Source organism: Nocardioides bruguierae, assembly GCF_023656415.1.
In the GTDB taxonomy this organism is placed as follows: Bacteria; Actinomycetota; Actinomycetes; order Propionibacteriales; family Nocardioidaceae; genus Nocardioides; species Nocardioides bruguierae.
Genome location: NZ_JAMOIL010000012.1, coordinates 57672 through 171053, shown reverse-complemented (window position 1 = coordinate 171053; position 113382 = coordinate 57672). Strand labels below are relative to the sequence as shown.

At 72.6% G+C, this 113382-nt stretch carries 107 protein-coding genes, 3 tRNA genes and 2 pseudogenes (2 of these 112 running past the window's edge); 72 read left to right on the top strand and 40 right to left on the bottom strand.

Translation table 11 applies throughout. The features are described from left to right. A protein-coding gene (locus M8330_RS11440) for an alpha/beta fold hydrolase (RefSeq protein WP_250827421.1) crosses the window boundary here: on the bottom strand, window positions 1–519 show its 5' portion. 264 nt of this gene lie to the left of the window's left edge; 519 of the gene's 783 nt are visible here — the first part of the coding sequence; its start codon is at window positions 517–519; its stop codon lies beyond the left edge, outside the window. A gap of 536 nt (window positions 520–1055) precedes the next feature. Here M8330_RS11440 and M8330_RS11435 point away from each other — a divergent pair. Both M8330_RS11435 and M8330_RS11430 read left to right on the top strand, forming a co-directional pair. After that, complete coding sequence (locus M8330_RS11435) at window positions 1056–4523, top strand: family 78 glycoside hydrolase catalytic domain (protein WP_250827420.1); 3468 nt, start codon at window positions 1056–1058, stop codon at window positions 4521–4523. Window positions 4524–4659: 136 nt separating this feature from the next. Next, on the top strand, window positions 4660–5079 hold the full coding sequence (locus tag M8330_RS11430) for a cupin domain-containing protein (protein ID WP_250827419.1): 420 nt from the start codon (window positions 4660–4662) through the stop codon (window positions 5077–5079). Between the two features lie 119 nt (window positions 5080–5198). Here M8330_RS11430 and M8330_RS11425 read toward each other — a convergent pair whose 3' ends face one another. The 3 genes from M8330_RS11425 to M8330_RS11415 form a co-directional block, all read right to left on the bottom strand. After that, entirely contained in the window at window positions 5199–6128 is a 930-nt protein-coding gene (locus M8330_RS11425; protein ID WP_250827418.1) for an SRPBCC family protein, read from the bottom strand. Beyond that, window positions 6125–6469 (bottom strand): ArsR/SmtB family transcription factor, encoded by a 345-nt coding sequence (locus M8330_RS11420; protein ID WP_250827417.1) that lies wholly within the window; start codon window positions 6467–6469, stop codon window positions 6125–6127. The genes M8330_RS11425 and M8330_RS11420 overlap by 4 nt, the downstream gene beginning before the upstream one ends. A 137-nt stretch (window positions 6470–6606) precedes the next feature. Then, entirely contained in the window at window positions 6607–7374 is a 768-nt protein-coding gene (locus tag M8330_RS11415) for a GntR family transcriptional regulator (protein ID WP_308195927.1), read from the bottom strand. A gap of 404 nt (window positions 7375–7778) precedes the next feature. Between M8330_RS11415 and M8330_RS11410 the strand changes: the two genes are divergently transcribed. The 7 genes and pseudogenes from M8330_RS11410 (at window position 7779) to M8330_RS11380 (ending at window position 13929) form a co-directional block, all read left to right on the top strand. Further along, a complete protein-coding gene (locus M8330_RS11410; RefSeq protein ID WP_250050819.1) occupies window positions 7779–7922 on the top strand; it encodes a hypothetical protein in 144 nt (47 codons plus the stop codon). Between the two features lie 123 nt (window positions 7923–8045). Continuing rightward, window positions 8046–8915 (top strand): annotated as a pseudogene (locus M8330_RS22675) (substrate-binding domain-containing protein); the annotation flags it as partial. Between the two features lie 259 nt (window positions 8916–9174). Beyond that, complete coding sequence (locus M8330_RS11400; protein ID WP_250827415.1) at window positions 9175–10236, top strand: ABC transporter permease; 1062 nt, start codon at window positions 9175–9177, stop codon at window positions 10234–10236. Then, on the top strand, window positions 10229–11041 hold the full coding sequence (locus M8330_RS11395) for an ATP-binding cassette domain-containing protein (protein WP_250052081.1): 813 nt from the start codon (window positions 10229–10231) through the stop codon (window positions 11039–11041). The genes M8330_RS11400 and M8330_RS11395 overlap by 8 nt, the downstream gene beginning before the upstream one ends. 107 nt (window positions 11042–11148) lie before the next feature. After that, complete coding sequence (locus tag M8330_RS11390; protein ID WP_250827414.1) at window positions 11149–12159, top strand: Gfo/Idh/MocA family protein; 1011 nt, start codon at window positions 11149–11151, stop codon at window positions 12157–12159. 70 nt (window positions 12160–12229) lie between these two features. Then, complete coding sequence (locus M8330_RS11385) at window positions 12230–13111, top strand: sugar phosphate isomerase/epimerase family protein (RefSeq protein WP_250827413.1); 882 nt, start codon at window positions 12230–12232, stop codon at window positions 13109–13111. Then, entirely contained in the window at window positions 13111–13929 is an 819-nt protein-coding gene (locus M8330_RS11380; RefSeq protein ID WP_250827412.1) for a TIM barrel protein, read from the top strand. Before M8330_RS11385 ends, M8330_RS11380 begins: the two co-directional genes overlap by 1 nt. Here M8330_RS11380 and M8330_RS11375 read toward each other — a convergent pair. Then, a complete protein-coding gene (locus tag M8330_RS11375; protein WP_250827411.1) occupies window positions 13926–14399 on the bottom strand; it encodes an MFS transporter in 474 nt (157 codons plus the stop codon). The genes M8330_RS11380 and M8330_RS11375 overlap by 4 nt on opposite strands. Here M8330_RS11375 and M8330_RS21995 point away from each other — a divergent pair. From M8330_RS21995 to M8330_RS11350, 5 genes and pseudogenes are all read left to right on the top strand, one after another. After that, window positions 14308–14580: pseudogene (locus M8330_RS21995) on the top strand (DeoR family transcriptional regulator); the annotation flags it as partial. The gene M8330_RS11375 and the pseudogene M8330_RS21995 overlap by 92 nt on opposite strands. A 30-nt stretch (window positions 14581–14610) precedes the next feature. Continuing rightward, window positions 14611–15192, top strand: a complete 582-nt coding sequence (locus tag M8330_RS11365; protein WP_250827437.1) for a DeoR/GlpR family DNA-binding transcription regulator — start codon at window positions 14611–14613, stop codon at window positions 15190–15192. A 172-nt stretch (window positions 15193–15364) separates the two neighbouring features. Further along, window positions 15365–16591, top strand: coding sequence for an MFS transporter (locus M8330_RS11360; protein WP_250827410.1), 1227 nt, complete (start codon window positions 15365–15367; stop codon window positions 16589–16591). 72 nt (window positions 16592–16663) lie between these two features. Then, window positions 16664–17278, top strand: coding sequence for a DedA family protein (locus M8330_RS11355; protein WP_250827436.1), 615 nt, complete (start codon window positions 16664–16666; stop codon window positions 17276–17278). Between the two features lie 38 nt (window positions 17279–17316). Continuing rightward, complete coding sequence (locus tag M8330_RS11350) at window positions 17317–17793, top strand: MarR family winged helix-turn-helix transcriptional regulator (RefSeq protein WP_250827409.1); 477 nt, start codon at window positions 17317–17319, stop codon at window positions 17791–17793. Between the two features lie 3 nt (window positions 17794–17796). Here the strand turns inward: M8330_RS11350 and M8330_RS11345 are convergent, their stop codons facing one another. Next, on the bottom strand, window positions 17797–18579 hold the full coding sequence (locus M8330_RS11345) for an IclR family transcriptional regulator (RefSeq protein WP_250827408.1): 783 nt from the start codon (window positions 18577–18579) through the stop codon (window positions 17797–17799). 187 nt (window positions 18580–18766) lie between these two features. Between M8330_RS11345 and M8330_RS11340 the strand changes: the two genes are divergently transcribed. After that, window positions 18767–20884 carry a CopD family protein gene (locus tag M8330_RS11340; RefSeq protein ID WP_250827407.1) on the top strand — a complete coding sequence of 706 codons (2118 nt, stop codon included), beginning with the start codon at window positions 18767–18769 and terminating at the stop codon, window positions 20882–20884. Between the two features lie 43 nt (window positions 20885–20927). Here the strand turns inward: M8330_RS11340 and M8330_RS11335 are convergent, their stop codons facing one another. Next, window positions 20928–22076: a cobalamin-independent methionine synthase II family protein gene (locus M8330_RS11335; protein ID WP_250827406.1), complete on the bottom strand. Its 1149-nt coding sequence runs from the start codon at window positions 22074–22076 to the stop codon at window positions 20928–20930. Between the two features lie 235 nt (window positions 22077–22311). Here M8330_RS11335 and M8330_RS11330 point away from each other — a divergent pair, with 235 nt between their 5' ends. The 3 genes from M8330_RS11330 (at window position 22312) to M8330_RS11320 (ending at window position 25348) form a co-directional block, all read left to right on the top strand. Continuing rightward, window positions 22312–23358 (top strand): isopenicillin N synthase family dioxygenase, encoded by a 1047-nt coding sequence (locus tag M8330_RS11330; RefSeq protein ID WP_250827405.1) that lies wholly within the window; start codon window positions 22312–22314, stop codon window positions 23356–23358. Between the two features lie 146 nt (window positions 23359–23504). Further along, window positions 23505–24710 (top strand): siderophore-interacting protein, encoded by a 1206-nt coding sequence (locus M8330_RS11325; protein ID WP_250827404.1) that lies wholly within the window; start codon window positions 23505–23507, stop codon window positions 24708–24710. A gap of 68 nt (window positions 24711–24778) precedes the next feature. Continuing rightward, window positions 24779–25348, top strand: coding sequence for a PadR family transcriptional regulator (locus tag M8330_RS11320; RefSeq protein WP_250827403.1), 570 nt, complete (start codon window positions 24779–24781; stop codon window positions 25346–25348). 53 nt (window positions 25349–25401) lie between these two features. Here the strand turns inward: M8330_RS11320 and M8330_RS11315 are convergent, their stop codons facing one another. The 3 genes from M8330_RS11315 to M8330_RS11305 all read right to left on the bottom strand — a co-directional run bounded on the left by M8330_RS11315 (window position 25402) and on the right by M8330_RS11305 (window position 28488). Further along, a complete protein-coding gene (locus M8330_RS11315) occupies window positions 25402–26631 on the bottom strand; it encodes an acyl-CoA dehydrogenase family protein (protein WP_250827402.1) in 1230 nt (409 codons plus the stop codon). An 82-nt stretch (window positions 26632–26713) separates the two neighbouring features. After that, window positions 26714–27670, bottom strand: a complete 957-nt coding sequence (locus tag M8330_RS11310) for an AraC-like ligand-binding domain-containing protein (protein ID WP_250827401.1) — start codon at window positions 27668–27670, stop codon at window positions 26714–26716. A gap of 155 nt (window positions 27671–27825) precedes the next feature. Beyond that, window positions 27826–28488, bottom strand: a complete 663-nt coding sequence (locus tag M8330_RS11305; protein WP_250827400.1) for a TetR/AcrR family transcriptional regulator — start codon at window positions 28486–28488, stop codon at window positions 27826–27828. A 122-nt stretch (window positions 28489–28610) separates the two neighbouring features. Here M8330_RS11305 and M8330_RS11300 point away from each other — a divergent pair, with 122 nt between their 5' ends. The 3 genes from M8330_RS11300 to M8330_RS11290 all read left to right on the top strand — a co-directional run bounded on the left by M8330_RS11300 (window position 28611) and on the right by M8330_RS11290 (window position 32983). Continuing rightward, window positions 28611–29879 (top strand): MFS transporter, encoded by a 1269-nt coding sequence (locus M8330_RS11300; protein WP_250827399.1) that lies wholly within the window; start codon window positions 28611–28613, stop codon window positions 29877–29879. 86 nt (window positions 29880–29965) lie between these two features. Beyond that, window positions 29966–31687 (top strand): ubiquinone-dependent pyruvate dehydrogenase, encoded by a 1722-nt coding sequence (poxB, locus tag M8330_RS11295; RefSeq protein ID WP_250827398.1) that lies wholly within the window; start codon window positions 29966–29968, stop codon window positions 31685–31687. 33 nt (window positions 31688–31720) lie between these two features. After that, a complete protein-coding gene (locus M8330_RS11290; RefSeq protein ID WP_250827397.1) occupies window positions 31721–32983 on the top strand; it encodes an MFS transporter in 1263 nt (420 codons plus the stop codon). Window positions 32984–33164: 181 nt separating this feature from the next. Here M8330_RS11290 and rpsN read toward each other — a convergent pair whose 3' ends face one another. From rpsN to M8330_RS11250, 8 genes are all read right to left on the bottom strand, one after another. After that, entirely contained in the window at window positions 33165–33467 is a 303-nt protein-coding gene (gene rpsN / locus M8330_RS11285) for a 30S ribosomal protein S14 (RefSeq protein ID WP_250827396.1), read from the bottom strand. Continuing rightward, the gene (rpmB, locus tag M8330_RS11280; RefSeq protein WP_250827395.1) at window positions 33467–33703 is read right to left on the bottom strand and encodes a 50S ribosomal protein L28; all 237 of its coding nucleotides are present in this window, start codon (window positions 33701–33703) and stop codon (window positions 33467–33469) included. Before rpmB ends, rpsN begins: the two co-directional genes overlap by 1 nt. 28 nt (window positions 33704–33731) lie before the next feature. Continuing rightward, complete coding sequence (ykgO, locus tag M8330_RS11275; RefSeq protein ID WP_139979359.1) at window positions 33732–33854, bottom strand: type B 50S ribosomal protein L36; 123 nt, start codon at window positions 33852–33854, stop codon at window positions 33732–33734. 42 nt (window positions 33855–33896) lie between these two features. After that, window positions 33897–34151 carry a 30S ribosomal protein S18 gene (rpsR, locus tag M8330_RS11270; RefSeq protein WP_250827394.1) on the bottom strand — a complete coding sequence of 85 codons (255 nt, stop codon included), beginning with the start codon at window positions 34149–34151 and terminating at the stop codon, window positions 33897–33899. Beyond that, entirely contained in the window at window positions 34148–34327 is a 180-nt protein-coding gene (gene rpmF / locus M8330_RS11265) for a 50S ribosomal protein L32 (protein ID WP_250052158.1), read from the bottom strand. The genes rpsR and rpmF overlap by 4 nt, the downstream gene beginning before the upstream one ends. 40 nt (window positions 34328–34367) lie before the next feature. Next, complete coding sequence (locus M8330_RS22455; RefSeq protein WP_250827393.1) at window positions 34368–35477, bottom strand: CobW family GTP-binding protein; 1110 nt, start codon at window positions 35475–35477, stop codon at window positions 34368–34370. A 186-nt stretch (window positions 35478–35663) separates the two neighbouring features. Next, on the bottom strand, window positions 35664–36668 hold the full coding sequence (locus M8330_RS11255; protein WP_250052162.1) for a sugar phosphate isomerase/epimerase family protein: 1005 nt from the start codon (window positions 36666–36668) through the stop codon (window positions 35664–35666). 176 nt (window positions 36669–36844) lie between these two features. Next, window positions 36845–37882 carry a LacI family DNA-binding transcriptional regulator gene (locus M8330_RS11250; protein ID WP_250827392.1) on the bottom strand — a complete coding sequence of 346 codons (1038 nt, stop codon included), beginning with the start codon at window positions 37880–37882 and terminating at the stop codon, window positions 36845–36847. Window positions 37883–38100: 218 nt separating this feature from the next. On the opposite strand from M8330_RS11250, the gene M8330_RS11245 reads away from it, so the two are divergent. Further along, entirely contained in the window at window positions 38101–40311 is a 2211-nt protein-coding gene (locus tag M8330_RS11245) for a cytochrome P450/oxidoreductase (RefSeq protein WP_250827391.1), read from the top strand. An 88-nt stretch (window positions 40312–40399) separates the two neighbouring features. Here M8330_RS11245 and M8330_RS11240 read toward each other — a convergent pair whose 3' ends face one another. From M8330_RS11240 to M8330_RS11220, 5 genes are all read right to left on the bottom strand, one after another. Continuing rightward, on the bottom strand, window positions 40400–41281 hold the full coding sequence (locus tag M8330_RS11240) for a class II fructose-bisphosphate aldolase (protein ID WP_250827390.1): 882 nt from the start codon (window positions 41279–41281) through the stop codon (window positions 40400–40402). After that, window positions 41278–42711: a GntP family transporter gene (locus M8330_RS11235; RefSeq protein ID WP_250827389.1), complete on the bottom strand. Its 1434-nt coding sequence runs from the start codon at window positions 42709–42711 to the stop codon at window positions 41278–41280. Before M8330_RS11235 ends, M8330_RS11240 begins: the two co-directional genes overlap by 4 nt. A 198-nt stretch (window positions 42712–42909) precedes the next feature. Then, complete coding sequence (locus tag M8330_RS11230) at window positions 42910–43848, bottom strand: NAD(P)-dependent oxidoreductase (RefSeq protein WP_250827388.1); 939 nt, start codon at window positions 43846–43848, stop codon at window positions 42910–42912. Then, entirely contained in the window at window positions 43845–45329 is a 1485-nt protein-coding gene (locus tag M8330_RS11225) for a four-carbon acid sugar kinase family protein (protein ID WP_250827387.1), read from the bottom strand. The genes M8330_RS11230 and M8330_RS11225 overlap by 4 nt, the downstream gene beginning before the upstream one ends. Before the next feature lie 196 nt (window positions 45330–45525). Then, window positions 45526–46227 carry a FadR/GntR family transcriptional regulator gene (locus M8330_RS11220; RefSeq protein WP_250827386.1) on the bottom strand — a complete coding sequence of 234 codons (702 nt, stop codon included), beginning with the start codon at window positions 46225–46227 and terminating at the stop codon, window positions 45526–45528. A 174-nt stretch (window positions 46228–46401) separates the two neighbouring features. Here M8330_RS11220 and M8330_RS11215 point away from each other — a divergent pair, with 174 nt between their 5' ends. The 6 genes from M8330_RS11215 (at window position 46402) to M8330_RS11190 (ending at window position 52253) form a co-directional block, all read left to right on the top strand. Continuing rightward, complete coding sequence (locus M8330_RS11215) at window positions 46402–46791, top strand: tautomerase family protein (RefSeq protein ID WP_250827385.1); 390 nt, start codon at window positions 46402–46404, stop codon at window positions 46789–46791. Between the two features lie 122 nt (window positions 46792–46913). Continuing rightward, complete coding sequence (locus M8330_RS11210) at window positions 46914–47672, top strand: sulfite exporter TauE/SafE family protein (RefSeq protein ID WP_250827384.1); 759 nt, start codon at window positions 46914–46916, stop codon at window positions 47670–47672. Between the two features lie 143 nt (window positions 47673–47815). Further along, window positions 47816–48871, top strand: coding sequence for a LacI family DNA-binding transcriptional regulator (locus M8330_RS11205; RefSeq protein ID WP_250827383.1), 1056 nt, complete (start codon window positions 47816–47818; stop codon window positions 48869–48871). Between the two features lie 267 nt (window positions 48872–49138). Beyond that, window positions 49139–50068, top strand: coding sequence for a TIM barrel protein (locus tag M8330_RS11200; protein WP_250052178.1), 930 nt, complete (start codon window positions 49139–49141; stop codon window positions 50066–50068). An 83-nt stretch (window positions 50069–50151) separates the two neighbouring features. Continuing rightward, window positions 50152–51177 (top strand): Gfo/Idh/MocA family protein, encoded by a 1026-nt coding sequence (locus M8330_RS11195; RefSeq protein WP_250827382.1) that lies wholly within the window; start codon window positions 50152–50154, stop codon window positions 51175–51177. A gap of 194 nt (window positions 51178–51371) precedes the next feature. Continuing rightward, window positions 51372–52253, top strand: coding sequence for a sugar phosphate isomerase/epimerase family protein (locus M8330_RS11190; RefSeq protein ID WP_250827381.1), 882 nt, complete (start codon window positions 51372–51374; stop codon window positions 52251–52253). A gap of 290 nt (window positions 52254–52543) precedes the next feature. Here the strand turns inward: M8330_RS11190 and M8330_RS11185 are convergent, their stop codons facing one another. After that, window positions 52544–52897 carry a universal stress protein gene (locus M8330_RS11185; RefSeq protein WP_250052183.1) on the bottom strand — a complete coding sequence of 118 codons (354 nt, stop codon included), beginning with the start codon at window positions 52895–52897 and terminating at the stop codon, window positions 52544–52546. 40 nt (window positions 52898–52937) lie between these two features. Next, complete coding sequence (locus M8330_RS11180; RefSeq protein ID WP_250827380.1) at window positions 52938–54359, bottom strand: sugar porter family MFS transporter; 1422 nt, start codon at window positions 54357–54359, stop codon at window positions 52938–52940. Window positions 54360–54626: 267 nt separating this feature from the next. On the opposite strand from M8330_RS11180, the gene M8330_RS11175 reads away from it, so the two are divergent. From M8330_RS11175 to M8330_RS11150, 6 genes are all read left to right on the top strand, one after another. Next, window positions 54627–55388, top strand: a complete 762-nt coding sequence (locus tag M8330_RS11175) for a GntR family transcriptional regulator (RefSeq protein WP_250052187.1) — start codon at window positions 54627–54629, stop codon at window positions 55386–55388. 227 nt (window positions 55389–55615) lie between these two features. Continuing rightward, window positions 55616–56599, top strand: a complete 984-nt coding sequence (gene iolC / locus M8330_RS11170; protein WP_250827379.1) for a 5-dehydro-2-deoxygluconokinase — start codon at window positions 55616–55618, stop codon at window positions 56597–56599. A gap of 5 nt (window positions 56600–56604) precedes the next feature. Beyond that, on the top strand, window positions 56605–57474 hold the full coding sequence (locus M8330_RS11165) for a Cgl0159 family (beta/alpha)8-fold protein (protein ID WP_250052191.1): 870 nt from the start codon (window positions 56605–56607) through the stop codon (window positions 57472–57474). Next, entirely contained in the window at window positions 57471–58421 is a 951-nt protein-coding gene (iolB, locus tag M8330_RS11160; protein ID WP_250827378.1) for a 5-deoxy-glucuronate isomerase, read from the top strand. Before M8330_RS11165 ends, iolB begins: the two co-directional genes overlap by 4 nt. Continuing rightward, window positions 58421–60391, top strand: coding sequence for a 3D-(3,5/4)-trihydroxycyclohexane-1,2-dione acylhydrolase (decyclizing) (gene iolD, locus M8330_RS11155; protein WP_250827377.1), 1971 nt, complete (start codon window positions 58421–58423; stop codon window positions 60389–60391). The genes iolB and iolD overlap by 1 nt, the downstream gene beginning before the upstream one ends. Before the next feature lie 122 nt (window positions 60392–60513). Then, window positions 60514–62016 carry a CoA-acylating methylmalonate-semialdehyde dehydrogenase gene (locus M8330_RS11150; protein WP_250052195.1) on the top strand — a complete coding sequence of 501 codons (1503 nt, stop codon included), beginning with the start codon at window positions 60514–60516 and terminating at the stop codon, window positions 62014–62016. A 78-nt stretch (window positions 62017–62094) separates the two neighbouring features. On the opposite strand, the gene M8330_RS11145 is transcribed toward M8330_RS11150, so the two are convergent. From M8330_RS11145 to M8330_RS11125, 5 genes are all read right to left on the bottom strand, one after another. Continuing rightward, window positions 62095–62763: an SDR family NAD(P)-dependent oxidoreductase gene (locus M8330_RS11145; RefSeq protein ID WP_250827376.1), complete on the bottom strand. Its 669-nt coding sequence runs from the start codon at window positions 62761–62763 to the stop codon at window positions 62095–62097. 153 nt (window positions 62764–62916) lie between these two features. After that, complete coding sequence (gene sodN, locus M8330_RS11140; RefSeq protein ID WP_250052197.1) at window positions 62917–63318, bottom strand: superoxide dismutase, Ni; 402 nt, start codon at window positions 63316–63318, stop codon at window positions 62917–62919. Window positions 63319–63526: 208 nt separating this feature from the next. Next, window positions 63527–64000: a redox-sensitive transcriptional activator SoxR gene (gene soxR, locus M8330_RS11135; protein WP_250052198.1), complete on the bottom strand. Its 474-nt coding sequence runs from the start codon at window positions 63998–64000 to the stop codon at window positions 63527–63529. Continuing rightward, window positions 63997–64548 carry a flavin reductase family protein gene (locus tag M8330_RS11130; RefSeq protein ID WP_250052199.1) on the bottom strand — a complete coding sequence of 184 codons (552 nt, stop codon included), beginning with the start codon at window positions 64546–64548 and terminating at the stop codon, window positions 63997–63999. The genes soxR and M8330_RS11130 overlap by 4 nt, the downstream gene beginning before the upstream one ends. Before the next feature lie 156 nt (window positions 64549–64704). Beyond that, complete coding sequence (locus tag M8330_RS11125) at window positions 64705–65313, bottom strand: flavin reductase family protein (protein WP_250827375.1); 609 nt, start codon at window positions 65311–65313, stop codon at window positions 64705–64707. A gap of 106 nt (window positions 65314–65419) precedes the next feature. Between M8330_RS11125 and M8330_RS11120 the strand changes: the two genes are divergently transcribed. After that, window positions 65420–66595 carry an SLAC1 family transporter gene (locus M8330_RS11120; RefSeq protein ID WP_250827374.1) on the top strand — a complete coding sequence of 392 codons (1176 nt, stop codon included), beginning with the start codon at window positions 65420–65422 and terminating at the stop codon, window positions 66593–66595. Between the two features lie 76 nt (window positions 66596–66671). Here M8330_RS11120 and M8330_RS11115 read toward each other — a convergent pair whose 3' ends face one another. After that, entirely contained in the window at window positions 66672–68051 is a 1380-nt protein-coding gene (locus tag M8330_RS11115) for an NAD-dependent succinate-semialdehyde dehydrogenase (protein WP_250827373.1), read from the bottom strand. Window positions 68052–68102: 51 nt separating this feature from the next. Then, a complete protein-coding gene (gene gabT, locus M8330_RS11110; protein ID WP_250052206.1) occupies window positions 68103–69455 on the bottom strand; it encodes a 4-aminobutyrate--2-oxoglutarate transaminase in 1353 nt (450 codons plus the stop codon). Between the two features lie 119 nt (window positions 69456–69574). Here gabT and M8330_RS11105 point away from each other — a divergent pair, with 119 nt between their 5' ends. After that, window positions 69575–70468: a LysR family transcriptional regulator gene (locus M8330_RS11105; RefSeq protein WP_250827372.1), complete on the top strand. Its 894-nt coding sequence runs from the start codon at window positions 69575–69577 to the stop codon at window positions 70466–70468. A 66-nt stretch (window positions 70469–70534) separates the two neighbouring features. Next, window positions 70535–72082, top strand: a complete 1548-nt coding sequence (gene mptB / locus M8330_RS11100; RefSeq protein WP_250827371.1) for a polyprenol phosphomannose-dependent alpha 1,6 mannosyltransferase MptB — start codon at window positions 70535–70537, stop codon at window positions 72080–72082. Between the two features lie 43 nt (window positions 72083–72125). Here mptB and M8330_RS11095 read toward each other — a convergent pair whose 3' ends face one another. From M8330_RS11095 to M8330_RS11085, 3 genes are read right to left on the bottom strand one after another with little or no spacing between them, the layout of a single operon-like run. Then, window positions 72126–72926, bottom strand: coding sequence for a hypothetical protein (locus M8330_RS11095; protein WP_250827370.1), 801 nt, complete (start codon window positions 72924–72926; stop codon window positions 72126–72128). 19 nt (window positions 72927–72945) lie between these two features. Next, window positions 72946–74196: a multidrug effflux MFS transporter gene (locus M8330_RS11090; RefSeq protein WP_250827369.1), complete on the bottom strand. Its 1251-nt coding sequence runs from the start codon at window positions 74194–74196 to the stop codon at window positions 72946–72948. Next, window positions 74193–75377 carry an ROK family transcriptional regulator gene (locus M8330_RS11085; protein ID WP_250052213.1) on the bottom strand — a complete coding sequence of 395 codons (1185 nt, stop codon included), beginning with the start codon at window positions 75375–75377 and terminating at the stop codon, window positions 74193–74195. The genes M8330_RS11090 and M8330_RS11085 overlap by 4 nt, the downstream gene beginning before the upstream one ends. A gap of 84 nt (window positions 75378–75461) precedes the next feature. Here M8330_RS11085 and zwf point away from each other — a divergent pair, with 84 nt between their 5' ends. The 3 genes from zwf to eda are packed head-to-tail and all read left to right on the top strand — an operon-like array spanning window position 75462 to window position 79691. After that, window positions 75462–77150, top strand: a complete 1689-nt coding sequence (zwf, locus tag M8330_RS11080; protein WP_250827368.1) for a glucose-6-phosphate dehydrogenase — start codon at window positions 75462–75464, stop codon at window positions 77148–77150. Next, window positions 77147–79081: a phosphogluconate dehydratase gene (edd, locus tag M8330_RS11075; RefSeq protein ID WP_250827367.1), complete on the top strand. Its 1935-nt coding sequence runs from the start codon at window positions 77147–77149 to the stop codon at window positions 79079–79081. The genes zwf and edd overlap by 4 nt, the downstream gene beginning before the upstream one ends. After that, window positions 79065–79691, top strand: a complete 627-nt coding sequence (gene eda, locus M8330_RS11070) for a bifunctional 4-hydroxy-2-oxoglutarate aldolase/2-dehydro-3-deoxy-phosphogluconate aldolase (protein WP_250827366.1) — start codon at window positions 79065–79067, stop codon at window positions 79689–79691. The genes edd and eda overlap by 17 nt, the downstream gene beginning before the upstream one ends. Window positions 79692–79749: 58 nt before the next feature. Here the strand turns inward: eda and M8330_RS11065 are convergent, their stop codons facing one another. Together M8330_RS11065 and M8330_RS11060 are read right to left on the bottom strand one after the other, a co-directional pair. Beyond that, window positions 79750–80934 carry an XdhC family protein gene (locus M8330_RS11065; protein ID WP_250827365.1) on the bottom strand — a complete coding sequence of 395 codons (1185 nt, stop codon included), beginning with the start codon at window positions 80932–80934 and terminating at the stop codon, window positions 79750–79752. Between the two features lie 131 nt (window positions 80935–81065). Further along, window positions 81066–82208, bottom strand: coding sequence for a glycosyltransferase (locus M8330_RS11060; RefSeq protein ID WP_372490198.1), 1143 nt, complete (start codon window positions 82206–82208; stop codon window positions 81066–81068). Between the two features lie 116 nt (window positions 82209–82324). On the opposite strand from M8330_RS11060, the gene M8330_RS11055 reads away from it, so the two are divergent. The 12 genes from M8330_RS11055 to M8330_RS11000 all read left to right on the top strand — a co-directional run bounded on the left by M8330_RS11055 (window position 82325) and on the right by M8330_RS11000 (window position 90498). Beyond that, on the top strand, window positions 82325–82648 hold the full coding sequence (locus M8330_RS11055) for a DUF1905 domain-containing protein (RefSeq protein ID WP_250827363.1): 324 nt from the start codon (window positions 82325–82327) through the stop codon (window positions 82646–82648). A 99-nt stretch (window positions 82649–82747) separates the two neighbouring features. Further along, window positions 82748–85102 carry an FdhF/YdeP family oxidoreductase gene (locus M8330_RS11050; protein WP_250827362.1) on the top strand — a complete coding sequence of 785 codons (2355 nt, stop codon included), beginning with the start codon at window positions 82748–82750 and terminating at the stop codon, window positions 85100–85102. A 31-nt stretch (window positions 85103–85133) separates the two neighbouring features. Continuing rightward, entirely contained in the window at window positions 85134–86156 is a 1023-nt protein-coding gene (locus tag M8330_RS11045; protein WP_250827361.1) for a pirin family protein, read from the top strand. Between the two features lie 129 nt (window positions 86157–86285). After that, window positions 86286–86864 carry a DNA-3-methyladenine glycosylase I gene (locus tag M8330_RS11040; protein ID WP_250827360.1) on the top strand — a complete coding sequence of 193 codons (579 nt, stop codon included), beginning with the start codon at window positions 86286–86288 and terminating at the stop codon, window positions 86862–86864. A gap of 57 nt (window positions 86865–86921) precedes the next feature. Next, a complete protein-coding gene (locus tag M8330_RS11035) occupies window positions 86922–87323 on the top strand; it encodes a CidA/LrgA family protein (RefSeq protein ID WP_250052227.1) in 402 nt (133 codons plus the stop codon). Beyond that, window positions 87320–88024, top strand: coding sequence for an LrgB family protein (locus tag M8330_RS11030; RefSeq protein WP_250827359.1), 705 nt, complete (start codon window positions 87320–87322; stop codon window positions 88022–88024). Before M8330_RS11035 ends, M8330_RS11030 begins: the two co-directional genes overlap by 4 nt. Before the next feature lie 101 nt (window positions 88025–88125). Beyond that, a tRNA-Thr gene (locus M8330_RS11025) sits at window positions 88126–88198 on the top strand. A gap of 53 nt (window positions 88199–88251) precedes the next feature. Next, window positions 88252–88328, top strand: a tRNA-Met gene (locus tag M8330_RS11020). Window positions 88329–88369: 41 nt separating this feature from the next. Then, window positions 88370–88540 (top strand): 50S ribosomal protein L33, encoded by a 171-nt coding sequence (gene rpmG, locus M8330_RS11015; protein ID WP_136570641.1) that lies wholly within the window; start codon window positions 88370–88372, stop codon window positions 88538–88540. A gap of 95 nt (window positions 88541–88635) precedes the next feature. Beyond that, complete coding sequence (locus M8330_RS11010; RefSeq protein ID WP_250052231.1) at window positions 88636–89049, top strand: FAS1-like dehydratase domain-containing protein; 414 nt, start codon at window positions 88636–88638, stop codon at window positions 89047–89049. Next, on the top strand, window positions 89046–89447 hold the full coding sequence (locus tag M8330_RS11005) for a MaoC/PaaZ C-terminal domain-containing protein (RefSeq protein WP_250827358.1): 402 nt from the start codon (window positions 89046–89048) through the stop codon (window positions 89445–89447). Before M8330_RS11010 ends, M8330_RS11005 begins: the two co-directional genes overlap by 4 nt. Further along, window positions 89440–90498 (top strand): UDP-N-acetylmuramate dehydrogenase, encoded by a 1059-nt coding sequence (locus M8330_RS11000; protein WP_250827357.1) that lies wholly within the window; start codon window positions 89440–89442, stop codon window positions 90496–90498. Before M8330_RS11005 ends, M8330_RS11000 begins: the two co-directional genes overlap by 8 nt. A 31-nt stretch (window positions 90499–90529) precedes the next feature. Here M8330_RS11000 and M8330_RS22450 read toward each other — a convergent pair whose 3' ends face one another. Together M8330_RS22450 and M8330_RS10990 are read right to left on the bottom strand one after the other, a co-directional pair. Beyond that, entirely contained in the window at window positions 90530–91309 is a 780-nt protein-coding gene (locus tag M8330_RS22450; RefSeq protein WP_250827356.1) for a DUF4190 domain-containing protein, read from the bottom strand. 38 nt (window positions 91310–91347) lie between these two features. Continuing rightward, window positions 91348–92397 (bottom strand): adenosine deaminase, encoded by a 1050-nt coding sequence (locus M8330_RS10990; protein WP_250827355.1) that lies wholly within the window; start codon window positions 92395–92397, stop codon window positions 91348–91350. 129 nt (window positions 92398–92526) lie between these two features. Between M8330_RS10990 and M8330_RS10985 the strand changes: the two genes are divergently transcribed. The 6 genes from M8330_RS10985 (at window position 92527) to M8330_RS10960 (ending at window position 96521) form a co-directional block, all read left to right on the top strand. Then, a tRNA-Trp gene (locus M8330_RS10985) sits at window positions 92527–92599 on the top strand. Between the two features lie 35 nt (window positions 92600–92634). Further along, a complete protein-coding gene (gene secE, locus M8330_RS10980) occupies window positions 92635–92859 on the top strand; it encodes a preprotein translocase subunit SecE (RefSeq protein ID WP_250052241.1) in 225 nt (74 codons plus the stop codon). Window positions 92860–93027: 168 nt separating this feature from the next. Continuing rightward, window positions 93028–93861: a transcription termination/antitermination protein NusG gene (gene nusG, locus M8330_RS10975; protein ID WP_250827354.1), complete on the top strand. Its 834-nt coding sequence runs from the start codon at window positions 93028–93030 to the stop codon at window positions 93859–93861. A 193-nt stretch (window positions 93862–94054) separates the two neighbouring features. Next, window positions 94055–94483 carry a 50S ribosomal protein L11 gene (gene rplK / locus M8330_RS10970; protein ID WP_250827353.1) on the top strand — a complete coding sequence of 143 codons (429 nt, stop codon included), beginning with the start codon at window positions 94055–94057 and terminating at the stop codon, window positions 94481–94483. Between the two features lie 119 nt (window positions 94484–94602). Continuing rightward, complete coding sequence (rplA, locus tag M8330_RS10965) at window positions 94603–95316, top strand: 50S ribosomal protein L1 (RefSeq protein WP_250827352.1); 714 nt, start codon at window positions 94603–94605, stop codon at window positions 95314–95316. A gap of 128 nt (window positions 95317–95444) precedes the next feature. Next, window positions 95445–96521 (top strand): TRM11 family SAM-dependent methyltransferase, encoded by a 1077-nt coding sequence (locus M8330_RS10960; RefSeq protein WP_250827351.1) that lies wholly within the window; start codon window positions 95445–95447, stop codon window positions 96519–96521. A gap of 111 nt (window positions 96522–96632) precedes the next feature. Here the strand turns inward: M8330_RS10960 and M8330_RS10955 are convergent, their stop codons facing one another. Next, on the bottom strand, window positions 96633–97913 hold the full coding sequence (locus tag M8330_RS10955) for an aspartate aminotransferase type Ic (protein ID WP_250052251.1): 1281 nt from the start codon (window positions 97911–97913) through the stop codon (window positions 96633–96635). Between the two features lie 303 nt (window positions 97914–98216). On the opposite strand from M8330_RS10955, the gene rplJ reads away from it, so the two are divergent. From rplJ to rpoB, 14 genes are all read left to right on the top strand, one after another. Beyond that, complete coding sequence (rplJ, locus tag M8330_RS10950; RefSeq protein WP_250827350.1) at window positions 98217–98855, top strand: 50S ribosomal protein L10; 639 nt, start codon at window positions 98217–98219, stop codon at window positions 98853–98855. Window positions 98856–98941: 86 nt separating this feature from the next. Then, window positions 98942–99334: a 50S ribosomal protein L7/L12 gene (rplL, locus tag M8330_RS10945; RefSeq protein WP_250052255.1), complete on the top strand. Its 393-nt coding sequence runs from the start codon at window positions 98942–98944 to the stop codon at window positions 99332–99334. 354 nt (window positions 99335–99688) lie between these two features. Then, window positions 99689–100642 carry an ABC transporter ATP-binding protein gene (locus M8330_RS10940; protein ID WP_250827349.1) on the top strand — a complete coding sequence of 318 codons (954 nt, stop codon included), beginning with the start codon at window positions 99689–99691 and terminating at the stop codon, window positions 100640–100642. Window positions 100643–100649: 7 nt separating this feature from the next. After that, on the top strand, window positions 100650–101432 hold the full coding sequence (locus M8330_RS10935) for an MlaE family ABC transporter permease (protein ID WP_250827348.1): 783 nt from the start codon (window positions 100650–100652) through the stop codon (window positions 101430–101432). A gap of 7 nt (window positions 101433–101439) precedes the next feature. After that, a complete protein-coding gene (locus M8330_RS10930) occupies window positions 101440–102267 on the top strand; it encodes an MlaE family ABC transporter permease (protein WP_250827347.1) in 828 nt (275 codons plus the stop codon). A gap of 2 nt (window positions 102268–102269) precedes the next feature. Next, window positions 102270–103550 (top strand): MCE family protein, encoded by a 1281-nt coding sequence (locus tag M8330_RS10925; RefSeq protein WP_250827346.1) that lies wholly within the window; start codon window positions 102270–102272, stop codon window positions 103548–103550. Next, window positions 103547–104593, top strand: a complete 1047-nt coding sequence (locus M8330_RS10920) for an MCE family protein (protein WP_250827345.1) — start codon at window positions 103547–103549, stop codon at window positions 104591–104593. The genes M8330_RS10925 and M8330_RS10920 overlap by 4 nt, the downstream gene beginning before the upstream one ends. Beyond that, window positions 104590–105588, top strand: coding sequence for an MCE family protein (locus tag M8330_RS10915; RefSeq protein ID WP_250827344.1), 999 nt, complete (start codon window positions 104590–104592; stop codon window positions 105586–105588). The genes M8330_RS10920 and M8330_RS10915 overlap by 4 nt, the downstream gene beginning before the upstream one ends. Then, entirely contained in the window at window positions 105585–106745 is a 1161-nt protein-coding gene (locus tag M8330_RS10910; RefSeq protein WP_250827343.1) for an MCE family protein, read from the top strand. The genes M8330_RS10915 and M8330_RS10910 overlap by 4 nt, the downstream gene beginning before the upstream one ends. Then, window positions 106742–108358 carry an MCE family protein gene (locus M8330_RS10905; RefSeq protein ID WP_250827342.1) on the top strand — a complete coding sequence of 539 codons (1617 nt, stop codon included), beginning with the start codon at window positions 106742–106744 and terminating at the stop codon, window positions 108356–108358. The genes M8330_RS10910 and M8330_RS10905 overlap by 4 nt, the downstream gene beginning before the upstream one ends. After that, window positions 108355–109641 carry an MCE family protein gene (locus M8330_RS10900; protein WP_250827341.1) on the top strand — a complete coding sequence of 429 codons (1287 nt, stop codon included), beginning with the start codon at window positions 108355–108357 and terminating at the stop codon, window positions 109639–109641. The genes M8330_RS10905 and M8330_RS10900 overlap by 4 nt, the downstream gene beginning before the upstream one ends. Window positions 109642–109648: 7 nt before the next feature. Then, a complete protein-coding gene (locus tag M8330_RS10895) occupies window positions 109649–110467 on the top strand; it encodes a hypothetical protein (protein ID WP_250827340.1) in 819 nt (272 codons plus the stop codon). Beyond that, window positions 110464–111291, top strand: a complete 828-nt coding sequence (locus M8330_RS10890; protein WP_250827339.1) for a J domain-containing protein — start codon at window positions 110464–110466, stop codon at window positions 111289–111291. The genes M8330_RS10895 and M8330_RS10890 overlap by 4 nt, the downstream gene beginning before the upstream one ends. Before the next feature lie 293 nt (window positions 111292–111584). Then, window positions 111585–113382 carry the 5' portion of a DNA-directed RNA polymerase subunit beta gene (rpoB, locus tag M8330_RS10885; protein ID WP_250052274.1) on the top strand. 1667 nt of this gene lie beyond the right edge of the window, so only the first 1798 of its 3465 coding nucleotides appear in the window; it begins with the start codon at window positions 111585–111587; its stop codon lies beyond the right edge, outside the window.

Sequence of the window (113382 nt, the reverse complement as noted above, 5' to 3'; positions counted from 1 at the left end):
CCCGCGCACATCCGGCAGCACGGTCTCGCGCGAGAGTGCCCAGGGCCGCGCCGACAGCTGCGCCAACAGCAGCGTCGTTCCCACGGGGTTACCCAGCAGTGCTGGCAGCGTGCCTCGCAGCGTCCGGACCAGAGCGATCGAGGGCCGAAGCGTGGCCGCGAAGACGGCGAGCTCGCGGTCGCTCCAGAAACCACCCGGGTCCAATGCCACGGTGTCGCCGCCGACGCCTCGCCGTGCGAGCTCGAGCACCATCCGGCCACCCATCGACTGACCGACCGTCGACACCCCGTCCAGACCCTGTTCGCGGATGAATTCTGCGACGGAGTCGGTCAGGGTGGCGACGGAGACCTCGCCGGTCAAAGGAGGCGACTCGCCGAAACCCGGCAGGTCGACGGCGATGACCTCACGGCTCTCGGCCAGCTCGTCGATGATCGGGGACCAAGATCGCCATCCAGCGCCCAGACCGTGCACGAGCAACAACGGGCTGCCGCTTCCGCGGCGCACATGGTTCAACGTCATCTCTTGAACGTTAACCCACGCGGAAAATGGGTCTGCCCCTCCTGTCTCGATGCGTCTGGCTGCATTGTTCGACGGGGGAGGCGCCGGGCGCATCGGGGAAAGCCTTAGATGCGGTCTTAGTCGGCCGGCCGCACGCTGCGTTCCGCTGGTCCTGTGGCCGCCCTGGGCCTCCTCGGCCAGAACGGACTCGTCACCCTCGCCTGGTCTGCGCCTGGTCTGCGCCTGGTCTGCGCCTGGCCAGGCCGGTCACGTCGCCGGGACCTGCGTGCGGGGCTCCGAGGAACGTCACTGCCAGGACCGGGGATGTCCGCTTTCGGTCACGTCCTTGTCGAAGTGAATCCTTTCACTTAGCGTGCGTGACGCCCGTCACGTGAGAGGAATGCTTAGTTTCTTCTTCGCGGGCGCCAAGGACCCTCTACAGATCGGATGCACCCGTGCGCAGGTGGGAGTCGACACGACGTGGTGTCGTACGTAGGACGGCGGTGGCGCTGGCGACGGCGTCCCTACTGGCAGTACCGGCCTCGACCGGCATTGCCGTGGCTTCGCCGGCTTCGAGTGGTGACAACGTTTCAAGGCCGTCCGTCGGGGACGCAGCGGCGACCGGCCTGAAGGTCGACGGGCTGGACCGTCCGGCGGATCTCGAGGACCTCGCTTCGCCCGCCTTCTCGTGGACGCTGACCTCGCTCCCGCGCCAGTCGGCCTACCGGATCGTCGTTGCCACGACTCCCGAGCTGGCAGCCGCCGGCAACGGCGACGTGTGGGACTCGGGCAAGGTGGCCTCCGCGGAGCAGACCGACGTGGCCTACGGCGGCGACGAGCTGTCGTCCTCGCAGCGCTACTTCTGGTCGGTGCGGGTCTGGGGCGGTTCCGACACCGCCCTCGACTGGGCCGAGCCGTCCTGGTTCGGCACCAGCCCCGGTGCCACCTGGGACGCGGCGACCCCGATCTGGACGCCCTCCCCCACCACCGGCTGGACGGACTACACGATGACCGGGAAGCTGACCGTGACTGCGGTCGCCGTGGGCATCAAGTTCCGCGTCAGTGGCAACAACGCGTACATGTGGCAGTTCCGTGGCGACAACCGCCTGGTGCCGCACAAGCAGACCAACGGCAGCTACGCGACCCTCGGGTCCGCGGTCGACCTCCCGGCCGGCACCCTCCAGGTCGGCACCGAGGCCGACATCGCGATCGAAGTGGCCGGGTCCACGATCACCACCTCCATCGACGGCGTGCAGGTCGACCAGCGCACGGACTCCGCGTTCGGCTCGGGCATCGTCGGCGTGCGCACGGGCCGCACCGAGACCGGCCTGCTCGACGACGTCACCGTCACCAGCGCGACCGGCGAGGTCCTGTTCTCCGACGACCTCAGCGCTACGAACCCGTTCGCCTGTGGCACCGTCAGCGGCGGGCGGCTGAGCATCCCCGTCTCCGCCGACTGCGGGCTCGCCGGGTACGGCAACGACTGGGCGATGTTCCGCAAGGACGTCGACGTGGCGGACAAGCCCATCGCCTGGGCGACCCTCTTCGCCACCGGTACCGAGTGGCGGGCCTCCAAGCAGTACGTCTTCAAGGCTGCCGTCGACGGCACCTTCGTCGGCCTCGGCCCCACGGCCCCGGTGGGTGGCGAGACCCGCTTCGACGGGTTCGACGTGACCTCGCTGCTCGAGCCCGGTACGACGTCGACGGTCTCTGTCGTGGCGAACAGCAGCAGTGCGAACGCCCGGTTCCTGGGCCGGCTCGAGATCGTCTACACCGACGGCACCCGGCAGGTCGTCGGCACGGGGGCGGACTGGCAGTCCTTCTCGGCGGGCCGTGTGTTCCGCTCGCCCGGCAGCTACGGCACCAGCTACTTCAGCGCCCCGCGCGAGAACCTCGACGCGCGACTGTTCCCGACCGGCTACGACCAGCCGGGATTCGACGCGAGCGCGTGGAAGCCCGCCGAGGAGCGCTCGGACATCGCGGACCTGCAGGCCGCGCCCATGGCCAAGGTGACCGAGCAGCTGCGCGACGCCTCCTCCGTCACCACGCTCGAGGACGGCAGCCAGGTCATCGACTTCGGCCGCACCTGGATGGGCGGGATCGCCTGGGACGTCGCAGAGGGGGTCGCCGGCAGGGAGGTGCAGGTCCGGTTCGGACAGGTGCTGAACGACGACGGCTCCGTCCGCTATCGGACGTCGGCGGGCAACACCTACCTGGACACCCCGACCCTGCGTGACGGCGCGCAGCACGTGGAGACCTGGGGCATGCGGACGTTCCGTTACGTCCAGGTGATCGGCTCGCCCGAGCCGCTGACGACGGACTCCGTCAAGGCGCTCGCCCTGGTCTACCCCTTCGACGAGGACGCCTCGGCGTTCGCGTCCTCCGACGACGCCCTCGGCCAGGTCTACGCCCTGTCGAAGAACACCATCGAGGCCACGAACCTCAACTTCTACACCGACTCCTGGGAGCGGGAACGCACCAACTACGAGGCCGACGCCTACCTGCAGCTCATGTCCTCGCTCTACCTCATGGACGACCTGTCGCTGGGCCGCTACTCCATGAACTACTTCAAGACCAACCGGACCTGGCCCACCGAGTGGCCGGCCTATGTCGTCCTGGCCGTCCACGACGCCTGGCGCCAGACCGGCAACACCGAGCAGGTCGAGGACTACTACGAGAACCTCAAGACCAAGCTCCCGTCGAAGTGGATCGAGGAGAGCACCGGCCTGGTCCGCAAGACCTCCGGCAGCAACGGCTGCAACTCCGTCACCGACTGCGACATCGTCGACTGGCCGACGAGCGAGCGCGACGGCTACGTGTTTCGGCAGTACAACACCGTCATCAACGCCATCACGTACCGCACCCTCGTGGACATGTCCGAGATGGCCGCCGCCATCGGCAAGGACGACGAGGCCGCCGACTACTCGGCCCAGGCGGCCGACCTGCGGGACGCCATCAACGCGACCTTCTACGACCCCGATACCGGGGCCTACGACGACGGCGCGGACGCCTCCGGCAACCTCACCGGGCACGCCTCGGTCCACGCCAGCGCGTTCGCCCTCGCGTTCGGCGTGCCGGCCGACGACCAGCAGGCCACGGTGGCCCAGTACGTGAAGTCCCGTGGGATGGCCTGCAGCGTCTACTGCGCCGCCTTCCTGATCAAGGGGCTCTACGACGGCGACGACGGTCAGACCGCTCTCGACCTGCTCACCGCCGACGGCACCCGCAGCTGGATGAACATGATCGAGGCAGGTGCCGGCGCGACGATGGAGGCCTGGGACATCTCGCTGAAGTCCAACACCAGCTACTCCCACCCGTGGGCTGCCTCGCCCGCCTTCAACATCCCCTCCGGGTTGTTCGGCATCCAGCCGGCCACGGCGGGCTACGAGACCATCAGGATCGAGCCGCACCCCGGAGACCTCGAGTGGGGCACGATCAAGACCCCCACCGTCCGCGGCAGCGTGGGCAGCGCCTTCGAGCAGCGGGAGGACGGCACCACCCTCGTCGTGTCGGTCCCCGGCAACACACAGGCGAGCGTGAGTCTGCCGACGGAAGCGCGAGGCGCGACGACCGTCTACGTCGACGGGTCGCCGCGCGAGGTCGTGGCGGCCGGCGGCTACGCCGAGGTCGAGGTCGGGGCCGGCTGCCACGTCCTCTCGCCGACCGCCGAGACCACGGCGGACCTCGACCGGCTCACCTCGGTGTGCGCGGTCGACCCGGTGATGGCGCCGGTCGCCACGACCGACCCGACCATCCACGGTGCCGCCCGCACCGGGGCACGCTTGGTCGCCTCCCCGGGTGCCTGGGACGCCGACGTCGCCATCTCGTTCCAGTGGCTGCGTGACGGGGTCGAGGTGGCCGGCGCGACCGGTCGTCTCTACCGCCCGACGGTGGAGGACGTAGGAGCCCGGATGTCGGTGCGGGTGACCGCCTCGGCTGAGGGTCGGCCCGAGGGAGTCGCCACCTCGAGCGAGACCGAGCCCGTCGTGCGCAGCGGCGTTGCCGCGGCTCCCGGGCTCTCCTGAAGAAAGCGGCTCTACGCCCACGGAAGGCGCGTACCCGAGGTCGGGAACCAGGAGAGGGGTCCTGACAGACCCTCGGCGGTCTGCTTGCCTCGGGCAACCATGGGCACGTACGCACCGACCCGCACCGAGGAGAGACATGCCCGCGTTCGACCAGCCCTTCGCCACCGGCGAGCCCAACGACGCCTTCGCCCAGTACTTCACCGGCCGGAGCTACCTCGCGCCGGTCAGCACCGACAGCAGCGTCGTGGTCTCGAACGTGACCTTCGAGCCGGGGTGCATCAACCACTGGCACGTCCACCACGGCGTCGACGGCGCGGGCGACCAGGTCCTGATGTGCACCGCCGGCAGCGGCTGGGCCCAGCTGGAGGGCGAGGAGCCGATCAGCATGGTGCCCGGCACCGTCGTCCGCGTGCCCGCCGGCACCAAGCACTGGCACGGTGCCAAGGCGGGGTCGTGGTTCTCGCACCTGGCGTTCATCACGCCTGGTGAAGGCGTCAGTAACGAGTGGCTGGAGCCTGTCGACACCGAGCTCTACGCGGCGCTGCCTGTGGGCTGAGGTCGTGGTCGGGTGCGGGGATCTCGTGGCTCGTCGCTTGCGCTCCTCGCACCTCGGTCACCGGTGGGTCTCGGTCTCGCGACAGGACTTCGTCCTTCCTCGGCCAGCGGCCTGCTCGATCACCGGTCGGTGCGGAGGTTCTCGAGCTGCTGCACGTGGGCGGGGAGGTGCCGGGAGGCCTGGGTGTCGAGCGCGACGGCGCCCCACGGCATCGGCTGGTCGAGCACCACCTCGCCGTCGTGCAGCAGGCGGCAGTGGACGGCGGTCTCGCGCTGGGCGGGGTCCAGCCGGGCCGCGGCGACGCACGCGAGCGTCGCCACCGCGCGACCGTGCGCCACGAGGGCGTCCAGGTCGGCGAAGCGGGCGACGTGGGCGGCGAGCACGGCCGGGTCCTGGCTGACGACGTTCTCGAACCGCGCCTCGCGCTGGTGCACGAGCGCGTTCGCGACGGCGATCATCGCCTGGTCGTTGAGGGTCACGTGGGCCACGGTGGACGCGGCGTCCCACTCGCCCTCGGCCGGTGCCGGCCCGAACGGACCGGCCAGCGCGGCCGCGAAGAACGTCTCGTACGCCGCCTCCAGCTCCGCGAGACCGGGCACGGGCGCGGCCGGGCCGTCCGCCACGTCCGCGAAGTGCTCGAGCACGAAGCCCCAGGCCCCGGGCCCGACGTAGGTGCGGCGGCGCTCGTCGGCCTGCTCGCCGAACCGTTCCCACCCGCGGTGCTCCAGCTCGACGCGGGTGCCGTCGCCGTCGGCGAGGAACCGCACCTCCACCTCCGAGGCGTCGTCGGCCTCGCGGCCCGGGTGCCAGGAGAAGGCCAGCAGCTGCCCCGGCGTCCAGGCCAGCACCTCGCCCCACGTGGTGCTGCGGCCGTCGAGGGCGCGCTCGACGAGCAGCCCGTCCTCGAAGCCCACCCAGCCGCACTCGCCGCCGAAGAGCCCGTGGGTGGCGATCGGCCACCAGGCGCCGATCTGCTCGGTGAAGACCTCGAAGGCGCGGGCGGGGGAGGCGGGGACGGAGATGCTGCGCAGGACGGGCGCGGTGCTCATCGGTGCTCCTCGGTGTTGGTCCCGGTGTCGGCCCCGGGGCTGGTGTCGGTGACGTGCTGGGCGAAGGCGGCGAGGACGTCGTCCCAGAACCCGTCCACCCACGCACGGACCTGCGCCAGCTGGTCGAGGTCGACCCGGTAGAGCCGGCGGGTGCCCTCCGCACGGACGGCGACGAGCCCGGCGTCGCGCAACACCTTGAGGTGCTGGGAGACCGCCGACTGGGTCATGTCGAGCTCGTCGGTGAGCTCGCGGACGCTGCGCTCGTGCGGGGCGACCAGCTCCAGGATGCGCCGGCGTGCCGGCGTGCCGATCGCGTCCAGCGCCCGTGCTGCATCAGTCATGGCTAATGATTAGCAAAGGCTCATACTGCCTGGCAAGAGCCTTGTCAGGATGCACGCAGGCCCCGTCCCTTCGCGGGAACGGGGCCTGCGTGTGGGCCGGCGTGTGGGCCTGCTGTGGGAGCGGGTCCAGCGGTCGGTCAGGACCGCATCAGGCTCGTCTCGAACGTGTAGCGACTGGCGGCGTAGACGTGGCTGCCGTACTCGACGACCGTGCCGTGGTCGTCGTAGGTGGTGCGTTCCATCGTGAGCAGCGCCGAGCCGCGCGGCTCGTCGAGCAGCCGCGACTCCGAGGCGGTCGCCTGGCGAGCGCCGACCACCTGCGTGGCCATGTGCATCTGCACGCCGCGGGCCCGCAGCAGGGCGTAGAGGCCCTGCTCCTCGAGGGTCTCGGCGTCGAAGTCGACCAGACCGGTGGGCAGGTAGTTGGTCATCTTCGCGATCGGCCGACCGGCGGCGCTGCGCAGGCGGACGACGCGGACCACCGGCTCGCCCGGCTTGACCTCCAGCTTGGCGGCCAGGGCCTCGTCGGAGTCGATCTCCTCGAGGGCCAGCACCTGGGTCGTGGGGGACTGGCCACCGGACTTGAGGTCGTCGAAGAGGCTGGTCAGCTCCATCGGGCGCTTCACCTTGGGGCGCACGACCCGGGTGCCGATGCCGCGGCGTCGCACGACGAGTCCCTTGTCCACCAGCTGCTGCATCGCGCGGCGCATCGTGGGGCGGGAGACGCCCAGTCTTTCTCCCAGCTCGATCTCGCTCGTGAACAAAGTGCCCGGCGGGATCTGCCCGGAGGTGATCACCTGCTCGAGGTGCTGGGACACCTGGAAGTGGAGCGGCACGGGGCTGTTGCGGTCCAGCACCAACGGTGGCAGCACGGCCGTCTGCGTCGGCTCCCCCTGGTCGCTCACGTCTCCATCATCCCAGGTCCGAGGCGGTTTCCGGGAAACAGGCTGCTCCGTCATGGGTGGGCCGCCGGCCTGCCGATGGGGTCAGAACCGGGCGCACACGTGTGCCACGCCCCTCGCCGAGCTGAGATCTGGACCACGCCGCGCCTCCTTTGGCCTGACATTAGGGCGTCACTGTGAGGGGTCACTGCGGGGTCACGCAAGCGTTACGGCGACATTTCAGCGTCGCCGCTGCTCAGCCCTACACATGCTGGAAACAATTTTGTTGGCATGTCACGACAAAGTGTTGACGTGAGGCCGATCACATGGCTTCAATTGCTCCAACGACCTCGTAGCGGTCGCCAGTCACCGGAATGCGGATACGTCGAGTCTCGGCGTCTCGCCGCGGGACCTCTCAGGAGCATCAGATGAAGCTGGGCGTCGACATCGCGAGCCTGCACCGCCGAACCCTCACCACGGGGTCCTCGGCCGGCGCCGGTCTCGGGTCGTCCAGCATCCGGCCCACCCACGCCGTGCTCCTCGAGGCCACCGCCGACGCCGGGGTCCGCTGACCCCGTCTGGCACCACTCACCTCCACCTCACCGGCACTCGGGCAGGGCTCCCGCCTCCGAGTGCCACCCCAGACCTCGCGACTCCAAAGAGGGAGCGCAGGACCTTTCAGAAGGGATGCAGGAATGAACGCACTGACCAAGGCCGGCAAGCTGGCGAAGGCCGGTACCGTCCTCGCGGCGGCCACGCTGGCTCTCGCCGCGTGCGGCGGTTCCGACACCTCGGACGCCTCCTCCTCCAACTCGGGCACCGCCTCCGCGGCCTCCTCGGAGAGCAGCGGCAAGAGCGTGTGCATCATCGGCGGCGCGGACGCGTTCTTCGCAGTCGTCAAGAACGGCGCGGACGCCGCCTCCCTGGCCGTCCAGGACGCCGGCACCGACTACACCTGGATGCCGCTGCCGACCTACGAGAACATCGGCCCGGACATGGTGAAGCTGATCCAGCAGGCCGTCTCCAACGGCTGCACCTCGCTGGCCCTCCCGGACTGGGTGCCGGACGCCGAGAACCCGGCCATCGCCGACGCCATGGACTCCGGCCTCTCCGTCGTCCTCTACAACGCCGGTGGCGAGTCCGAGGTCGAGAACACCGGTGCCCTGGGCTACTTCGGCACCGACGAGTACGAGGCCGGCAAGGCCGCGGGCGAGTACCTGGCCGAGAACGGCGCCACCAACGTCATCTGCGTGAACACCTCGCCCGGCTCGGTCAACATCGAGGCCCGTTGCGACGGCACCAAGGACGGCATGGAGGCCAACGGCGGCACCGCCGACCAGCTGGTCCTCCCCGGCAAGTCCTTCGGTGACGCGGCCGCCATCTCCAACGCGGTCAAGGGCGCCCTCTCGCAGGACCCCAGCATCGACGGCGTCATGACGATCTCCTCGGCTGACGCCGACGCCGCGGCTGCTGGTATCCAGCAGGCCGGCAGCGACGCCCTCGCCGGCTCGTTCGACATCTCCGAGAACATCCTCAACCGCATCAGCGACGGCTCCCAGCTGTTCGCCGTGGACCAGCAGGGCTGGCTCCAGGGCTTCCTGGCCGTCTCCGCCGCCTGGCAGTACGACCAGTACGGCATCCTCCCGGCCACGAACATCATCCTGACCGGCCCGGCCCTGGTGACCGCCGACAACGTCGACCAGATCGGCGCCGGCGTCAAGACCGGCCCGCGCTCAGCAGATCGTGGGGGCGGGCCCGCGTCCTGCGCGAGCCCGCCCCGACCCACCCTTGAAGGAGCCCACCCCAGTGTTCAATCTGCGTTCGATGGCCCGGCGCCCGGAGTTCTCCGCGCTCATGGGCACGATCTTCGTCTTCCTGTTCTTCTCCTGGTTCGGTCGCCCGAACTTCCTCGGCTTCGCCGGCACCGCGACGTGGGTCAACGTCGCCGCCGAGCTCGCCCTCATCTCCCTGCCCGTCGCGCTCGTCATGATCGCCGGCCACCTCGACCTCTCGGTCGGCTCGGTGCTCGCCGCAGGCGCCATGACCTTCGCGATCCTCTCCGGCTACTACGGGCTGCCGTCCTGGATCGGCGTCATCGCCGGCCTCGCCGTCGGCGCCCTGCTCGGCCTCGTCAACGGCCTCCTGGTCACGAAGGTCAAGCTGCCGTCCTTCATCGTCACCCTCGCCACGATGTTCTCCATCCAGGGCATCGTCTACGGCGTCACCCGCCTCACCACCGGCACCGTGCTCGTGTCGGTGCAGGTGGACGAGGGCGTGAAGAACATCTTCGGTGGCCTGATGTTCGACCAGTTCGAGACCGCCGTCCTCTTCGCCCTCGCGATGGTCCTGGTCGTCTCCTGGATCGTCTACCGCACCCGCTTCGGCAACTGGGTCTACGCGATCGGTGGCGACGAGGTCTCCGCCCGCGCCGCCGGTGTCCCGGTCGACCGCACCACCGTCATGCTCTACATCGGCTCCGGCTTCGGCTCCGCCCTGCTCGGTGTCATCCAGGTCGCCCTGTACTCCAGCGCCCAGGTCTCCGCCGGCCAGTCCTACGTCTTCAACTCGATCATCGCGGTCGTCGTCGGCGGCGTGCTCCTCACCGGTGGCTTCGGCTCCCCGATCGGCGTCCTCTTCGGCACGATGACCTTCGCCATCGTCTACCAGGGCATCTACTACACCGGCTGGGACTCCGACTGGTCCGCGCTGATCCTCGGCATGCTGCTGCTGATCGCGGTCCTCTCGAACAACACCTTCCGCAAGCTGGCGATGTCCGCCGCGAAGCCCAAGGACAAGAAGAAGCCGGCACCTGGCGGCGGAGGCGGTCATGCCGCCACCGCGACCGCCACCACCACCGCGACGGAGAAGAAGGCGACCAATGTCTGAGTCCACCCCGTACATGGCCATCGAGAACGTCTCGAAGATCTTCGGTAGCTACGAGGCCCTCTCCGACGTCTCCCTCGACATCCACGCCGGCCAGGTGCTCTGCCTGCTCGGTGACAACGGCGCCGGCAAGTCGACGCTGATCAAGGTGCTCTCCGGCTTCCACGAGCCGACCTCCGGCACCGTGAAGATCAACGGCAAGCCCGTCCAGTTCAAGAGCCCCCGTGACGCCACGGCGGCCGGCATCTCCACCGTCCACCAGTTCGGCGGCACCTTCCCGCTGATGAGCCTGGGCCGCTCCTTCTTCACCGGCGTGGAGCCCACCAAGGGCTGGGGCCCGTTCAAGTACTTCGACAAGAAGTTCGCGAACAAGGTCGTCGTGGAGCAGATGCAGGAGATGGGCATCACCCGCGTCACCGACGGCGACCGCTTCGTCGGCAGCCTCTCCGGTGGTGAGCGTCAGGTCTCCGCCATCGCCCGTGCGGTGTACTTCGGCGCCAAGGTCCTGATCCTCGACGAGCCCACCGCGGCGCTCGGCGTGAAGGAGGCCGCCCACGTCCTCCGCATCATCATGCAGGCCAAGCACCGTGGCATCGCCGTCGTCCTGGTGACGCACAACGTCTCCCACGCGCTGACGGTCGGCGACCACTTCGCCGTCCTGATCCGCGGCGAGAAGGCCGACGACTTCGCCAAGGGTCAGCGCACCCGCGAGGAGATCACCGACCTGATGGCCGGTGGCGAGGCCATGGCCGAGCTCGAGGCCGAGCTCGCCAGCCTCACCGGCAGCGGCGACTCGATCCACGACTGAGTCGTCCCTCCCGAGGAACACGCGGCCGGCCCCGACCACTCGTCCGGTCGGGGCCTGCCCGCTCCGCCCCCCCTGCTCGCCGCAGCACCTCCCCAGCAAGGATCGTCATGTCCGACCTCCGCATCGCCGTCGTGGGCACCGGCCTCATGGGAGCCGACCACGTCCTCCGCATCCGTGACCGCATCGCCGGCGCCGTCGTCTCGGCGGTCATCGACCCCGACACCTCGCGCGCCGAGGCCGCCGCGGCCGACGCGCCGGGCGCCCGCTGCTTCTCCAGCCTGGCCGACGCCATCGCCGCCGACGCGATGGACGCGGTGCTGATCGCCACCCCGGGCACGTTCCACCAGCCCGATCTCCTGGCCGTCATCGAGGCGGGTCTGCCGACGCTGTGCGAGAAGCCGCTGACGCCCGACGCCGCCTCCGCGCTGGAGGTCGTGCAGGTCGAGGCCGCCGGCGGCCGCAAGCTGATCCAGGTCGGGTTCATGCGGCGCTACGACGCCGGCTACATGGAGCTGCGGAAGATGATCGCGGACGGCGGGATGGGCGACCTGCTCGCCCTGCGCTGCGCGCACCGCAACCCCGACGTGCCCGACAGCTACACCCAGCAGATGCTCATCAACGACTCGGTCGTGCACGAGTTCGACATCGTCCGCTACCTCACCCACTCGCCCGTCACCTCGGTCGAGGTCAAGCACCTCAAGCGGAACCCGAACAACGCCGCCCACCTCGACGAGCCGATCCTGGTGCTGCTCGAGACCGCCAGCGGAGTCGTCGCCGACGTCGAGATGAACGTGAGCGTCCGCTTCGGCTACCAGGTGAAGACCGAGGCGGTCTTCGCCGACGGGATCGCCGAGATCGGTCGGACCTCCGGCACCACCGTGTGGCGCGACGGCCGCTTCTCCGGCGCCGAGCACACCACCTTCAAGACCCGGTTCGCGCCCGCCTTCGAGCACGAGATCCAGTCGTGGGTGAACGCCGCCAAGACCGGCACCATCGACGGCCCCACCGCCTGGGACGGCTACCTGGTCGCGGCCGCCTGCGCCGCCGGCGTCCGGGCCCTGGAGGCGGGGGAGCGGGTCGAGGTCGACTACGCCGACCGCCCCGCCTTCTACGCCTGACGCGCCAGCCTGTCCGGCCCGGCCCGTCCCCGCCCGCCCTCCCCGCACCGACGCGAAGGACTGCACCCCCATGAAGATCGCCCTCGACCCCTACATGTTCCGCGAGGTCCCGCTGACGCAGCTGCCCGGCGTCGTCGCCGACCTGGGTTTCGAGTACATCGAGCTGTCCCCCCGCGAGGACTTCACCCCGTTCTTCCTGCACGCCCGCGCGAACGACGACACGGTGAAGGGCTTCAAGAAGGCCTTGGACGCCGCCGGCGTGAAGCTGGCCTGCCACCTGCCGCTGTACCGCTGGGCGGGCCCGGACGAGATCCAGCGCCAGGCCGCCGTCCGCTACTGGAAGCGGGCGATCGAGCTGACCGTCGAGCTGGACTGCCACATCATGAACTCGGAGTTCAACGGCCGCCCGGAGGACGCCGAGACCAGCGAGGGTCAGTTCTGGCGCTCGATGGAGGAGCTCCTGCCGGTCTTCGAGCGCGAGGGCGTGCACCTGCGCCTGGAGCCGCACCCCGACGACTTCGTCGAGGACGCGAAGACCTCGATCGACATGATCCGCGGGATCAACTCGAACCTCGTCTCCTACCTGTACTGCACGCCGCACACGTTCCACCATGGCGCACACACCGCGGAGGAGATGGTGGACATCATGGAGTACGCGGGCGACCTGCTGACCCACGTGCACCTGGCCGACTGCTTCGACCACACCGCGTCGTCCGGCCTGCGCTACATCACCAACCCGCCCGGCAACTCCGTGCGCGTGCACCAGCACCTCGACATGGGGCAGGGCGAGGTCGACTTCGACGCGTTCTTCGCCAAGCTCGGCACGATGGGCTTCGCGCAGAACGACGACGCGATCCTCACCTCCTGCGTCTTCGCGTGGGAGGACCGCCGCGAGGAGTCGACCCGCTTCATGCGCAGCGAGATCGACAAGCACGTGAAGCGGTGGGGCTGATGACGTCCGCCGAGCACGGCGAGGGCTTCGTCCTCGCCGCCTGCGCCGAGATGGTCTTCACCGACCTGCCGTTCCTCGAGCGGGTCGAGAGGATCCGGGACTTCGGCCTGGCCGTGGAGATCTGGGGCTGGCCCGGCAAGGACCTGGACGCCCTGGCCGCCACCGAGGCCCGGTTCACCTCCATGACCGGCTACGTGGAGGGCGACCTCATCGACCCCGACGGCGCCGACGCGCTGCTGAAGACGGCCGAGGAGTCCATCGCGGCCGCCCGCCGGCTCGGCGCGCGCACCGGCGTCCCGAACCTCAACCTCCACGGCACGGGCCTGGACGACAAGGGCCTGCCGATCAAGCCGATCGAGCACGTCACCGGCGCCATGTGGATGGCCGCGGAGAAGACGCTGGCCCGCATCGCCGCCCTCGGCGAGCGCGAGGACGTGGTCTTCTGCCTGGAGAACCTCAACCTGCCCGTCGACCACCCCGGCACGCCGTTCGCGCTGGCCGAGGACACCCACGCCCTCGTGGCGGCGGTCGACTCCCCGCACCTGCGGATGAACCTGGACCTCTACCACGCGCAGATCGGCGAGGGGAACCTCATCGAGCGCGTGCGCGAGAGCGCCCCGTACCTCGGTGAGGTGCAGGTCGCCGACGTGCCCGGACGGTGCGAGCCGTTCACGGGCGAGATCCGCTACCCGGCCGTCGCGGCGGCCCTCCACGACGCCGGCTACCGCGGCGTCGTGGGCATGGAGGCGTTCGCCTCCGGTGACTCCACGGTGGCACTCGAGCGCTTCCGCGAGGCGTTCACCCTGACGGCGGACTAGGAAGGGCTCCCCGGTCCGGCGAAGAAAAGGACAGGCCCCGCACCCACTGGGTGCGGGGCCTGTTCGTTCGTGCCCGGTCGGCTCCTGGTCGCGTCGGAGAGCAGGCCCACGGCAGGGGACGTCAGGAGGAAACCCAGCCGCATCAACCAGCCGACGACGGCGATACCGGTGCCTTGGGGCAGTCCGGGCACACGTCCGGCGGCCGCGAACGCTGCGGGCACGAGCGTGGCGCAGCCGAGGCCCGCGAGGGCGAAGCCCGCGAACGCCACGGGGTAGGCCGGAGTCAGCACGACCGCCAGCGAACCGCCCGCGACGAGCAGCCCGCCCGCTGCGGCGACGCGCTCGCGGCCGAAGCGGTCGGTGAGGGGGTCCCCCAGCATGCGACCGACGAACTGCGCCCCGAGCACGACGCTCAGACCGAGGCCCGCGATGCCCGGCGGTGCGTCGGTCTCGGTGCCCAGCAGGAGCACGACCTTGAATGATCGCGTGCAACGATCACTTCGCCACAAAGCGATCATCAGAGCGATCGGTGGCGCGGAGGTGATGACCGTCGACGACCTCGTTGCCCTGACCGGAGCCCCGGCCGTGACCATCCGCCGCGACCTGCGTGAGCTCGAGGGGCACGGCGTGCTGAGCCGACCCCACGGAGGTGCTCGGCGGCCCGCCAAACGGGGGCGGCCGATGCCGTTCAGCACTCGCTACGACGCCGACCAGGTGCGCAAGGAGGCGCTCGGAGCCGCCGCGGCGGCACTGGTCGAGGACCACGAGTCGCTGGTGGTCGACAACGGCACCACCTGCTTGGCAGTGGCCCGGTCGCTCACCGGCCGACCGTTGACCGCGCTCGCGCTGTCCCTGCACGCCGCCGCGGCGCTGGCCGCGGTGCCCGGGGTGAGCGTGGTGGTGCCAGGAGGTGCAGTCGAGACGGACACGCTGGCGTTCGCCGGTGGAGCCGCTCTCGAGGCGGTGCAGGCTCTGCACGTCGACGTCGCGGTGCTCGGAGCCTGCTCGGCCGCGCCGGACCACGGACTCACGTCCGTCACCTTCGAGGACGCCAGGCTGAAGCGAGCCTGCCTCGCGGCGGCCACCCGGACCGTGCTCGTCGCGGGCCCGGACAAGCTCGTCACCGTGTCGACCTTCCGGTTCGGCGATCCCACGGACGTCATGCACCTCGTCACGACCGCTGACGCAGACCCGCACGCGGTCGCGGCCTACCGGGCAGCCGGGGTAGAGGTGCACCTGGTCGAGGTGGCCGCGGGCGCCTAGGCCTCGAGGTCGTCTCGCGAGCGGCTTCGCCGCGGGTGGCGGGGTGTGCCGAGGTTGCTCCTGCAGGGGCCGTCCGGTGAGACGCGCGCCGGGAACACCTGCTCCTGCCCGACAGTTGTCGCACGCGGTCGGCCCGTCCCGGGTCGCCCGGCCCCGCGACGAGAGCAGGACGATGAGCCTCACCGACCAGACCGCCGGCGGCACGCCCACGGGCGCGGCCAGGAGCGAGGTCGGCGCCCCCGGTGCCCGGGAGTGGGCGGCGGTGGGCGCCCTGGCCCTGGCGATCTTCAGCCTCGTCACCAGCGAGTTCCTGCCGGCGAGCCTGCTGCCCGCGATGGCCGACGACTTCGGCGTCTCCGAGGGCGTCGCCGGCCAGGTGGTCACGGCCACCGCCCTGGTCGGCATGCTCGCCGGGCCGGGCATCACCCTGCTCTTCCCCCGGACCGACCGCCGCGTCCTGCTGCTCGGCCTGCTCGCCGTGGCCGTGCTCGCCAACGTCCTCACCGCGGTGGCGCCGGCCTACGCCGTGGTGGTCGTCGCCCGGCTGCTGCTCGGGGCCGCGATCGCCGGCAGCTGGGCGCTGGCCATCGGCGTCTGCGCCCGCCTGGTCTCGGCCGCCCGGCTGGGCCGCGCCATGTCGATCGTCAACCTGGGGCTCTCGGCCTCGCTCGTCCTCTCGGTGCCGCTCGGTGCGCTGCTCTCCTCGGCCGCCGGTTGGCGGCCGGTGTTCTGGGGCGTCGCCGCCCTCGGCCTCGTGGCGCTGGCGGCGATCGCGGTGCTGGTGCCGTCGGTGCCCGCCTCGCCCGGGGCCGGCGCCGCGGCCCTGCTCGGCACGCTGCGCTCCCCGGTGCTGCTGCTCGGGCTGGCCGGTGTCGGCCTGCTCGTGGCCGGCCACTTCGGCAGCTACACCTTCGTGCGTCCCGCGATCGACGCCGTGGGCGGGATGAACACCGGCCTCGTCGCTCTGGCGCTGGTGCTCTACGGCGCTGGCGGGCTGCTCGGCAACGCCGCCGTCGGCGTGGTGATCGACCGGCGCCTGCCGCTGCTGCTCCTGGTGGTGCCCGGCGTCATCTGCGCCGCCGTCGTCCTGCTCGCCGTGGCCGGGGCGCTGGGCACGGGCTCGGTCCCGCTCGCGCTGGTCGCCGTGGCGGTCTGGGGCCTCGGCTTCGGCGGCATCGCGACCTCCACCCAGACGCTCACCGCCCGGGCGGAGCCGACCCGCATCGAGTCCGCCGGCGGCCTCTACGTCGCCGTCTTCCAGCTGGCCATCGCCCTGGGCACCGCGCTCGGTGGTCTGCTCCTCGACGCGGCCGGGGTGACGCCGCTGCTCGTCGCCTCGGGCGTCGTGGTGGTGCTCGGCGGACTCCTCATGCACGCCACGCGGCACCGCCTGGCCTGAGCGCGAACCCACCCCGCCGGGGGAGCGGCGGTCAGGTTCGGTGCAGGCGGGACGGGAAACCGTGAAAGTGTGATGGCCTACCTCGACCCGCTGCTCGCCTCCCTCGGACTCTGGGCCCCGCTGCTCGTGGGCGCGGTGCTCTTCGCCGAGACGGGCCTGCTGGTCGGCTTCTTCCTCCCGGGCGACTCGCTGCTCTTCGCCGTGGCCGTGCTCGCCTCGTCCGGGGTGCTCAGCGCCTCGATCTGGGTCTTCGCGGGCGCCGCGTGGCTCGGTGCGGCGCTGGGCGACCAGGTCGGCTACCTCATCGGGCAGCGGTGGGGGAGCCGGCTGCTGGTCTCCCGCGAGGACGGCGGGCACCGGCCGCGGTGGCTCTCGGGGCACCACATCGACGCCGCCCACCGGTTCTTCCTCGAGCACGGGCACAAGGCCGTCGTCCTGGCCCGCTTCGTGCCGCTCGTGCGCACCTTCACCCCGGTCGTCGCCGGTGCCCTCGCGATGCCTCGGCGCCGGTTCACGGTCTACAACGTGCTCGGCGGCCTGCTCTGGGTCGTGCTGCTCCTGGCCGCCGGCTGGTACCTCGGTGAGGTGCGGTTCGTGGCCGACCACGTCGACCTCGTGACCCTGGGCCTCGTGGCCGTGTCGCTGGTGCCCGCCGGGGTCGCGCTGCTGCGGCGCCGCGCGGCCTGAGCATCGCGAGGGACGCCGCGGATGAGACGCTGGGTCGCGTGAGCGAGACCGACCCGGTGGTGGACGCGCCCGTGATGGACGAGGCCGTGACCCGGGTGGGGCTGCTGCTGGAGGTGGCGGCCGGTCTCGCGACCCGGGTCGACGCCCAGCTGCGCCGCGACAGCGACATCACCGCCTCGACCTACGAGGTGCTGGTCCGGCTGCACCGCAGCGGCGGCGCCAAGCCGCTCTCCGCGCTGGGCCGCGAGCTGGCCGTCACCACCGGTGGCGTGACCCGGATGATCGACCGGCTGGAGCGTGACGGCCTCGTGCGGCGGGTGCGCAGCGAGTCCGACCGCCGCTCGGTGCTGGCGGAGATCACGGACGCCGGCACGCGGACCCTGCTCGACGCGCTGCCCGGTCACGTCGCCGACGTCCGGGACCTGCTGGCGGCGCTGGACGACGACCAGCAGGCCGCCCTGGAGAGCGCGCTGCGCACGCTGCGCGACGCCCTGGGGGACCAGCCTCGGAGCTGAGCCTCAGACCGAGGCGGACCAGTCGGCGGTGGCGGCGAGCTTCGCGCGGGCGGCGAGCAGGGTCTCGATGATCATGTCCTGCCGGCCGTCGCCGAGCCGGCTGATCGGCACGGAGACGCTCATCGCGTCCGTGGCGTGGCGGGTGAAGGGGAGCGTCACGCCGAAGCAGCGCACGCCGAGGCAGGACTCCTCGGACTCCGTGGCGTAGCCCTGCACCGCGGCGGTGTCGATGATCTCCAGCACCTCGTCCTTGGTGACGGTGGTGTGGGGGGTCATCGCCTTGATGTCGGTGGGCACCAGCGCCGCGCGCTGCTCGACCGGCATCTCGGCGAGGATCGCGCGGCCCAGCGCGGTGGAGTACGCGGGCAGCCGGCGGCCGACGGCGGAGTGCATCCGCAGCGGGTGCACCGACTCCCGCTTGCCGGTGTAGATGACGTGGTCACCGTCGAGCCGGCCCAGGTGCACCGTCTCCTGCGTCGCAGCGGCGACCTCGTCCAGGATCGGGGCCGCCCGGGCGAGCACCGCATCCCCGTCGAGGTAGGCGGAGCTGGCGACGAGGCAGTGCATGCCCAGCTTGTAGACGGTGCCGGTGGGGTCGGTCTCGAGCCACCCCTTCACCACCATCGTGCGCACGAGCGCGTGCAGGCTGCTCTTGGGGATGCCCATGCGCGAGGACAGCTGGAGCTGCGTGCCGGGGCCGCGGAGCGCGATCTCGTCGAGCAGGTCGAGCGCCCGCGCGGCCGACTTCACGGTCGAGGGAGTGCTGTCTGCGCTGGTCTGCGTCATGTCGTGCCCGCCTTTTACCCAAGAGGAACGAGGAGTGCCTGTTCGGGCACACAGTACGCCCTTCGTTCACATACAGAAACTCACTCCCACCTATTGACCGTGACGTGAAACACATCCTAGGTTGAACTCAGTTCACGAATACGAACGCGGTTCACGAAATCGACGTCATGAGACCCAAGGAGCGCCCGTGATCCAGGTGCGACATTCAACCTCGCCGGCCGGGGCCGAGACCGCCACGACGGCGGACCTGCGACGAGACTTCCTCGTCGAGGACCTCTTCGTCGAGGGACGGGTCACCGCCACCTACACCCACGACGACCGGATGGTCCTCGGCGGCGCGGTGCCCGGCACCGGCCAGCTCGACCTGCCGGCCTTCAGCGACGTCCTCGGCGTCGAGAGCCACCTCGAGCGCCGCGAGCTCGGCATCATCAACGTCGGCCAGGCCGGCCACGTGCTGGTCGACGGCGACAAGCACGAGCTCGAGCACCTCGACGGCCTCTACGTGGGCCGCGGCAGCGAGGTCTCCTTCGCCGGGGCCGACGCCGCCTTCTACTTCGTCTCCGCCCCGGCGCACGCCACGTACCCGACCACCGCGCTGAAGCACGACGAGGTCGAGCCGGTGGCCCTGGGCAGCAAGTCCGGCGCCAACGAGCGCCACCTCTACCGCTACGCCTGGGGGCAGGAGCTGCAGACCGCCGTCCTCCAGTTCGGCGTCACCGTCATCGCCGACGGCTCGGTGTGGAACACCTTCCCGCCGCACCTGCACGACCGCCGCACCGAGGCGTCGCCCGAGGTGATCGGCTTCGACTTCACCGAGCCCGTCTCCCTGCCGCCCGGTGGCGTGCAGGTCTTCGACGCCTCCGGCGTACCCCTGGCGGCTGAGGCGGAGGCGGTCGGCGACCGCCTCGAGGTGCGGATCGACGCTCCGGTCGAGGGCACCGTGGTCGTGGTCTGGCGGATCATCTCCCTCGACACCCACCCCGTGGCCGGGTCGCTGACCTTCTCCGTGGGGGAGCCCAGCCCGGACGTGACGCCCCCGCCGGTCGAGGTGGACGCCTCCACCGACCCGCCGGTCCTCCTGGCGCCGGCCCGGTGGCTCGGCTACCTGGGCCTGCTGGCCGCGGGCGGTCTCGCCGCGGGGCTCGTCCTCCTGCTCCCCGCCGGCATGACGCAGGCGCGTCGGCGGGTGCTCCGGGCGACCCGGGCCGCCGTCGTGGTCGGCGCGCTCGGCTGGCTGGCGACCGTGCCGCTCAGCGTGCTCTACCAGGTCGGCGGGGACGCCTCCGCGCTGGCCGACCCGGCGGCCTGGGCCGCGTGGCCGCGCTCGGAGTGGCTGGTCCTGGCGCTCGTGCTCGTCGGCCTCCTGGCGCTGACCGTCCTGCTGCGGCGCGATGCCGGGGCGACCGCTGCGCGTGCCGCCCTGGCGATGGGTGGCCTCGCCGTGGTCGCTCCCGCCCTCTCCGGCCACACCCGCGCCGCCTCCCCGCAGGCGGTGGCGATCGCCGCGGACGCGGTGCACCTGCTCGCCGGCGCCGCCTGGCTGGGCGGGCTCGTGGCTCTCGTGCTCGCGCTGTCGGCGCCGGACGAGCAGGACGAGGCGGCCACCGTGCTGGGGCGCTTCTCCGTGCTCGCCGGCGGGCTGCTCGCCCTGGTGGCCGTGACCGGCACGCTGGGCGCCTGGCTGGTCGTCGACGGGTGGAGCGCGCTGCTCGGGACGTCGTGGGGCCGGGTCCTGCTCGTGAAGGTGGCCGTGGCGGTCGTCGTGGTCGCGCTCGCTGCGTGGAACCGGTTCGTGCTGGTGCCGCGGCTGCGCGCGGCGTCCCGCCGGGAGCGCGGCGCACGCACGCGGCCGGTGCTGCGCGTGGCCGTGGCCGAGGCCGTGCTGCTGGTGGGGGTGCTCGGCCTCACCGCGGTGCTGGTCGACCAGGTGCCGGAGATCGTCGAGCCCGCGGCGGCCGCCGCGACCGGCCCCGTCACCGGCGTGCTGGAGAACAGCGGGGGCGAGGACCTCGCGGTGGCCGTGGAGCTCAGCCCGCGGGCGGTCGGGCCGGTGACGGTCACCATCCGGGTCACCGACGCCGCCGGCGTCCCGACCGAGGGGCTGGAGCCGCCGCGGGTGCGCCTGCTGGGCGGGGACGGGGAGGGCCCGGACCTCGGCCTCGTCCCGCTGACCCCCGTCAGCACCGGCACCTACGCGGGGCAGGTGACGGTGCCGACGGCGGGCGAGTGGGACGTGGAGGTCTCGCTGCGGACGGGGGAGTTCACCAACCCCGTCGCGGTGCTGACGTTCGACGTGCCCGGCTGAGGCCGGCGCGGCGGGCGCCCTCGCCGAGCGCCTCGACCTTGGCCTAGGCGATCTCGGGGTGCACCCGGCCGCCGAGCCCGCAGTCGGTGGAGGCGATCACCCGCTCGTGGCCCACGGCGTCGACGAACCGGCCGATCCGCTGCGCGACCAGGTCGGGGTGCTCCACCACGTTGGTGGCGTGCCCGACGACGCCGGGCACGAGCACCAGGTCGTCGGGCACGTCGACCTCCTGCCAGAGCGTCCACTCGTGCTCGTGCCGGCTGTTGGCCGCCTCGAAGGAGAGCGAGCCGACCCGGGCCCGCAGCACCTCGGGCAGGATCGCGGCGAGCGGCAGGTCGGTTACGTGCGGACCGTGCCACGACCCCCAGCACAGGTGCAGGCGCACCTGCTCGCGGGGCAGGCCCTCGATCGCGTGGTTGAGCGCGTCCACGCGGACGCGGGTGAAGGCCCGGTAGTCCTCGACGCTCGGCTCGGGGTTCACCTGGTCCCAGCTCTCCGCGAGCGAGGGGTCGTCCAGCTGCAGGACGAGGCCGGCGTCCGTGATCCGCCGGTACTCCTCCTTCAGCACCTCGGCCCAGGCCCACACGTGCTCCTCGTCGGAGCCGTAGTGCGTGTTCCACACCCGCGCGGCGCTGCCGGGCGCGATGGCGGTGAGGAAGCCCCGCTCGCCGGGGGCGAGCGCCTCGGTCAGGCGGCGGACGTCGGCATCCGTGGCGTCCTGGCCGCGGTAGGCCAGCGGCCCGGTGGTCGTGGGGAACGCGGTGGCGGGCGAGCCCTCGGAGACGCCGGAGGCGGGGTCGGCGTAGGCGCCGGGGAACAGGTGCCGGTCACGCCGGTCGACGAACGAGGTCAGGCGGACGTCGCCGGGGCCGGAACGCACGCGCGGCTGGCTGAACAGGTCGGTGCCGGTGAGGGCGAGCCCGGCCACCCGCTGGAAGGAGTAGGACCACCAGGCGCCGTAGTCGAGGGCACTGGCCATGGTCTTGCCGTACTCGCCGTCGCCGACGAGCGTGATGCCCGCGTCGCGCTGGCGGCTCACCACCTCCGCGACGGCCTGCGTGAGCAGCGCGTCGTAGTCGGCGGAGGGCTCCCAGGTGAAGCCGTCCTCGGCGAAGGTGCGTGCGCCGGCGGCCTCGAGGAGGGCCTGCGAACGAGGCAGGCTGCCGGCGGTCGTGGTCTGGATGGTGGGCACAGGAGGGCCCCTCTCCCGGGATGTCGCGTCCCGCGTCGGTGCTCCGCCCTGAGGGTCTGGCTCACGGAGGTTTCCGTTCACAGTGGCGCGACCGCCCCGGGTTCTCACCGGGTTCCTCGACGTCGAGCGGAGCAGGCGTGACGCTAGCGCGGCCCCCGCCGACGGCCCCCGGGCGGACGGCCGGTGAGACTCGGACCCGCGCCGCGGCCAGGCCCGCGCCGCCTACGGTGAGCACATGAGCCCGGTCGTGCCCACCGTCGACATCACGCCCTACGTCGCCGCCGGCACCGCGGCCGAGCGGGCCGCCTGCGCCGCCGCCATGGACGCCGCCTGCCGCGAGGTCGGCTTCGTGCAGGTGGCCGGGCACGGCGTCCCCCCAGCGGTCGAGGACGCGTTCGCCGCCGCGCTGGACGCCTTCTTCGGCCAGGACCTCGAGGCGAAGAAGGCCGTGGTCCGGCCGGCGCACGAGAACCGCGGCTACACCCCGCCCCGCTCCGAGAGCCTGGCGCTGAGCGCGGGCGTGCAGTCCGAGACCCGGATGAAGGACTTCTTCGAGGCGTTCAACGTCGGTGCCACCGCCGCCGAGCACGGCCACGCCGACCTTGCCGCCCTCGGGGTGGCCGGGCACTACGCGGAGAACACCTGGCCCGCCGTCCCCGGCTTCCGCGAGGCGGTGGACGCCTGGCGCACCGAGGCCGGCCGCGTGGCCCGCGCCCTGGTCGAGGTCTTCAGCGGCGCGCTGGGCCTGGCGCCCGAGGTGCTCGGCGGCTTGCTCGACCACCCGATCGAGCTGCTGCGGATGAACAACTACGCCCTGGACGTCGGCACCGAGGTGGAGCTGGACGAGGACCTGCTCGGCATGGGCGAGCACACCGACTTCGGCATCGTGACGGTGCTGTGGGCCGACCGGGTCCGCGGGCTGCAGGTGCTGCACGACGGCGCCTGGCACGACGTCTCGCCCGCGCCGGGAGCGCTGCTGGTGAACCTGGGCGACCCCACCACCCGGCTGACCAACGAGCAGTGGCCCTCCACGCTGCACCGGGTGAAGCCGCCGATCGTGGACGGCACCATCGAGCGTCGACGCTCGGCCGCCTTCTTCCTCGACGGCGACGCGGAGAAGCTGGTCGGTCCGCTGCCGGGCTTCGTCGACGCCGAGCACCCACCCCTGTACGCGCCCGTCAGCGTCCATGAGCACATCGCCGCGAAGCTGGGCGGCTCGCGTGCCGGCGTGCTCAACTCCGCCGCCGAGCGGGAGTCTGCGCGGGTGCTCACCGCGGGCTGACCGGTCCGGCAAACCTCGCACAGGCAGCAGGGCCCCCGACGGAACGCCGTCGGGGGCCCTGCGGCGTCCGGAGGTGGTGCCGGAGAGGAATAGCCAGGGCCCTTATCGCGATATATCGTCGACGCATCGAGATAGAGGAGTTACGTATGACGAAGCATCACCACCGCGACGTTCCCGGACACGCCGACGAGACCCCCACCCCGACCTCTGGCCGTCGCCGCGACCGAGGACGGCCCGATGACCGCGGCCCCCGAGGGCGCCGAGGCCCCGGAGGCCCCGGAGGCCCTCGCGGAGGCGCCGACAGCTCCCTGCGTGACGAGCTCGGCGAGCTCCACCACCTGGTCCGCCAGATCGGCCGCGGCGGCAGCGACGCGCAGCGCGATGCCGCCGTCGCCCTGCTCGCCGAGACCCGTCGGGCCCTGCACGGGGTGCTGGCGACGGAGGTCACGGACCTGGCCGCTGCGCCCCGTGAGGATGGCCCGCGACCCGCGCGCGCCGCCCGACCTCCACGCGGCGAGCGACCTGGACGTGGCGGCTCGACCCGCCTGACCGTCACCCGCACCGAGTCGCTGGTCCCGGGCTTGCGTCGGGTCTGGTTCCACAGCGAGGACCTGTCGGCGTTCGCCAGCAGCGACGCCACCGACCGCTACGTGAAGCTGGTCTTCGCGCGGGACGGTGGCGACCCGACCCGGTTCGCCGACCTGGACCTCCGTGCGGCCCGCGGCACTGTCCCGGACGAGGAGCTGCCGGTCGTCCGCACCTACACGGCGCTGTTCCCCGACGTCGAGGCCGGCACGCTGGCCATCGACTTCGTGCTGCACGGTGACGAGGGGGTCGCCGGTCCGTGGGCCGCGGCGGCCGAGCCGGGCGACGTGCTGCTGGCCAAGGGGCCCGGCGGCGGCTACCGCCCCGACCCCTCCGCCGACTGGTACCTCCTCGTCGGCGACGAGGCCGCCCTGCCTGCTGTGCTGTCCGCCCTCGACGTGCTCCCCGATGCTGCGGTCGCGCGGGTCCTCATCCTCGTCCAGGACGAGGCGCACGAGCCTGACCTCGCGGCTGCGCTCGGGCGTCCGCTGCCGGCGGGCGTGCAGGTCGGGTTCGTGCACCGAGCGGCGGGTGGCGACCTCCTCGAGGCGGTCCGCGAGATGGACTGGCCGGAGGGCGTGGTGGACGCTTTCGTCCACGGCGAGGCCGAGGCCACGATGAAGAGGCTGCGCCCCTACTTGATCGGGGAGCGCGGCGTCGACCGTAGGGCGGCCTCCATCTCCGGGTACTGGCGTGAGGGTCGCACCGAGGACGGGTTCCGCGACTGGAAGCGCGCCCAGGCCGACGACGAAGGAGCAACGCGATGAGGGGGCCTGGGCCTCACGGTCCCTCGCGGTATGGTCGCGGACCCGGCTGGCGCGAGGAGGGAGAGGTAGTGCGCGACGACGAACGGCACCACGACGGACGACCTCGCCCGTCGGAGCGCGAGGGAGCGGAGGCGCAGCACGGACCTCCCGGCCGACACGGACGCCGAGGGCACGGTCACCCGGGCGGTCGCGGCCGCGGCCGCGCCTCCCGCGGCGACGTCCGCGCCGCCGTCCTGCTGCTCCTGCTGGAGGAGCCGATGCACGGCTACCAGCTCATGCAGGCGGCCGCCGACCGCACGGACGGCGCCTGGCGACCGAGCCCCGGGGTCGTCTACCCGACCATCGGCTCGCTCGAGGCCGACGGCCTCGCGGTGGTCACCCGTGAGCAGGGGCGCAAGACGGTCGCCCTGACGGACGCCGGACGCACCGCCGCCGAGCAGCTCGCCGAGTCCGGGGACGACCCGTTCGCCGCGTTCACCCAGGACGGCCCCGACCTGCGCACCGAGCTGGAGCGGCTGCACGGCGCGGTCAAGGAGGTTGGCCGGCACGGCACGCCCGAGCAGCAGGAGGCCGTCCGCGTGCTCCTCGACAAGGCCCGCCGGGACGTCTACCGGATGCTGGCGGACGACGCCGGGTGACCGACCGCCCGGCCTTGGTCGTTCAGTCCTGTTCGGCTGACCGGTCCGTGACGTCACACCAAGCCGGAAGCCGCGAGCGGCTCATAGCCTTCCGCAGCGAGGAGCTCCTGCAGCTGGCGCCGACGCACGCCCACGTTGCCACCCTCGATGATCGGGTAGGCGAGGGCGTCCTGGAGGGCGCGGTGCAGCGGGTGGTTCAGGTCGTAGGACGCCATGCCGACCGCCTTGGCGAGGTCGGTGACCACTTGGAGGCCGGTCTCCGACCCGAGCACCTTGGAGTGAAGGGCCCACTCGGCAGCCGACGGATCCTGGGACATGACCGCGTCCAACGCACGCCAGGCGAGCAGTCGGGTGGCTTCGAGCCGTCCCTTGCTGTCGCTGAGCAGGTCCGCCACGGCCTGGTGCTCGATCACCGGGACTGCGCCGCCCCGCGTGTCAGTGGTCGCGAACCTGTGGGCGTGCTCGAAGGCGCGTCGCATGGCGGCCGTCGCGAAGACCCCGATGGAGGCGCCGCTGGGGATGAACGCGTTGCGGGTCAGCGCGACCCCGTCTCCCTCGGTGCCGATGAGGTGCGAGCGGGGAATGCGGACGTCGTGCAGAGCGATCCGCGAGGTCAAGCAGCCCCGCAGGCCGGGTAGGTCGTAGTGCTCCTCGACCTCGATGTGTCCAGCCAGCTCATTGGGTGTCGCCACCAGCAGCGAGACGCCCCCCGGGGCGCGGCACACGATGGTCATGACGTCGGGACCGTTGCCGTCCCACCCCGACAGGGTCGAGGCCCAGGCCTTGCGGCCGTTGACCACGTAGTGGGCGCCGTCGGGGACAGCGGTCGTCTGCGTCCCTCCGGGGGAGGCGGCCGCAAAGTTCGCAGTCCCGCCGGGCTCGGAGAACGCCATGGCTGCCAGAGGGGCACCCTCGTCCGCCAGGAACGGCGCCACGAAGCGGGCGACCTGCTCGGGGGTGCCGGCCTCGTAGAGCGGCATCAGGGCGATGAGAGGTCCGGCCAGCGTGATCACGAAGTCGGGGGACTCCACGGCCCACTCCTCGACGAGGATCGCGGCTTCGATCCCTCCGCCCGCAGCACCGCCCGCAGCCTCGGGGACGAAGCCCTTCAGGAAGCCTGCGCGGACGGCCTCCTCGACCACGGGCCGCGCCAGCAGCGCGCGGGCGAGAGGATCGGTCTCGGCGGCCTGTGCGGTGACGAGGTTGCGGAGGTGGCCTTGGGCGAAGGCGCGGGCAGCGTCCTTGAGCGCCAGCTGCTCGGGGGTGAGGGTGAACGAGACCATGACGAGCTCCTGTGACGAGGCCCGGGCTGCCGGGCGGGATCGGGGAGTGTCCAGCGTCGTTCCGGGGCCGGCGGCCCGCATGTCACTGCGTGCGCTGCTCCCGTGCCGTTCGTGCGCGAGCCTGCGTCTGCGATGGCGTCTCGCCGCGCTCGCGGCGGTATGCCCGCGAGAAGGCTGAGGTGTCGACGAAGCCGACCGCGCCGGCAACCCTGGTGACGGTGAGGGTCCTTGGGTGGGCGAGCAGGCGGGCCGCCCGCTCCAGGCGGACCCGCCGCACCGCACGGGCGAACGATTCGCCGCTGCCGTCGAAGGCGGCGTGCAGGGTCCGGGGGGAGAAACCGAGGTCTCGACACACGCTCGCCACCGACAGGCCGGGATCGCCCACGCGGGCCTGCACGTGCCTGAGCACCAGGGCCCGGCGGGCATCCCGGCTGGACGGGGGCGGGGGCTGGGCGTCGAGCATCGCCGCGGCCACGCTCGCGCAGAAGGCGTCGGTGAGACCCGGGACTGCGGGAGAGTCGGGGTCGCAGTCCCACAGCGCCGTCATCAAGGTCCGCAGGACGTCGGCGGTGGACGGTGACCGCAGCGCCCGGGCCAGCGCAGGAGGGCGGCTGGCCAGCTGCTCCTCGAGCCGCTCCCGGGGAACCTTGAACGAGAGCGTCCGCCACTCCTCCTCCTGCGCCAAGTGGTAGGGCCGCGTGGTGTCGACGACGGCTGCGAGGCCAGGGGAGGTCACGCTGCGTGAGCCGTCCTGCTCGGACTCGCACGTCCCCAGGAGCTGGAGGTTCACGAAGAAGTGCTCGCCCTCGGTCGAGGCGACCTGCCGCGGGCCGTGAGCCACCCGCTGGCCGCTGGAGCCGAGCACCGCCAGATCGAGGTCGCCGACCACGCGCCGCTCGACCCTGCCCGAGAACGTCCCGGCCGAGTGCGTCAGCTGCGGCACGAGGGGGACGAAGGCCTGGCACAGAGCGTCGTGCCAGTAGCCGAACCGGTCCGCGTGGGGACGGTCCGCGGTGTCCCAGATCTGAGCGGCCTCCATGCCCCGAGCCTGCGGTTCCTGCGTGTCGTGGGGCTGTGGGCTGCGTTGCGGTCACGTCAACGATCGCGCACGGGCGCACCGCCACCAGTCGTTGGCCGCCGAGGCAGATGCGCCGGGAACAGCGGGTATGGCGCCGAGCGGAACTCGGGCCACGGTCAGCCCTGCGCACCTCGGCGGGTGCCGATGAGGTCGATGAGCAGCCCGTAGGAGCGGACGAGGTCGACGTCCCCGTTCGTGCCGCCCTCGAGCAGCCACTGCGCCTGGAGGCCGTCCGAGGCGGCGAGCAGGAGGGCCGCCACGTCGGCGACCTCTGTGATCGGTCGACCGGCCATGACTCCGGTGGCGAGGTCGTCGGCGATCCGCCCGCGGGCCTCCCGGTAACGCGCCACCAGGTGCTCGCCGGCCTCCCCGTCAGGGTCGAGCACGCCGGTGGCCAGCATGGCCGTGTGCAGGGCCACGAACCCCGGCTCGGCCGCGTTGCGCACGGTGGCGTCGGCCAGGAGACGCAGTGAGGTGAAGTCGTCCCCGGCCCGGGCGGTGACGTCCTCGACCAGCCTGGCCTCACGGCGGCGCAGGACCTCGACGAGCAGCGCCTCGCGCGACGGGAAGTAGTGCTTCAGGGCCGCGTGCGAGACCCCGACCGCCTCCCCGATGGCGCGCATCGAGGTGCCGTCGACACCGCGCTCGGCGAAGACCTCGATGGCCCGGTCGAGGATCTCCTCGCGACGCGACTCGCTCTTGGCGTAGGGGCCGCGACGGCCGCGGCCGGCGGTGCGCACTGCCTCGTCGTCACCTGTCACGGACCCGTCGGAACTCACAGCGAGACCTTAGAGGAGACGAAAATCTCCACTTGGAGGTTTCGGGGTATGGTCCCCATCACTACAACTGTTGTGCACGGGGTCACGTGATGCCCGCACACTGAGGACCTCCTGGAGAAGACATGAGCGCAGCGTCAACGGAAGGCACGGTCGCACCCGCGACCGCCGACCTCACCGCGGAGCAGCGACAGCGTGACAACGTGGCCATCGTCGCCATCCCGGTCGCGATGCTCGGCCTGATGATCGCCATCGTCGCGCCCCTGCTGGTGTCCCTGGCGCTGCGGCTGACGACGCTCGACGCGACCTCGTCGGCCGCGAACCTCAGCCTGGTGCTCGGCATCGGCGCGTTCGTCGCCTTCGTGGTGAACCCGATCGCCGGACGACTCTCCGACCGCACCACGAGCCGGCTCGGCCAGCGCAAGCCGTGGATCTTCGCCGGCGCCGTCATCTCCTACGTGGGCATCGTGGTCATCGCGTTCGCCCCCGGCGTGTGGGCGGTCGTGCTGGGCTGGTCGATCAGCCAGCTCGGCTTCAACCTGGCCCTGGCCCCGCTCGTCGCGATGCTGCCCGACCAGGTCAGCCAGGGCGCGCGCGGCAAGGTGGCCTCGCTGATCAGCCTCGCGCAGAACGGCAGTGCGGTGATCGGCACCTACTTCGTCCAGCTCTTCGCGATCGGCCTGACCCAGAGCCTGCTGCCCAGCCTCATCGGCCTCGTCGTCCTGGTGCTGGCGGTGCTCCCGATCAAGGACGTGCGCCGCGCCGAGCCGCCGACGGATCGGCTGAGCATCGTCAGCATCTTCGCCTCGTTCGTCTTCGACCCGCGCAAGCACCCGGACCTCGGCTGGGCGTGGGTGGCGCGCTTCTGCCTCATCACGACCCAGTTCACCGCGACGAGCTACCTGACCTACTTCGTCATCGACGAGCTCGGCTACTCCGTCGCCGAGGCCGCGACCAAGGTCTTCCAGGGCACCTTGCTCAATGCGCTGGGCATCCTGCTCACCACGTTCTTCTTCGGCTGGCTCTCCGACCGCACCGGCCGCCGCAAGCCGTTCGTCCTGGCCAGCGCCGTGGTCGCGGCCCTCGGCCTCGGCATCATGGCCACCGCCGGCACGCTCACGGTCCTGCTCGTCGCCGAGCTCGTGCTCGGCATGGGCATGGGCGCGTTCCTCGCCGTCGACCTGGCGCTGGTCTCCGACGTGCTGCCCGACGACGGCCAGGCGGGCAAGGACCTCGGCGTCATCAACATCGCGCAGGCGCTGCCGCAGTCGCTCGTCCCGGTCGTGGCGCCGGCCGTGGTCGCCGGCGTCGGGTACCCCGGCCTGTTCCTCGGCGGGGCCGCCTTCGGCGTGCTCGGCGGGCTCGCCGTCCTGATGGTCCGCGGGGTCCGCTGAGCGCGAAGCGCGGACGACACTGATCTTCTCGACGTGTGACGGGAAGATCAGTGTCGATCCGCCGGTCGCGTGGGTACTGGCAGGGCATGACCACCGTCGCCCAGAACATCGTCGACACCCTCGAGGCCAACGGCGTCACGCGCGTCTACGGCGTCCCCGGTGACTCCCTCAACGGCTTCACCGACGCCCTGCGTGGCTCCGGCATCCGCTGGATGCACACGCGGCACGAGGAGGCGGCGGCGTTCGCGGCGTCCGCCGAGGCCGCCACGACCGGCAACATCGCGGTCTGCGCCGGGTCCTGCGGGCCCGGCAACCTGCACCTGATCAACGGCCTCTACGACGCCAACCGGTCCCGCGTGCCGGTGGTCGCCATCGCCGCCCACATCCCCACCGCGGAGATCGGCACCAACTACTTCCAGGAGACCCACCCGCAGGACCTGTTCCGCGAGTGCAGCGTCTACTCCGAGTACGTCGCCAGCCCCGCCCAGATGCCGCGTCTGCTGCGCATCGCGATGCAGACCGCCGTGGAGAAGCAGGGCGTCGCCGTCCTCGTCGTCCCCGGCGACGTGGCGCTGGCCGAGGCCGCCGACACCACGGTCTCCACCATCACCACCACCCGGCCCCGCGTCGTCCCGCAGGACGACCAGCTGGCCGAGGCGGCTCGTCTGCTCGACGCGGGCAAGCGCGTCACGATCCTGGCCGGCGCCGGGTGCGCCGACGCCCACGACGAGGTGGTGGCCCTCGCCGACACCCTCGGCGCACCGGTCGTCCACGCCCTGCGCGGCAAGGAGCACCTCGAGCACGACAACCCCTTCGACGTGGGCCTGACCGGCCTGCTCGGGTTCTCCTCGGGCTACAAGGCGATGGAGGAGTCCGACACCCTGCTGATGCTGGGTACCGACTTCCCCTACACCCAGTTCTTCCCCGAGCACGCCAGGACGATCCAGGTCGACATCAGGGGCGAGCAGCTCGGCCGGCGCACCACCATCGACCTCGGCATCGTCGGCGACGTGGCCGAGACCGCCCGGGGCCTGCTGTCGCGGCTGACCCGCAAGACCGACCGCGGGCACCTCGAGGACGCCCTCGCCCACTACAGGAAGACCCGGGCGCAGCTGGACGACCTGGCCAGCCCCACCAAACCGGGCCGCAAGATCCACCCGCAGTACCTCACCCGCGTCATCGACACCCACGCGAGCGACGACGCCGTCTTCATCCCCGACGTCGGCTCCCCGGTCACCTGGGCCTCGCGGTACCTCACGATGAACGGACGTCGCCGGCTCATCGGGTCCTTCAGTCACGGCACCATGGCCAACGCGCTGCCGCAGGCCATCGGCGTGGCCGCCTCGCACCCCGGCCGCCAGGTCGTCGCGCTCGCCGGCGACGGCGGCCTCGCCATGCTCATGGGCGAGCTGTTGACGCTGAAGCAGCTGGACCTGGACGTCACCGTCGTCGTCTACAACAACTCCTCGCTCAACTTCGTCGAGCTGGAGATGAAGGCGGCCGGGTTCGTGAACTTCGCGACCGAGCTCGACAACCCCGACTTCGCCCAGGTCGCGCGTGCGATCGGCCTGCACGGCGTCCGGGTCGAGGAGTCCGAGGACGTGGAGGCCGCCGTGAAGGAGGCGCTCGCGCACCGGGGGCCCTCGCTGATCGACGTGGTCACCGACCGGCAGGAGATGTCGATGCCGCCGACGGTCACCGCCGAGCAGGTCAAGGGCTTCACGCTCTACGCGCTGCGCACCGTCATGTCCGGTCGCGGCGACGAGATCATCGACCTGGCCCGCACGAACCTGCGCCAGCTCTTCTGAGCCGACGCTCCCGTCTCGGAAGGGATCCGCAGCGTGGGCGTGGCCCAGCGGCACCAGCAGTCGCACCCACGGCAGCCTGGGGGCAACCCCGCCGCCGACCCCGGCGGCGCCCGGCGCGCCACGATCTGGCTCTTCGCCGGGGTCGCGGGCGTGACCGCCTCGACCAACTACTACAACCAGCCGCTGGTCGACTCGATCGCGCGCGGCTTCGGGGTCTCCGACTCCGCGGCCGCCACGTCGGTCACCGTGGCGCAGGTCTGCTACTCGCTCGGTTTGCTGCTCATCGTGCCCTCGGGCGACCTGCTCCGACGGCGTCGCCTGGCGACCGTCCTGCTCGCGCTGGTCGCCCTCGGGCTGGTGGCGCAGGGCTTCGCCCCCACCTACCCGACCTTCCTGGCCGGGCTGGTGCTCACGGCGTTCGGCGCGGTCACCTCCCAGGTGCTGGTGGCGTTCTCGGCCTCGCTGGCGCCGCCCGGCCAGCGGGCCGGCACCGTGGGCACGGTCATGAGCGGGATGCTGCTCGGCATCCTGCTCGGACGCAGCGTGGCAGGCATCCTCTCCGAGGTGGGCGGCTGGCAGACCGTGTACCGGGTGGCGGCCGTCCTCGCCGTCCTGGCCCTGCTCGGCGTCCGCGCGCTCGCGCCCGAGGGCGGGCACGACGGGCCCACCCCGCGGTACCTGGCGGTGCTCCGCTCCATGCCCCCGCTGCTGGTGCGCTTCCCGCGCCTGGTCAGCCGCACGCTCATGGGCGGTCTCACCTTCGCGGGCGCCAGCGCGGTCTTCGCGACGATGTCGCTGCACCTCTCGCGCGACCCGTTCGACCTCTCCGACGGAGTCATCGGGCTGATCGGCCTGGTGGGCGTGGCAGGCGCGGTGGCGGCCACGCCCATCGGACGCGGCGTCGACCGCGGCTGGGACCGCTGGCTCGGCCTCGCGACCATCAGCTCCCTCGGCCTCGCCTGGGTGCTGTTCTCGACCTGGGGCGCCACGTCCATCGTGGTCTTCGTGGTGGCGATGGTGCTGCTGGACCTCGGTCTCCAGGGCACCCACGTGGCCAACCAGGGCGTCATCCAGTCCCTCGACGACGCGGCCCGCGCCCGGATCACCTCGATCTACATGACCGGGTACTTCCTCGGCGCCACGCTCGGCTCGGCGATCGGTGTGGCGGCCTGGGACGCGGGCGGCTGGACCGGCATCTGCGTCGCCGGCTTCGTCCTCCTCGTCCTGGCCTACGCGGCCTGGGGCCTGGACACCGTGCTCGCCCAGCGCGAGCGCCGCGCAGCGAGCGCGGCGTGAGCACGCACTGATCCTTCTCCGGACGCACGCCGGCCCGCCGACACCTTCCGAGGAGGCGTCGACGGGCCGGACGGGTGGACGGGGAGGGGGCTCGAGCACCACCACGAGCAGCACCCCACCCCGCCGGTCACAGGCCGAGTCGGCAGCAACGTGCTGCCGACTCGGCGGGATCAGGGGCGGGTCACCAGGAGGACTTGGTGATCCCGGGCAGCTCCCCGCGGTGCGCCATCGAGCGCAGGTTGAGGCGGGAGAGCCCGACCTTGCCGACGTAGCCGCGGGGGCGTCCGTCGACCTGGTCGCGGTTGCGCACGCGCACGGGGCTCGCGTCGCGGGGCAGCCTCGAGAGGGCGCGCACGGCGGCCTCCCGGGCCTCGGCGGTGGACGCCGTCCGCACCGCCTCCTTGAGGGCGGCGCGTCGCTCGGCGTACCGCGCGACGGTGCGCTTGCGGCGCTCGTTGGCGGCGATCTTCGAGGTCTTGGCCATCAGATCCTCACTCCTCGCCGCTGCAGGTCGGCGACGACGGCCTCGATGCCGCGGGCGTCGACCACCGTGATGCCGCGGGCGCTGAGCGTGAGCGTCACGCGTCGGCCCAGGCTGGGCACCCAGTAGCGCTTCTTCTGGACGTTGACGTCGAAGCGTCGGTTGGTGCGGCGGTGGCTGTGCGAGACGTGGTGGCCGAACTGCGGCGTGGTGCCGGTGACCATGCAGGTGCGGGACATGCGGTCCTCTCGTGGACGGACGGGGGCCTCAGCCCTGGCGGGCCTTGAGCCGGGGGTTCTGCTTGTTGATGACGTACGTGCGGCCGCGGCGGCGCACGACCTGGGAGCCGGGCTGCTTCTTCAGCGAGCGCAGGGAGTTGCGGACCTTCATCGGGTCTCCTTCGGAGCCTTCGGGGACGGGGAGCGGGAGCGCTCAGCGGCGCGCAGAGGTGTAGGGGAGCAGCGCGACCTCGCGGGCGTTCTTGATCGCCCGGGTGACCATCCGCTGCTGGCGCGGGGTGATGCCGGTGACGCGGCGGCTGCGGATCTTGCCGCGGTCGGAGACGAACGTCCGCAGCAGGTCGGTGTCCTTGTAGTCGACGTGGGCGACGGTGGGTGCCAGGAGCGGCTGCGAGCGGCGGGTGCGGGTGGTGGTCCGCGGCTTGCGGGCCCCGCGCGGCGCGCTCATCGGGCGTTCCCCGGCAGCTGGACCAGGCCGCGCTGCACGGCACGCACGAGCGGCCGGGGCACGCGGTGCACCTCGCCGTCGACGACGACGGGCACCAGGTCGGGGGCGGTCGCCTTCCAGGCGGACCGGCGGTGGCGGGTGTTGCTGCGCGACGTGCGGCGCTTGGGCACGGCCATGGCGTGCTCCTCTCGATGGGAAGGGGTCGGGGAAGTGGGGTCAGGCGACGTCGGTGATCTCGCCGAGCCACGGCTCGAGACCGTCCTCGGCGACCCGCCAGGAGCCGGTGCCGAGCAGGCCCTCCTCGGGGGTCACGAGCATCCGCTCGAACGCCTCCTCGAGGCCGGCGGGCGGCTCGCCGACGCCGGTGTAGACGAGCCGGGTGAGCGGGGTGCGGGCGCCCCAGCGCTGCCAGGTGCCGATGCTCAGCTGGCCGCCGGCGCCGCTCCACTCGCCGAGGTCGCCGGGTCGGGTGGCGACCCAGAAGCAGCCGCGGGCACGCCACCGGCCACGGCCCAGCGACTCGATGTCGTCGACGAGCCGCTCCGGGTGGAACGGGCGGTGGGAGACGAGGACGCGGCGCCAGGCCCGCGCCTCGCCGGTCTGCTCGGTGGACGGCTCGGCCAGCGGCTCGTCGTCGGTGGGCAGCATCCACGCGACCGCGGCCTCGTGGTCGTGCCGCCCGGCGAGCAGGGCACCGGCGTCGAGCTCCGCGCAGCCGGTCACGAGCATGGCCTCTGGTCGGGCCAGGGCACCGACGAGGGCGGCGAGCTGCGGCCCGGACCCGCCGGTCAGCACCGTGACGTCGGCCAGCTCGACCTGGGCGCAGGCGACCTCGCCCAGGCCACGGTCGTCGTCGGGGCCGGTCTGCAGGCCGCGGTCGGCCAGGTCGTCGTCGCAGAGCAGGTCCTCGACGACGTCCTCCCCGCCGGCGTCCACCTCGCCCCCGAGGGCCGCCACGACGCTCGCGAGCCGGACGTGGCGGGCGAGCCGGGTGTCGTGCTCGAGGACGGCGCTGACCTGGTCGGCCTCGCTGGCCACGGGCAGGCAGGAGACGACCGCGTCCCACCGGCCGGCGCGAGCGAGGTGCTCGATGGTGGGCAGGACGTCCTCGCGCAGGGCGCAGTCGACGCAGGCGTGCTCGAGCTCGACGTGCGCGGTCTCGAGGTGGCCGGAGGCGTCGGAGACGGTGCGGGTGAGCACCTGGGTGGCGGGGTCGATGCGGTGCCGGACCACGACGGCACCGGGCAGGTCCAGCGAGAGCGCCAGCACCGCGGCGTCCATGGCCGTGGCGTCGACGCCGGTGACGACGAGCAGGGGTGTGCGCACAGCGCTCCTCCGTTCATGAGAATGAGAACGAGTCTCATTACAGCACGGTCGGGCGAGGTGTGCACGTCCGGGACGCAGCACGGGCCCGCTGCCGGTGGCAGCGGGCCCGTGTGCGTTCACCTCCCCTGAAGGGCTCCGAGGGAGGGTCTCGTGGGGCGGATCAGTGGCTGATCCACGCGGGAGGGGTCAGCGCAGGCCGACCTTCTCGGCGGCCTCGAACAGGACGCCGGCGGCCTCGGTGAGGCCCTCGACGCGGCCGAGCGAGGTGTCCTCGTGCTCGATGTTCACGCACATGTCGGGGTCGATCTTGTTGAGCTCGACGAGCCAGCGCGACCAGAAGTCGGCGTCGTGGCCGCGGCCGAGGGCCACGAAGTCCCACGCGGAGTCCTTCGGCCACTCGTTGGCCCACTCGTCGCCGCCGAGGTTCACGCGGTCCTCGGACGGGTCGAGCTTGCGGAAGCCGTTGTCCAGCACGCCGTAGAGCGCGGCGCGCTCGGTGTTCACGCGGACGTCCTTGGCGGCGGCGTGGAAGACGAGCTCGCCCAGGTCGGCGGTGACGGCCACCGGGTCCATCTGCTGCCAGAACAGGTGCGAGGCGTCCAGCTCGACGCCCACGTGGGTCGCGCCGGTCATCTCGACGAGGCGGCGGATGTCGCGCGGGTTGAAGACGACGTTCTGCGGGTGCAGCTCGAGAGCGACCTTGACGCCGAGGTCGGCGGCGAGTCGGTCGGTCTCCTTCCAGAACGCGGCGGCGACGTCGAACTGGTAGTCCAGGACGTCGAGGGCGGCCGAGTTCCAGGCGTTGACGATCCAGTTGGGGCGGGTCGAGCCGGGCTCGCCGCCGGGCAGGCCCGACATGGTCACGACGCGGGTCTGGCCCAGGCGCGCGGCCAGCTTGATCGAGCGGCGCACGTCCTCGGAGTGCTTGTCGCCGATGGCCTTGGTGGGGTGCAGCGGGTTGCCGTTGCAGTTGAGGCCGGCGATCTCCACGCCGGTGCCCTCGAAGATCCCGAGGAAGTCGTCGCGCGCGGTGTCGCTGGTGAGGATCTCGTCGATGTTCGGCACGTGCACCGGGGGCAGGAAGCCGCCGGTGTTGATCTCGATGCCGGTCAGGCCGACCGACGAGATGACCTCCAGGGCCTCGGGGAGGCTCCGGTCGTGCAGGATCGCGTTGTAGACGCCGTAGCGCATGGACTTCCTCCGCTGTGAGGACGCCGGGGACCGGCTTCGGGTGGGTGTGGGGCACGTCCCCATGAGGCCGGGCCCGCACGGGGGCCGGGCCGGAGAAGGTGACGTGCCACACAGCGTACGCTTCGTGGCTAGCACGTGCTAGTCCGAGGCGCGGAAACCTTGCCCAGGTGCAGACCTCAGGCCGGCGCCGGGCCGGTGGTGCGTCGCTGGACGAGGGTCGGCGCCACGAGCTGCACGCGCTCGCCCACGTCCTCGCCGCCCGCGCGGGCCACGAGGCGGCGCACCGCCAGGTCGGCCAGGGTGCGCGGGTCCTGGCGCAGCGTCGTGATGCCCAGGACCTCCGCGCCGGCCAGGCGGCTGTCGTCGTGGCCGACGAGGGAGACCTGCTCGGGGACGCGGACGCCGGCCCGGTTGAGGGCGGTCAGCGCGCCGGCGGCCACGTCGTCGCTGTACGCCACGACCGCCGTCGGCAGGGTGTCGGCGTCCGCGAGCATCTCGGTCATCGCGAGGAAGCCGTCCATCTGGTCCTGCCCGGCGCACTCGACGACCTCGAGGGTCACGTCCTCGTGCCTGTCGGCGGCCCGCGCCAGGGCGGCCGCGCGCGAGGCGGCCACGAGCCCAGGGCCGCCGCGCAGGTGGGCGATCCGGCGGTGGCCGAGGTCGTGCAGGTGCTCGAGCGCCAGGCTCATGGCGGCGTCGTCGTCCGAGCGGACCACGTCGACCTCCGGATGGGCGACCTCCCAGCCGAGCACGACCAGCGGCAGCTGGCCGGCGAGCCGGGGCTCGGCGACCTGCGGGCCGAGCATGACGAGCGCGTCGAAGCGCAGGTCCTGGAGCGAGGTGAGTGCCGTGGCCTCGTCCCGGGTGGGGGTGCTGAACCCGAGGGCGAGGCCCCAGCGCACCTGCTCGGCCGCCCCGTAGAGGGCCTCGAGCAGCTCGAGGTGGAAGTGGCCCTCCTGGCCGAAGAGCACGCCCAGCATCTGCGAGTCGAGGCTGGCCAGCGAGCGCGCCCGCAGGTCCGGGCGGTAGCCGAGGTCGGCGGCCGCGGCCAGCACCCGCTCGCGAGTGGCGGGGCTGGCGCCGGGCCGGTCACGCAGGACCAGCGAGACCAGGGTGGGGGAGACGTCCGCGGCGCGGGCCACGTCGGCGAGCGTCACGCGGCGGGCGGGACGACGGGGGCGGGCCTCCGGGGTCGCGGGCGGGACGTCGGGCATGGCGTAGGTCTAGCCGCCTCGGCCGCAGGGGGCAAGCGCGGTCATTTCCATGGATTGACTAAAGCGCTTTAGAAAAATGCGCGGAAACCATTGACCGCGGTTCTCGCCGACCCGCACACTCCTGTGCTGCGACCGGGGCCACGTGCCCCGACGGCCCCGACGCGAGCTGCCCGCGAGACCTCCCGCGGCCCTGCGTCCGACCCGAGAAGGACCTCGCCATGACCACTGTGGTGCCCGAGTACAACCCGTTCGCCCCCGGCTTCTACGACGACCCGTTCCCGACGTACGCGTGGATGCGCGACGCGGCGCCGGTCTTCCACAGCGAGCGCTGGGGCTGGTACGCCCTCTCGCGGTTCGAGGACGTGCGCACTGCGATCCTGGACGCCGACACCTTCCGCAGCTTCGAGGGCATGGACCTCGACGACACCGCGCACATGCAGCTCGGCCCGGGGTCGCTGCCCAACACCGACAACCCGCGCCACGACAAGATCCGCGCGATCGTGCAGCCCTGGTTCACCCCGCGCCGCATCGGCGGGCTGGAGGAGCCGATCCGCCAGGTGGTGCGCAACCTCGTCGCCCAGTGGCGCGAGCGGGGGAGCGCCGACCTCGCCGCCGAGCTGGCCTGGCCGATGCCGTTCGACGTGTTCTTCACGCTCATGGGCCTCCCGATCGCCACGGGCGAGGAGCGCGAGCGGCTCGAGGGCTGGGTCCACGGCCTCAAGGGCCGCGTGCCCGGCACCCCGCACCTCACCGACGCCGCCGTGGTCGACACCGCCGCCATCACCCAGTACTTCCGCGACCTCCTCCAGGAGCGCAAGGAGCGCCCGGCCGACGACCTGGTCAGCCTCATCGCGCACGCCGAGATCGACGGCGTCCCCTTCGCGCCCGAGGACATCGACCCGGCCTCCGAGGTGCTCGGGCTGATGATGGTGCTGTTCCTCGGCGGCGTGGAGTCCACCGCCGGCCTCACCGCCACCACGCTCAAGCTGCTGGCCGAGAACCCCGACCAGCGCGAGCTGGTCCGCGCCGACCCCACGCTCATCCCGCAGGCGATCGAGGAGGCCGTGCGCTGGGCGACCCCGCTCCAGCTCACCGCCCGCACCACCTCGCGCGACGTGCACCTGCACGGTCAGGTGATCCCGCAGGGCTCCCGCGTGGCGCTGGTGACCGGTGCCGCCAACCGCGACGAGCGCCGGTTCCCCGACGCCGACCGCTACGACGTCACCCGCGGCCTGATCAAGCACGTGGGCTTCGGCGAGGGCGTGCACGGCTGCCTCGGTGCGCCGCTCGCGCGCCTGGAGGTGCGGATCGCGCTGGAGGAGGCGCTGCCCGTGCTCGGCGACTACGAGCTCGACGGCGCCCCGACCTTCTACCCCAGCTCCGTCAACATGTACTGCTGGCAGCACCTGCCGGTCACCTTCACCCCGCCCGCCGCCGAGACCCAGGCGCTCGACGGCAAGCGCGAGGAGACCGCCTCGACCGCGCTCACCGAGCACGCCGTGGTCGTGGAGGAGAAGGTCGAGGCGGCGGACGGCGTCGTGGCGATCACCCTGCGCGCCGACTCCGTCGACGGCCGGCTGCCGTCGTGGGCCCCGGGTGCCCACGTGGACGTCGTCGCCGGCGACGCGCCCGTGCGCCAGTACTCGCTGTGCGGTGACGTCGAGGACCGCGGCCGCTACCGGATCGGCGTGCTCCGTGAGCCCGCCAGCCGCGGCGGCTCGGCGCACCTGCACGAGGGCGTCTCCGTCGGCGACCGGCTGGTCGTCCGCGGCCCGCGCAACCACTTCGCGCTCAGCCCCTCGCCGCGGTACCTGTTCCTCGCCGGCGGCATCGGCATCACCCCGATCCTGCCGATGATCGCCGCCGCCGAGGCGGCCGGCGCCGAGTGGCAGCTCGTCTACGGCGGTCGGACGAAGGCGTCCATGGCGTTCCTCGACGAGCTGGCCGTGCACGGCGACAAGGTGCGCCTCGTCCCGCAGGACACCGACGGCCACCTGCCGCTCGCCGAGCTGCTCGGCACGCCGCTGGCCGACACCCAGGTCTACGTCTGCGGCCCCGGCCCTCTGCTCGACGCGGTGGAGGAGAGCTGCGCCCACTGGCCCTCGGGCTCGCTGCACCTGGAGCGGTTCGCGCCGCGCGAGGACGCCGACCTGGGTCCCGCTCGGCCGTTCGAGGTGCAGCTCGTCCGCACCGGCGTCACCCTGCACGTGCCGGCCGACCGCAGCGCGCTCGACGTGGTGCACGAGGCGGGCGTCGACGTCCTCTCCTCCTGCGCGGAGGGCACCTGCGGCACCTGCGAGACCCGGGTGCTGGAGGGCGAGGTGGAGCACCGCGACTCGGTGCTCGAGCCCGCCGAGCGGGCCGCGCAGGACTGCATGATGCTCTGCGTCTCCCGCGCCTGCTCGGACCGGCTCGTGCTGGACCTCTGAGGCTCGCGGAAGGAACGACAGCGCCCCCGCCCCGGTCTGGTGACCGGAGCGGGGGCGCTCTGCTGTCCTGCTTGCTGGGAGAGGCCGATCAGGGGTCGAGCAGGTCCAGGAACCCGCCGACCGTCTCGCCGACCTGCCCGCGCCACGCGGCCACGAGACCGCGCACGTTGGCGCCGGAGGAGACCGCCGCCGGCACGGCCGAGCCGAGCTTGGCGAGCAGCTCCTGGCGCACCTCGGTGTTGACGTTGACCTTGCCGATGCCGCGTCGGGGCGCGGCGGCGAGGTCGGCGCGGGGGAGGCCCGACGCGCCGTGCAGCACCAGCGGGACGCCGGCGGCGTCGCTGACCTCGCGGATGCGGGCCAGCAGCTCCCAGTCCAGGTGCGGGTCGCCCACGTAGTTGCCGTGCGCGTTGCCGATGGAGACCGCGAGCAGGTGCGCGCCGGAGCGCTCCAGGAACACCGCGACGTCGGCCGGGTCCGTCATGCCGGTGGGCACGTGGGAGACCTTGTCGGTGCGGTCCTCGTCGCCGGCCAGGGCGCCGAGCTCGGCCTCCACGCAGGTGCCCTCGGGCAGCCGCGCGATGACCGAGGCGACGAAGGCGGCGTTCTCGTCCAGGGAGAGGTGCGAGCCGTCGGCGAGCACGGCGTGCGCGCCGGCGTCCACCGTGGCCTCGATGAGGTCGGGGTCCCGCGCGTGGTCCAGCTGGACGACGACGGGCACGCTCGCGCCGTCGGCGAGCCCGCGCAGCGCACGGACCAGGCGCAGGCCGGTCGCCTCGGCGGCCACCACGGGCGGCACGAGGAGGATGACCGGCCGCCTGCGCTCCTCGGCGGCCGTGACCGTCGCCAGCGCGGTGGAGAAGTCGTAGCAGGCCACCGCCGTCACCGCGCCGCCCGCGGCCAGACGCGCCGAGACCACCCCGGCCAGGTCGGCCGGGGTGGTCGCGGGAGCGGTGGCGTGAGCCGTCACAGACCCACCGCGGAGACGATGCCGAAGCAGACGGCGGTGAGCAGGAAGCCGGCGATGCCGAGGACCGAGGTCAGCACGGTCCAGGTGCGCAGGCCGTCGGCCACCGAGAGACCGAGGAACCGGGTGACCACCCAGAAGCCGGAGTCGGTGACGTGGGAGAAGCCGAGCGCGCCGAAGCCGGTGGCCAGGACGAGCAGGGCGACCTGCACGGTGGTGTAGTCGCCGCCCACGACCGCCGTGGTGAGCAGGCCGAGGGTGGTGACGATGGCGACCGTGGCCGAGCCCTGGGAGACGCGGAGGACCACGGCGACCAGGAACAGGGCGAGCAGCAGCGGCATGCCGGTGGCGGACAGCGAGTCGGCCAGGGCGGTGCCGATGCCGGAGACGGTCAGCACCTTGCCGAAGACGCCGCCGGCGCCGGTGACGAGGATGATGATCGCGGCCGGGGCGAGGCCCGCGTCCAGAGCGGAGCCCAGGTCGGCGGAGCTGACGCCGCGGCGGGTGCCGAGCACGTAGTAGGCGATGAAGGTCGTCACGAGCAGGGCGACGGCCGGGGCGCCGACGAAGCCGAGCACGGTGTCGGCGGTGGAGCCCTCGGTGACCATGAGCCCACCGATGGTGCCGGCCATGATCATCACGATCGGGAGCAGGATGAAGAACATCACCGAGCCGGAGCCGGCCGGGTTCTCGCGGGCCGCCTTGGCCACGGCGGACTCGTTCTCCTCCGCGGCGGGGGTGCCGGTGGCACCGGTGCCCGAGGCCAGCATCGACTCGCGGAACGACGCGAAGGTACGCGCGGTCTCGGGGAGCATCGCGATGTCGCGCTTGTTCAGCACGCCGGCGACGTAGTAGCTCAGGAACGCCAGCGGGATGCAGATGACCAGGCCGAAGATGGTGATCCAGCCGAGGTCGGCGTCCACGATCGCGGCGCCGCCGACCACGCCCGGGTGCGGGGGCACGGTCACGTGGATGGCGAGCATGATGCCGCCGACGGGCAGACCGACCTTGACCGGGTCGGCGCCGAGCGCCACGGCGAAGCCGTAGATGATCGGGATCAGGACGATGAACCCGACGTCGAAGAAGACCGGGATCGCCAGCAGGAAGGCCACCGCGGTCAGCGCCGCGATGATCTTGGCCTCGCCGAACGTCGAGGTGAACGTGTCGGCCAGCGAGCGGGCGCCGCCCGAGACCTCGATGAGCTTGCCGAGCATGGTGCCCAGACCGACGAGGAGGGCGACGTTGCCGAGCGTGCCGCCCATGCCTTCCACGATCGTGGTGACGACGTCACCGAGCGGGATGCCGACGACGAGCGCGGTGAGCACGCTGACGCCGAGGAGTGCGAGGAACGCCGGCAGCTTGAGCCGGATGATCGCGACGAGCAGCACCGCCACCGCCACGATGGCGGTGATGAGCAGACCGGTCGTACCCATGGGTGGTCTCCTTCGAGAGTGGACGGCCGAGGCCGCATGGACAGCAGTGTGTTGCGTGCGTGCGCAGGGCACAGCAACCGGCGGGCAACAGGGAGCGCCAGCCGGCGGGGAGCGGGGGGTCAGGCGGATAGTGCGCGACGAGAAGCACCCGGAACGGGCGCGAACCGGTGCTTGTCGTCGCGCACTATCGGAGCAACGTCAGTCCTGAGCGGGACGCTGCGGGGCGAGGGTCTTGATGACGGCCGAGTCGTCGGCCAGCCCGAGGCCCTGGGCCTCGCCGAGGAGGAAGAGCTGCTCGGCGGCGACGGCGACCGGGGCGGCGAGGTGGTGCTCGCGGGCCGCCTTGCCGACGATGCCGAGGTCCTTGACGAAGATGTCGAGGCGGCTGAGCACCTCGGCACCGTCCTCGTCCCAGGCCTGGAGCATCCGGGGGCCGCGGTTGCCGAGCATGAAGCTGGCGGCGGCACCGGCCTGGAGGCCGTCGAGGGTGCGCTGCAGGTCGAGGCCCAGCTTGTCGGCCAGCGCCAGCGCCTCGGCGGCGGCAGCGATGTGGACGCCGCAGAGCAGCTGGTTGACGGTCTTCATGGCCTGGCCGTCGCCGGCCTTGTCGCCGACCACGACGAGCGTGGAGGACATGGCGTCCAGCACCGGCTGGGCCTTCTCGCGGTCGGACGGGGTGCCGCCCACGACCACGAGCAGGTCGCCGGCGCCGGCGCGGGCCGGACCACCGGACAGCGGGGCGTCGACCAGGCCGATGCCCAGCTCGGCCAGCTTCTCGGCGGCCTCGACGACGACGCCCATGCCGACGGTGCTGGTCATGAGCACCACGGAGCCGGCCGACAGCACCTCGGCGATGCCGTTCTCGCCGAACAGGCTCTCGGAGAGCTGGGCACCGTCACGCACGGCGAGCAGCACGACGTCGGCCGGGGCCGCCGCGGAGCGGGCGTCGGGGTGCACGGTGATGCCGGAGGAGGCGGCGAGCTCGGCGCGCGCCGCGGCGGGGTCGAAGCCGTGGACCGTCGCGACCGTCGTCAGGTTCTGCGCCATCGGCAGACCCATGGCACCCAGGCCCAGGACGCAGACGGACAGACCCTCGGTGGGGGTGCTGGTCTCGGGGGTGACGGCGGTGGCGGTCATCGGGTGGCTCCTTCGGACAGGGTGCGGACGACGTGGGTCAGGGAGTCGTCGTTGCCGACGTTGCCGGCGAAGACGACGTAGGGGGTGCCGAGGCCGGGCCCGTCCATGGGCTGCCACAGCGAGACGATGCCGGGGAGCATCGGGCCGCGGACCATGGCGCGGCTCATGCCGAGACCCTCGGTCGCGGTGTCGGAGGAGGTGATGCCTCCCTTGGCGATGACGAAGCGCGGGCCGGCCGTGCCGGCCTCGCCGCCCACGCCCTCGTCGACGACGGTGCGCACGACCCCGACCAGGGCGGCCGAGACGGTGCGGGAGATGTCGAGGCTCTTGGCCCCGTCCTCGACGCGGACGAGGGTGCGCGAGGTGTGCAGGACGACGGTGCCGGACTGCAGCCCCTTCTTCACCCGGGCCACGACGTCGGCGACGTGGGCCTGCGACTGCGCGGGGTCCAGCACGAGCGGGACCTCGAGCTCGACGACCTCCTGCTCGACGTCGCTGGCGCGCAGGTCGGCGAGCTGGCGGGTGGTGAGGGCGACGTGGCTGCCGATGACGACGAGGCCGCCGGTCGCGGCACCGCCCTCGGCGCCGTAGACGGTCTCGGGGTCCAGCGGGGCCGGCGGCTCGAGGCCGATCAGCGCGCGGACGAAGGTCGGCCCGACGCGGTGCACGAAGGTGTGGCCGTGCTCCTGGGCGAGCAGGACGCCGAGGGCGACGACCCGCAGGTCCTCCTCGGTCACGGCGTCGACGGCGACGGGGAGGCCGCCGGTCGCCTGCTCGAGGACCTCGGCGACGGCCTCGGGGCCGCCCTCGCGGATGGTGCGCAGGTCGACGTTGAGCACGTCGGCCGCGGCGTACCGGCCCTGCGTCACCTCGGCGACCCAGTCGCGCAGGTCGGAGGAGGAGTAGCCGAACGTGGCGTCCTTGGCGAACTCGGTCTCGCCGACCGGCACGGCCTCGCCGTTGGTCACCCAGTAGTGCACGCCGTCGACGGTCACGCGGCCGGCGTCCGGGAAGGCGGGGACGAGCAGGACGGCGTCGACCTGGTGCCCGGCGACGGTGCTGCCGCTCGCGGTGGTGACGTCGGCGGCGACCTCCTCGACGAGGGTGTCGGTCTCCAGCGGGAAGTGGCCACGCAGGGTGGAGTCGCCACGCGAGACGAACGTGACCTCGACGCCGGCGGCGGCCGCCGCGGCGCGGGCCGAGCGGGCGACCTCGCGGTTGCGCTGCGCCGCCTCGGCCGGGTCGAGGCTGCGGGTGTTCGTGAGCACGTAGACGGCCGGGACCTGCTGCTCGAGGGCCCAGGCCAGGTCGGCCTCGGTCCAGCGGGTCAGCACGGGCAGCCCGGCGACGGGCTGGGTGCCGGTGGGGTCGTCGTCGAGGACGACGAGGACGGGGGCCTTCGCGGCCTTCGCCTCGACCTCGGCGGCGCTGGTCGTGGGCGACGGTGCGTGACCGGCCAGGACCTGCGTGATGGTGGTCATGGGGGAGCTACTTCCGGGCTAGTTCTCTGATGTCAGACATCTGACAGTAAGTGTGTGACCTGAGTCGCGTCAACGTGAAGGCATGGTCCACATCACGAGACGGCCGTCACACGTCCTGAAACGTTCCAGCGGCCCTGTCAGTCGGTGTCCGGGCGCGACTGACGGCCCCCGCGACGGGGGTCGGAGGGGCGGTGCCTCAGTCCTTCAGGACGTAGGTGTGCAGGTCGTCCAGCGTCTGCTGCATGTGCCCGGCCATGGCCGCGCGGCAGGCCTCTGCGTCGCGCGCCTCGGCGGCGACCAGCACGTTCTCGTGGTGGACGAGCGCGTGCGCCTGGATCTCCGGCACCTCGGAGGTCTCCAGCCGCGTCTGCGCGAGCAGGCGCCGCACCGGGTCGAACATGACCGGGACCAGCAGGTTGCCCGAGGCGTGCAGCAGCACGTCGTGGAAGGCCAGGTCGTGCTCGACGAAGGAGTCGACGTCGCTGCTGAGGTGGGCTGCGCGCATGGCGTCCAGGTGGGCGCGCAGGGCCGCCACGTCCTCGTCGGTGACGCGGGGGCCGGCGAGCTCGGCGGCCCCGACCTCGATCATCCGCCGCATCTCGAGGACCTGCAGCGACATGGCGCGCGCGCCGCCGCTGGCCGTCGCGGCCCGGGCGACCGCCTCGATCGACGTCCAGCGGTCGACCTCGTTCACGAAGCTGCCCCGGCCGCGCTCGGTGCGCACCACGTTCATGGCGGCGAGCTGCTTGATGGCCTCGCGGGCGGTCAGGCGGGAGACCTCGTACTCCTCGCCGATCACGAGCTCCGAGGGGAGCAGCGTGCCGGCCGGGAGGTCCCCGGAGACCATGCGCGAGAGGAGCCCGTTGGCGACGACGCTGACCAGGGACTCGCGTGGCACGGGCGGCACCTCTCGGGTGGGTTCGTGCCCAGGCTGGGCGGGAACCGGTCGGATGTCGGACAGGTGGCTGCACCCTAGCCGCCGGCGGGTCCCGGGGTCGGGACCGCGTATTCCGTCGGGGCGGGTGACCTAGATGACCTAGTTTGTACATATGTCATGACATATGCTCAACCCATGCCGTTCGTTCGTATCGACCTCGTCGAGGGGCGCACCCTCGAGCAGATCCACACCATCGCCGACGCCGTGCAGGAGTGCATGGAGGAGGTGTTCGCGGCCCCGCCGCGCGACCGCTACCAGGTGGTCACCGAGCACAAGCCCGGGCGGATCATCCTGGAGGACACCGGGCTCGGCCTCGAGCGCACCGACGGTGTCGTCGTCATCTCGGTGCTCCAGCAGGGCCGCTCCGCCGAGCAGAAGCAGGCGCTCTACGCCGCGCTGGCCGAGCGTCTCGAGCTCAAGGCCGGCGTCCGCCCGGAGGACCTCATGGTGAACGTCTCCGAGAACACCCGCGCCGACTGGTCCTTCGGGATGGGGCGCGCGCAGTTCCTCACCGGCGAGCTCTGACCGCTCGCCCCCGTGCCGGGGGTCCGCTCCGTGACCCCCGGCACACGCACGTGTGGCACGTGCTCCAGACTGGATCGGCCTGACGTCGCCGGCGTCGGGCCCGACCCGAGCCGAGGAGCCCCGTGCTGACCTCCCTGATGCCGACCCTGTCGCCGCTGGACTGGGTGCTCCTCCTGGTCGCGGCCTTCCTGGTCGGCTTCGCCAAGACCGCCGCGGGCGGGGTGGGTGCGGTCTCCTCCGCCCTGTTCGCCCTCGCGCTCCCGGCCCGCGCCTCCTCCGGCGCCGTGCTGCCGCTGCTCGTGGCCGGCGACGTGATCGCGGTCAGCACCTACCGGCGCAGCGGCTCGCTGACGGTCCTGCTCAAGGTGCTGCCGGCCGTCGTGCCCGGCCTGGTGGCCGGCTGGCTGTTCATCGGCGTCGTCGACGACCAGGTCATGAAGGCGACCATCGGCACCATCATCGTGGTGCTGGTCCTCGTGCAGCTGTGGGCCAAGCGGGCCAACCCGGAGTCGCGCCTGGGCCAGCACTGGGCGTTCGCCGTGGGCGCGGGCTTCGTGGCCGGCTTCGCCACGATGACGGCCAACGCCGCCGGTCCGATCATGGCGATGTACCTGATCGCCGCGGGCATGCCGAAGCTCCAGATGCTCGGCACCAGCGCCTACTTCTACCTCGTCGTGAACCTGATGAAGGTGCCGTTCAGTGCCAACCTCGACCTGATCGACGCCGGCTCGCTGGTGCTCGACCTCGCGCTCGTCCCCGCGCTCGCCGTCGGCGCCTGGGTGGGCGTGAAGGTGATCCACCGGCTCGACCAGCGCTCGTTCGAGTGGATCGCGCTCGTGCTCAGCCTGGTGGCCGGCGTCCTGCTGCTCGTGACCCTCTGACCCCGCCCATCGGGCGCCCGCAGAGCCCGCCTGCTGGTACGGACCGGCGCACGTGACTAGCACGTGACATGAGACCTGCGACACCTGGCCGTGGCCCCTGGCCTAGGGTGGCTGCCCAGGACGAACCGGCGAGGGGGAGCCAGGTGAGCGAGAACCGGTCCGGCGCGGTGGGCAAGCCGCCCACGATGGCGGACGTGGCGCGCCATCTGGGCATCTCCCGCCAGCTGGTCTCCATCGTCATGCGCGACGCCCCCGGGGCCAGCGAGGAGACCCGGGCGCGGGTCCGCGAGGCGGCCCGTGAGCTGGGCTTCGCGCCGCACACGGGTGCCCGCACGCTGCGCCAGACCCGCAGCTGGACGCTCGGGGTGCTGTTCGTGCCGGCCCACGCGGCCGAGCACGAGATCGTCGAGGCCATCTACCCGCTGGCCGCCAAGCACGGGTACGACGTGGTGCTCTCCGCCCTCACCGACACGCGCGGGCTCGAGGCCTCGGTGGAGGAGCTGGTCGGCCACCGCTGTGCCGCGCTCCTGCTCATCGGTGCGCCGCTGGAGGAGGGCCTCATGGCCCGCCTCGTCGACCGGGTGCTCGTGCCGGTCGTCTCCGTCGGCAGCGGTGCCCGCAACGGCGACTACGACGTCATCCGCTCCGCCGGTGACGAGGGCATGCGTGCGGCCGTGGAGCACCTGGTCTCGCTCGGCCACGAGGAGATCGCCTTCGTCACCCTCGACTCGATGCCGGACGGACCGCTGCGCCGCCGCGGCTACGAGTCCGCGGTGCGCGACCTGGGTCGCGAGGTCGACCTCGTGACGGTGCCCGGCGACTACCGCGACGACGACTACTTCGAGGAGGCCGGCGCGGCCGCCGGCCTGGCGCTGCTCGAGCGGCCGCGGCTGCCCACCGCCGTCCTCGTGCCCAACGACTCCGCCGCGATCGGGCTGCTGCTCACGCTGGCCCGCAACGGCGTGCGGGTGCCCCAGGACGTCTCGCTGGTCGGCTTCGACGACAACCCGATGTCGCGGCTGAGCGCCATCGACCTCACCACCTCCCGGCAGGACCCGGAGATGCTCGCGCGCGCCGCGGTGGACGTGGCGGTCCGCCGCATCGAGGCGGAGCCCGGCACCGTGCGACGCACCGGCGAGCTCGTGGTGCCCACCACGTTCATCGCGCGGAGCAGCTCGGCGGAGCCCCGTCGGGGTTGACAGCTGGGAAATTCCTGAGTCCTGCGTCGTGCCCCGCGACGACCACCCCGCCCCAGGTGGGGTGAACAGGGGCGTTGACCTGCGACGACGCAGCCGGACGCCGGCGTCCGCCCTCACCCGTCGTGGGAGGGTGAAAAACTGGGGCGCCGCGCCCACTTGACACGAACTAGCACGTGCTAGTCCCATTGTGCCCACCACCACACGTGGTCGGCCTCACGTTGCCTGTGTCACGGCCGCCCCGCAAGCGCTGCAAGGGAGTAGCACCGCATGTCCGACCTCTCGAAGCTCAAGCTCGGCACCGCCCCCGACTCGTGGGGCGTGTGGTTCGCCCGCGACGACCATCAGGTCGGCTGGGAGCAGTACCTCGACGAGATCGCGGCCACGGGCTACGCCTACACCGAGCTGGGCCCGCAGGGCTTCATGCCGCAGGACCCCGCGCAGCTGAAGGACGAGCTCGCCAAGCGCGACCTCACCGTCTCCGGTGGCACCGTCTTCGCCGGGCTGCACAAGGGCGCCGAGGCGCTCGAGAAGGCCAAGAAGGAGTTCGGCCAGGAGGCCGCCCTGCTCCAGGCCGTGGGCGCCGAGTACCTCGTGCACCTGCCCGAGCAGTACACCGACCAGCACACCGGCACCGCCACCGAGGGCGCCGAGCTCGACCTCGAGCAGTGGAAGAACCTCGTCACCGGCACCGACGAGCTGGCCGCCTACCTGTACGAGTCCTACGGGGTGAAGCTCGTCTTCCACCCGCACGCGGACACCCACGTCGACACCCAGGACCGCATCGAGAAGTTCCTGACCGACACGAACCCCGAGCTGGTCAACCTCTGCCTCGACACCGGCCACGTCGCCTACTGCGACGGCGACAACGTCGACATCGTGGAGAAGTTCCCCGAGCGGATCACCTACGTGCACCTGAAGTCCGTGGACCCCGAGGTGCGGGCCATGGTCATCAAGGAGAAGCTCCCGCTCTCGGACGCGGTGCAGCACGGCGTCATGTGCGAGCCGTGGGCCGGGGAGCCGCACATGCCCACCTTCCTCGACTCCCTGGGCGTCCTGGACCGCGAGATCTTCACGATCATCGAGCAGGACCTCTACCCGGTCGAGCCGCACGTCCCGTTCCCGATCGGTGCCCGCACGGCCGGCTACTACGCCGGCTGCGGCCTCGGCCCCGTCCGCCGCTGGCGCGGCATCCGCTGACCTGCCGCTCCGGCACGCAGCACACCCTCCCCACAGACCCCACCGTCCGGGCCGGCCCGGACCCCTCGAGGAAGAGACACCCCATGACCCTGCGCATCGGCGTCATCGGCACCGGCATGATCGGCCAGCAGCACGTGGAGCGGCTGCACGGGCTCGTCCCCGGCGCGACCGTCACCGCGATCACCGACCACAACGAGACCCTGGCCAAGGAGGTGGCCTCCCAGTACGACGGGATCACGGTCCACCCCGACGGCCACTCCGTGATCAACGCCGACGACGTCGACGCGATCGTCGTGACCTCCTGGGGCCCCACGCACGAGGAGTTCGTGCTCGCCTCCATCGCCGCCGGCAAGCACGTCTTCTGCGAGAAGCCGCTGGCCACCACCGCCGAGGCCACCCTGCGCATCATCGAGGCCGAGGTCGCCCACGGCTCCCGCCTCGTCCAGGTCGGCTACATGCGCCGCTACGACGCCGCCTACCGCGAGATGAAGGCGACGATCGCCTTGGGCGTCATCGGCGCCCCGCTGGTGTTCATGTCCGGCCACCGCAACCCCGACGTGCCCGCGATCTACACCCGCGAGATGGCGATCGTCGACACCGCCGTGCACGACTTCGACGTGGCCCGCTGGCTGCTGGACGCCGAGATCACCGGCATCCGCGTCATCGCGCCCCGTTCCAACCGCCACGGCCTGGACCGTGAGGGCGGCGACGACCTGCAGGACCCGCTGCTCATGACCGTCGAGACCTCGACGGGCGCGATCATCCACGTCGAGACCTCCGTCAACATCCGCTACGGCTACGACATCCGCGGTGAGGTCATCGGCGAGGACGGCACCGTGGCCCTGGCCGACCGCGGCCTCACCGCCGTGCGCGCCAACGGCGCCGTCTCCGTGCAGGTGCCCGGTGACTTCCAGGCCCGCTTCCGCTCGGCCTTCGACACCGAGTTCACCGAGTGGGTCGCCCAGGTCTCGTCCGGCGAGCCCCTCACCGGCCCCAGCAGCTGGGACGGCTACGCCGCCACCGCCGTGTGCGCCGCCGGCGTCCAGGCCCTGCAGACCGGCGAGCGCGTCGGCGTCGACCTGGTCGAGAAGCCCGCGCTCTACGCCTGAGCCCCACGCACGTACGCCTGTCCTCGCAGGCGTCCCGGTCGCCCGCGCCACCTCTCGCGGGCGGCCTCCGCCGTCGACCGCCTCCCGGGCCGTGCCAGCCCCGGGTCGCGGTCGGCGGCACCGTCACGTCGCGGCCGGCCCGCCGGCCGCGGACGTCGCCCCGCAGCACCACCGACACGGAGAGACAGACCCAGATGAAGATCGCGCTTGACCCGTACATGTACCGCGACGTGCCGCTGACGCAGCTGCCCGGCGTCGTCGCCGACCTCGGCTTCGAGTACATCGAGCTCTCGCCCCGCGAGGACTTCACCCCGTTCTTCCTCCACGCCCGCGCCAACGACGACACCGTCAAGGGCTTCAAGAAGGCCCTGGACGCCGCCGGCGTGAAGATCGCCTGCCACCTCCCGCTCTACCGCTGGTCCGGCCCGGACGAGATCCAGCGCCAGGCCGCCGTCCGCTACTGGAAGCGTGCCATCGAGCTCACCACCGAGCTGGGCTGCGACATCATGAACTCCGAGTTCAACGGCCGCCCGGAGGACGCCGAGACCTCCGAGGGCCAGTTCTGGCGCTCGATGGAGGAGCTCCTGCCGGTCTTCGAGCGCGAGGGCATGCGCCTGCGCCTGGAGCCGCACCCCGACGACTTCGTCGAGGACGCCAAGACCTCGATCGACATGATCCGCGGCATCAACTCGCCGCTGGTCTCCTACCTGTACTGCTGCCCGCACACGTTCCACCACGGTGCCCACTCCGCGCAGGAGATGGTCGACATCATGGACTACGCCGGTGACCTGCTGACCCACGTGCACCTCGCGGACGTCTTCGACCACACCGCGTCCTCGGGCCTGCGCTACATCACCAACCCTCCCGGCAACGCCGTGCGCGTGCACCAGCACCTCGACATCGGCCAGGGCGAGCTGGACTGGGACGCCTTCTTCTCCAAGCTCGGCACCATGAAGTTCGCCCAGGACGACGACGCGATCCTCACCTCGTGCGTGTTCGCGTGGGAGGACCGCCGCGACGCGTCCACCCACCACATGCGCAGCGAGATCGACAAGCACATCAAGCGCTGGGGCTGATTCATCGGTCGCCTCCGGCGACGCAGCCTGACCGATCCCCCAGAGGCACACCCCTGTGCCTCTGGGGGATCAGTGTTTTCCGGACTTGTGAAGCGTTCGCGCGCGACGCCTGTTCTGCTGTGACGATGGCGAGGTGCCGACCGCGAGCCTGCGAGCGTCGGTGCCGAGGGCTCGGAGCGAAGAACAGGGGTATAAGCGCGCGAACATGCGCCCGGAGGGCGCCAGATCAACACAAAACCGGCCCCGCCGAAGCGGGACCGGGTTCGTGTGGGTGGAGCAGGTGCTGAGCCTCAGGCGTCGACCTTGACGGCGACGACGGGCACGGGGCACTCGAGCAGCAGGCGCTGGCTGACGGAGCCCAGGAGGGCCTTGCCGACGGCCGAGCGGCGCTTGATGCCGATGACGAGACGGTCGATCTTGAGGTTCTCGATCTCGTCGAGCACGGCGTGCACGGGGTCGCGGTCGCCGCGGCCCTTGCGGTTGATGATCTCCACGCCGGCGTCCACGACCGGGAGGTCGGCCAGGGATCGCAGGGCGAGGTTGAGGACGTAGAGCTTCTGGCCGAGCAGCTGGGCCTCATCGGCAGCGGCGACGAGCGCCTTGCTGCCCTCGGGGCTGTCGGTCACGGCAACGAGGATGGACATGCGTGCCTTCTTTCGTGTCGTCGGTGGGGATCGGCGCCGGTCAGGCGCTCATCTCCGCCTCGAACTGCTCGAGCGTCTTGCCCCGGGTCTCGGGGACGAAGAAGTAGATGAAGATGGTGGAGAGGACGCCGATGCCCGCGAAGATGAAGAAGGTCGGGCCGATGCCGAGGGCCGAGACGACCTGCGGGAAGGCGAAGGCGACGAGCGCGTTGGTGATCCAGAGGACGAACACGCAGGTGCCCATGGCGAAGGAGCGGATCTTCAGCGGGAAGATCTCGGCGAGCATCAGCCACACGAGCGGGCCGAGCGTGCCCTGCATGAAGAACACGAACAGCGCGACCAGCACGAGGATGGCGTAGGGCTTGAAGTCGTTCTCGGGCAGGAAGTTGCCCGCGAGGCCCACCGCGAGGTGGAAGAAGATGATGAGGCCGTAGCCGCCGAGCAGCATCCTGCGGCGGTCGATCTTGTTGATCAGCAGGATGCCGACGGTGATGCCCAGCAGGCTGGCGAGACCGTTGAGGGTGTTCGCGATGATCGCGGCCTCGGCGGAGAAGCCGGCGTCCTGCAGCAGCTGCGTGCCGTAGTACATGATCGAGTTGATGCCGGTGACCTGCTGGACGATGCCCAGGCCGATGCCGATGAAGATCAGGCGGCGCACCCACGGGACGGCCAGGTCGGACCAGCCGCCGGTCTGGGCCTCCTGCTCCTCCTCGATGAGCGCGTGGACCTCGTCCATCTCCGCGTCGGCGCGCTCGGGGGAACGGACCTGGTGGAGGACCTCGCGGGCCTCGTCGTCACGGCCGCGGCCGGAGAGCCAGCGCGGGCTCTCGGGCATGCGCAGCATGCCGAACAGCAGCGCGAAGGCGGGCAGCACGGCCACGACGAGCATCCAGCGCCAGACGTGCTCCTCGCCGCCCCAGATCTGGAAGATGATCGCGTTGATGATGAACGCGAGGAACTGACCGAGGACGATCATGACCTCGTTGCGGGTCACCAGGGAGCCGCGGCGCTCGTAGGGCGAGACCTCGGCGAGGTAGACCGGCACCGTGGTGGAGGCGCCACCGACGGCCAGGCCGAGGATGAAGCGGAAGACGGTCAGGACCTCCCAGCTGGGGGAGAGCGAGCAGCCGATGGTGCCGACGATGAAGAGGCCGGCGAGCCAGATGATGTTGTGCCGACGGCCGAAGCTGTCGGAGAGGCGGCCGCCGAGCAGGGCGCCGATCGCGGCGCCGAAGATCAGGATGCTGACGACGATGCCCTCGGTGGTCGAGGTGAGTCCGAGCTGCTCGGTCATCGGCTCGAGGGCGCCGTTGATGACACCGGTGTCGTAGCCGAAGAGCAGACCGCCGAACGTGGCCACCACCGTGATGAGCCGGAGCCGCGAGACGTGCGGGCCGGGGGTGTCCGGTGGGAGGTTGGACGGGGTGTCGGACGTATGCGCAGGAGCGCTGGAGCTGGCCATGGTGAACCTTTCGTCTCCAGGGATGTCGTAGGTCATCTGACGTGGCGCCGGGCACACTAGCACGTGCTAGTGACCTCCATCTCGTCCTGCTTCCCCCCTGTGGGCGACCTGTCAGACATCGACGTGACCCGATCCGGCCCGGTCGCAGGCCGCTGAACTGCGACGATGCCGCCCTGTCGCGGTTCCGGCCCATCTGCGACCATGTGGGCATAATGTTGAGACAATTAACCTGCGTGGGGCGTCCGACCCCGCGACGAGGAGGCTGACATGGCCCTCGAGGAGGCCCACTGGCCCGAGGAGCTCTTCGCGGACCTCGACCGCACGAGCCCCCTGCCCATGTACTCCCAGGTCGCGAGCCGGCTGGAGTCGGCGATCCGCAGCGGCGTCATCCCCGCCGGCGGCCGGATCGAGAGCGAGATGGCGATCGCCGAGCGGCTGCAGATCTCGCGCCCCACGATCCGCCGCGCCATCCAGGACCTCGTCGACAAGGGCCTGCTCGTGCGCCAGCGCGGCATCGGCACCCAGGTGGTGCAGGGCCAGGTCGAGCGCTCGGTCGAGCTCACCAGCCTCTTCGAGGACCTGAGCCAGGCCGGCATCAGCGCGACCACGACGCTGCTCGACCACGAGGTGCTCGAGGCGGACGAGGACGTGGCGGCGCGGCTGAGCCTCCCGGCGGGCGACCCCGTCCTGCACATCCGTCGCCGCCGCATGGCCGACGGCGTGCCCGTCGCCGTGCTCGACAACCACCTGCCCGGTGAGTTCGCCGACCTGCTCCCGGCCTCGCTCGAGGGTGCCGGCCTCTACCAGCTGCTGCGCTCGCGTGGCGTCGGCATCCGCATCGCCCAGCAGCGCATCGGCGCCCGGGCGTGCACCCCGGATGAGGCCTCGCTGCTGGAGATGGAGCCGGGCGCCCCGGTGCTGACCATGGAGCGGCTCACCTACGACCACACCGGCCGGGCCATCGAGCTCGGCCGGCACGCGTACCACCCCGACCGGTACAGCTTCTCCACGACGCTCGTCGCGCGCTGAGCCGTCCGTCCCGAGGGCTCCGGGGCGGGCCTCGTCCGACCTCGTGCCCGACCCCCGACCCGGGGTTGGCGTCGTGCCATGTCAGGTCTAAAGTGAAGTTGTTAGGACAATCTCTTGACGAGACGAGCCTCACACGCGAACCTGGTGTCACGTCCCCCGGAGTCCCTGTCTCCGGACGTGCCCGTGAGTGAGACCGGGCCGCGCTCTACCCAGAACGGAGTCACGTCGTGACAGCGAACGACCAGGCCTACGACCTCGTGTCGATCGGCCGCACCGGAGTCGACATCTACCCCCTCGACCACGGCGTGGGCCTCGAGGAGGTCAAGACCTTCGAGAAGTTCCTCGGCGGCAGCGCGACCAACGTCGCCGTCGCGGCGGCGCGGTACGGCCGCAAGGCCGCCCTCGTCACCCGCACCGGGGACGACGCCTTCGGCCGCTTCGTGAAGCTGGAGTCCGAGCGCCTCGGCGTCGACCCCGCCTTCATCACCACCGGCCCCGCGGTGCCCTTCGGCCCGCCGACCCCGGTCACGTTCTGCGAGATCTTCCCGCCGGACGACTTCCCGCTGTACTTCTACCGCCACCCCATCGCCCCGGACCTCATGCTCGAGGCCTCGGACGTGCCGATGGACGCGGTCAAGGACGCCAAGATCTTCTGGGCCACCGTCACCGGCCTCTCCCAGGAGCCCTCGCGCGGTGCGCACTTCGTCGCCTGGGAGGCCCGCGGCCGCAGCCCGCTCACCATCCTCGACCTGGACTACCGCCCGATGTTCTGGGAGAGCCCCGAGCTCGCCAGCGAGCAGGTCGGCAAGGCGCTCGAGCACGTCACCGTCGCCATCGGCAACAAGGAGGAGTGCGAGGTCGCCGTCGGCGAGACCGAGCCCCAGCGTGCCGCTGACGCCCTCCTCGAGCGCGGCGTCGAGCTCGCCATCGTCAAGCAGGGCCCCAAGGGCGTCCTCGCGGCGACCAAGGACGAGCGCGTCGAGGTGCCGCCGGTCTACGTCGACGTCGTCAACGGCCTCGGTGCCGGCGACGCCTTCGGTGGTGCCCTGTGCCACGGCCTGCTGGCCGGCTGGGACCTCACCCGCATCCTCCAGTTCTGCAACGTCGCCGGGGCCGTCGTGGTCGGCAAGCTCGAGTGCTCGACGGCCATGCCGGACGAGGCCGAGGTGCTCGAGGCCATGAAGACCCTCATCCCCTCCACGAAGGGCTGACCCTCATGATCGACCTCACCGAGATCCGCGCCCGCGAGCCGCACCGCATCGCCGAGGCCTGGGCCGCGCGCAAGCGCCGCCCCCTGCTGGGCGACGACGGCCAGATGATGATCGTGGCCGCCGACCACCCCGCCCGCGGAGCCCTCTCCGTGCGCGGCGACGGCAACGCGATGTCCAACCGTCGCGACCTGCTCGAGCGCCTCGCCACCTCGCTGGAGCGCCCCGGCGTCGACGGCGTGCTCGGCACCGCCGACATCCTCGACGACCTGCTGCTCATGGGTGCGCTCGAGGGCAAGCTCGTCTTCGGCTCGATGAACCGCGGCGGCCTCATGGGCGCCGGCTTCGAGTTCGACGACCGGATGACCGGGCACACCGTGTCCGAGATCGTCCAGCGCGGCTTCGACGGCGGCAAGATGCTCAACCGCATCTGCTACGAGGACGCCGGCACCGTGGCGATGCTCGAGCGCTCCGCCGTGGCCATCGACGAGCTGGCCGCGGCCGGCAAGATGGCGATGCTGGAGCCCTTCATCTCCACCCGTGACGCCGAGACCGGCAAGGTGAAGAACCTGCTGGACCCGGACAACGTCATCAAGTCCATCGCGATCGCCGAGGGCCTGGGCGCCACCAGCGCCTACACCTGGCTCAAGCTGCCCGTGGTCGACGAGATCGAGCGCGTCATGGAGAGCACCACCATGCCGTCCCTGCTGCTCGGCGGCGAGCCCAAGGGCGACCCGGAGGAGGCCTACGCCTCCTGGCAGAAGGCCCTCGAGATCGACACCGTGCGTGGCCTGATCATCGGCCGCACGCTGCTCTACCCGCCGGACGGCGACGTCGCCGGCGCGGTCGACATCGCGGCGAAGATGGTGCACGGATGAGCGCCGGCAACGACGCCTGGGTGCTCCCGCTCGGCGCCGCGGCCGCGGACGGCTGCGACGTCGTCGTCGACGACCGCGTCGAGGGCTGGGCGCACACCGGCCTCAAGGTCGTGACCCTGGGCGAGGGTGGCCAGCACACCCTCGAGGCCGAGGGCTGGGAGCTCGTCGTGGTGCCGCTCTCCGGCGGCTCCGTCGGCGTGGTCTCCACCAGCGCCGCGGGCGAGAAGAGCGAGGCGACCCTGGTCGGCCGACCCTCCGTCTTCGCCTCCTCCACCGACGTGGCCTACGTGCCCGCCGGCTCCACCCTGGAGCTGTCGGCCGCCGGCCAGACCGGTGACGAGACCGTGCGCGTGGCCGTCTGCGCCGCCCGCACGAAGACCGCCGCCGCGACGGAGCGTCCCTTCGTGCACCTGCCGGCCGCGAACGTGCCCGTCGAGATGCGTGGAGCGGGCATCTGCTCGCGCGAGGTGCGCAACTTCGGCATCCCCGGCGTGCTCGAGGCCGAGTCGATCATCGCCTGCGAGGTGCTCACGCCCGCCGGCAACTGGTCGAGCTACCCGCCGCACAAGCACGACGAGCACCGCCCCGGCGAGGAGACCGTCCTCGAGGAGATCTACTACTTCGAGACCCAGGTCGAGGGCGAGGCCGCCGGCACCGCCATCCGCGGCGACAAGGACCCGATCGGCTACCAGCGCGTGTACGGCACCGACGAGCGGCCGATCGACGTCCTCGCCGAGGTCCGCACCGGCGACGTCGTCCTGGTGCCCCACGGCTGGCACGGCCCGGCGATGGCCGCGCCCGGCTACGACCTGTACTACCTGAACGTCATGGCCGGCCCCGGCGAGGAGCGGTCCTGGCTGATCTGCGACGACCCCAGCCACGGCTGGGTGCGCGAGACCTGGGGCGACCAGCCCCTCGACCCGCGCCTGCCCTTCGGAGGAAAGTGATGAGCGAGACCGTTCCGCAGCCCACGACCGGGTACACCCCGGGCGGGACCGTGCGCCTGACCGTCGCCCAGGCGACCGTCGAGTTCCTGGCGCACCAGTACTCCGAGCGTGACGGGGAGCGGCAGAAGCTGTTCGCCGGCTGCTTCGGCATCTTCGGCCACGGCAACGTGGCCGGCATCGGCCAGGCCCTGCTCCAGATGGAGGAGGTGGCCCTGGACGCCGGCGAGGAGCCGGGCCTGCCCTACGTCCTGGCCCGCAACGAGCAGTCGATGGTGCACACCTCGGTCGCCTACGCCAAGCAGAAGGACCGGCTGCAGACCTGGGCCTGCACCGCGTCCGTCGGCCCCGGCTCGACCAACATGCTCACCTCGGCCGCGCTGGCCACCATCAACCGCATCCCGGTGCTGCTGCTGGCCTCCGGCACGTTCTCGACCCGCCGCTCCTCCCCGGTGCTGCAGGAGCTCGAGGCGCCCTACGCCGGCGACGTCACCGTCAACGACGCCTTCCGCCCGCTGTCGGCGTTCTTCGACCGCGTCACCCGCCCCGAGCAGCTGCCCTCGGCGCTGATGTCGGCGATGCGCGTGCTCACCGACCCGGCCGCCACCGGTGCCGTCACCCTGGCGCTGCCGCAGGACGTCCAGGCCGAGGCCTTCGACTGGCCGGTCGAGATGTTCGAGGACCGCACCTGGCACGTGGCCGTGCCGCGTGCCGAGGTCTCCCGGATCACGGCGGCCGCCGAGCTGATCAAGGCCGCCAAGCGTCCGATGATCGTCGCCGGCGGTGGCGTGCACTACTCGGTGGCCGAGGAGGCCCTGGCGTCCTTCACCGAGGCCACCGGCATCCCGGTCGGCGAGACCCAGGCCGGCAAGGGCTCGCTCCTGCACGGCCACCCGCGCCTCATGGGCGCGGTCGGCTCGACCGGCACCACCGCCGCCAACGCGATGGCCGCCCAGGCGGACCTCGTCATCGGCATCGGCACCCGCTGGAGCGACTTCACCACCGCCTCGCGCACCGCGTTCCAGAACGACGGCGTGCGGTTCGTGAACATCAACGTGGCCCAGATCGACGCCGTCAAGCAGGCCGGCCTCACCGTCCTCGCGGACGCGAAGGAGGCGCTGACCGACCTGCAGGCCGCGCTTGAGGGCTGGAGCGTCGAGGACGCCTACCTCACCGAGCAGGCCGAGGCCTGGGCGGCGTGGGACGCGGCCGTCGAGGCGTCCTACCACCCCTCCGCGGAGGTCACCGACGCGCTCGCCCCGGGCCTGCTGACCCAGGGCAACGTGCTCGGCATGGTCAACGAGCTCACCGACCCGCGCGACGTCGTCCTGTGCGCCGCCGGCTCCATGCCGGGCGACCTGCACAAGCAGTGGCGCGTGCGCGAGCGCAAGGCGTACCACGTCGAGTACGGCTACTCCTGCATGGGCTACGAGCTGCCGGCCTCGCTGGGCATCCGCCTGGCCGACGAGTCCCGCGACGTGTTCGCGATGCTCGGCGACGGCGGCTACCTGATGATGCCGACCGAGCTCGTGACCGCCGTCCAGGAGCGGATCAAGGTCATCATCGTCCTGGTCCAGAACCACGGCTTCCACTCGATCGGCTCCCTCTCGGAGGAGCTCGGCTCGCAGCGCTTCGGCACCAAGTACCGCTTCCGCGGCGACGCCGGTCGCCTGGACGGCGAGAAGCTGCCGATCGACCTGGCCGAGAACGCCCGCAGCCTCGGCGCCACGGTGCTCGAGGTCTCCAGCCCCGACGAGTTCGCCAAGGCGGTCCGCGAGGCCAAGGAGATGCCGGCCGACGGCCCGGTGGTCATCCACGTCCAGACCGACCCGCTGGTCTACGCCCCCGACAGCGAGAGCTGGTGGGACGTGCCGGTGAGCCAGACCTCCGAGCTGGAGTCCACCAAGGACGCCTACCAGCGCTACCTGGAGCACCAGGCCAAGCAGCGGCAGTTCGTCGCTCCGGCCGGCTGATCCAGCCCCCGTCTCGCGGGGCCGGCCGGATCTCGTCCCCGGCCGGTCCCGCGACACCAACCACGGCGGGCACACCGCCCCCTCCTGCACCACCAGCACCCGCAACCTCCACGAGGAGAACCATGAGCACGCCCGCTCGCATCACCCACCTCATCGCCGGCAAGCCCTGGGAGGGCACCGCCGAGCGCACCAGCCCGGTGTTCAACCCCGCCACCGGCGAGCAGACCGGTGTCCTCGACCTCGCGTCGGCCGACCTGGTCTCCGACGTCGTCGGCATCGCGAACAAGGCGTTCGAGTCCTGGGGCTCGCTGTCGCTGGCCCGCCGCTCCGCCGTGCTGTTCAAGTTCCGCGAGCTGCTGAACCGCGACAAGGAGAAGATCGCCGCGCTCATCACCGCCGAGCACGGCAAGGTGCTCTCCGACGCGCTGGGCGAGGTCCTGCGCGGCATGGAGGTCGCCGAGTTCGCCTGCGGCATCCCGCACCTGCTCAAGGGTGGCCACACCGAGAACGCCTCCACCGCGGTGGACGTCTACTCGCTGCGCCAGCCGCTCGGCGTCGTCGGCGTCATCTCGCCGTTCAACTTCCCGGCCATGGTGCCGCTGTGGTTCGTGCCGATCGCGATCGCCACCGGCAACGCCGTCATCATCAAGCCCTCCGAGAAGGACCCGTCCGCCACGCTGGCCATGGCCGCGCTGTGGACCGAGGCCGGCCTGCCCGACGGCGTCCTGAACGTCGTCAACGGTGACAAGGAGTCGGTCGACGCCCTGCTGACCCACCCCGACGTCAAGTCGATCTCCTTCGTCGGCTCCACGCCGATCGCGAAGTACGTCTACGAGACCGGCACCGCGCACGGCAAGCGGGTCCAGGCCCTCGGCGGCGCGAAGAACCACATGCTGGTCCTCCCCGACGCCGACCTCGACCTGGCCGCCGACGCCGCCGTCAACGCGGGCTTCGGCTCCGCCGGCGAGCGCTGCATGGCCATCTCGGCCCTCGTGGTCGTCGAGCCCGTCGCCGACGAGCTCGTCGCCAAGATCGCCGAGCGCGTCGCCACCCTCAAGACCGGTGACGGCACCCGCTCCTGCGACATGGGCCCGATCGTGACCTCGCAGTCGCGCGACCGCATCGTCGGCTTCATCAACGAGGGCGAGGAGGCCGGCGCGAAGCTGGTCTGCGACGGCCGCTCGGGTGACTTCGACGCCGACGGCGACAACGGCTTCTTCGTGGCGCCGACGCTGTTCGACCACGTCACCACCGACATGAGCATCTACACCGAGGAGATCTTCGGCCCGGTGCTCGCCGTCCTGCGCGTCGACAGCTACGACGAGGGCCTGGCGATGATCAACGCCAACGCCTACGGCAACGGCACCGCGATCTTCACCAACGACGGTGGTGCGGCTCGCAAGTTCCAGAACGAGGTCGAGGTCGGCATGATCGGCATCAACGTCCCGGTCCCGGTCCCGGTGGCCTACTACTCCTTCGGCGGCTGGAAGAACTCGCTCTTCGGCGACACCCACGCCCACGGCACCGAGGGCGTGCACTTCTTCACCCGCGGCAAGGTCGTCACCCAGCGCTGGCTGGACCCGAGCCACGGCGGCCTCAACCTGGGCTTCCCCCAGAACGACTGATCTTCGCCTGACGGAGCCCAGACGGCCCCGCACACCTCACGGTGTGCGGGGCCGTTCCTGTTCACCTCGGGGCGGGACTCAGTCGTCCAGGCCCTGGGCGAAGGTGCGGAACTCGCCCTTCTCGCTGTGGATGGTCCACAACTTCTCGGCGAGCACCTCCGGGTCCTTGTTCGGGTGACCCTCCTCGATGGCGCCCGGGATGATCAGCTGGCCGACGTGGATGCCGTCGTCCTTGAGGGCGTCGTGGAACATCTGGCCCAGCGCGGACTCGGCCGCGAACGAGACCGAGGTGCCGGCGAAGTGGGCGACCGGACGCACGGCGCTGCCGCCGTTGACCAGCAGGACGGTGCCGCCGCCGAGCACGCGCATGTGCTGCTGCACCTGGTGGACGGCGGTGAGCAGGCCGTGCACGGAGAAGTCGAGCGCGGGCTGCAGGTCCTCGACCGTGGTCTCCAGGACCGGGCGGAGGAACTCCTTGGCGGGCAGCGGGCTGTACTGGAGCACCTCGACCGGCCCGAGGTCCGCAGAGGCCTGCTGGAGCGCGGCGCGCAGCGCGTCGCGGTCGGTGACGTCGGCGGAGTAGCCGCGCACGGCGGCACCGGTCTCGTCCGCCAGGTCGGCGGCGAGGTCCTGCACGCGCCCCAGGTGGCGCGAGACGAGGGCGACGGAGAAGCCCTCCTTGGCGAAGCGACGGGTCACGGCGGCGCCGAGGTTGGCGCCGGCGCCGATGATGGCGATGGTGGGCACGAGCCCTCCTTCAGGGGAGTGGGTGTCTGTCCCTCTCCCGGTTCCCCTGTGCGTCGCCTGTCCTCTCACCCGTGCGGGACGACGCGGGTAAAAAGACGACGACCCGCCCCCACCGAGCCTGGCGGGAGCGAGTCGAGCAGGGGAGGGAGGGCCTCAGGCCTTCTTGGTCTCCCAGAAGATCTCGGCGATCTCGTCGATCTTGGCGAGGAGGGAGTCGGCGGCCTCGGCGTCCATGGTGCCCTTGGTGCCGGTGGCGCCGGCCAGCTTGGTGGCCTCGTTGAAGAGGGTGTGGAGCTGGGGGTACTTCTCGAAGTGCGGGGGCTTGAAGTAGTCGGTCCACAGCACCCAGAGGTGGTGCTTGACGAGCTCGGAGCGCTGCTCCTTGATGAGCACGGCGCGGGTGCGGAAGTCGGGGTCGGAGGAGTCGTTGGCCTTGGCGATGACGGCCTTGACGGACTCGGCCTCGATGCGGGCCTGGGCGGGGTCGTAGACGCCGCAGGGCAGGTCGCAGTGAGCGGAGACGGCCACCGTGGGGGCCAGGATCTGGCGGAACATGAAGGTCCTTCGTGTCGGGGTGCGAGTCCCTCGACCCTAGAACCTCCAGTGCGGTCGAGGTCAAGGTCTCCGACCGGGTGGTCGTCGTCACGCTGGGGGAGCGTCGCCGCAGGTCAGAGCCTGTGCAGGGCGCTCGTGTTACGCCCTCTTTGCGCCGCTGTCGTCCGGCGCTCCGAGGGGATGGGGTGGCGCCGGGGGAGGGCGGGGTTCAGAGGCGGCGCGGCCCGCTGCCGTCCTCGCCGAGGACGTCGTCGGGGTTGATGAGCCCGCACGCCTTCATGGACAGGCAGCCACAGCCGATGCACCCGGTCAGCTGGGTCGTGAGCCGGTCGAGCGCGTCCCGGCGCTCCTGGAGCACCCGGCGCCACTCCCGCGACGCGCGGCGCCAGTCCTCCTGGCTGGGGGGCGTGTCGGCCGGCAGCCCCTCGAAGGCCAGGCGGACGTCGGCGAGCGGGATGCCCAGGCGCTTGGCGACGCTGATCAGGGCGATGCGGCGCAGGGCGTGCCTCGCGTAGCGGCGCTGGTTGCCGGCGGTGCGCTCGGAGGCGATGAGGCCCTCGTCCTCGTAGAAGCGCAGGGCGGTGACGGGGATGCCGCTGCGACGGCTGACCTCCCCGATCGTCAGCAGCTCGTCGGCGTCGTGCGGCCCGGGCGGGGGAGCGGGCGGTGCCGGCGCGGTCACGGGCCGGTCGCCGGGTCGGGCCGGCGGAGCTCGGCGGGGGTCCACCAGCGTCGGTCGGCGTAGACCAGTGGCTGCAGCGCGTCCCCGCCGCTCGTCCCGTCCGTGTCGTGCTCCGTGTCCCGCTGAGCCAGGACGACGTCGTCGACGGCCACCAGCACCAGCCACGAGTCGCCGGCGGGCACCACCCGGCTGACCCGGCCGTGCAGGACGGCTGCCGCCCCGTCCACGACCGGGAGGGCGTCGGGGGAGGTGAGCCACGGCTGGTCGGGGGTGAACCGGTCGCCACCGCTGCGCGCGAAGGACTCGGCCAGCGGACGGTGGTCCGCGGTGAGCAGCATGACCGCCACCCGCGGGCTGCCCGCGATCGCCTGTGCCGAGGAGCCGCTGCGGGAGAGCGAGAACGACAGGATGGGCGGGTGCGCGCTGACGGAGGCGACGCTGGAGGCGGTGATGCCGACGGGGCCGTCCTCGCCCTCGCCGACCACGATCGCGACCCCGGCCGGGTGCCGACGGAAGGCCGCCTTGAAGGACTCCGCGGAGGCGCTCACCGGACCACCTCCCGACGGGTCGTGGCGTGGGGTGCGGCGGGGCGCGGCATGAGGGTCCTCCAGGGGCGGTTCAGGGTGCGGGGGTGCTCTCGCACGGTAGGACCTCGACCTCGCTCGAGGTCAAGGTGTCCGTCGGGTGGTCCTCGCCCGGAGGCCTCAGTGCGGCCGGCTCATCCGCAGCTCGGTGTCGGCCACGAGGTACTCGTCGAGGTAGCCCGCGCGCATCAGCGGCCGCGCCCGGCGGGTGTCGAAGCGGCCGTCGGAGGTCAGGTGGCCCTCGTCGAGGTGGACGCCGACGACCTGGCCGACCACCAGCCACTGGTCGCACTCGGCGCCGTCCGTGTCGCGCAGCCGGGCGTCGTGCACGACGACGCACTCCAGCGCGGCGGGGCTGGCGGCGACGAACGGCGCGTCGACGACCCGGCCCTGGGCCGCCTCGATCCCGACGGCCTCGAACTCGCTGGTGCCGTGCGGCAGCGGTGCGCAGGAGGCGTTCATCTGCTCGGCCAGCGCCTCGGTGGCCAGGCTCCAGGTGAAGACGCGGGTGTCCAGCGCGTTGGTCGCGGAGTCCTTCATGCCCGTCGAGCTGAACATGACCATCGGCGGGGCGTGGTTGACGCCGTTGAAGAAGCTGTAGGGCGCGAGGTTGTCGGCGCCCGTGGCGCTGCGGGTGCCGATCCAGCCGATGGGGCGCGGGGCGACGATCGCCTTGAACGGGTCGTGCGGCAGGCGGCCGCGGTCGCGGGAGTCCGGGGTGTAGAACACGACGCCGACCCTGCCACGTCCGCCTGGCCGACCCACAGGCGATGCCTGTGGAGTCGGCGGGAAACGGGTACTTCTGGTGGCCCGCGGCCGGGAGCAGCCTGGAGGCATGTCCAGCACCGCCGCCCCCCTGCACCACCGCGGACCCGTCCCGCCGTCGGCCGACGCGCCCCGCCCGCGCCCGGCCCGCCTGCCGCTGCCGCCCGTCGGGCCCGCCTGGTTCCCCGCGTCCATGGGCACGGGCATCCTGGCCACCCTGCTCGGCACCTACGGGGCCGGGGGCAGCCTCGGCGGCACGGACGTCGGCGGGGTGCTCACCACGCTGGCGGTACCGATGATGGTGGCCGGCTGGCTGGTGCTGACGGTGCTCGTCGGTGGGTTCGCCGTCCGCTCCGTGCGGCACCCGGGCGCGTTCGTCGCGACCGTGCGGGACCCGGCCGTGCTGCCGCTGTGGGGCACGGTCTCGATGGGGCTGCTCGCCGTGGGTGCCGCCACGCTCACCGTGCTGCCGGTGCTGGCGCCGGCGGCAGGCACCGCGGCCGTGGTCGTGGACGCGGTGCTGTGGACCCTCGGCACGCTGCTCGGCGTGGCCACCGCGCTCGGGTTCGGCGCGGTGCTGGTGCGGCAGACGGCCCTCGTGCCGACGCCGGTGTGGGGGCTGCCGATCGTGCCGCCGATGGTCTCGGCGACGACCGGGGCGTTGCTGGTGCCGCACGTGCCCGGGGCCGGCGGGCAGTTCCTGCTGCTGCTCGCGGCGGCGGCCTGCTTCGCCCTGGCGCTGGCCCTCGGCCTCGTCGTCTTCGGCGTCGCCTACGCCCACCACTGGCGGGTCGCCCCGCTGCCGCCGGCGGCCTCCGCCGCGGCCTGGATCCCGCTCGGCATCGTGGGGCAGTCCACGGCCGCCGCGCAGGTGATCGCCGCGCAGTCCGGCCGGTTCCTCACCGCGCCGGCCGCGCTCGAGGCACAGCGGGTGGCGGACGGCTACGGCCTCGTCGTGCTCGCGCTCGGGCTGCCCCTCGTGGTCTGGGCGGCGCTCGTGACCGCGCGCGGGTTCCTCGGCCGGATGCCGTTCACCCCCGGCTGGTGGGCCCTCACCTTCCCGATCGGCACCCTCGCCCTCGGCTCGCACCTGCTCGGTGCGGCGCTGACCGGCGCCGGAGGTGGCGCGGTCGGGTCGGTCGTGACCGCCTACGGCTGGCTGGCGCTCGCGACCCTGGTCTGCACCTGGACGCTGTGCTCCGTCGCCTCGCTGCGGGCCGTCGTCCCGCTCCTGACCCGCCCCTGACCCGCCCCTGACCAAGCCCAGTCGGCAGCAAGTTACTGCCGACTCGGCGGTGGCAGGGGTGGGGCAGGGACGTGGGTCAGGACCAGGCGACGGAGAAGTACTGGGGCTCGGTGAACTCCAGCAGGCCCTCGCGGGCGCCCTCGCGGCCGAGGCCGGACTGCTTGACGCCGCCGAAGGGGGCGGAGGGGTCGGAGACCAGGCCGCGGTTGATGCCGACCATCCCGGCCTCGACCCGCTCGGCCAGCTGCAGCGCACGCTTGAGGTCGCCGCAGAACAGGTACGAGGCGAGGCCGTACTCGGTGCCGTTGACCAGCGCGAGCACCTCCTCGTCGCTCGTCCAGGTGGTGATGGGCGCGACGGGGCCGAAGATCTCCTCGGCCAGGACGGCGGCGTGCTGGTCGACCCCGGTGAGCACCGTGGCCGGGTACCAGTGGCCCTCGCCGGTGGGCACCTCGGCGCGGTAGGCGACGGTCGCGCCGTCCGCGATCGCCCCGTCGACGGCCTTGGTCACCTTCTCCACCGCGGCGGCGGTGATCAGCGGGCCGATGTCGCCGCCCTCGGCCGCCGGGGCGACCTTCAGCTGCGAGACCGCCTCGACGAACTTGGCGGTGAACTCCTCGGCCACGTCGGCGTGCACGTAGAACCGGTTGGCCGCGGTGCAGGCCTGGCCGCCGTTGCGGAACTTGGCGAGCATCGCGCCCGTGACGGCCTCGTCCAGGTCGGCGTCCTGCGTGACCACGAGCGGGGCGTTGCCGCCGAGCTCCATGGACGCGTTGACGACGCGCTCGGCGGCCTGGCCCAGCAGCAGCTGACCGACCCGGGTGGAGCCGGTGAAGCTGATCTTGCGGACCCGCTCGTCCTCCAGCCACGTGGAGACCGCGGAGCCCGCGTCGGTGGTGGTGACGATCTGCACCGCGTCCTCGGGCATGCCGGCCTCGACCAGCAGCTCCTTGACCGCGATGGCCGTGAACGGGGTCTCCGCGGCGGGCTTGAGGACGCAGGTGCAGCCGGCCGCCAGGGCGGGGCCGATCTTGCGGGTGGCCATGGCCGCGGGGAAGTTCCACGGGGTCACGAGCGCGGCCACGCCGACCGGGCGGTGGGTCACGATCGTGCGGGTGCCGCCGGCGGGGGACTCGCCGTAGTCGCCGCCGGGCCGCACCGCCTCCTCGGAGAACCAGCGGAAGAACTCGGCGGCGTAGACGACCTCGCCGGCCGCGTCCGAGAGCGACTTGCCGTTCTCGGCCGCCATCATCTCGGCGAGGCGGTCCTTGTCGCGCAGCATCAGCTCGAAGGCCTTGCGCAGGACGTCGGAGCGGTGCCGCGGCGTCGTGCGCGACCACTCGCCGAAGGCCGCGTGGGCCCGGTCGACGGCGGCGCGTGCCTCCTCGGGGCCGTGGTCGGGCACGTGCCCGATGACCTCGCGGGTGGCCGGGTTCTCGACGGGGAAGGTGCTCATGGGGTCAGCCTGCTCTGTGCGGAGGGGTGGCGGAAGGTCCGGTCGGGCGTCTCAGGCGCCGGCGAAGGCGCGCTCGAGGACGTCGACGGCGTCGGTGAGCAGCGCGTCGCTGATCGCCAGCGGCGGCAGGAAGCGCAGCACGTTGCCGTAGGTGCCGCAGGTGAGGACGACGACGCCCTCGGCGTGCGCGGCGGCGGCGACGGCCTTGGCCAGGGCAGCGTCCGGGTTCGTGGTGCCCGCCTCGACCAGCTCGACGGCGATCATCGCGCCGCGCCCGCGCACCTGGCCGACGCGTGCGTCGCGGGCGGCGAGGTCGCGCAGCCGGCCACCGAGCAGGTCGCCGATCTCCCGGGCTCGCGCGACCAGGCCGTCGGCCTCGATCGCGTCCATGACCGCGAGCGCCGCGGCGCAGGCGACCGGGTTGCCGCCGTAGGTGCCGCCGAGGCCGCCGGCGTGCGCGGCGTCCATGATCTCGGCCCGGCCGGTGAGGGCGGAGAGCGGCATGCCGCCCGCGATGCCCTTGGCCGTCACCAGCAGGTCGGGCTCGAGGCCCTCGGCCTCGCTGGCGAAGTAGTGGCCGGTGCGGGCGAACCCGGTCTGCACCTCGTCGGCGACGAAGACGACGCCGTTGGCGCGGCACCAGGCCTGCAGCGCCGGGAGGAACCCGGCGGCCGGCTCGATGAAGCCGCCCTCGCCCTGGATCGGCTCGATCACGACGCACGCCAGGTTGGCGGCGCCGACCTGCGACTCGATCATCGAGATCGCGCGCGTGGCCGCCTCGTCCCCGCTCAGGCCGTCGCGGTAGGGGTAGGAGAGGGGCGCGCGGTAGACCTCGCCCGCGAACGGCCCGAAGCCGTGCTTGTAGGGCATGTTCTTGGCGGTCATCGCCATCGTGAGGTTGGTGCGGCCGTGGTAGGCGTGGTCGAAGACGACGACCGCGTCCTTGCCGGTGTAGGAGCGCGCGACCTTCACCGCGTTCTCCACGGCCTCGGCGCCGGAGTTGAACAGCGCGGAGCGCTTGGCGAAGTCGCCGGGGGCCAGGGCGTTGAGCCGCTCGGCCACGGCCACGTAGCCCTCGTAGGGGGTCACCATGAAGCAGGTGTGGGTGAACGCGGCGGCCTGGGCCTGCACGGCCGCGACCACGCGCGGGTCGCTCACGCCGACGGTGGTCACGGCGATGCCGGAGCCGAGGTCGACGAGGTGGTTGCCGTCCACGTCCACGACCACGCCGCCGGCGGCCTGGGTCGCGTAGACCGGCATCGTCGTGCCGACGGCCGCGGCCACGGCGTCGGACTTGCGGGCGGCCAGCTCCACCGAGCGCGGACCGGGGATCGCGGTCACGACCTTCCGCTCCTGCGGGACGCCGTTGACGGTCGGGGCGGGGGCGGTCGGCGTGGTGGTCATGGGGTGGCTCCTGGAGGTCGGTGGTGGCTCCCGTCCATCGTGGTCCCGCGGCACTATGCGCGTCCAAGACCTATGCTGGCGGCACGTCATGCCTCTCGGGCATGGCGCGAGGAGGTCGGATGGAGCTGCGGCACGTCGCCTACGCCGTGGCGGTGGTGGACGCCGGCGGGGTCTCCGCGGCCGCGGAGGCGGTGCACGTCAGCCAGCCCTCGCTCTCGCGCCAGCTGCGCCAGCTCGAGGCCGACCTCGGCGTCACGCTCTTCGAGCGGGGGTCCGGGCCGCTGCGGCCCACCCGCGCCTGCCTCGCGCTCCTGCCCGCGCTGCGCGAGCTGCTCGCGCTGGCCGGCCGGGTCGAGGAGCAGACGGCCGTGCACGCCCGCGGCGGCCTCGACCGGGTGGTCGTGGCCGCCCCGAACGTGACCCTCACCGACGTCGTCTCCCCGTTCGTGGCCACCCTGGGCGCGGACGACCCGGTGCTCGACGTGCGCCCCGAGGACTCCCGGCTGCCCGCCGACATGCTCGCCGCCGGCGCCGACCTCGCCATCGGCACCCGCCCGCCCGCCGCCCCGGCGCGTTGGCGGCCGCTCGCGACGCTCCCGGTCTGGGCCTACGTGCGCCCCGGCGACCCGTGGGCCGGCCGCGTGCAGGTGCCCCTGTCCGAGCTGGTGGAGCGCCGCCTCGTGCTCCTCCCGCGGCCCTTCACCTCCCGCGAGGCGCTCGAGGCCGCGCTGACCGCCGCCGGCGCACCGGCGCCCGCCGGCGTCCTGGAGGCCGCGAGCGGGCCCATCGCCCAGGCCCTGGCGGCCGCCGGACGCGGCGTGGCGGTGGTCTCCGACGACGCCCGGCACGACCTCGTGCCGCTGGCGGTGCGGCTGCCCGCCGGCGCGGGCGACGCCGGGCGGCTCACCATCCGGCTCGTCGTGGCCTGGGACTCCCGCGCCCCCGCGCAGGCCGGGCTCTCGGCCCTGGCCGACCGGCTGGCCGCGTTCGTCACCTCCCGCTACGGCGGCTGAGGATCGTTCACCGCCCCGTCACCGGCGCGGGGTCGCGCGTCCACCGGGCCTGCCTAGCGTCGCCGCGTGGTCCCTGTCCTCCCGGCCCGGCTGCTGGCCCGCGGCCTCGTCGGCTCCGTGCTGGTGCTGCTGGGCGGGCTGGTGGTCTCGACGCTGCCGCGCTCCACGCCGCTGCTGGAGGTGCAGGCGCTGGTGGCGCTGCGCGAGGCGATGCCCGGGCGCCTGCTGGGCGTCCTCGTGGTGCTCGTCGGCATGGGCCTGCTCGCCGGCGCGTGGCTCTCGCTGTGCCGCAGCGTCGCCGTCGCCGAGGAGGACGAGGCGGGCGACGCGCTCTCGCTCGTGCGCACCGCGACCCTGCTGTGGAGCGTGCCGCTGCTGCTGGCGCCCCCGCTGTTCTCCCGCGACGGCTGGTCGTACGCCGCGCAGGGGATGCTCGTGCACCTGGGCCAGGACCCCTACGAGGTCGGGCCCGGGGTGATGGAGGGGCCGATCATCCAGGCCGTCGACCCCCGCTGGATGGGCACGGCCACCCCGTACGGCCCCGTGCCACTGGCCTGGGGCGACCTCCTGGCGGGGCAGACCGAGAGCCCCTGGGCGCTGGTGATGGGCCACCGCGTGCTCGCGCTGGTCGGGCTCGTCCTGCTCGCCTGGGCGGTGCCGCGGATGGCCCGGTGGAGCCGGCTGAACCCGGCGCTGGCCTCCGGTCTCGTCCTGTGCTCGCCGCTGATGCTGGCGAACGGCGTGGGCGGGCTGCACAACGACCTGCTGGTGGCCGGGCTGATGGCGGCCGCGCTCGTCGTCACCGTGGAGCGCGGACGCGCGGGCTGGGTGTGGGGCGCGGTGCTGGGCTCGCTGGCCGCGGGGGTCAAGGGCCCGGGCGGGCTCGTGTGCGTGGCCGTCGTCCTCGTCTCCCTGCCCGCGGGCGCACGGCTGGTGGCGCGGCTGCGCCGGCTCGTCCAGGTCGCCGCGGTGTCGCTGACGCTGCTGGTGCTCCAGGGCCTCGTGCTCGGCACCGGCGCGGGCTGGGTCGCGCAGCTGTCGGTGCCCGCCAGCGTGAACACGCCGCTCTCGCTCACCACGCTGGTGGGCGGGGCCGTGGACGCGGTGGTCGGCACCGGCCTGCGGCTGCTGGGCGTCGAGTGGGCCGACGCCACGGGCCTGACCCTCGTCCGCCAGGTCGGGACGGTGCTGACCCTGGCGGTCGTGGCGTGGGTGGCGCTGCGCCGCCCGACCGGCGACCCGGCGTCGGCCGTCGCGAGCGCGGCCCTCGTGCTGGGGGCCACCGTCGTGCTCAGCCCGGTGGTGCACCTCTGGTACCTGCTGTGGCTGCCACCGTTCCTGGCGACCCTGCGGCTCTCGCGGGTCTCCACCACCGGCCTCGTGGCGCTCAGCGTGGTGGCGGGGCTCGTCGCGCCGATGGACTCCTCGTTGCACGGTGCCTACTCGGCGATCGTGCTCGGCTCCATGACCATCGCCGTGCTGTTCCCGGTGCTGCTCATGACGCCCCGGGCCCGCGCCCGGGTGGAGCGGATCGCCGCCGCGCACTGGCCGGAGATCACCGGTGTGCCCGCACGGTCGGCGCTCGAGGAGCAGTCGGCCGCTCGGGCGGGCTGAGCGTCAGCCGGGCAGACCCGGCGTCAGCCCTCGAGGCCCGGCGTCAGCCCAGCAGGCCCAGCGTCGCGGCGTCCTGCGCCACGACGGCGGGCGCGGTGCTGGTGAAGGACACGAACCAACGCCGCGCGCGCTCGAGGTCGACGCCGCGCAGGGTGTCGGCGTCGGTGCTGGTCAGTGCCTCGGCGACCTCGTCGCCGGACCCGCCGTCCCACGCCACGGCGGTGCCGGCCAGCACGGAGAGCCAGCCGGGGCGGCCCTCGGCGGGCAGCGCGGCCGGCAGGCCGCCGGTGCAGCGGAACCGCAGCTCGCGGTCGAGGCAGGCGTCGATCCAGCCCGGCAGCACGGACGCCGGCAGCCCGGCGTCCGTGGGCAGGGCGACCCGCAGGTCGCTCATGGCGATCTCGTCGGCCGCGGCCAGCCAGCCGTGGGTGGCCTCGGTGGGCGGCAGCGTGACCCAGACGGGCAGGTCCTCGCCGTCGGCGTCGAGCAGCAGCCCCTCGCCCCGGGCGGCGTCGACGGCCGCGGCCACCCGGCGGGCGTTGCCGACCGGGTCGGCCTCGTCGCGCAGGGCCACCTGGAGGCCGGCGGTGACGATGCCGCGCTTGTCGACAAGGCGCGCGGGCCCGGCCACCTGACCGGCGCCCGCGGTCAGCACGACGAGCACCGGCGGCATGGCGTCCGCGCCCGGCCCGGGAGCGGCGTCGGCGACGCCCGGGAGCTCGGTGTCGGGCACGGCGCGGGTGGCGATGATGCCGCCGAGCAGGCCGGCGGAGGCGGTGGCGTCGTCGACGAGCCCGCGGACGGCGGGGGCGGCGCTGCTGGTCGTGGGGGGCTCGAGGGTCACGACCTCCACGCTACGCACGTCAGGCGGTCGCGGCCCTCGCCCGTTCGGCGCGCACCGCGAGCCCCAGCATGCCGCCGGAGGCCAGCAGGAAGACGAGCATCACCGCGGCCAGCGGCACGAGCGTGGCGGCGCCCAGCGCGCCCAGCACGGGTGCCACCAGCGCCCCGCACAGGAACGGCAGGGCGCCCTGCCAGGCCGAGCCGGTGCCCGCGTAGTCGCGGATCTGCTCGGCGGCCAGCACCGCCGCGTTGCTCATCGACATCGACGACGGCGCGACGCCCACCCACAGCGCCACCAGCAGCAGCGGCAGCGGGGCGTCGAGCAGCGCGAGCACCAGCAGGGTCGTCACGCCGAGCAGCGAGAGCACGAGCCCGGCGGCGCTGAGGGCGCGGTGGCCCACGCGGGTGCGGGTGAACAGCCGCACCGACCCGAACGCGAAGCCCGCCATGCCCAGTGCGCACGCGCCGAAGACCAGGGAGTACTGCCGCGGGCTCAGGCCGAGGTCCTCCTGCAGCACGAGCGCGGAGTTCGAGACCCAGGTGAACATGGCGGTGAAGGCCAGGACCTGGGTGAGCAGGTAGCGCCGGTAGACGAGCCGCCCGAGCACCACGCGGCCGTTGCGCCACACCGAGCCGAGGCCGCCCGGCTGGCGTCGGTGCACCGGCAGCGTCTCGGGCACCCGGCGCCAGGCCAGCACGGCCAGCACGAGGCCGCCGGCGGCGATGAGGCCCAGCAGTCCGCGCCAGCCGACCACGTCCAGCAGGAAGCCGCCGGCCACCGGTGCCAGCGCGGGGGCGAGCATGACGATCGCCATCATCGTGGTGACCACGCGGGCGGTGTCGGGGCCCTCGGTCACGTCCAGGACGACGGCGCGGGCCAGCACCATGCCGCAGGCGCCGCCGAGCCCCTGGAGCAGCCGCGCGGCCAGCAGCACCTCGATGCTCGGGGAGAGCGCGGCGAGCACACCGGCCACGGCGAACACCACGGTGCCGCCGACCAGCAGCCTGCGCCGGCCGGAGCCGTCGGACAGCGCACCCGCGAACAGCTGGCCGAGCGAGGCGCCGACCATGAACGCGGTCAGGCTGAGCTGGCCGCCGGCGTCCGTGGTGCCGAGGTCGGCCGAGAGCCGGGGGAGGCCGGGCAGGTAGGCGTCGGTGGCGACGGGGGTGATCATCACCAGCGCCACGAGCAGCGGGACGAGGCGGCGCAGCCGCACGCCGTCGTCCTCGAGCCCCGGGGTCGTCGTGGGGGCGGGGGCGGGGCGGGTCACGCGCGCTCGCGCAGCAGCGCGTCGACGGCGTCGGGCGCCAGGGCGCGGTCGATGGCGAGCGCGGCGCAGCCGTGCAGCCCGGCGGCCTCGCCGTGGGTGGCGGGCAGGAACCGCAGCGCGCGGGTGGCGCCGGGGTGGCCGTCGGCGTAGAGCGACTCGCGCAGGCCGGCGGTGAACAGGTCGAACGCGCCGCCGAGGTCCCCGCCCACGACGACGACCTCGGGGTGCAGCAGGTTGACGGCCACGCTGAGCACCTCGCCGATGTGCCGGCCGCCCTCGCGGATGAGCCGGCGGGCGGTGGGCTCGCCGTCGAGCGCGAGCTGCACGAGGTCGCGCACGTGCCGGGCCTCGAGGCCCTCCTCCTGGAGCCGGGCGACCAGGGCCCAGCCGCCGGCGAGGGTCTCCAGGCAGCCGGTGGCGCCGCAGCGGCAGGGCAGGTCGCCGGCGGCGTCGACCCGCGTGTGGCCGAGCTCGCCGGTCAGGCCGCGGCCCTCGCCGACGAGACGGCCGTCGGCGACCACGCCGAGGGCGAGACCGGTGGAGGCCTTGAGCACGAGCATCGTGCGGGCGGCCGGCACCCGGCCGAAGAGCTCGGAGCGGGTGAGCACGGAGGTGTCGTTGTCGAGGTGCAGCGGCGCGCTGGTGACCTTGCGCAGCCACGGCTCCAGCGGCACGCCGTCCCACCCGCGCACGACGGGGGTGTCGACGCTGGTCAGGCCGATGGGGTCGACCGCGCCGGGCAGGCTCATGCCGACGCCGGAGACGGGCAGGTCCACGGGCGCCAGGACGGCGGCCAGCCGCTCGACCACGTCGGGCATCAGCTTCTCGGGGCTGGTGCCGGGCTCGTGGTCGCGGGTGTCGCCGGCGATCTCGCGGCCGGCGAGGTCGAAGACGCCCACCTGGCTGCGCGAGCGGCCGACGGCGACGGCCAGCACCACGCTGTGGTCGGGGTCGAGGTGCAGCGCGCCGGCGGGGCGACCGCCGGTGGAGGGCTGCTCCTCGCCCTCGTGCAGCAGGCCCGCGTCGATCAGCGTCGCGAGCCGCGAGGCGACCGAGGAGCGGGAGAGGCCGGTGACGCGGCTCAGCTCGCCACGCGTGGTGGCGCGACCGGTACGGACCAGGTGGAGGAGCGCGCCGGCCGTGGTCCCGGAGGCGCTCGTGGGGAGCGTCGTGATGGTCATCGTCGCCCAGTGTTCCACAGACTTTTGCCGGATTTCGACGTAAGTCGGTTTGTATCGATCCAAAACCGTGCCATGGTTCTGCTCATGGCCCACATCTCCCAGACGCCGGTCCCCCCGACCAGCGGCGTCGTCGGCGGCTCCACGTCGTCCGACCCGGCCGCCACCGTCCACGTCCCGGTCCGCCCGGCGACCCCCGCTCCCGCCTCCGGCACCTCGGCCGCGTTCGGCTCCTCGGCCGCGTTCGGCGCCCCCGCGACCGGCACGGCCGCCGGCGCCCGCGGCGCGGCCAAGCTGCCGACGTCCTGCGACTTCACCGTCTTCGGCGGCACCGGCGACCTCGCGATGCGCAAGCTGCTGCCGGCCCTGTACTCCCGCGACCTCGAGGGCCACCTGCCCGCCGACACCCGGATCATCGGCGTCTCGCGCTCCGAGCTGGACGACGACGGCTACCGCGCCGAGGTCCGCGCCGCCCTGCACCGCTTCGTCGAGCCCGAGCGGCTGGACGAGACCGTCGTCGAGCGGCTCCTGGGCCGCCTGCACCACCTGTGCCTCGACGCCCACGACCCCGAGGGCTGGCACCTGCTGCACGCCCTGCTCAAGGACCGTCCGCACGAGGAGGAGACCATCCGCGTCTTCTACCTCGCGGTCGCGCCGGTCATCTTCGGCCCCACCTGCAACCGGCTGGCCGACCTCGGCCTCGCCGACGAGCGCGCCCGCGTGGTGATGGAGAAGCCCATCGGCCACGACCTGGAGAGCTCCCGCGAGGTCAACGACGCCGTGGGCGACGTCTTCGACGAGAAGCAGATCTTCCGCATCGACCACTACCTCGGCAAGGAGTCGGTGCAGAACCTGCTGGTCACGCGCTTCGCCAACACCTTCCTCGAGCCGCTGTGGTCCTCCCGCTGGGTCGACCACGTGCAGATCACCGCGGCCGAGACCGTCGGCGTCGGCACCCGCGGCGGGTACTACGACCACGCGGGCGCCATGCGCGACATGCTGCAGAACCACCTGCTCCAGCTGCTCTGCCTCGTTGCCATGGAGCCGCCGACCTTCGTCGGCCGCGAGAACGTCCGCGACGAGAAGCTCAAGGTGCTCCAGGCGCTGCGGCCGCTGACCCCGGCGGACGTCGACCGCCTCACCGTGCGCGGCCAGTACGGCGCGGGCCTGGTCGACGGCGCCCCGGCGGCCGGCTACAACGAGGACCTCGGCGAGCACGTGCCGGAGGGCGGCTCGCGCACCGAGACCTTCGTGGCGCTGCGGGCCGAGGTGCAGAACTGGCGCTGGGCCGGCGTCCCCTTCTACCTGCGCACCGGCAAGCGGATGAGCACCCGCTACTCCGAGATCGTCGTGGTCTTCAAGCAGCCGCCGCACGAGATGTTCCCCCACGCCACGGGCCCGGTCGTCGGCAACCGGCTGCACATCCGCGTCCAGCCCGACGAGGGCATGCAGCTGCTCGTCACGGCCAAGGAGCCCGGCCCCGGCGGCATCCGCCTGCGCCCGGTCTCCCTGGACCTCTCGTACGCGACCACCTTCGCCGAGCGCTCGCCCGACGCCTACGAGCGGCTGCTCATGGACGTCGTGCGCGGCGACCCGACGCTGTTCATGCGCCGCGACGAGGTGGAGGCCGCCTGGACCTGGGTGGCGCCGATCCTCGAGACCTGGGCCGCCTCCCACGAGGCCCCCAAGCGGTACCCGGCCGGCACCTCCGGCCCCTACGCCTCCGCCGCGCTGCTCGAGCGCGACGGCCGATCCTGGCAGGAGCCCGACCAGTGACCACTCCCAGCAACCAGGGCGCTCCCGTCCCGCGGCCCGAGGCCGACGCCGTCCCCCTGCACCCGGTGATCGCGCAGGTCACCGAGCGGCTCGTGGCCCGCAGCGCCACCGCCCGGGCCACCTACCTGGCCCGCACCGACGCCGCCGGCACCGCCGGCCCGGCCCGCACCCGGCTGGCCTGCGCCAACCTGGCCCACGGCTTCGCCGCGTCCGAGCCGGTGGAGAAGATCGACCTGCGCGGCACGGTGAAGCCGAACCTGGCGATCGTCACCAGCTACAACGACATGCTCTCCGCGCACCAGCCGTTCGTGGACTACCCGCCGCAGATCAAGAAGGCCGTCATCCGCGCCGGCGGCATCGCCCAGGTCGCCGGCGGCGTGCCCGCCATGTGCGACGGCATCACCCAGGGCCGCGCCGGCATGCAGATGTCGCTGTACTCCCGCGACGTCATCGCGATGGCCACCGCCATCGGGCTCTCGCACGACATGTTCGACGCCACTCTCATGCTCGGCGTCTGCGACAAGATCGTGCCGGGGCTGCTCATCGGCGCGCTCTCCTTCGGCCACCTGCCCACCGCGCTGGTGCCGGCGGGCCCGATGACCTCCGGCCTGCCGAACAAGGAGAAGGCGCGGACGCGGCAGCGCTTCGCCGAGGGCAAGGCCACCCGCGAGGAGCTGCTGGAGGCCGAGGCCGCCAGCTACCACTCCGCAGGCACCTGCACCTTCTACGGCACGGCGAACTCCAACCAGCTGCTGGTCGAGCTCATGGGCCTGCACCTGCCCGGTGCCTCGTTCGTCAACCCCGGCACCCCGCTGCGCTCGGCGCTGACCGACGCGGTCTCGGCCCGGGTGACCCGGCTGGCCGCCGACGTCCAGGCCGGTGAGCCCGTGGCCCGCCTGGCCGACGTCGTCTCCGAGCGGACGATCGTCAACGCCTGCGTGGCGCTGCTGGCCTCCGGCGGCTCGACCAACCACACGATGCACCTGGTGGCGATCGCCCGCGCGGCCGGCGTCGAGCTCACCTGGGACGACCTCTCCGACCTCTCCGCCGTCGTCCCGCTGCTGACCCGCATCTACCCCAACGGCTCCGCGGACGTGAACCACTTCGCCGCCGCCGGTGGCACCGCCTTCCTGGTGCGCACCCTGCTCGACGCGGGCCTGCTGCACGAGGACGTCGAGACGGTCGCCGGCCCCGGCCTGCGCCGCTACACGATGGAGCCGCGCCTGGCCGAGGACGGCTCGCTGAGCTGGGTCGAGGGGCCGACGGCGTCCCTCGACGCGGCGGTGCTGCGCCCGGTCGAGGAGCCCTTCCAGGCCGACGGCGGCCTCCGCGTCCTCTCCGGCCCGATCGGCACCGCGGTGATCAAGACCTCGGCGGTCTCGCCCGAGCACCGGGTGGTCACCGCGCCGGCGATCGTCATGGACGACCAGGCCGACTTCATCGCCGCCTTCGACCGTGGCGAGCTGGACGGCCGCGACTTCGTCGCCGTGCTGCGCTACCAGGGCCCGGCCGCGATCGGCATGCCGGAGCTGCACAAGCTCACCCCGCTGCTGGGCGTCCTCCAGGACCGCGGCCAGCACGTCGCGATCGTCACCGACGGCCGCATGTCCGGGGCCTCGGGCAAGGTCCCCGCGGCCATCCACGTCACGCCCGAGGCCGCCCTCGGCGGGGCCATCGCGAAGATCGTCGACGGCGACCTCGTCACCGTCGACGGCGTTGCGGGCACCCTCACGGTGGCGGACGCCGACGCGGTGCTCGACCGCCCGTCCACCGGCGCCGCGCCGAGCGCCGCCGAGTTCGTGGGCACGGGCCGGGAGCTGTTCGGCGCGTTCCGCGCTACGGTCGGCCCGGCCGACCAGGGGGCCAGCGTCTTCCCGGCCGTCACCGCCCAGCACTCGATCGAGGAGATCCCCGTTGCCCAGCACGCCTGAGTCCCTGCTCGACCTCGTCCCGGTCGTCCCCGTCGTGGTGGTCGAGGACGTCGCGCACGCCGTGCCGCTGGCCCGGGCGCTGGTGGCCGGTGGCCTGCCCGTCATCGAGCTGACCCTGCGCACCCCGGTGGCCCTCGAGGCCATCCGCGCGATCGCCGCCGAGGTCCCCGAGATCACCCTGGGCGCGGGCACCGTCACCACGCCGCAGCAGGCCAAGGAGGCCGCCGCCGCCGGCGCGACCTTCCTGGTCTCCCCGGGCGCCACCCCGCGCCTGCTCGACGGGATGCTCGAGACCGGGCTGCCCTTCCTGCCCGGCACCGCCACCGTCTCCGAGGTCCTGGCCGTGCTCGAGGCCGGCATCAGCGAGATGAAGTTCTTCCCGGCCGAGGCCTCCGGCGGAGCGCCCTACCTGAAGTCGATCTCGTCCCCGGTGGCCGGCGCCCGGTTCTGCCCCACCGGCGGCATCACCGCCGCGTCCGCGCCGTCCTACCTGTCGCTGCCCAACGTGGGCTGCGTCGGCGGCTCGTGGCTGACGCCGGCCGACGCGCTCGCCGCCGGTGACTGGGCCCGCGTGGAGTCGCTGGCCCGCGAGGCCGCCGCCCTGCGCTGACCTGGCTGCCCGCCGAGTCGGCAGCAGCTCTCACGGCCCGCGAGCCGTGGGACGAGCGCTACTGCCGACTCGGGACGGGGAGCGGGGCGTCCGGGCGGTGCAGGGCGCCGGTGGTCTCCCCGAGGGGGCGGCCGCTGGCCCCGTGCCGCGTCGCCACCACCTCGCCGAGCACCGACAGGGCCGTCTCGGCGGGGGTGCGCCCGCCCAGGTCGAGGCCGACGGGGGAGGAGAGCAGCGCCGTCTCGGTGCTGCTCAGGCCCGCCTCGTGCAGCCGGGCCAGCCGGTCGGCGTGGGTGCGGCGCGACCCCATCACACCCACGAAGGCGGGGCGGACGTGGTCGGGCAGCCGCAGCGCCACCGCCAGCAGCGGCACGTCGAACCGCGGGTCGTGGGTGAGCACCACGACCACGGTGCGGGGGTCCACCCGACCCGCGGCCGCCTCGGCCGCGAGGTGCTCGTGCGGCTGGGCGCGCACCACCTCGTCGGCGTGCGGGAACCGGGCGGTGGTGGCGAACAGCGGGCGTGCGTCCGTGACCGTCACCCGGAAGCCGAGGAACGACCCCGCCTCGGCGAGCGCGTCGGCCAGGTCGATCGCGCCGTAGACGAGCAGCCGCGGCGGGGCCGCGTGCACGTCGACGAGCACCGTCATCCCCTCGCCGAGCCGCTCGGCGGCCGGGCCGTAGCCCAGCGTGCCGCCGCGTCCGGCCGCGAGGGCGCCGCGGACGTCGTCGGCGACCGCCGCGTCCGCGCGTGCGCCCAGCCCCAGGGAGCCGTGCACGCCGGCCTCCGAGACCACGAGCCTGCGACCCACCAGCCCCGGGTCCGGGTGCTCGACCACCACGGCCAGGGCGGCCGGCCTCTCGGCGGCGACCTGCGCCAGCAGGTGAGCCAGCTCCGGGGCGGTGCCCGGTGAGACGGCCTCGACCAGCACGTCGATCGTGCCGCCGCAGGTGAGCCCGACCGCGAACGCGTCGTCGTCGCTGACCCCGTAGCGCTGCACCCGCGGGCCCGCGCCGGCCAGCGCCTCGTGCGCCAGGTGGTAGACGGCCGCCTCCACGCACCCGCCGGAGACGGAGCCGGTGACGGTGTCGTCCGCGGGGTCCGCGCCCGGGGTCAGCACCAGCCGCGCACCGACCGGCCGCGGGGCGGAGGAGAAGGTGCGCACCACGGTCGCCAGGCCGACGGCCTCGCCGCGCGCGAACGCCTCGCGCAGGGCGGCGAGGGCGGGATCGAGCGTGGGCACGGCGCCACCCTAGGTTCTCCGGAGCGGCGCGGGGCGCGGACGGGGCGGCCGTGGCAGGACCGTGCCCGACCCGTGCCCGACCCGTGCCCGACCCGTGTCGTGACCCGTGCTGTGGTCGGCGCCGGACCGCCTCAGGCGGGCTGGCGCACGAGCCCGCCGGCGCCGGCGTGCACCTCGAGCATCGCCTGCACGGACGCGGCCCAGGTGAACTGCTCGGCACGGCGGCGGGCCGCGACCCGGGTGAGCTCCCGAGGGCGGCGGGCCAGGTCGAGCACCGCGTCGGCCACGGCGGTCGGGGTGGGCGCGGCCCGGCGGCCGGAGGCGGCGTCGACGAGCTCCCCGGCACCGCCGGTGTCGGCGGTGACCACCGGCGTGCCGCAGGCGAGCGCCTCCAGCACGGCCAGGCCGAACGTCTCGCCCGGGCACACCGAGAGGGCCACGTCCGCCTCCCCGATGCGGGCGGCCAGCTCCTCGCGCGCGGTGACGAACCCGTGGAAGACGACGGGAGCGCCGCCGGCGAGCTCCTCCAGCTCGGGCCGGTGCGGGCCGTCGCCGTAGACGTCGAGCCGGACGGGCACGCCCCGGCGGTGCAGCTCCACGGCCGCGCCGACGGCGAGGTGGGGCGACTTCTCCCGCGAGAGCCGGCCGACGAGCGCGAGCCGCAGCGGGCCACCGCCCGGGTGCGGCTCGCGGGTGGGGACCGGGGTCGCCGGCGGACGGAAGGTCGCCAGGTCGACGCCCAGCGGCACGCGCGTGACCGGGCACCCGACGGCGCCGGCGGCGGTGCGGAACTCCCGCTCGGCGTAGTCGGAGGTCACCACGAGGCGGTCGAAGCTGCGCACCAGCACCTTGTTGAGCAGGGCGACCGGGTGCCGGGTGGGGTCCATCCGGGTCAGCATCGCGACCATGTCGTCGAGCCGCTCGTGGCTGAAGAGCACGGTGCCCACGCCCCGTCGCCGCGCCCAGCGCGCCACCAGCAGCAGCGTGAGCTTGTCGTTGACCTCGATCGAGGTGGGGCCGAAGCGCTCGAGCACGTCGACGACCCGCCAGGGCTCCACCACGAGCCGGTAGCCCGAGTAGACGCGCGGGGCGCGCACCTGCACGACCGTGCCGTCGGGCCCCTCGGTGACGGTGTCGGTGGGGCCGGGCACGACCAGCAGCCGCTCGGCGCCGGCCTCGACGTAGCCGCGCCCCAGCGCGGTGATCGCCGTCCGCATGCCCCCCGAGGCGGGGCCGACGAAGTTGGCGAGCTGGGCGATGCGCACGGGCCGCATCCTCGGGCCCGTGCGTGAACGCCCGTCGACCAGCAGGCGGACGGTGCCTGTCGGATGTGCCTGTCGGATGTGCCTGTCGTGTGCGGCTGTCGGCGGTGCGGGGCACCCTGGACCCCGTGACCGCCTGGGAGTTCGCCGCGCCGGTGTGGCTGCACGTGCCCGCGGGGGCGGACGCCGGCGGCGAGCCCGCGCCCGGCACGTGGGCCTTCTGCACCCTGCCCGAGGACGTGGGGGAGGAGGTGTGCCTGCTGTCCGGGCCGCGCCGTGGCTTCGGGTCCGTGCGCGTGCAGGTCGAGGTCGGCCGGAGCGCCTGGTCGACGTCGGTGTTCCCGGGCAGCGACGGCTTCGTCCTGCCGCTGAAGAAGGCGGTGCGCCGCGCGGAGGGCCTGGAGCCCGGCGACCTCGCGCACGTGCGGCTGCGGCTGGTCGACGCGCCCTGAGCGCTTGGACCTGAGCATCCGGACCCGGGCACCGGCTCGCGTGGCGCCTCGCCCGGGTGGTGCTGGTGGAGCAGCACGTGACAGGCAAGGATGCGAGACATGGCTTTCTGGCACCGTGAGGCTCCTGTCGACGACGTGGACGAGGGCGACCTGACCCTCAGCGACGGGATGCACTCCGCCGCCGGACCGGTCGCGGTCGGCGTCGCGATGAAGCGGGGCCTGGAGCAGATGGGCGTGCGCCGCACGGCCGGCACCCTGCTCCGGCTCAACCAGGTCGAGGGCTTCGACTGCCAGGGCTGCGCCTGGCCCGACCCCGCGCCGGGCCACCGGCACGCGGCCGAGTTCTGCGAGAACGGCGCGAAGGCCGTCACCGAGGAGGCCACGAAGCGTCGGGTCACGCCCGAGTTCTTCGCCGCCCACCCGGTCGCCGAGCTGGCCGAGCGCACCGACTACTGGCTGGGCCAGCAGGGCCGGATCACGCACCCGATGGTGCTGCGCGAGGGCGCCTCGCACTACGTGCCGATCTCGTGGGACGACGCGGCGGCGATGTTCGCCGAGACCATGGCCGGGCTCGGCTCGCCGGACGAGGCGATCTTCTACACCTCGGGCCGTGTCTCCAACGAGGCCGCGTTCGCCTACCAGCTGATGGTCCGCTCGCTGGGCACCAACAACCTGCCCGACTGCTCGAACATGTGCCACGAGTCGACCTCGGTCGGCCTGGCCCAGGCGATCGGGGTCGGCAAGGGCTCGGTCTCCCTGGAGGACCTCTACCGCGCCGACGTCATCGTCGTGGCCGGCCAGAACCCGGGCACCAACCACCCGCGGATGCTCTCGGCGCTGGAGGAGGCCAAGAAGAACGGCGCGAAGATCATCGCGATCAACCCGCTCAAGGAGACGGGCCTGGTCAAGTTCCGCAACCCGCAGACCCCGCGCGGCATGGTCGGCCCCGGCACCGAGATCGCCGACCTGCACCTGCCCGTCCGGGTCAACGGCGACCTCGCGCTCTTCCAGGCGATCGGCGCCCTGCTCGTGGAGTGGGACGCGCTCGACCACGACTTCCTCGCGCGGCACACGGCCGGCTACGAGGAGTACCGCGACCACCTCGGCTCGCTCGACTGGGACGCGGTGCTCCGCGCGACCGGCCTGAGCCGCGAGCAGGTCACCGAGGCCGCGCGGATGATCGCCGGCTCCTCGGCCACCATCTACTGCTGGGCCATGGGTGTCACGCAGCACCGCAACGCCGTCGCGACCGTCCGCGAGATCGCCAACGTCGCGTTCCTGCGCGGCGACATCGGCAAGCCCGGCGCGGGCCTGTGCCCCGTCCGCGGGCACTCCAACGTGCAGGGCGACCGCACCATGGGCATCTGGGAGAAGATGCCCGGCTCCTTCCTCGACGCCCTCGACGCGGCCACCGGCATCACCAGCCCCCGCGAGCACGGCCTCGACACCGTCGACTCGATCAGGGCGATGGCCGAGGGCCGGGCCAAGGTCTTCCTCGGGATGGGCGGCAACTTCGTCTCCGCCGCCCCCGACACCGCCGTCACCGAGGAGGCGTTCCGCGGCGCGCAGCTCACGGTGCACGTCTCCACCAAGCTCAACCGCAGCCACGTGGTGCACGCTCGGCAGGCGCTGATCCTGCCCACGATGGGCCGCTCCGAGAAGGACCTCACCGGCGGCGTCGTCCAGCGCGTCACCGTCGAGGACTCGATGTCCGCCGTGCACGCCTCGCACGGCCCGCTGGAGCCGGCCAGCCCCCACCTGCGCAGCGAGGTCGACATCGTCTGCCTGCTGGCGACGGCCTGCCTGGGCGAGGACCACGTCGTCGACTGGCCCCGGCTGCGCGCGGACTACACCGAGATCCGCCGCCTCATCGCCCAGGTCGTCCCCGGCGCCGCGGCCTACGCCGAGAAGGTGGACGCGCCGGGCGGCTTCGTCCTGCCCCACGGCCCGCGCGACACCCGCACGTTCCCGACCGAGGCAGGCAAGGCGACGTTCGCGGCCAGCCCGATCGACGTGCTGCACGTGCCCGAGGGGCGGCTGCTGCTCCAGACGCTGCGCAGCCACGACCAGTTCAACACCACCATCTACGGCCTCGACGACCGCTACCGCGGGATCAAGGGCGGACGACGGGTCGTGATGGTCCACCCGGACGACGCGGCCGACCTCGGCCTGGAGGTCGGTGGCTGGGTCGACCTGGTCTCGGAGTGGACCGACACCGAGACCGGCGAGGCCTCCGAGCGCCGCGCTCCGTGGTTCCGGGTCGTGGCCTACGACCAGCCGCGCGGCTGCGCGGCGGCCTACTACCCGGAGACCAACCCGCTCGTCCCGCTCGGGTCGACGGCGCTGGAGTCCAACTGCCCGACCTCCAAGTCCGTCATCGTCCGCCTCGAGCGCGTCGACGCGCCCACCGGCGTCGTCGGCTCCGACGCGGGCTGGGTGGTCCCCACCGCCTGACCTGGCGGCCGACGAGACCCCGGGAGCAGCGATGACCAACCCCGACCCGCACCCCGACGAGGTCGACTGCGCGGCGGGCCCGCACCCGGACGCGCTGGAGGTCCTGGCGCCGCGCGAGGTGCCGCTGGGCGGCCCGCGGGCCATGACGGTGCGCCGAACGCTGCCCCAGCGGGGCCGCACCCTCGTCGGGGCGTGGTGCTTCTGCGACCACTACGGCCCGGACGACGTGGCCGAGACCGGGGGCATGGTGGTCGCGCCGCACCCGCACACCGGCCTGGCGACGGTCTCCTGGCTGTTCACGGGCGAGATCGAGCACCGGGACTCGGTGGGCACGCACGCGTTGGTGCGGCCGGGCGAGCTGAACCTGATGACCGCCGGGCGCGGCATCTCCCACTCCGAGGTCTCGACCGCCGCGACGACCGTGCTGCACGGCGCGCAGCTGTGGCTGGCGCTGCCCGAGGACGCCCGGCACGGCGAGCCCCGGTTCGAGCACCACGTCCCCGACCCCGTGGCGGGCGAGGGCTGGGAGGCGCGCGTGTTCCTCGGCTCGCTGCTGGGCTCGTCCTCGCCGTTGCCCACCGCCACGCCCCTGCTGGGGGCGGAGCTGACGCTGGCGCCCGGGGTCGGTCTCGACCTGCCGCTGGAGCCGACCTTCGAGCACGCCCTCCTCCTGGACGCCGGCAGCCTCACCGTCGCCGAGGGCCCGCTGGCCCCCGGGGAGCTGGGCTACCTGGCGCCCGGGCGCGCCTCGGCGCGGCTCGAGGCCGGGGGCGAGGGCGCCCGCCTGCTGGTGCTCGGCGGCGAGCCGTTCGGCGAGGCCATCGTCATGTTCTGGAACTTCGTGGGCCGCAGCCACGAGGAGGTCGCGGCCTACCGCGCCGACTGGCAGGGGCAGGTCGCCGGCGACGGTGACGCGGCCGCGGCCGACGCCGGCCGGGTCGTCGCGGACTCCCAGGACGTCGCACCCGGCCGGTTCGGCACGGTCGAGGGCGACCACCGCCGCCCGCTCCCGTCCCCGGCCCTCCCCGGCACCCGCCTGCGCGAGCGCCACTGACCACCGCTGGCGTGGGCGACCACCCCGCGCCGGGCCACCCACCGTCCACAGGCGGTCTCGGCGACGCCGCCGTCCACACCCGAGCCCGGCGAGAGGTCCACCGTCGCCGCCCGGTGCCAGGCTGAGCGCATGGAACCGATCACCGGAGACGACGGGCTGGTCCGCTGCCCCTGGGCAGGCGGGCCGGGCCCGATGCGCGAGTACCACGACCACGAGTGGGGCCACCCGGTCCACGGCGAGGCCGCCCACCTGGAGCGGCTGGTGCTGGAGGGCTTCCAGGCCGGCCTGTCCTGGTCCACGATCCTGACCAAGCGTGGACGGTTCCGGGAGGTCTTCGCGGACTTCGACGCGGACACGGTCGCGGCCTTCACCGACGACGACGTCGAGCGGCTGATGGGCGACCCGGGCATCGTCCGCAACCGGGCCAAGATCGAGGCCGCCCGCCGCAACGCCGCGGCGACCGTGGCGCTGCGCGAGGACGGCGGGCTCGAGACGCTGCTGCACTCCTTCGCGCCGCCGACGCCACCGGCTCCGGCCACCACCGAGGAGCTGGGCACCACGTCGGCGGAGTCGGTGGCGATGTCGAAGGCGTTGAAGAAGCGGGGGTTCTCCTTCGTCGGACCCACCACGATGTACGCGCTGATGGAGGCGATCGGCATCTTCGACCCGCACCTGGTCGGCTGCCACGCACGCGGCACGGGCTCCTGAGGCCTGGGAGACCCGGGGGAGCAGCACGCGGGCGCACCGGTGCCAGACTCCGTCGACGTGCCCTTCCTGACCGGTCTCACCTGGCTGCTGGGGTGCCAGCTCGTCGGCACCCTGCTCGTCCACCTCACCGACCTGCCGGTCCCCGGCCCGGTCGTGGGGATGCTGCTGCTCCTCCTCGTCCTGCGCCTGCGGCACCCGAGCGAGGACGGCTCGCCCGCCGGGCGTGGCGAGGGCAGCGTGCACGTCGCGGCCGACGCGCTGCTGGCCCACCTCCAGCTGTTCTTCGTGCCCGCCGGTGTCGGGGTGGTGGCCTACCTGGGGCTGCTGCGCGCGGACGCCGTGCCCGTGCTGGCCGGCCTGGTCGGCTCCTGGCTCGCGGGCCTGGTCGCGGTCGGTCTCCTGGCCCAGCTCCTGGGCCGTCGCTCCGCTCGCCGGGGGCAGGGCGGGGGAGCCGCGTGACCTGGCTCCTGGACCAGCCCCTGACCTGGCTGTTCGCGACGCTGCTCGCCTACCGCGGCGGCTGCTGGCTGCGGGACCGCACCGGCCGCCACCCGCTGGCCCAGCCGGTGCTGGTGGCGGTGCTGGTGCTGGGCGCGCTGCTGCTGCTCACCGGCACCGACCTGGACGTCTTCGACGACGGCACGGCGGCGATCAGCTTCCTGCTGGGGCCCGCCACGGTCGCCCTGGCGGTGCCGCTGCATCGCCAGCTGCACCGGCTGCGGGGCTACGCCGTCCCCCTCGTGACCTCGATCGTCGTCGGGTCGGTGGTCTCCATGACGAGCGCCTGGGGCCTGGTCACGCTGCTCGGTGGCTCCGAGCGGCTGGCCTGGACGATGACCCCGAAGGCGACGACCGCCGCGGTCTCGATCCCGCTGTCGGAGACGGTCGGGGGAGTGCCGGCCCTCACCGCGGCCCTGACCATCCTCGCCGGCATCCTCGGCGCGGTGGCGGGCCCGACGGTCCTCACCTGGCTGCGGGTCCGCGACGCCCGGGCGCGCGGCCTGGCCGTGGGCGCCGCCTCGCACGGCATCGGCACCGCCCGGGTGCTGGGGGACGACGAGGTGACCGGCGCGTTCTCCGGGCTCTCGATGGGCCTGACGGCGGTGGTCACCAGCCTGCTCCTGCCGGTCCTGGCGCTCGTGCTCGGCGGCGGGGCATGATGTCGCTGTGGGCCCTCTGACCTGGGCAGACACACGCACGGCGCATGAACGTCACGCCGATTTCGCAACGCGGGCGGGCATGTGTAATCTTCTTTCCCGTTGCCCCTTTAGCTCAGTCGGCAGAGCGTCTCCATGGTAAGGAGAAGGTCTACGGTTCGATTCCGTAAAGGGGCTCTGGGATCGAGGTTGGACGCAGGCTTACGCTGGTGTCCAACCTCGTCCCCTGTGGCGGGGTAGCTCAGGTGGTTAGAGCACACGGCTCATAATCGTGGTGTCGCGGGTTCGAGTCCCGCCCCCGCTACCACTGACTCATCCGCACTTCCTCGATCAACCAAGGACTTCCCCGTGGCCTCCAAGAGCTCTGACGTTCGCCCCAAGATCACGCTCGCCTGCGTTGACTGCAAGGAGCGGAACTACATCACCAAGAAGAACCGTCGGAACAACCCCGACCGGATCGAGCTGAACAAGTTCTGCCCGCGCTGCCGCAAGCACACCGCGCACCGCGAGACCCGCTGAACCTCAGCACCAGACGCACGGCGACCCGCCCGGCTCCGGCCCGGCGGGTCGTTGCGTTTCGAACCCGTCCCGCCCGGCGCACTAGGCTCGGCCGCATGCCCGTGGACTCCTCCCTCGTGGGGCGTGCCTACCCGGCGTCCAGGCCGTACACGGTGACCGACGAGCGCGTCCGCGCGTTCGCCGAGGCCACCGGCGGTACCTGGAGCGGCGGTGCGCTCCCGGCGACCTTCCCGATCGTCCTGGCCTTCGACGCCATGTTCGACTTCCTCGACGCCGAGGGCGTCGCGCTGCACCGGATCGTGCACGGCGAGCAGAAGTTCGCCTACGCCCGGCCGCTCGCGGTCGGCGACGTCCTGAGCGCCACCCTGTCCGTCGCCGGCCTGCGCCAGATCGCCGGCAACGACATCATCACCACCTCCAGCGAGATCACCGACGCCGACGGCGCCGTGGTCTGCACGGCCACCGCCACGCTGGTGCACCGCGCCCCCGGCGAGGAGGAGCAGGCATGAGCGCCCTCGAGGCAGGCACCGTCCTGGAGCCGCAGACCTACCCGGTCACGCGCGCCCACCTCGTCCGCTACGCGGGCGCCAGCGGCGACTTCAACCCCATCCACTGGTCCGACCGCGTCGCCACCAGCGTCGGCCTGCCCGGCGTCATCGCCCACGGCATGTTCACCCAGGCGCTGGCCGCCCGCGCGGTCGCCACCTGGACCGACGGTGCCGACGTGGTCGAGCTCGGCTGCAAGTTCACCAACCCCGTCGTCGTCCCCGACGACGACGAAGGCGTGGAGGTGGTCGTCGGCGGCACCGTGAAGAAGGTCGAGGACGGCCTGGTCACGATCGCCCTCGAGGTCACCTGTGGCGGGCAGAAGGTCCTCGGCATGCCGAAGGCCGTCGTCCGTGCCTGAGGTCCAGGACCCGGCCGCGACCCGGCTGGCCGAGCACACCACCCTGCGCCTGGGCGGCCCGGCCCGCCGCTTCGTCCGCGCCACGACCGACGACGAGCTGGTGGCCGCGGTGACCGCGGCCGACGACGCCGGCGAGCCCCTGCTGCTGCTCGGCGGCGGCTCCAACCTCGTCGTCGCCGACGAGGGCTTCGACGGCACCGTGGTGCAGGTCGCCACCCGCGGGATCACCGCCGACGTGGACGACGGCGAGGTCAGCTGCGGTGGTGCCCTGGTGACCGTGGCCGCCGGTGAGCCCTGGGACGACGTCGTGGCCCACGCGGTCGCCCGCGACTGGGCCGGCATCGAGGCGCTCTCCGGCATCCCCGGCTCCACCGGCGCCACGCCCGTCCAGAACGTCGGCGCCTACGGTCAGGAGGTCGCCCAGACCATCGCCCAGGTCCGCACCTGGGACCGGCACGACCGCGCCTGGCGCACCTTCGCGGGCGCCGACTGCGGGTTCGCCTACCGGTGGTCGCGGTTCAAGGCCGAGCCCGACCGCTACGTCGTCGTCTCGGTGACCTTCCAGCTGCGCGCCGCCTCGCTCGGCGGGCCGGTGGCCTACGCCGAGCTGGCCCGCACCCTCGGTGTCGAGCAGGGGCAGCGCGCCCCGATCGCCCAGGTGCGCGAGGCCGTCCTCGGCCTGCGGGCCGGCAAGGGCATGGTGCTGGACGCCGCCGACCACGACACCTGGTCGGCCGGCTCGTTCTTCACCAACCCCGTGCTGGCCGCCGAGCAGGTGCCCGAGGGCGCGCCCGCCTACCCGCAGCCGGACGGCACGGTGAAGACGTCGGCGGCCTGGCTGATCGACCACGCCGGCTTCGCCAAGGGCTACGCGGTCACCCCGGACGCCGCCGCGTCGCTGTCGACCAAGCACACCCTGGCGCTCACCAACCGCGGTGGCGCGCGCACCGCCGACCTGCTCGCCCTGGCCAGGGCGGTGCGGGACGGGGTGCGCGAGCGCTACGGGGTCGAGCTGGTCAACGAGCCGGTGCTGGTCGGCTGCTCGCTCTGAGCGCCGGCCACCGCGCCGCCGCGTCCGGGCCTCAGACGCCTGTGTAGGGGCCGCTCGAGGTCGGCGCCGCGATCGCCAGCACCACGAAGAAGGCGATCGCGAGCAGGCCCAGGGCCAGGAACACGGTGCCGATGATGCCGAGCACCATGCCGGCGGTGGCCTCCCCGGTACCGCCCCAGCGGTCGGGCTCGCGCCGCACGGCCCGGCGTGCGCGGGCGCCGAGCACCCAGGCGACCGGCGAGGCCAGGAAGCCGAGGCCGCACATGAGGCCGAGCGCGAGGCCCACGATGCCCAGCACCAGGGCCGGCATCGCCTGCCCGTGCCGCGGCACGGCGGCGTAGGGGTACCCCGGCTGCGGGTAGGCCTGCGGCTGGTACTGCTGCTGGTACGGCTGCTGGTAGGGCTGCCCGTAGGCCGGCTGCCCGTGGGCCCCGCTGGCCGGCGGGTACCCCTGGGGGGCCTGCGGCGCGGGCACCGGCGTGGCCGCCCCGGCACCACCGGCGTGCGGCGGGAGGGGCAGGGTCGGCTGTGCCGGCGGTGCCTGCTGCTCCGGGGGCGGGTACGCCTGCGGGGCCACGCCCCAGCCGGGCGCCGTCGCCTGGTCCGGGGTGGAGCCCGGCGGGGTCCAGGCCGGCGGCTGCCAGGTGCGGGGCTCCCAGTCCGGCTCGTCCTCGGCCGCGGACGACGGCCCTGGCTCCGAGGTCGGGTCCTGCGTCGGGTCCGGGGTCGGGTCCGGCGTCGGCTCGGGCTGCTCGGGCTTGGTCAGGTCGACGCGCTGGACGGGCTGGGTCTCCTCCGGGTCCTGGCTCACGAGCCCATCCTCTCAGGCAGCGACCCCGGCCCGTCCGGTCACTGGCCCGTGGACCACGCGTCGACGTCGGCCAGCGCCCGCGCCAGCACGTCGGAGGGCGCCCGGGAGGCCCGCAGCGACATCCGGGCCAGCTCGGCGAGCGTGTCGTCGTCCAGCCCGTGCGCGTCGCGCACCGCCTCGTACTGGCCGAGCAGCCGGGGCCCGAAGAGCAGGGGGTCGTCCGCGCCCAGGGCCACCGTGGCGCCGGCGGCGAGGAGCCGCGGCACCGGCACGGAGGCCAGGTCCGGGTAGACCCCGAGGGAGACGTTGGAGGTGGGGCAGACCTCGAGGGCGATCCCGGCCTCCACCACGCGGTCGAGCACCGCGGGGTCCTCCACCGAGCGCACCCCGTGGCCCAGGCGCCCGGGGTGCAGGGCGTCCAGGCACGTGCGCACGTGGTCGGCGCCGCGCAGCTCGCCGCCGTGCGGGACGAGCAGCAGCCCCGCCCGCTCGGCGATGGCGAAGGCGGGGCCGAAGTCGAGGGTGCTGCCGCGGCGCTCGTCGTTGGAGAGGCCGAAGCCGACGACCCCGCGGTCCGCGTACTGCGCCGCCAACCGGGCCAGGGTGCGGGCGTCCAGGGGGTGGCGGGTGCGGTTGGCGGCGATGACGACGGCCATCCCGAGCCCGGTCGCGCGCGAGGCGTCGGCCACGGCGTCGAGCACCAGGTCCGTCATGGCGGTGATGCCGCCGAACCGGGCCGCGTAGCCGCTGGGGTCGACCTGGATCTCGGTCCACACCCCGCCGTCCGCCGCGTCGTCCTCGGCCGCCTCGCGCACCAGCCGGCGCACGTCGTCCTCGGTGCGCAGCACCGCCCTGGCCACGTCGTAGAGCCGCTGGAAGCGGAACCAGCCCTTCTCGTCGGCCGCGGAGAGCGTGGGCGGCCAGTCCTCCACCAGCGCGTCGGGCAGCCGGACGCCGTCGCGCTCGGCGAGCTCGAGCAGGGTGGTGTGCCGCATGGACCCGGTGAAGTGCAGGTGCAGGTGCGCCTTCGGCAGGGCCCGCAGGTCACGCCGCTCGGTGACGGTGCGTGCACGGGAGTCGGGGGCCATGGCCGCCAGCGTAGGAGGGACCCGTTTGGACGAGGTGCAGCGGCACCCGTAGTATCCTCGTTCGGTGGTTCGTTCCACAGGCTCAGTCACGTCCTCGGGCGTGCCGGCCGCCGGGACCGGACGCATCGGAGGGCACTAGCTCAACTGGCAGAGCATCGGTCTCCAAAACCGAAGGTTGGGGGTTCAAGTCCCTCGTGCCCTGCAAAGAGACGACGACGAACGACGAGAGGTGACGACATGTCGGACACCCGTAGCGAGAAGGTGGAGCGCACCGGGCCGGTGACGTTCCTCCGGCAGGTCGTCGCCGAGCTGCGGAAGGTCGTCTGGCCGACCCAGGAGCAGCTGGTCACCTACTTCGTGGTGGTCCTGGTGTTCGTGGTCGTCATGATGGCCTTCATCTCCCTGCTGGACCTGGGCCTCGGCCGCCTGGCCTTCGCCCTGTTCAGCGGCGAGCTGTTCTAGTCCCCGCGAGAGGTGGCGCACGCGGCGCCACCTGGCTCTACGCTGGGACGCCTAGGCTTGGCCCCGCCCGGGTCGGCACGCCGTGCGTGCCGCCCACCGGTTGGGCCGCCGCACCCGGCAGGACGCCGGGAAACCCCGGACCGGGGAGGCCCCGGTCCCGTCGAGCTGATGGAGCATCACGTGTCGGAGCAGTACGAGTCGGAGCAGGTCGACCCGGTCGAGGAGACCGAGGTCGAGCCGCAGGACGTGGCTGCTGACGAGCCCGACGTCGACGAGGACGCCCTCGACGAGGTCGACGCCGACCTCGCCGAGGACGCGGACGTCGAGGACGAGGCCAGCCAGGACGAGGCCGCCGAGGCCGAGGAGAGCGACCCCCTCGAGGAGTTCCGCCGCGAGCTGTGGGCCAAGCCGGGCGACTGGTTCGTGGTGCACACGTACTCGGGCATGGAGAACCGGGTCAAGCAGAACCTCGAGAACCGCATCATCTCCCTCAACATGGAGGACTACATCCACGAGATCGTGGTCCCCACCGAGGAGGTCGCGGAGATCAAGAACGGCCAGCGCAAGATGGTCAAGCGGACCGTCCTGCCCGGCTACGTGCTCGTTCGCATGGACCTCACCGACGAGTCCTGGTCCGCCGTCCGGCACACGCCGTCGGTCACCGGCTTCGTCGGCTCCTCGCACCAGCCGGTGCCGCTGACCATGACCGAGGTCGAGGACATGCTGGCCCCGGCCGTCGTGGCCCGCGCCGAGGCGGAGGCCGCCGCTGCCGGCGCCTCGTCCTCCGGTGGCGGCTCCGCCTCGCAGCCGGCCAAGAAGCCGATCGAGGTCGCCGACTTCGCGGTCTCCGACTCCGTGATGGTCGTCGACGGCCCGTTCGCCACGCTCCACGCCACGATCACCGAGATCAACGCCGAGTCCCAGCGCGTCAAGGCGCTCGTGGAGATCTTCGGCCGCGAGACCCCGGTCGAGCTGTCCTTCAGCCAGATCCAGCGCGTCTAAGCCTCGCTAGCCTGCGAGCGAAGGGCCCGCCACCCCACCGGGGTGGCGGGCCTCGCCGGTCCGGAGCCCGTCGGTTTGGGTCGGAGCGGCACCTCGCCGCACAATGAACGCTGCGTCCGGTGACGGGCGCAGGTGGCAGAGGACGCGACGGCGTCCTCGTCATGACCACGAGACAGAAAGAGAAGGAAGCATCATGCCTCCCAAGAAGAAGATCTCTGCACTGGTCAAGGTGCAGCTGCAGGCCGGTGCCGCGACCCCGGCCCCGCCGGTCGGTACCGCTCTCGGTCCGCACGGCGTCAACATCATGGACTTCTGCAAGGCGTACAACGCCCAGACCGAGTCCATGCGCGGCAACGTGATCCCGGTCGAGATCACCATCTACGAGGACCGCTCGTTCACCTTCATCACGAAGACCCCGCCGGCGGCGGAGCTCATCAAGAAGGCTGCTGGTCTCCAGAAGGGCTCCTCGGTCCCGCACAAGGAGAAGGTCGGCAAGCTGACCAAGGACCAGGTGCGCGAGATCGCCCAGACGAAGCTGCCCGACCTCAACGCGAACGACATCGACGCCGCGATGAAGATCGTCGAGGGCACCGCCCGCTCCATGGGCGTCACCACCGACTGAGGACCCCGCTGACGCACTCCCGCGTCGCCTGAGCGCGACGCCGCGTCCGCACCCCACCTGTGGCAGGGCCGCGCTGGCCCGACGACCACACCTGGAACGAGAAGAAGAGAGACCAGACCATGCAGCGCAGCAAGAGCTACCGCGCGGCCGTCGAGTCCTACGACACCGACGCCCTGCACGCCCCCCTGGCCGCGATCCAGATCGCCAAGGGCTCCACCAAGAAGAAGTTCGACGAGACCGTGGACGTCGTGATGCGTCTCGGCGTCGACCCCCGCAAGGCCGACCAGATGGTGCGCGGCACCGTCAACCTGCCCCACGGCACCGGCAAGACCGCCAAGGTCCTCGTCTTCGCCGTCGGTGACAAGGCCCAGGCCGCCCTCGACGCCGGTGCCGACGAGGTCGGTGGCGACGAGCTGATCGAGAAGGTGGCCGGCGGCTACCTCGACTTCGACGCCGTCGTCGCGACCCCGGACCTCATGGGCAAGGTCGGCCGCCTCGGCCGCGTGCTCGGCCCCCGCGGCCTCATGCCGAACCCCAAGGTCGGCACCGTCACCCCGGACCCGGCCAAGGCCGTGACCGACATCAAGGGCGGCAAGATCGAGTTCCGCGTGGACCGTCACGCCAACCTGCACTTCATCATCGGCAAGGCGTCCTTCGGTGAGAAGCAGCTCGCCGAGAACTACGCCGCCGCGCTCGAGGAGGTCCTCCGCCTCAAGCCGTCCGCCTCCAAGGGCCGCTACGTCAAGAAGGTCACCTTCTCGACCACCATGGGCCCCGGCATCCAGGTCGACCCCTCCGTCACCCGCAACATCGCGGGCGACGAGGAGGCCTGAGCCCCCTCTTGCTCCTCGTGAGCGAAGCCTGACGACGGCCCGTCGCGCCCCCACCGGGGCCGGCGGGCCGTCGCCGTTCCCCCCTCCCTCGACCGGCCACGCCCCCGCCCCACCCCGCAGGAGTCAGCATGAGCACCTGGGCCGTCCTCGTCCGCCCCTCGGCCAACCGCGTGTACGCCGACGCCACCCCCGCCCTGCTCCTCGCCGAGGCGCAGGTGCTGGCGGCCACGGCGCTGCGCGAGGAGATCGACGACGTGCGCCTGGTCGAGATGGGTGGGCTGCCGTACCTCCAGGTCCGCACCGTCGACGTGGAGCTGAGCGAGCGCACCCGCGCCCACCTCTCGCTGCTCTCCGGCGGGTACGCCCTCTTCGAGCTGGAGGACGCCGGCTTCGGCCCCGCCCTGCTGCCGGCCGAGCCCGCGCAGGTGCGGACCCTGGACGAGGACCTGCTGACCATCCAGAAGTACGTCGGCAAGACCAACGAGCTGTTCACCCGGCTCCTGCTCAACCTCACCGTGTGGGCCTCGGCCACCCCGGACGGGCTGCTGCCGGCGTCCGTGGCACCGCGCAAGCGCGCCACCCGCGTGCTCGACCCGCTGTGCGGGCGCGGCACCACGCTGCACGCGGCGCTCGTGCACGGGTGCGACGCCGAGGGGCTCGACACCGACGGCAAGGCCTTCGACGCGCAGGAGGCCTACCTGAAGACCTGGCTGCGCACGAAGCGCCTCAAGCACACCGCGGACGTCTCCCCGCTGCGCCGCGACGGGCAGAAGCTCGGGCGGCGGCTCGCGATCGAGGTGGCGGCCGACAAGGAGGCGTGGAAGGCGGGGCGCACCCAGCGGCTCGCGGTCGTCGAGGCCGACACCCGGCGCACCGGCGACGTGTTCAAGGCCGGCTCCGCCGACGTCCTGGTCACCGACGCGCCGTACGGGGTCAAGCACGGCTCCCACGGTGCGGACGGCGGCCGCAGCCGCGGCCCGGCCCAGCTGCTCACCGAGGCGCTGCCCGGCTGGCGGCGCGTGCTGCGGCCCGGGGGAGCGGTCGGCATCGCCTGGAACACCCACGTCGCCCCCCGCGAGCAGGCGCTGGAGATCCTGGCCGACGCCGGCCTCGAGCCCCTGGACGACGGCCCCTGGCAGGGGTTCCGGCACCGCGTGGACGCCGGCATCGACCGCGACGTCGTCGTGGCGGTCAACCCCGGCTGAGCCCGAAGCGGAGACCCTCCGGACGCACGAGACCCCGGGACGTCATGCGTCTGAGGGACACTGCGTCCGCTCCGCATGACGTCCCGGGGTCGGCGTCCGGGAGCGCCCGGCTCAGCTGCTGAGCTTCTCCGCGGCGGCGAGCGCCACGCAGGTGGCGACGCCGGCCATGGCGGTCTCGACCTGGTCCAGCGGCGGGAACGTCGGAGCCAGGCGGATGTTGCGGTCGCGCGGGTCCAGGCCGTGCGGGAACGCCGAGCCCGCGGGCGTCAGCGAGATGCCGGCCTCCTTGGCGAGCTGGACGACGCGGGTGGCGGTGCCGTCGACGACGTCGAGGTTGACGAAGTAGCCGCCGGTCGGCTCGGTCCACTCGGCCACGCCGAGACCCGAGAGCGCGCCCTCGAGGGCGTCCTGCACGGCGGCGAACTTCGGCGCGATGATGTCGCGGTGCTTGCGCATGTGCGCGCGCACGCCCTCGGCGTCGCCGAAGAACTCCAGGTGGCGCAGCTGGTTGACCTTGTCCGGCCCGATCGAGGCCATGCCCAGGTGCGTGAGGAACCAGGCCTTGTTCACGGGCGACATCGCCATCATGGCCACGCCGGCGCCCGCCCAGGTGATCTTGGAGGTCGAGGCGAACACGATCGGTCGCTCGGGGTGGCCGTTGGCCGCCGCGATCGCGAGCGCGTCGGCGCTCTTGACCTCCACGTCGGTGAGGTGGTGCAGCGCGTAGGCGTTGTCCCACAGGATGCGGAAGTCCGGTGCGGCCGTCGGCATCGACATGAGCGCGGTGGCGACCTCGACGGAGCACACCGAGCCGGTCGGGTTGGCGTAGGTCGGCACGAGCCACATGCCCTTGACCGACGGGTCGTCGGCGACGAGCGCCTTGACCGCCTCGACGTCCGGCCCGTCCTCGTGCATGGGCACGGTGACCATCTCGATGCCGAGGTCGGCCAGCAGCGTGAAGTGCCGGTCGTAGCCGGGCACCGGGCAGATGAACTTCACCGTGCCGGCGTCCTTCCACGGGGCGTCGACGCCGGCGGCACCCCACAGGAGCAGGGACGTGACGGTGCGGTGCATCATCTCGAGGCTCGAGTTGCCGCCCGCGATCACCTGCTGCGGCTCGACGCCGAGCAGCTCGGCGAACAGGGCGCGCAGGCCGAGGAGACCCTCGAGCCCGCCGTAGTTGCGCACGTCGGTGCCGGTGGCGTCCGTGGTGGAGGTGGGCAGCGAGAGTAGGCCGTTGGAGAGGTCCAGCTGCTCCGCGGACGGCTTGCCACGCGTGAGGTCCAGCTTCAGCCCGCGATCTTTGAGGGCGGCGTAGTCGGCCTGGGTCTTCGCGAGGAAGGCAGCCAGGTCGTCGGCGGAGAGCTGGTCGAGCGGCGTGCGGTCGGTCATGGTGCCGATCCTGCCAGCCGGTACCGTGCCGGCACACTCCCTGCGCGGGGGATGGACACCGCCGACGTCCACGATTTTGCGTGGCGGCCCGACACCCCTACCTTGGAACGCGTAACCAGAGACCGCCGGTCGTCCTGATGCGCGAGCAGCAGGGCTGAAGGCCTCGCGAGAGCGAGCGACCCGCGCAGGATACAGAGCACCGAGCGGGCACGAGAGTGCCGCTCCCACGCCCTGGGCCTGCGCCCGGGGCGTTCGTCATTTCACGGGGTTCACGGTGGCTCTCCGACCGATGTAAGGAGACCCATGGCGCGGGCAGACAAGCAGGCGGCCGTCTCGGACCTCGTTGAGCAGTTCAACGAGTCCGCTGGCGCCGTGCTGACCGAGTACCGCGGTCTCACCGTGAAGGAGCTGCAGGACCTCCGCCGCTCCCTCGGCGAGAACGCCACGTACGCCGTGGTCAAGAACACGCTGACCAAGCTGGCCGCGAAGGAGGCCGGGCTCTCCGGCTTCGACGGCCTGCTGACCGGCCCGACCGCCGTTGCCTTCATCAAGGGCGACATGGTCGAGGCTGCCAAGGGCCTGCGTGACTTTGCCAAGGCCAACCCCACCCTTGTCATCAAGGGTGGAGTCATGGACGGCCAGGCGCTCGACGCTGCCGAGGTGGCCAAGCTGGCCGACCTCGAGTCGCGCGACGTCCTCCTGGGCAAGATGGCGGGCGCCATGCTGGCGTCGCTGTCCCAGGCCGTCTACCTCCTCAACGCCCCCCTCGCCCAGGCCGCCCGGCTCGCCGGTGCGCTCGAGGCGAAGGCGCAGGAGGACCCCTCGATCCTCGCAGGTGGTGCCGGTACGCCGGCCGCCGCCGAGGAGGCCCCGGCTGCTGCCGAGGCCCCCGCCGACGAGGCCCCCGCGGCCTCCGACGAGGGCGACACCGCCGAGGCGTGACCCTCCCGGGTCACCCACGGCTACCACCACCTGAAACCCGGACGACGCCCGCGACGGGCGCCGACCACAGCTGAAAGGACGCCACCATGGCGAAGCTGAGCACCACCGAGCTCCTCGACGCGTTCAAGGAGATGACCCTCATCGAGCTCTCCGAGTTCGTGAAGGAGTTCGAGGACACCTTCGGCGTCACCGCGGCCGCCCCGGTCGCCGTCGCCGCCGCCCCCGCTGCCGGCGGTGCCGCCGGTGGCGAGGCCGCCGCCGAGGAGAAGGACGAGTTCGACGTCGTCCTCGAGTCCGCCGGTGACAAGAAGATCAACGTCATCAAGGAGGTGCGCGCCCTGACCTCCCTCGGCCTGAAGGAGGCCAAGGAGCTCGTCGAGGGTGCGCCCAAGACCGTCCTCGAGGGCGCTGCCAAGGACGTGGCCGAGAAGGCCAAGGAGTCCCTCGAGGCCGCTGGCGCCTCCGTCACCCTCAAGTGACCTGAGTCCCCTCCGGGGGACACCGCCCCGCACGGGGCACCTGCACGATCCGCCGAGGGCGGTCATCCCGATCAGGGGTGGCCGCCCTCGCGGCGTTCCCGGCAGCGGCCGTGACAGCGCTGCCGAGAGTGGCCGGCGGTCTTGACCGGCGCGGCCTCCTCCTCGAAACCCCTCCGGTGGGGCCCCGCCCCTGCCGACCGGCAGGACGGACCTGCCACCGGATGTGACCGCGACCACGCGTCCAGCGTGACGTGGGCGACATTCGTGCGTAACCTCGCGCCGACCCCGCCGTTGTTACTGGCAGGTCAGGAAGCGGCGCCACCCGGTGCCGCCGCACGGGAGGGGAGGCGCGCGATGGGTGTCGAGATCAAGGTCGAGAACCTGACGAAGTCCTTCGGCAGGCAGCTGATCTGGGGAGACGTCACGCTGACGGTGCCGGCCGGGGAGATCTGCGTGATGCTGGGCCCGTCGGGCACCGGCAAGTCGGTGTTCCTGAAGTCGCTGATCGGGCTGCTGAAGCCCGACCGGGGCTCGATCGTCATCGAGGGCACGGACATAGCCTCCTGCTCCGAGCGCGAGCTCTACGAGATCCGCAAGCTGTTCGGTGTGCTGTTCCAGGACGGCGCGATGTTCGGCTCGATGAACCTCTACGACAACGTCGCCTTCCCGCTGCGCGAGCACACGCGCAAGTCGGAGTCCGAGGTCCGGCAGGTCGTCATGGAGAAGATGGACCTGGTCGGCCTCGTCGGCTCGGAGGACAAGCTGCCCGGCGAGATCTCCGGCGGCATGCGCAAGCGCGCCGGCCTGGCGCGCGCGCTCGTCCTCGACCCCGAGATCGTGCTCTTCGACGAGCCCGACTCCGGCCTGGACCCGGTGCGCACCGCGTTCCTCAACCAGCTCATCGTCGACCTCAACGCCCAGATCGACGCGACCTTCCTGATCGTCACGCACGACATCAACACCGCGCGCACGGTGCCCGACAACATCGGCCTGCTCTACCACAAGCACCTGGCCATGTTCGGGCCGCGCGAGATGCTGCTCTCCTCCGAGGAACCCGTCGTGCGTCAGTTCCTCAACGCCCAGCGCGTCGGCCCGATCGGCATGTCCGAGGAGAAGGACGCCGACGAGCTCGCCGCCGAGGCGGACCAGGAGCTGCCGCCCCTCCCGCCGATCCCGCTCCAGCTGGAGCCCTCCAACGGCATCCCGCGGCGCAGCCAGCGCGAGCCCGGCGGCTGGTGCCGCGAGAATGGGGTGACGCCGCCGCCCGGATCGTTCTCGCCCGGCATGGCCATGGCGACGGGGGCCTGAGGGACCGATGGCCTCGACCACCGCCCGCCTGCTCGCCCCGGTGGGGGCTGCGGGCAGCCTCTTCGCCTTCGCGCTCGACGTCGCGCGTGGGCTCTTCCGGCGCCCCTTCCAGCTGCGCGAGTTCATCCAGCAGGCCTGGTTCGTGGCGTCGGTGACGATCATCCCGACCGCCCTGGTGGCCATCCCGTTCGGTGCGGTCATCGCGCTCCAGGTGGGTGGCCTGATCCGTCAGTTCGGCGCCGAGTCGTTCACCGGCTCCGCATCGGTCCTCGCCGTCGTCCAGCAGGCCGCCCCGATCGCGACCGCCCTCCTCATCGCCGGCGCCGGCGGCTCCGCCATCGCCGCCGACCTCGGCGCCCGCAAGATCCGCGAGGAGCTGGACGCGATGATGGTGCTGGGCATCGACCCGATCCAGCGCCTGGTGGTGCCCCGCGTGCTGGCCACCATGCTGGTCGCCGTCTTCCTCAACGGCCTGGTCTCGGTGGTCGGCGTCGCCGGCGGCTACGTCTTCAACGTCGTCCTCCAGGACGGCACGCCCGGCGCCTACATCGCCTCCTTCACCGCGCTCGCGCAGCTGCCGGACATCTGGATCGGCCTGGTCAAGGCGCTGATCTTCGGCCTCATCGCGGCCGTGGTCGCCTCCTACAAGGGGATGAACGCCGGGGGTGGCCCCAAGGGCGTGGGCGACGCGGTCAACGAGTCCGTGGTGATCACGTTCCTGCTGCTGTTCATCGCCAACTTCGTCCTCAGCGCGGTCTACCTCCAGATCGTCCCCCCGAAGGGCGGGTGAAGGGGCCGTGGCCGACCTCAAGGCGATCTACACCAAGCCGCTCGGGGCCCTCGACGACCTCGGTGGGCAGCTCGCGTTCTACCTGCGCGCCCTGGCGGCGACCCCGCGCACGGCGCGCCGCTACTACAAGGAGATCATGCGCATCCTGGCCGAGGTCACCCTCGGCTCGGGGTCGCTGGCGGTCATCGGCGGCACCGTCGGCGTGATCGTCTCGATGACGTTCTTCACCGGCGCCCAGGTCGGCCTCTCCGGCTACGCCGCGCTCGACCAGCTGGGCACCGCCCGGTTCGCCGGCTTCGTCTCTGCCTACTTCAACACCCGCGAGATCGCCCCGTTGGTCGCGGGCATCGCGCTGGCCGCCACGGTGGGCTGCGGCTTCACCGCCCAGCTGGGCGCGATGCGCATCTCCGAGGAGATCGACGCCGTCGAGGTGATGGCGATCCCCTCGATGCAGTACCTGGTGAGCACCCGCATCATCGGTGGTCTCATCGCGATCGTCCCCCTGTACGTCGTGGGGCTGCTCTCGTCCTACTTCGCCACCCGGCTGACGGTGACCGGCATCTACGGCCAGTCAGCAGGCACGTACGCCGACAACTTCACCAAGTTCCTGGCACCCGAGGACGTGCTCTGGTCCTTCGGCAAGGTGCTCGTCTTCGCGGTGACGGTGATCCTCATCCACTGCTACTACGGCTACACCGCCAGCGGCGGCCCGGCCGGCGTGGGCGTGGCCGTGGGGCGCGCGGTGCGCACCTCCATCGTCGCGGTGAACGTCATCGACCTCATGCTGTCGATGGCGATCTGGGGCACCACGACCACGGTCAGGTTGGCAGGGTAGTCGTGCTGCTGCGTCACGTCCGCACGCTCGGACTCGTCTTCCTCGCACTGCTGCTGGTGGCGGTGTGGCTCACCTACGCCCAGTTCACGGGCGTCTTCCGCGACTACACGACCGTCACCCTGCGCAGCACCAGCGCCGGGCTCCAGCTGCCGCGGCGCGGCGACGTGAAGATCCGCGGCGTCATCGTCGGCGAGGTGCTCTCCTTCGACGCCACCTCCGAGGGCGTGGACGTGGAGCTCGGGCTGTTCCCCGACAGCACCGAGACCATCCCGTCCAACGTCTCCGCCTACATCGTGCCCAAGACGCTGTTCGGCGAGAAGTACGTCAAGCTCGAGGTCCCGGCCGACCCGGCCCGGCCGATCCAGGCCGGCGACACGATCACCCAGACGCGCCTGTCGACCGAGGTCGAGGAGGTCCTCGACGACCTCTACCCGCTGCTGCGCACCGTCCGCCCGGCCGACCTCAACGCCACGCTCACGGCGCTGGCGACGGCGCTGGAGGGTCGCGGCGACCTCATCGGGGAGAACCTCGAGACGGTCGACGCCTACCTGAAGAAGCTCAACCCGCAGCTGCCGGCCCTGGTGGAGGACCTGCGCCTGACCGCGGAGGTCTCCGACCTCTACGCCGACGTGCTGCCCCAGGTCGGGCAGATCCTCGACGACACCGTCACCACGACCACCACGCTGCGCGACCGCGAGGAGATGCTGAACGCCCTCTTCAACGACGTCAGCGCGTTCTCCGGCTCGGCACGCACCTTCCTGCGGGACAACGAGCAGAACCTGATCCGCCTCGGCGAGGTCTCCGAGCCGCAGGTGCGGCTCCTGGCCAAGTACGCCCCGGAGTTCAGCTGCCTGACGGAGGGCCTGGTCAACGCGGGCAAGATCCAGGCCGAGGCCTTCCGCAACCACACGCTGCACATCACCCTCGAGACGCTGCCGAACCAGCCCCGCGGCTACACCGCCGCCGACGTCCCGCGCTTCGGCGAGGACCGCGGCCCCAGCTGCCTGCACCTGCCCAACCCGCCGTTCGACCAGGACAACCCGCTCCGGGCCCAGCCGAACATGGACGACGGCGTCGACGAGCCCACCGGCAAGGGAACCTCACGCGTGACCCCCAGCTACTTCTTCCGCACGGACGCGGGCCGCGCCGGCAGTGACGCCGAGACGGCCCTGGTCGACTCGCTGCTCGCGCCGGCCCTCGGCACGACCGCCGAGGACGTGCCCGACCTGGGTGCCCTCCTGGTGGCGCCGATGGCCCGCGGGGCGGAGGTGGAGCTGCGATGAAGCTCCTCGACGGCCGCACCGCCGCCGACCTGGTCAAGCTCGGCATCTTCGTCCTCGTCACCACGCTGGCCACGGGCCTGCTGGTGATCACGGTCGGCAACCTGTCCTTCGCCGAGACCCGGCCGGTGCGCGCGACGTTCACCGACGCCACCGGCGTGGTGGCCGGCGACGACGTGCGCGTCGCCGGCGTCAAGGTCGGCTCCGTGACCGACATCGAGGTCGTGGACGGCAGGATGGCGATGGTCTCCTTCGACCTCCAGACGCAGGTGCCCGTCACCGACGTCACCCACGCCACGATCCGGTACCGCAACCTGGTCGGGCAGCGCTACATCAGCCTCGACCAGCGGCCCTCGTCCGACCCCGTGGACCTCGGGGAGGTCGACGGCGACCCGGTGATCGCGGTCGCCCAGACCCGCCCGGCGCTGGACCTGACCGTGCTGTTCAACGGCTTCAAGCCGCTGTTCCAGGCCCTGAGCCCGGCCGACGTCAACCAGCTCTCCTACGAGATCGTCCAGGTCTTCCAGGGGGAGGGCGGCACGCTGGAGAGCCTGCTCGGCCACACGGCGTCGGTCACCCAGACGCTGGCCGACCGCGACGAGGTCATCACCGACCTGATCGAGAACCTCGACCAGGCGCTGGACCACCTGGCCGACCGCGACGACCAGCTCTCCGACCTGATCATCACGTTCAAGCAGCTCGTGCGCGGGCTGAAGAACGACCGCGAGCCGATCCTCGACTCGCTGACGCAGATCTCGCTGCTCTCCGAGGAGACCGCCGGCCTCGTCACCGACGTGCGCGCCCCGCTGGTCACCGACATCAAGCAGCTGCGCCGGCTCACGCGGAACATCGACGACGGCTCCGAGGAGCTCGACCGCGCGCTCCAGGTGCTGCCGGTCAAGCTCAACACCATCGGCGGCACCGCCACCTACGGCTCCTGGTTCAACTTCTACCTCTGCCACTTCGAGGCCGACGTGACCATCCCCGGGGGCGAGACCGTCCCGCTGAAGTACGAGACGGGGTCTGCGAGGTGCGACCTCGGATGAAGCCCTTCCGCGAGCGCAACCCCGTGGTGATCGGCGCCGTCAGCCTCGTCGTGCTGGCGCTGCTGCTGGTCGCCGCGTTCCGTGCCCAGGACCTGCCCCTCATCGGTGGCGGGCAGACCTACTACGCCGAGTTCAGCGAGGCCGGCGGCCTCAAGGTCGACGACGAGGTCCGCATCGCCGGCGTCCGCGTCGGCGAGGTGCGCACCATCGAGCTGGACGGGGACAAGGTCCGCGTCGGGTTCCGGGTCAGCACCGACGACACCTTCGACACCGACGCCCGCGCCTCCATCCGCGTGAAGACGCTGCTCGGCGACATGTTCCTGTCCGTCGAGCCCAGCGTCGCCAGGGCGGGGCAGGCCGGCCCCCGGATGGAGGAGGGCGGCACCATCCCGGTCTCGCGCACGACCTCCCCGTTCGACGTCGTCGACGCCTTCACCGGGCTCGCCGACACCGCCGAGCGGATCGACACCGGCCAGCTCACCGAGTCGCTGCGCACCCTGGCCGACCTGACCCGCGACACCCCCGAGGAGTTCCGCGGCGCCCTGGCCGGCGTCTCGGCGCTCAGCGCGAACATCGCGGCCAAGAACGACGAGATCAACAGCCTGCTGGTCAACCTGCGCCGGCTCTCCACCGTGCTCGACGCCCGTGACGAGGACATCGTCGCGCTGATGAAGGACGCCGACGTCCTGTTCCGGGCGCTGGTCGAGCGGCGGCAGGCCATCCACCGGCTGCTCGTCTCCACCCAGCGGCTCTCGCGGGAGCTGACCACGCTGATCCGGCAGTCGCGCGCCGATCTGAAGCCCGCCCTGGAGAACCTCGACGCGGTGCTCGACGTGCTCAACAAGAACGAGGACAACATCGACAACAGCCTCCGGCTGATGGCGCCGTTCTACCGCGTCTTCGCCTCGACGCTGGGCAACGGCCCCTGGTTCGACACCTACATCCAGAACTTCCCGCCGATCGCGGAGCTCCAGAACGGTGGTGGTCTCGGATGAGGGCCCTCACCACCGTGCGCACCGTGCTCCTGGCGCTCGTCGCGCTGGCCGTGGTCGTCACCGTCGGCGTCGTCCTCCTGGACGGCGACGACGGCAAGACCCTGACCGCCCGCTTCACCTCCGCCGCCCAGCTCTACGAGGGCAGCGACGTGCGGGTGCTGGGCGTCCCGGTCGGGGAGATCACCTCCGTGCGCCCCGACGGCACGGACGTGGTGGTCACCATGCGCTACGACGGTGAGCTGGACGTCCCCGCGGACGCCCAGGCCGTCGTCATCTCCCCGTCGGTGGTCGGCGACCGCTACGTGCAGCTCACCCCCGCCTACACCGGCGGCGCGGTGCTGGAGTCCGGCGCCGAGCTCGGCACAGACCGCACCGCCGTCCCCCTCGAGCTGGACCAGGTCTACCAGTCGCTCGACGACCTGACGGTGGCGCTCGGCCCCGAAGGCGCGAACAGCGACGGTGCCCTCTCCGACCTGCTCGTGCAGACGGCCGAGAACTTCGGCGGCCAGGGCGCGACGTTCCGGCAGACGCTCAGCGACTTCGCCGACTTCACCGAGACCCTCGACGACAACTCCGACGACCTCTTCGGTGCCTCGGCCGAGCTGGGGCAGTTCCTGGAGACGCTCGCCGACAACGACACGACCGTGCGCCGGTTCAACAGCTCGCTGGCCGACGTCTCCGACCTGCTCGCGGGCGAGCGGCAGGACCTCGCCGCGGCGCTGGACGCGCTCGCGACGGCGCTCACCCAGGTGCGCCGCTTCGTGGACGACAACGGGGAGATCCTCACCGAGGACGTGAAGGGGCTGAACCGCGTGGCCAAGGTCCTGGTGAAGCAGCGCGCCGCGCTCGACGAGACCCTCGACGCCGCACCGCTGGCGCTGAACAACCTGTACCTGACCTACAACCCGCAGGCCGGCACCCTCGACACCAACGCGAACCTCACGCTGATCGAGGACCAGCTGGTCAACGACCCGGCGCTGCTGCTGTGCACCGTCGCCAACTCCGTCGACGACACCGGTGGCCTGTGCGACGCCCTCGAGGGCGCGCTGCCGCGCCCCGGTGCCCTGGACGCGCTGCGCGGGCGCAGCGGCAGCACGAGCGGTGCCGCGGTGCTCTCCGACGCCACGCTCGGCGGACTCGTGGCGGTGACCGAATGAGCGCCACCCAGCCCCGACGCCAGCCCCGACGCCAGCCCCGCCGTGGGCCCGGTCGGCTGGCCCGCCTCTGGCGCGCGGCGGCGCTGGCCGTCGTCCTGCCGCTGGGCCTCTCGGCCTGCAGCAGCGGCTTCGACGTCTACTCCCTCCCGCTGCCCGGCGGCCCGGACGTCGGCGACGACCCGATCACCGTCACCGCCCAGTTCCGCGACGTGCTGGACCTCGTGCCCAAGTCGACCGTCAAGGTCGACGACGTCACCGTCGGCCAGGTCACCGACGTGGCGCTCGCCGACGACGGCGAGACCGCCCTGGTCACCCTCGAGCTGCGCGAGGACACCGAGCTGCCCGCCGACGCGGTGGCCCGCATCCGCCAGACCAGCCTGCTCGGCGAGAAGTTCGTCGAGCTCGACGCCCCCGACGGCGGCGGCACCGGCAGCCTCGAGGACGGCGCCGCCATCGGCCTGGACGCCACCGGGCGCAACACCGAGGTCGAGGAGGTGCTCGGCGCGCTGAGCCTGGTGCTCAACGGCGGCGGCGTGGCCCAGCTGAAGACGATCGCCACCGAGCTGAACACGGCGTTGGAGGGCCGCGAGGGCACCACCCGCGACGTGCTCGAGCAGATCCGGGTGCTGATGCGCACCCTGGACACCAAAAAGGCCGACATCGTGGACGCGATCGAGCGGATCGACCGCCTGGCCCGGTCGGTGCGTCGTCAGCAGCCCTCCATCGACGCCGCGCTGGAGGAGCTGCCGTCCGCCCTGCGCTCGCTGGACTCCCAGCGCGAGGACCTCGTGAGGATGCTCCGGTCGCTCAACCGGCTCGGCGACGTCGGCGTGCGCGTCATCCGCTCCACCCAGGAGTCCACCACCGCCACCCTCGAGCAGCTCCAGCCCGTGCTGGCCGAGCTCGCGAACAGCGGCGACTCGCTGGTGGAGTCGTTCAACGTCTTCCTCACCTACCCCTTCGTGGACGAGGTCGTCGGCCGCAACCCGCAGGTCGCGCGCAACCTGCACATGGGCGACTACACCAACCTCTCCATCGAGATGCAGATCGACCTCTCCCTGGGCCTGGACGACGGCATCCCGACCGAGCTGCCGACGCTGCTCCCTTCGGACCTCGACCCGACGGTCGTGCTCGACCTCGTCGCCGAGTGCCTCGCCTCCGGGGACCTGACCTCCGAGGCCTGCCAGCGGGTGCTCGCCACCCCCCGCCTCCTGCTGGAGCTGCGCGAGGAGTGCGCACGCCCCCGCAACAAGGACGTCGCCGTGTGCACCCTGCTCAACCAGCTGCCCGGCCTGCCGAACCCCGGCGGCGGCGAGTCCAGCAGTGGCGGCGGCGGTCTCCCGCTCCCGCTGCCCTCGATCTCGCTGCCCGGCCTCGGGCGGGCCGGCGTCGACGCGCTGCGCACCCCCGAGCAGACCCGGGGCTCCACGACGGGCTCGTCGACGGGCACGGCACGGACGACGGTCGGCGACCGCGGCCCCACGATGGGCGAGCTCTCCGCCCTCTACGACGCCGACCTCGTGGCGCTGCTCGTGCCCGGCCTGGTGGGGACGACCAGCGACACCAGCCCGGACACCACCCGAGACACCAGGGACGGGGGTGAGGTCCGGTGATCACCCGCCGCACCCGCATCCAGCTGTTCGTCTTCGCGCTGATCACCCTGGTCGGCTGCTCCTACGTGGGCGCCACCTACGCCCAGCTCGACCGGTTCTTCCGCGACACCGACTACGAGGTCGTGGCGCACTTCGCCTCCTCCGGCGGCATCTTCGCCGGCGGCCAGGTCACCTACCGCGGGGTCGCCGTCGGCCGGGTCGACGACCTGGTGCTCACCGACGACGGCGTCGACGTCCACCTGCAGATCGACAAGAAGTGGGACACCATCCCGGCGGACACGCTGGCGGTGGTCGCGAACGCCTCGGCCGTCGGTGAGCAGTACGTCGACCTCAAGCCGCAGACGAAGAGCGACCCGTACCTGGAGCAGGGCTCGGAGATCGACACCGCCGACACCGCCGTCCCGATCGCGACCGAGAAGCTGCTCGGCGACGTGGCCCGCACCGTGCAGTCGGTCGACCGCGACGCCCTGCGCACCACGGTCACCGAGCTCGGGGCCGCGTTCGGCGGCAGCGGCGAGGACCTCTCCCGGCTCATCGACTCCGGCTCGTCCTTCATCGAGGACGCCGACGCCAACTTCCAGGTGACCACCGACCTGATCCGCGACGCGAACACGGTGCTGAGCACCCAACTGAGGAGCGAGCAGGACATCCGCACCTTCGCGCGCCGGCTCTCGCAGTTCTCCTCGACGCTGGCCGGGGCCGACCCGGACCTGCGCCGCCTGCTCAAGGCCGGCTCTCCCGCCGCCCGCGCCCTGCGCACCCTGATCGAGGACAACCGCGTGGAGCTGGGCGACCTGATCAACAACCTGGTGACCACCGGGCAGGTCGTGACCCGGCACCTCGACGGGGTCGAGCAGCTGCTGGTCATCTACCCCTACGTGGTGGAGGGCGGCTTCACCGTCGTGTCCAAGAGCCCCACCAGCGGGCTCTACAACGCCCACTTCGGCCTGATCATCACCGACAACCCGGTGTGCCAGCGGGGCTACGAGAGCACGCAGAAGCGCACTCCGAGCGACCGCGACGAGCGGCCGATGAACACGAAGGCCCGCTGCACCGAGGGGCCCGGCACCAGCAACGCGCGCGGCGTGCAGAACCTCAACCGGCCCGCCGCCGCCTACGACCCCGACAGCGTCGTGGCCAGCTACGACCCCGAGACCGGCGACCTCACGTGGGGCGGTGTGCCGCAGGGCGGCGCCAACGCCGCCACCCCGGCCCCCGCCACCCTGGCCGGGGACGCGTCCTGGCTCTGGCTCGACGCGCTCGCCACACCAGCGGGGGAGTGACCGGCCCATGACCACCACCCAGACCGGCTCCCGGGCCTCCACCCGGACCGCACCCACCCGCACGTCCGAGGAGGACCTCACCGTGCAGCCCGACCAGCAGCCCCCCGAGCAGCGGCCCGCGCCCACCCGCGCCGCCCTGCTGGTGCGCCGCTTCCTGCTCGTCGACCTCGTGCTCCTGATCATCGGCTCGGGCGCGGTCCTGACCTGGCTGCTCCTGACCAGGACGCCCGACACCGAGCCCCTCGGCGACCGGGTCTCCTCGCTGGTCACCGGGCGCAACGAGGTCCAGGTCCGCCGCGACGAGGTGGCCGAGGTGGCCCGCACGATGATGACGCGGGTCAACAGCTACGGCCCCGAGGACCTCGCCGACGACGGCACCATGCCCGACTACCGCGACGGCGTGTCCTCGCTGCTCACGCCCGGCTTCGCGGCCGAGTTCGACGACCAGGTGCAGATCGCCGAGGCCACCGTGGCCCAGGCGGGGCTGGGTCGCACCACCACCGTCCACGCCGTCGGTGTCTCGGAGCTGGCCGACGACGAGGCCACCGCGCTGGTGGCCGGCGAGTTCACCAACACCTATCCCGGCGACGGGGACGAGCGGGTCTCCGACGAGCCCGCCACCTACCGGGTCGAGGTCACCCTGCGGCTCGTCGACGGGGCGTGGCTGGTCGACGCCTTCAGCCCGGTCACCGGCACCGGCGTCACCACCGACGGCAGCGCGGCCGGCAGTGCGGGCGGCAGCGCGGACGAGGGGGCCGGCACCGACGGGCCCACGGACGGGAGCAGCACGGACGGGAGCAGCACGGACGGGGGGAGCGGCCGATGAGCGGGCCCACCTGGTACGACGTCCTCGGCGTGGAGCCGGGCGCGAGCGCGGACGACGTGCGCGCCGCCTGGCGGGCGGCCCTGGCCGAGCTCGACCCCGGCGACCGTCGGGCGAAGCTCGCCACCGAGGCCGCCGAGACGCTCCTGGACCCCGAGCGCCGCGCCGCGTACGACGCGTCGCTCGCGCCGGCCGCGGGGGAGCCCGTGGATTCGCTGGACGAGGCGGCGCCACCGGAGCCGCAGGCCGTGCACGAGCCCACCTCCGAGCCCACCTCCGAGCCGGCGTCCGAGCCCGCGTCCGCGGCGTCGGGCCGGCTGGTGCCGGCCTGGCTGCTGGCGGTGCTCGCCCTGCTGGCGGCGCTCAGCGTGGGCGGCACGGTCGCGGTGGCGGCGCAGCCGCACCACCGCGTCATCACCGGCGACGCGGGCACGGTCGAGGCCGACGCCCAGGCCGCGCAGGCGGCGGCGGAGCGGGCCGTGGGCCCCGTCCTGTCCTACGACTACCGGACGATGGAGGAGGACGGCGCCCGGGCGCGGACCTACCTCACCGCCGACTACACCGAGACCTACGACCAGCTGTTCGCGGTGCTGGAGGAGAACGCCCCCACCTCCCAGACGGTGGTCGGGCCGGTCGAGGTCGTGGACTCCGCGCTGGTGCGGGTGGGCGACGACCGCGTCCAGGTGCTCGTGTTCGCCAACCGGCAGCGCACCAACGCCTCGACCACGCAGCCGGACGTCTACCAGGACCAGCTGACGCTGACGATGGTGCTCGACGACGGCCAGTGGCTGGTCGACGACATCACCACGACACCCCTGGCGGACTGACCTCCGAGCCGGCTGCCGGACCGACCTCGCGGTCCGCCGGCGGGGGGTCGGCGGGGCGTCGGCCCGGTCAGGACACGGCGCGCCCATTCGGCCGAACTGCTTGACCGGGGTGCCCGGTGCCCGCATCATCTTTCCGACGGGGCTACCGGGCCCCCTCCTCGATGTTGTGGGGCGTCGTGCGTTCGGGTACTGTTGCGCTTTGCGCCTGCCCTCAAATGCTCGACAGCCTGCCCGGTGGCTCTCTGAGTGGGGGGTGGCGCCATTCGATGAGCTGACCTGTCGAAGGATGACTCTTGGCTGCGCCTGCCACCTCTGGTAACTCCCGTCGCACCTCGTTCGCAAAGATCTCCGAGCCCCTGGCTCTTCCCCAGCTCCTCGCCCTGCAGACCGACAGCTTCGACTGGCTGATCGGCAACGAGAAGTGGCTGTCGGTGGTCGACCGCCGCCGCGAAGCAGGCGAGGACGTGTCGGAGAAGTCCGGTCTCCAGGAGATCTTCGAGGAGATCTCTCCGATCGAGGACTTCAACGAGACGATGTCGCTCTCGTTCGACAACCCGGTCTTCTACGACCCGAAGTACACCGTCGACGAGTGCAAGGAGAAGGACTTCACCTACTCCGCCCCGCTCTACGTCTCCGCCGAGTTCACCAACAACGACACCGGTGAGATCAAGGGCCAGACGGTCTTCATGGGCGACTTCCCGCTCATGACCAACAAGGGCACCTTCGTCATCAACGGCACCGAGCGCGTCGTCGTCTCCCAGCTGGTCCGCAGCCCGGGCGTCTACTTCGAGCGCGCCGCCGACAAGACGTCCGACAAGGACATCTACTCCGCGAAGCTCATCCCGAGCCGCGGTGCGTGGCTGGAGTTCGAGGTCGACAAGCGCGACCTCGTCGGCGTCCGCCTCGACCGCAAGCGCAAGCAGAACGTCACGGTGCTGCTCAAGGCCCTCGGCTGGACGAACGAGCAGATCCGCGAGGAGTTCGGCGAGTACGAGTCCATGATGCTGACCCTGGAGAAGGACAACACGTCCAACCAGGACGAGGCGCTGCTGGACATCTACCGCAAGCTCCGCCCGGGCGAGCCGCCGACGCGCGAGGCCGCGCAGACGCTGCTGAACAACTACTACTTCAACCCCAAGCGCTACGACCTGGCGAAGGTCGGCCGCCACAAGATCAACAAGAAGCTCGGTCTGGTCGAGGCGTTCGACCAGCAGACGCTGACGGTCGACGACATCGTGGCCGCGATCCGCTACATCGTCGCCCTCCACGACGGCCGCACCGAGCTGGAGGCCCCCCAGGGCGCCCTCGGCATCGAGCCCGACGACATCGACCACTTCGGCAACCGTCGCATCCGCACGGTCGGCGAGCTGATCCAGAACCAGCTCCGCACGGGCCTGGCCCGCATGGAGCGCGTCGTCCGCGAGCGCATGACCACGCAGGACGTGGAGGCGATCACGCCGCAGTCGCTGATCAACATCCGCCCCGTGGTCGCGGCGCTGAAGGAGTTCTTCGGCACCTCGCAGCTCTCGCAGTTCATGGACCAGACCAACCCGATCGCCGGCCTGACGCACAAGCGTCGCCTCTCGGCGCTCGGGCCCGGTGGTCTGTCCCGCGACCGCGCCGGCATGGAGGTCCGCGACGTCCACCCGTCGCACTACGGCCGCATGTGCCCGATCGAGACCCCTGAGGGTCCGAACATCGGTCTGATCGGCTCGCTGGCCTCCTTCGGCCGGATCAACCCGTTCGGCTTCGTCGAGACCCCGTACCGCAAGGTCGTCGACGGCCAGGTCACGGACCAGGTCGACTACCTGACGGCGGACGACGAGGACCACTTCGTCATCGCGCAGGCCAACGCCGTGCTGGACGAGGAGGGGCGCTTCGTCAACGAGCGCGTCCTGGTCCGTCAGCGCGACGGTGAGGTCTCCGAGCTCCTGGCCGGCGAGGTCGACTACATGGACGTCTCCCCGCGCCAGATGGTGTCGGTCGCGACCGCCCTCATCCCGTTCCTCGAGCACGACGACGCCAACCGTGCGCTCATGGGCGCCAACATGCAGCGTCAGGCCGTCCCGCTGATCCGCAGCGACGCGCCGC

Bases quoted from the DNA above. Each gene is read 5' to 3' on its own strand.
- rplJ (WP_250827350.1), top strand. From the start codon at position 98,217: ATGGCGCGGGCAGACAAGCAGGCGGCCGTCTCGGACCTCGTTGAGCAG.
- zwf (WP_250827368.1), top strand. From the start codon at position 75,462: ATGGCCCACATCTCCCAGACGCCGGTCCCCCCGACCAGCGGCGTCGTC.
- rplK (WP_250827353.1), top strand. From the start codon at position 94,055: ATGCCTCCCAAGAAGAAGATCTCTGCACTGGTCAAGGTGCAGCTGCAG.
- M8330_RS11050 (WP_250827362.1), top strand. From the start codon at position 82,748: ATGGCTTTCTGGCACCGTGAGGCTCCTGTCGACGACGTGGACGAGGGC.
- M8330_RS11365 (WP_250827437.1), top strand. From the start codon at position 14,611: ATGCCGTTCAGCACTCGCTACGACGCCGACCAGGTGCGCAAGGAGGCG.
- M8330_RS11005 (WP_250827358.1), top strand. From the start codon at position 89,046: ATGAGCGCCCTCGAGGCAGGCACCGTCCTGGAGCCGCAGACCTACCCG.
- M8330_RS11175 (WP_250052187.1), top strand. From the start codon at position 54,627: ATGGCCCTCGAGGAGGCCCACTGGCCCGAGGAGCTCTTCGCGGACCTC.
- M8330_RS11195 (WP_250827382.1), top strand. From the start codon at position 50,152: ATGACCCTGCGCATCGGCGTCATCGGCACCGGCATGATCGGCCAGCAG.
- M8330_RS11225 (WP_250827387.1), bottom strand. From the start codon at position 45,329: ATGACCACCATCACGCAGGTCCTGGCCGGTCACGCACCGTCGCCCACG.
- rpmF (WP_250052158.1), bottom strand. From the start codon at position 34,327: ATGGCCGTGCCCAAGCGCCGCACGTCGCGCAGCAACACCCGCCACCGC.
- M8330_RS10905 (WP_250827342.1), top strand. From the start codon at position 106,742: ATGAGCGCCACCCAGCCCCGACGCCAGCCCCGACGCCAGCCCCGCCGT.
- M8330_RS11115 (WP_250827373.1), bottom strand. From the start codon at position 68,051: ATGAGCACCTTCCCCGTCGAGAACCCGGCCACCCGCGAGGTCATCGGG.
- M8330_RS11250 (WP_250827392.1), bottom strand. From the start codon at position 37,882: ATGCCCGACGTCCCGCCCGCGACCCCGGAGGCCCGCCCCCGTCGTCCC.
- M8330_RS11360 (WP_250827410.1), top strand. From the start codon at position 15,365: ATGAGCCTCACCGACCAGACCGCCGGCGGCACGCCCACGGGCGCGGCC.
- M8330_RS11010 (WP_250052231.1), top strand. From the start codon at position 88,636: ATGCCCGTGGACTCCTCCCTCGTGGGGCGTGCCTACCCGGCGTCCAGG.
- M8330_RS11230 (WP_250827388.1), bottom strand. From the start codon at position 43,848: ATGACCGCCACCGCCGTCACCCCCGAGACCAGCACCCCCACCGAGGGT.
- rplA (WP_250827352.1), top strand. From the start codon at position 94,603: ATGCAGCGCAGCAAGAGCTACCGCGCGGCCGTCGAGTCCTACGACACC.
- secE (WP_250052241.1), top strand. From the start codon at position 92,635: ATGTCGGACACCCGTAGCGAGAAGGTGGAGCGCACCGGGCCGGTGACG.
- M8330_RS11380 (WP_250827412.1), top strand. From the start codon at position 13,111: ATGACGTCCGCCGAGCACGGCGAGGGCTTCGTCCTCGCCGCCTGCGCC.
- M8330_RS11400 (WP_250827415.1), top strand. From the start codon at position 9,175: ATGGCCCGGCGCCCGGAGTTCTCCGCGCTCATGGGCACGATCTTCGTC.
- poxB (WP_250827398.1), top strand. From the start codon at position 29,966: ATGACCACCGTCGCCCAGAACATCGTCGACACCCTCGAGGCCAACGGC.
- rplL (WP_250052255.1), top strand. From the start codon at position 98,942: ATGGCGAAGCTGAGCACCACCGAGCTCCTCGACGCGTTCAAGGAGATG.
- M8330_RS11085 (WP_250052213.1), bottom strand. From the start codon at position 75,377: ATGACCATCACGACGCTCCCCACGAGCGCCTCCGGGACCACGGCCGGC.
- M8330_RS11120 (WP_250827374.1), top strand. From the start codon at position 65,420: ATGTCCAGCACCGCCGCCCCCCTGCACCACCGCGGACCCGTCCCGCCG.
- M8330_RS11395 (WP_250052081.1), top strand. From the start codon at position 10,229: ATGTCTGAGTCCACCCCGTACATGGCCATCGAGAACGTCTCGAAGATC.
- iolB (WP_250827378.1), top strand. From the start codon at position 57,471: ATGAGCGCCGGCAACGACGCCTGGGTGCTCCCGCTCGGCGCCGCGGCC.
- M8330_RS10960 (WP_250827351.1), top strand. From the start codon at position 95,445: ATGAGCACCTGGGCCGTCCTCGTCCGCCCCTCGGCCAACCGCGTGTAC.
- M8330_RS11425 (WP_250827418.1), bottom strand. From the start codon at position 6,128: ATGAGCACCGCGCCCGTCCTGCGCAGCATCTCCGTCCCCGCCTCCCCC.
- M8330_RS10935 (WP_250827348.1), top strand. From the start codon at position 100,650: ATGGCCTCGACCACCGCCCGCCTGCTCGCCCCGGTGGGGGCTGCGGGC.
- M8330_RS11315 (WP_250827402.1), bottom strand. From the start codon at position 26,631: ATGGTCTCGTTCACCCTCACCCCCGAGCAGCTGGCGCTCAAGGACGCT.
- M8330_RS11215 (WP_250827385.1), top strand. From the start codon at position 46,402: ATGCCGTTCGTTCGTATCGACCTCGTCGAGGGGCGCACCCTCGAGCAG.
- M8330_RS11190 (WP_250827381.1), top strand. From the start codon at position 51,372: ATGAAGATCGCGCTTGACCCGTACATGTACCGCGACGTGCCGCTGACG.
- M8330_RS10920 (WP_250827345.1), top strand. From the start codon at position 103,547: ATGAAGCTCCTCGACGGCCGCACCGCCGCCGACCTGGTCAAGCTCGGC.
- M8330_RS11200 (WP_250052178.1), top strand. From the start codon at position 49,139: ATGTCCGACCTCTCGAAGCTCAAGCTCGGCACCGCCCCCGACTCGTGG.
- M8330_RS11420 (WP_250827417.1), bottom strand. From the start codon at position 6,469: ATGACTGATGCAGCACGGGCGCTGGACGCGATCGGCACGCCGGCACGC.
- rpsN (WP_250827396.1), bottom strand. From the start codon at position 33,467: ATGGCCAAGACCTCGAAGATCGCCGCCAACGAGCGCCGCAAGCGCACC.
- M8330_RS11235 (WP_250827389.1), bottom strand. From the start codon at position 42,711: ATGGGTACGACCGGTCTGCTCATCACCGCCATCGTGGCGGTGGCGGTG.
- rpsR (WP_250827394.1), bottom strand. From the start codon at position 34,151: ATGAGCGCGCCGCGCGGGGCCCGCAAGCCGCGGACCACCACCCGCACC.
- M8330_RS10990 (WP_250827355.1), bottom strand. From the start codon at position 92,397: ATGGCCCCCGACTCCCGTGCACGCACCGTCACCGAGCGGCGTGACCTG.
- M8330_RS11185 (WP_250052183.1), bottom strand. From the start codon at position 52,897: ATGTCCATCCTCGTTGCCGTGACCGACAGCCCCGAGGGCAGCAAGGCG.
- M8330_RS11300 (WP_250827399.1), top strand. From the start codon at position 28,611: ATGAGCGCAGCGTCAACGGAAGGCACGGTCGCACCCGCGACCGCCGAC.
- M8330_RS11310 (WP_250827401.1), bottom strand. From the start codon at position 27,670: ATGGAGGCCGCTCAGATCTGGGACACCGCGGACCGTCCCCACGCGGAC.
- M8330_RS10915 (WP_250827344.1), top strand. From the start codon at position 104,590: ATGAAGCCCTTCCGCGAGCGCAACCCCGTGGTGATCGGCGCCGTCAGC.
- M8330_RS11330 (WP_250827405.1), top strand. From the start codon at position 22,312: ATGAGCCCGGTCGTGCCCACCGTCGACATCACGCCCTACGTCGCCGCC.
- M8330_RS11150 (WP_250052195.1), top strand. From the start codon at position 60,514: ATGAGCACGCCCGCTCGCATCACCCACCTCATCGCCGGCAAGCCCTGG.
- M8330_RS11180 (WP_250827380.1), bottom strand. From the start codon at position 54,359: ATGGCCAGCTCCAGCGCTCCTGCGCATACGTCCGACACCCCGTCCAAC.
- sodN (WP_250052197.1), bottom strand. From the start codon at position 63,318: ATGTTCCGCCAGATCCTGGCCCCCACGGTGGCCGTCTCCGCTCACTGC.
- M8330_RS11345 (WP_250827408.1), bottom strand. From the start codon at position 18,579: ATGACGCAGACCAGCGCAGACAGCACTCCCTCGACCGTGAAGTCGGCC.
- nusG (WP_250827354.1), top strand. From the start codon at position 93,028: ATGGAGCATCACGTGTCGGAGCAGTACGAGTCGGAGCAGGTCGACCCG.
- rpmB (WP_250827395.1), bottom strand. From the start codon at position 33,703: ATGTCCCGCACCTGCATGGTCACCGGCACCACGCCGCAGTTCGGCCAC.
- M8330_RS10895 (WP_250827340.1), top strand. From the start codon at position 109,649: ATGACCACCACCCAGACCGGCTCCCGGGCCTCCACCCGGACCGCACCC.
- gabT (WP_250052206.1), bottom strand. From the start codon at position 69,455: ATGACCACCACGCCGACCGCCCCCGCCCCGACCGTCAACGGCGTCCCG.
- M8330_RS11105 (WP_250827372.1), top strand. From the start codon at position 69,575: ATGGAGCTGCGGCACGTCGCCTACGCCGTGGCGGTGGTGGACGCCGGC.
- M8330_RS10955 (WP_250052251.1), bottom strand. From the start codon at position 97,913: ATGACCGACCGCACGCCGCTCGACCAGCTCTCCGCCGACGACCTGGCT.
- M8330_RS11430 (WP_250827419.1), top strand. From the start codon at position 4,660: ATGCCCGCGTTCGACCAGCCCTTCGCCACCGGCGAGCCCAACGACGCC.
- M8330_RS10910 (WP_250827343.1), top strand. From the start codon at position 105,585: ATGAGGGCCCTCACCACCGTGCGCACCGTGCTCCTGGCGCTCGTCGCG.
- iolD (WP_250827377.1), top strand. From the start codon at position 58,421: ATGAGCGAGACCGTTCCGCAGCCCACGACCGGGTACACCCCGGGCGGG.
- M8330_RS11355 (WP_250827436.1), top strand. From the start codon at position 16,664: ATGGCCTACCTCGACCCGCTGCTCGCCTCCCTCGGACTCTGGGCCCCG.
- M8330_RS10940 (WP_250827349.1), top strand. From the start codon at position 99,689: ATGGGTGTCGAGATCAAGGTCGAGAACCTGACGAAGTCCTTCGGCAGG.
- M8330_RS11390 (WP_250827414.1), top strand. From the start codon at position 11,149: ATGTCCGACCTCCGCATCGCCGTCGTGGGCACCGGCCTCATGGGAGCC.
- M8330_RS11060 (WP_372490198.1), bottom strand. From the start codon at position 82,208: ATGCGGCCCGTGCGCATCGCCCAGCTCGCCAACTTCGTCGGCCCCGCC.
- M8330_RS11255 (WP_250052162.1), bottom strand. From the start codon at position 36,668: ATGCGCTACGGCGTCTACAACGCGATCCTGCACGACCGGAGCCTCCCC.
- M8330_RS11410 (WP_250050819.1), top strand. From the start codon at position 7,779: ATGAAGCTGGGCGTCGACATCGCGAGCCTGCACCGCCGAACCCTCACC.
- M8330_RS11325 (WP_250827404.1), top strand. From the start codon at position 23,505: ATGACGAAGCATCACCACCGCGACGTTCCCGGACACGCCGACGAGACC.
- M8330_RS11385 (WP_250827413.1), top strand. From the start codon at position 12,230: ATGAAGATCGCCCTCGACCCCTACATGTTCCGCGAGGTCCCGCTGACG.
- M8330_RS11165 (WP_250052191.1), top strand. From the start codon at position 56,605: ATGATCGACCTCACCGAGATCCGCGCCCGCGAGCCGCACCGCATCGCC.
- M8330_RS11045 (WP_250827361.1), top strand. From the start codon at position 85,134: ATGACCAACCCCGACCCGCACCCCGACGAGGTCGACTGCGCGGCGGGC.
- M8330_RS10890 (WP_250827339.1), top strand. From the start codon at position 110,464: ATGAGCGGGCCCACCTGGTACGACGTCCTCGGCGTGGAGCCGGGCGCG.
- M8330_RS11245 (WP_250827391.1), top strand. From the start codon at position 38,101: ATGACCACTGTGGTGCCCGAGTACAACCCGTTCGCCCCCGGCTTCTAC.
- M8330_RS11040 (WP_250827360.1), top strand. From the start codon at position 86,286: ATGGAACCGATCACCGGAGACGACGGGCTGGTCCGCTGCCCCTGGGCA.
- ykgO (WP_139979359.1), bottom strand. From the start codon at position 33,854: ATGAAGGTCCGCAACTCCCTGCGCTCGCTGAAGAAGCAGCCCGGCTCC.